At 61.5% G+C, this 114,159-nt stretch carries 103 protein-coding genes and 2 pseudogenes; 51 read left to right on the top strand and 54 right to left on the bottom strand.

The window, feature by feature from the left end; genetic code table 11:
- Positions 1-463: 463 nt before the first annotated feature.
- Positions 464-1,306, bottom strand: a complete 843-nt coding sequence (locus ACD590_RS11075; protein ID WP_130652512.1) for a PhzF family phenazine biosynthesis protein — start codon at positions 1,304-1,306, stop codon at positions 464-466.
- 307 nt (positions 1,307-1,613) lie between these two features.
- Here ACD590_RS11075 and ACD590_RS11070 point away from each other — a divergent pair, with 307 nt between their 5' ends.
- Complete coding sequence (locus tag ACD590_RS11070) at positions 1,614-2,360, top strand: SDR family NAD(P)-dependent oxidoreductase (RefSeq protein WP_018242250.1); 747 nt, start codon at positions 1,614-1,616, stop codon at positions 2,358-2,360.
- A 117-nt stretch (positions 2,361-2,477) separates the two neighbouring features.
- On the opposite strand, the gene ACD590_RS11065 is transcribed toward ACD590_RS11070, so the two are convergent.
- Together ACD590_RS11065 and ACD590_RS11060 are read right to left on the bottom strand one after the other, a co-directional pair.
- Complete coding sequence (locus ACD590_RS11065; protein WP_439002548.1) at positions 2,478-3,563, bottom strand: DUF2865 domain-containing protein; 1,086 nt, start codon at positions 3,561-3,563, stop codon at positions 2,478-2,480.
- A gap of 355 nt (positions 3,564-3,918) precedes the next feature.
- Positions 3,919-4,074: a hypothetical protein gene (locus ACD590_RS11060; protein ID WP_162804580.1), complete on the bottom strand. Its 156-nt coding sequence runs from the start codon at positions 4,072-4,074 to the stop codon at positions 3,919-3,921.
- Between ACD590_RS11060 and ACD590_RS11055 the strand changes: the two genes are divergently transcribed.
- Positions 4,058-4,591, top strand: coding sequence for a ribonuclease H family protein (locus tag ACD590_RS11055; RefSeq protein ID WP_439002547.1), 534 nt, complete (start codon positions 4,058-4,060; stop codon positions 4,589-4,591). The genes ACD590_RS11060 and ACD590_RS11055 overlap by 17 nt on opposite strands.
- 157 nt (positions 4,592-4,748) lie before the next feature.
- Here the strand turns inward: ACD590_RS11055 and ACD590_RS11050 are convergent, their stop codons facing one another.
- Complete coding sequence (locus tag ACD590_RS11050) at positions 4,749-7,061, bottom strand: NADP-dependent malic enzyme (RefSeq protein WP_018445155.1); 2,313 nt, start codon at positions 7,059-7,061, stop codon at positions 4,749-4,751.
- Between the two features lie 234 nt (positions 7,062-7,295).
- Between ACD590_RS11050 and ACD590_RS11045 the strand changes: the two genes are divergently transcribed.
- Positions 7,296-8,735: an FAD-binding oxidoreductase gene (locus ACD590_RS11045; protein WP_427148491.1), complete on the top strand. Its 1,440-nt coding sequence runs from the start codon at positions 7,296-7,298 to the stop codon at positions 8,733-8,735.
- Positions 8,736-9,033: 298 nt separating this feature from the next.
- On the opposite strand, the gene ACD590_RS11040 is transcribed toward ACD590_RS11045, so the two are convergent.
- The gene (locus ACD590_RS11040) at positions 9,034-9,783 is read right to left on the bottom strand and encodes a histidine phosphatase family protein (protein ID WP_439002546.1); all 750 of its coding nucleotides are present in this window, start codon (positions 9,781-9,783) and stop codon (positions 9,034-9,036) included.
- A gap of 207 nt (positions 9,784-9,990) precedes the next feature.
- Between ACD590_RS11040 and ACD590_RS11035 the strand changes: the two genes are divergently transcribed.
- Positions 9,991-10,830 (top strand): UDP-2,3-diacylglucosamine diphosphatase, encoded by an 840-nt coding sequence (locus ACD590_RS11035; RefSeq protein WP_439002545.1) that lies wholly within the window; start codon positions 9,991-9,993, stop codon positions 10,828-10,830.
- 165 nt (positions 10,831-10,995) lie between these two features.
- On the top strand, positions 10,996-12,216 hold the full coding sequence (locus ACD590_RS11030; RefSeq protein WP_018242242.1) for an MFS transporter: 1,221 nt from the start codon (positions 10,996-10,998) through the stop codon (positions 12,214-12,216).
- Here ACD590_RS11030 and dgcA read toward each other — a convergent pair.
- Positions 12,168-13,151, bottom strand: a complete 984-nt coding sequence (dgcA, locus tag ACD590_RS11025) for an N-acetyl-D-Glu racemase DgcA (protein WP_018242241.1) — start codon at positions 13,149-13,151, stop codon at positions 12,168-12,170. The two genes, ACD590_RS11030 and dgcA, sit on opposite strands and share 49 nt — an antisense overlap.
- 100 nt (positions 13,152-13,251) lie before the next feature.
- Between dgcA and ACD590_RS11020 the strand changes: the two genes are divergently transcribed.
- The 5 genes from ACD590_RS11020 (at position 13,252) to ACD590_RS11000 (ending at position 18,685) form a co-directional block, all read left to right on the top strand.
- A complete protein-coding gene (locus ACD590_RS11020; protein ID WP_018242240.1) occupies positions 13,252-14,421 on the top strand; it encodes an ABC transporter permease in 1,170 nt (389 codons plus the stop codon).
- A 1-nt stretch (position 14,422) separates the two neighbouring features.
- Positions 14,423-15,268 carry an ABC transporter ATP-binding protein gene (locus ACD590_RS11015; RefSeq protein ID WP_003559847.1) on the top strand — a complete coding sequence of 282 codons (846 nt, stop codon included), beginning with the start codon at positions 14,423-14,425 and terminating at the stop codon, positions 15,266-15,268.
- A gap of 9 nt (positions 15,269-15,277) precedes the next feature.
- Entirely contained in the window at positions 15,278-16,648 is a 1,371-nt protein-coding gene (locus ACD590_RS11010) for an MlaD family protein (protein WP_018242239.1), read from the top strand.
- 24 nt (positions 16,649-16,672) lie between these two features.
- Complete coding sequence (locus tag ACD590_RS11005; RefSeq protein ID WP_018242238.1) at positions 16,673-17,284, top strand: ABC-type transport auxiliary lipoprotein family protein; 612 nt, start codon at positions 16,673-16,675, stop codon at positions 17,282-17,284.
- A 147-nt stretch (positions 17,285-17,431) separates the two neighbouring features.
- Positions 17,432-18,685, top strand: coding sequence for a diguanylate cyclase (locus ACD590_RS11000; protein ID WP_439002543.1), 1,254 nt, complete (start codon positions 17,432-17,434; stop codon positions 18,683-18,685).
- 145 nt (positions 18,686-18,830) lie between these two features.
- Here the strand turns inward: ACD590_RS11000 and ACD590_RS10995 are convergent, their stop codons facing one another.
- The gene (locus tag ACD590_RS10995; protein ID WP_130729040.1) at positions 18,831-19,706 is read right to left on the bottom strand and encodes a D-alanyl-D-alanine carboxypeptidase family protein; all 876 of its coding nucleotides are present in this window, start codon (positions 19,704-19,706) and stop codon (positions 18,831-18,833) included.
- Between the two features lie 434 nt (positions 19,707-20,140).
- On the opposite strand from ACD590_RS10995, the pseudogene ACD590_RS10990 reads away from it, so the two are divergent.
- A pseudogene (locus ACD590_RS10990) lies at positions 20,141-21,352 on the top strand (caspase family protein); the annotation flags it as partial.
- A 182-nt stretch (positions 21,353-21,534) separates the two neighbouring features.
- Here the strand turns inward: ACD590_RS10990 and ACD590_RS10985 are convergent.
- Positions 21,535-28,446, bottom strand: a complete 6,912-nt coding sequence (locus tag ACD590_RS10985) for a hypothetical protein (protein WP_439002542.1) — start codon at positions 28,444-28,446, stop codon at positions 21,535-21,537.
- 462 nt (positions 28,447-28,908) lie between these two features.
- Between ACD590_RS10985 and ACD590_RS10980 the strand changes: the two genes are divergently transcribed.
- Together ACD590_RS10980 and ACD590_RS10975 are read left to right on the top strand one after the other, a co-directional pair.
- Positions 28,909-29,292: an Hpt domain-containing protein gene (locus ACD590_RS10980; protein ID WP_017964526.1), complete on the top strand. Its 384-nt coding sequence runs from the start codon at positions 28,909-28,911 to the stop codon at positions 29,290-29,292.
- Positions 29,293-29,554: 262 nt separating this feature from the next.
- Entirely contained in the window at positions 29,555-29,875 is a 321-nt protein-coding gene (locus ACD590_RS10975) for a 2Fe-2S iron-sulfur cluster-binding protein (protein ID WP_003540151.1), read from the top strand.
- A gap of 316 nt (positions 29,876-30,191) precedes the next feature.
- On the opposite strand, the gene ACD590_RS10970 is transcribed toward ACD590_RS10975, so the two are convergent.
- Entirely contained in the window at positions 30,192-30,818 is a 627-nt protein-coding gene (locus ACD590_RS10970; protein ID WP_439002541.1) for a DUF922 domain-containing Zn-dependent protease, read from the bottom strand.
- Between the two features lie 101 nt (positions 30,819-30,919).
- Between ACD590_RS10970 and folP the strand changes: the two genes are divergently transcribed.
- From folP to folK, 3 genes are read left to right on the top strand one after another with little or no spacing between them, the layout of a single operon-like run.
- Positions 30,920-31,789, top strand: a complete 870-nt coding sequence (gene folP, locus ACD590_RS10965; RefSeq protein ID WP_439002540.1) for a dihydropteroate synthase — start codon at positions 30,920-30,922, stop codon at positions 31,787-31,789.
- Positions 31,786-32,151: a dihydroneopterin aldolase gene (gene folB / locus ACD590_RS10960; RefSeq protein ID WP_003540148.1), complete on the top strand. Its 366-nt coding sequence runs from the start codon at positions 31,786-31,788 to the stop codon at positions 32,149-32,151. The genes folP and folB overlap by 4 nt, the downstream gene beginning before the upstream one ends.
- The gene (gene folK, locus ACD590_RS10955) at positions 32,144-32,662 is read left to right on the top strand and encodes a 2-amino-4-hydroxy-6-hydroxymethyldihydropteridine diphosphokinase (RefSeq protein WP_439003528.1); all 519 of its coding nucleotides are present in this window, start codon (positions 32,144-32,146) and stop codon (positions 32,660-32,662) included. Before folB ends, folK begins: the two co-directional genes overlap by 8 nt.
- A 68-nt stretch (positions 32,663-32,730) precedes the next feature.
- On the opposite strand, the gene ACD590_RS10950 is transcribed toward folK, so the two are convergent.
- Positions 32,731-33,282, bottom strand: coding sequence for a hypothetical protein (locus tag ACD590_RS10950; protein ID WP_003540146.1), 552 nt, complete (start codon positions 33,280-33,282; stop codon positions 32,731-32,733).
- A gap of 9 nt (positions 33,283-33,291) precedes the next feature.
- Between ACD590_RS10950 and ACD590_RS10945 the strand changes: the two genes are divergently transcribed.
- Positions 33,292-33,429, top strand: a complete 138-nt coding sequence (locus ACD590_RS10945) for a hypothetical protein (RefSeq protein WP_155256908.1) — start codon at positions 33,292-33,294, stop codon at positions 33,427-33,429.
- Positions 33,430-33,492: 63 nt separating this feature from the next.
- Here the strand turns inward: ACD590_RS10945 and ACD590_RS10940 are convergent, their stop codons facing one another.
- From ACD590_RS10940 to ACD590_RS10930, 3 genes are all read right to left on the bottom strand, one after another.
- Complete coding sequence (locus ACD590_RS10940; protein WP_113542074.1) at positions 33,493-34,572, bottom strand: YcjF family protein; 1,080 nt, start codon at positions 34,570-34,572, stop codon at positions 33,493-33,495.
- Positions 34,569-36,044: a YcjX family protein gene (locus ACD590_RS10935; protein ID WP_439002539.1), complete on the bottom strand. Its 1,476-nt coding sequence runs from the start codon at positions 36,042-36,044 to the stop codon at positions 34,569-34,571. Before ACD590_RS10935 ends, ACD590_RS10940 begins: the two co-directional genes overlap by 4 nt.
- A gap of 76 nt (positions 36,045-36,120) precedes the next feature.
- On the bottom strand, positions 36,121-36,615 hold the full coding sequence (locus tag ACD590_RS10930; RefSeq protein ID WP_018242226.1) for a SixA phosphatase family protein: 495 nt from the start codon (positions 36,613-36,615) through the stop codon (positions 36,121-36,123).
- A gap of 276 nt (positions 36,616-36,891) precedes the next feature.
- On the opposite strand from ACD590_RS10930, the gene dksA reads away from it, so the two are divergent.
- The gene (dksA, locus tag ACD590_RS10925; protein WP_017964517.1) at positions 36,892-37,311 is read left to right on the top strand and encodes an RNA polymerase-binding protein DksA; all 420 of its coding nucleotides are present in this window, start codon (positions 36,892-36,894) and stop codon (positions 37,309-37,311) included.
- A 138-nt stretch (positions 37,312-37,449) separates the two neighbouring features.
- Here dksA and ACD590_RS10920 read toward each other — a convergent pair whose 3' ends face one another.
- Positions 37,450-38,085, bottom strand: a complete 636-nt coding sequence (locus ACD590_RS10920) for a DUF1062 domain-containing protein (RefSeq protein WP_018242225.1) — start codon at positions 38,083-38,085, stop codon at positions 37,450-37,452.
- Positions 38,086-38,503: 418 nt separating this feature from the next.
- Positions 38,504-39,562 (bottom strand): flagellar biosynthetic protein FliO, encoded by a 1,059-nt coding sequence (locus ACD590_RS10915; protein ID WP_018242224.1) that lies wholly within the window; start codon positions 39,560-39,562, stop codon positions 38,504-38,506.
- A gap of 297 nt (positions 39,563-39,859) precedes the next feature.
- Here ACD590_RS10915 and cckA point away from each other — a divergent pair, with 297 nt between their 5' ends.
- The gene (cckA, locus tag ACD590_RS10910; RefSeq protein ID WP_115157478.1) at positions 39,860-42,463 is read left to right on the top strand and encodes a cell cycle histidine kinase CckA; all 2,604 of its coding nucleotides are present in this window, start codon (positions 39,860-39,862) and stop codon (positions 42,461-42,463) included.
- A 262-nt stretch (positions 42,464-42,725) separates the two neighbouring features.
- Here cckA and ACD590_RS10905 read toward each other — a convergent pair whose 3' ends face one another.
- Together ACD590_RS10905 and ACD590_RS10900 are read right to left on the bottom strand one after the other, a co-directional pair.
- Positions 42,726-43,652, bottom strand: coding sequence for a pseudouridine-5'-phosphate glycosidase (locus ACD590_RS10905; protein ID WP_018445184.1), 927 nt, complete (start codon positions 43,650-43,652; stop codon positions 42,726-42,728).
- An 84-nt stretch (positions 43,653-43,736) separates the two neighbouring features.
- Entirely contained in the window at positions 43,737-44,681 is a 945-nt protein-coding gene (locus tag ACD590_RS10900; RefSeq protein WP_018242221.1) for a carbohydrate kinase family protein, read from the bottom strand.
- A 229-nt stretch (positions 44,682-44,910) separates the two neighbouring features.
- Here ACD590_RS10900 and recA point away from each other — a divergent pair, with 229 nt between their 5' ends.
- Together recA and alaS are read left to right on the top strand one after the other, a co-directional pair.
- Positions 44,911-46,005 carry a recombinase RecA gene (recA, locus tag ACD590_RS10895; protein ID WP_003540131.1) on the top strand — a complete coding sequence of 365 codons (1,095 nt, stop codon included), beginning with the start codon at positions 44,911-44,913 and terminating at the stop codon, positions 46,003-46,005.
- Positions 46,006-46,159: 154 nt separating this feature from the next.
- The gene (gene alaS / locus ACD590_RS10890; RefSeq protein ID WP_018242220.1) at positions 46,160-48,814 is read left to right on the top strand and encodes an alanine--tRNA ligase; all 2,655 of its coding nucleotides are present in this window, start codon (positions 46,160-46,162) and stop codon (positions 48,812-48,814) included.
- Positions 48,815-48,908: 94 nt separating this feature from the next.
- On the opposite strand, the gene ACD590_RS10885 is transcribed toward alaS, so the two are convergent.
- A complete protein-coding gene (locus ACD590_RS10885; RefSeq protein ID WP_032980421.1) occupies positions 48,909-49,541 on the bottom strand; it encodes a LysE family translocator in 633 nt (210 codons plus the stop codon).
- 128 nt (positions 49,542-49,669) lie between these two features.
- Between ACD590_RS10885 and ACD590_RS10880 the strand changes: the two genes are divergently transcribed.
- Positions 49,670-50,521, top strand: coding sequence for an AraC family transcriptional regulator (locus tag ACD590_RS10880; RefSeq protein WP_018242218.1), 852 nt, complete (start codon positions 49,670-49,672; stop codon positions 50,519-50,521).
- A 55-nt stretch (positions 50,522-50,576) separates the two neighbouring features.
- On the opposite strand, the gene ACD590_RS10875 is transcribed toward ACD590_RS10880, so the two are convergent.
- The 3 genes from ACD590_RS10875 to ACD590_RS10865 form a co-directional block, all read right to left on the bottom strand.
- Positions 50,577-51,203, bottom strand: coding sequence for a glutathione S-transferase family protein (locus ACD590_RS10875; RefSeq protein WP_018242217.1), 627 nt, complete (start codon positions 51,201-51,203; stop codon positions 50,577-50,579).
- A gap of 88 nt (positions 51,204-51,291) precedes the next feature.
- On the bottom strand, positions 51,292-51,738 hold the full coding sequence (locus tag ACD590_RS10870; RefSeq protein WP_018242216.1) for a GNAT family N-acetyltransferase: 447 nt from the start codon (positions 51,736-51,738) through the stop codon (positions 51,292-51,294).
- A gap of 71 nt (positions 51,739-51,809) precedes the next feature.
- A complete protein-coding gene (locus ACD590_RS10865; protein WP_018242215.1) occupies positions 51,810-53,021 on the bottom strand; it encodes an NADP-dependent isocitrate dehydrogenase in 1,212 nt (403 codons plus the stop codon).
- Positions 53,022-53,207: 186 nt separating this feature from the next.
- On the opposite strand from ACD590_RS10865, the gene ACD590_RS10860 reads away from it, so the two are divergent.
- The 11 genes from ACD590_RS10860 (at position 53,208) to ACD590_RS10810 (ending at position 64,950) form a co-directional block, all read left to right on the top strand.
- Positions 53,208-53,735, top strand: coding sequence for a hypothetical protein (locus ACD590_RS10860; protein ID WP_439002538.1), 528 nt, complete (start codon positions 53,208-53,210; stop codon positions 53,733-53,735).
- 103 nt (positions 53,736-53,838) lie between these two features.
- Positions 53,839-55,872, top strand: coding sequence for an FUSC family protein (locus ACD590_RS10855; protein WP_130652496.1), 2,034 nt, complete (start codon positions 53,839-53,841; stop codon positions 55,870-55,872).
- A 4-nt stretch (positions 55,873-55,876) separates the two neighbouring features.
- A complete protein-coding gene (locus ACD590_RS10850) occupies positions 55,877-56,707 on the top strand; it encodes an RNA methyltransferase (protein ID WP_018242212.1) in 831 nt (276 codons plus the stop codon).
- Positions 56,688-57,491, top strand: a complete 804-nt coding sequence (gene murI / locus ACD590_RS10845; RefSeq protein ID WP_018242211.1) for a glutamate racemase — start codon at positions 56,688-56,690, stop codon at positions 57,489-57,491. The genes ACD590_RS10850 and murI overlap by 20 nt, the downstream gene beginning before the upstream one ends.
- 97 nt (positions 57,492-57,588) lie before the next feature.
- Complete coding sequence (locus tag ACD590_RS10840) at positions 57,589-58,764, top strand: MFS transporter (protein ID WP_026188411.1); 1,176 nt, start codon at positions 57,589-57,591, stop codon at positions 58,762-58,764.
- 131 nt (positions 58,765-58,895) lie between these two features.
- Positions 58,896-60,407, top strand: coding sequence for a helicase HerA domain-containing protein (locus ACD590_RS10835; RefSeq protein WP_439002537.1), 1,512 nt, complete (start codon positions 58,896-58,898; stop codon positions 60,405-60,407).
- Positions 60,408-60,631: 224 nt separating this feature from the next.
- Positions 60,632-61,249: a 30S ribosomal protein S4 gene (gene rpsD, locus ACD590_RS10830; RefSeq protein ID WP_004676212.1), complete on the top strand. Its 618-nt coding sequence runs from the start codon at positions 60,632-60,634 to the stop codon at positions 61,247-61,249.
- A gap of 102 nt (positions 61,250-61,351) precedes the next feature.
- Complete coding sequence (locus ACD590_RS10825) at positions 61,352-62,281, top strand: glutaminase (RefSeq protein WP_018242209.1); 930 nt, start codon at positions 61,352-61,354, stop codon at positions 62,279-62,281.
- Between the two features lie 60 nt (positions 62,282-62,341).
- Positions 62,342-63,211, top strand: coding sequence for a tRNA 2-thiocytidine(32) synthetase TtcA (gene ttcA / locus ACD590_RS10820; protein WP_439002536.1), 870 nt, complete (start codon positions 62,342-62,344; stop codon positions 63,209-63,211).
- A gap of 46 nt (positions 63,212-63,257) precedes the next feature.
- Positions 63,258-64,085 carry an inositol monophosphatase family protein gene (locus ACD590_RS10815; protein WP_026188410.1) on the top strand — a complete coding sequence of 276 codons (828 nt, stop codon included), beginning with the start codon at positions 63,258-63,260 and terminating at the stop codon, positions 64,083-64,085.
- Positions 64,086-64,125: 40 nt separating this feature from the next.
- Positions 64,126-64,950 (top strand): inositol monophosphatase family protein, encoded by an 825-nt coding sequence (locus ACD590_RS10810; RefSeq protein WP_018242206.1) that lies wholly within the window; start codon positions 64,126-64,128, stop codon positions 64,948-64,950.
- Between the two features lie 23 nt (positions 64,951-64,973).
- On the opposite strand, the gene ACD590_RS10805 is transcribed toward ACD590_RS10810, so the two are convergent.
- The 7 genes from ACD590_RS10805 to ACD590_RS10775 all read right to left on the bottom strand — a co-directional run bounded on the left by ACD590_RS10805 (position 64,974) and on the right by ACD590_RS10775 (position 70,707).
- Positions 64,974-65,447: a GNAT family N-acetyltransferase gene (locus ACD590_RS10805; protein WP_018242205.1), complete on the bottom strand. Its 474-nt coding sequence runs from the start codon at positions 65,445-65,447 to the stop codon at positions 64,974-64,976.
- 74 nt (positions 65,448-65,521) lie between these two features.
- Positions 65,522-66,361, bottom strand: coding sequence for an alpha/beta hydrolase (locus ACD590_RS10800; RefSeq protein WP_439002535.1), 840 nt, complete (start codon positions 66,359-66,361; stop codon positions 65,522-65,524).
- Positions 66,362-66,463: 102 nt separating this feature from the next.
- Positions 66,464-67,744, bottom strand: coding sequence for a multidrug effflux MFS transporter (locus ACD590_RS10795; protein ID WP_439002534.1), 1,281 nt, complete (start codon positions 67,742-67,744; stop codon positions 66,464-66,466).
- A gap of 37 nt (positions 67,745-67,781) precedes the next feature.
- Positions 67,782-68,987, bottom strand: a complete 1,206-nt coding sequence (locus ACD590_RS10790) for a multidrug effflux MFS transporter (RefSeq protein WP_032980411.1) — start codon at positions 68,985-68,987, stop codon at positions 67,782-67,784.
- 137 nt (positions 68,988-69,124) lie between these two features.
- The gene (gene grxD / locus ACD590_RS10785; protein WP_018242201.1) at positions 69,125-69,460 is read right to left on the bottom strand and encodes a Grx4 family monothiol glutaredoxin; all 336 of its coding nucleotides are present in this window, start codon (positions 69,458-69,460) and stop codon (positions 69,125-69,127) included.
- A 145-nt stretch (positions 69,461-69,605) separates the two neighbouring features.
- Positions 69,606-70,427: a c-type cytochrome gene (locus tag ACD590_RS10780; RefSeq protein ID WP_018242200.1), complete on the bottom strand. Its 822-nt coding sequence runs from the start codon at positions 70,425-70,427 to the stop codon at positions 69,606-69,608.
- 49 nt (positions 70,428-70,476) lie between these two features.
- Positions 70,477-70,707, bottom strand: coding sequence for a hypothetical protein (locus ACD590_RS10775; protein ID WP_018242199.1), 231 nt, complete (start codon positions 70,705-70,707; stop codon positions 70,477-70,479).
- Positions 70,708-70,872: 165 nt separating this feature from the next.
- Here ACD590_RS10775 and ACD590_RS10770 point away from each other — a divergent pair, with 165 nt between their 5' ends.
- Positions 70,873-72,096: a hypothetical protein gene (locus ACD590_RS10770; protein ID WP_047621279.1), complete on the top strand. Its 1,224-nt coding sequence runs from the start codon at positions 70,873-70,875 to the stop codon at positions 72,094-72,096.
- Between the two features lie 34 nt (positions 72,097-72,130).
- Here the strand turns inward: ACD590_RS10770 and ACD590_RS10765 are convergent, their stop codons facing one another.
- From ACD590_RS10765 to ACD590_RS10750, 4 genes and pseudogenes are all read right to left on the bottom strand, one after another.
- Entirely contained in the window at positions 72,131-72,364 is a 234-nt protein-coding gene (locus ACD590_RS10765; protein ID WP_003579540.1) for a BolA/IbaG family iron-sulfur metabolism protein, read from the bottom strand.
- Positions 72,365-72,383: 19 nt separating this feature from the next.
- Positions 72,384-74,615 (bottom strand): phosphoribosylformylglycinamidine synthase subunit PurL, encoded by a 2,232-nt coding sequence (gene purL, locus ACD590_RS10760; RefSeq protein ID WP_018242197.1) that lies wholly within the window; start codon positions 74,613-74,615, stop codon positions 72,384-72,386.
- 132 nt (positions 74,616-74,747) lie between these two features.
- Positions 74,748-75,079, bottom strand: a pseudogene (locus tag ACD590_RS10755) (acyloxyacyl hydrolase); the annotation flags it as partial.
- 169 nt (positions 75,080-75,248) lie between these two features.
- Positions 75,249-76,667 (bottom strand): PLP-dependent aminotransferase family protein, encoded by a 1,419-nt coding sequence (locus tag ACD590_RS10750; protein WP_018242196.1) that lies wholly within the window; start codon positions 76,665-76,667, stop codon positions 75,249-75,251.
- An 81-nt stretch (positions 76,668-76,748) separates the two neighbouring features.
- Between ACD590_RS10750 and ACD590_RS10745 the strand changes: the two genes are divergently transcribed.
- A complete protein-coding gene (locus ACD590_RS10745; RefSeq protein ID WP_018242195.1) occupies positions 76,749-77,006 on the top strand; it encodes a DUF1127 domain-containing protein in 258 nt (85 codons plus the stop codon).
- 43 nt (positions 77,007-77,049) lie between these two features.
- Here the strand turns inward: ACD590_RS10745 and ACD590_RS10740 are convergent, their stop codons facing one another.
- From ACD590_RS10740 to ACD590_RS10710, 7 genes are all read right to left on the bottom strand, one after another.
- Entirely contained in the window at positions 77,050-77,442 is a 393-nt protein-coding gene (locus tag ACD590_RS10740) for a hypothetical protein (protein ID WP_112903294.1), read from the bottom strand.
- Positions 77,443-77,530: 88 nt separating this feature from the next.
- On the bottom strand, positions 77,531-78,202 hold the full coding sequence (gene purQ / locus ACD590_RS10735; protein WP_115157492.1) for a phosphoribosylformylglycinamidine synthase subunit PurQ: 672 nt from the start codon (positions 78,200-78,202) through the stop codon (positions 77,531-77,533).
- Positions 78,199-78,753 (bottom strand): RNA 2'-phosphotransferase, encoded by a 555-nt coding sequence (locus tag ACD590_RS10730; protein ID WP_018445209.1) that lies wholly within the window; start codon positions 78,751-78,753, stop codon positions 78,199-78,201. Before ACD590_RS10730 ends, purQ begins: the two co-directional genes overlap by 4 nt.
- 44 nt (positions 78,754-78,797) lie before the next feature.
- Complete coding sequence (gene purS / locus ACD590_RS10725; RefSeq protein ID WP_018072257.1) at positions 78,798-79,040, bottom strand: phosphoribosylformylglycinamidine synthase subunit PurS; 243 nt, start codon at positions 79,038-79,040, stop codon at positions 78,798-78,800.
- Positions 79,041-79,055: 15 nt separating this feature from the next.
- Positions 79,056-79,820: a phosphoribosylaminoimidazolesuccinocarboxamide synthase gene (purC, locus tag ACD590_RS10720; RefSeq protein ID WP_018242191.1), complete on the bottom strand. Its 765-nt coding sequence runs from the start codon at positions 79,818-79,820 to the stop codon at positions 79,056-79,058.
- A gap of 250 nt (positions 79,821-80,070) precedes the next feature.
- Positions 80,071-82,368 (bottom strand): putative bifunctional diguanylate cyclase/phosphodiesterase, encoded by a 2,298-nt coding sequence (locus ACD590_RS10715; RefSeq protein ID WP_018242190.1) that lies wholly within the window; start codon positions 82,366-82,368, stop codon positions 80,071-80,073.
- Between the two features lie 96 nt (positions 82,369-82,464).
- Positions 82,465-83,019, bottom strand: a complete 555-nt coding sequence (locus tag ACD590_RS10710) for an RBBP9/YdeN family alpha/beta hydrolase (RefSeq protein ID WP_113542049.1) — start codon at positions 83,017-83,019, stop codon at positions 82,465-82,467.
- A 175-nt stretch (positions 83,020-83,194) separates the two neighbouring features.
- Here ACD590_RS10710 and ACD590_RS10705 point away from each other — a divergent pair, with 175 nt between their 5' ends.
- Positions 83,195-84,001 carry a DUF2189 domain-containing protein gene (locus tag ACD590_RS10705; RefSeq protein WP_439002533.1) on the top strand — a complete coding sequence of 269 codons (807 nt, stop codon included), beginning with the start codon at positions 83,195-83,197 and terminating at the stop codon, positions 83,999-84,001.
- A gap of 132 nt (positions 84,002-84,133) precedes the next feature.
- Positions 84,134-84,586, top strand: a complete 453-nt coding sequence (locus ACD590_RS10700) for a low affinity iron permease family protein (protein ID WP_439003527.1) — start codon at positions 84,134-84,136, stop codon at positions 84,584-84,586.
- A gap of 79 nt (positions 84,587-84,665) precedes the next feature.
- Here the strand turns inward: ACD590_RS10700 and purB are convergent, their stop codons facing one another.
- The 5 genes from purB to ACD590_RS10675 form a co-directional block, all read right to left on the bottom strand.
- The gene (purB, locus tag ACD590_RS10695; protein ID WP_028733781.1) at positions 84,666-85,973 is read right to left on the bottom strand and encodes an adenylosuccinate lyase; all 1,308 of its coding nucleotides are present in this window, start codon (positions 85,971-85,973) and stop codon (positions 84,666-84,668) included.
- Between the two features lie 73 nt (positions 85,974-86,046).
- On the bottom strand, positions 86,047-86,532 hold the full coding sequence (locus ACD590_RS10690; protein WP_047621271.1) for a hypothetical protein: 486 nt from the start codon (positions 86,530-86,532) through the stop codon (positions 86,047-86,049).
- A gap of 32 nt (positions 86,533-86,564) precedes the next feature.
- Positions 86,565-87,290 (bottom strand): DUF2259 domain-containing protein, encoded by a 726-nt coding sequence (locus ACD590_RS10685; RefSeq protein ID WP_130652480.1) that lies wholly within the window; start codon positions 87,288-87,290, stop codon positions 86,565-86,567.
- On the bottom strand, positions 87,287-87,964 hold the full coding sequence (rpe, locus tag ACD590_RS10680; protein WP_018242183.1) for a ribulose-phosphate 3-epimerase: 678 nt from the start codon (positions 87,962-87,964) through the stop codon (positions 87,287-87,289). Before rpe ends, ACD590_RS10685 begins: the two co-directional genes overlap by 4 nt.
- Positions 87,965-88,028: 64 nt before the next feature.
- A complete protein-coding gene (locus tag ACD590_RS10675; RefSeq protein WP_130652479.1) occupies positions 88,029-89,111 on the bottom strand; it encodes an ABC transporter substrate-binding protein in 1,083 nt (360 codons plus the stop codon).
- A gap of 286 nt (positions 89,112-89,397) precedes the next feature.
- Here ACD590_RS10675 and ACD590_RS10670 point away from each other — a divergent pair, with 286 nt between their 5' ends.
- Both ACD590_RS10670 and ACD590_RS10665 read left to right on the top strand, forming a co-directional pair.
- Positions 89,398-89,892 (top strand): flavin reductase, encoded by a 495-nt coding sequence (locus ACD590_RS10670; RefSeq protein WP_018242181.1) that lies wholly within the window; start codon positions 89,398-89,400, stop codon positions 89,890-89,892.
- A 32-nt stretch (positions 89,893-89,924) separates the two neighbouring features.
- Positions 89,925-90,242 carry a TfoX/Sxy family protein gene (locus ACD590_RS10665; RefSeq protein ID WP_018072246.1) on the top strand — a complete coding sequence of 106 codons (318 nt, stop codon included), beginning with the start codon at positions 89,925-89,927 and terminating at the stop codon, positions 90,240-90,242.
- On the opposite strand, the gene ACD590_RS10660 is transcribed toward ACD590_RS10665, so the two are convergent.
- The 5 genes from ACD590_RS10660 to ACD590_RS10640 all read right to left on the bottom strand — a co-directional run bounded on the left by ACD590_RS10660 (position 90,243) and on the right by ACD590_RS10640 (position 95,096).
- Positions 90,243-90,665 carry an NUDIX domain-containing protein gene (locus ACD590_RS10660; RefSeq protein WP_130652478.1) on the bottom strand — a complete coding sequence of 141 codons (423 nt, stop codon included), beginning with the start codon at positions 90,663-90,665 and terminating at the stop codon, positions 90,243-90,245.
- 7 nt (positions 90,666-90,672) lie between these two features.
- On the bottom strand, positions 90,673-92,235 hold the full coding sequence (locus ACD590_RS10655) for a DEAD/DEAH box helicase (RefSeq protein ID WP_130652477.1): 1,563 nt from the start codon (positions 92,233-92,235) through the stop codon (positions 90,673-90,675).
- 138 nt (positions 92,236-92,373) lie between these two features.
- On the bottom strand, positions 92,374-93,693 hold the full coding sequence (locus ACD590_RS10650; protein ID WP_439002532.1) for a peptidoglycan DD-metalloendopeptidase family protein: 1,320 nt from the start codon (positions 93,691-93,693) through the stop codon (positions 92,374-92,376).
- Positions 93,694-93,798: 105 nt separating this feature from the next.
- A complete protein-coding gene (locus ACD590_RS10645; RefSeq protein ID WP_047621263.1) occupies positions 93,799-94,626 on the bottom strand; it encodes a ferritin-like domain-containing protein in 828 nt (275 codons plus the stop codon).
- Positions 94,623-95,096 carry a peroxiredoxin gene (locus tag ACD590_RS10640; protein WP_018242176.1) on the bottom strand — a complete coding sequence of 158 codons (474 nt, stop codon included), beginning with the start codon at positions 95,094-95,096 and terminating at the stop codon, positions 94,623-94,625. Before ACD590_RS10640 ends, ACD590_RS10645 begins: the two co-directional genes overlap by 4 nt.
- A 125-nt stretch (positions 95,097-95,221) precedes the next feature.
- Here ACD590_RS10640 and ACD590_RS10635 point away from each other — a divergent pair, with 125 nt between their 5' ends.
- Both ACD590_RS10635 and ACD590_RS10630 read left to right on the top strand, forming a co-directional pair.
- On the top strand, positions 95,222-98,620 hold the full coding sequence (locus ACD590_RS10635) for a YhdP family protein (RefSeq protein WP_130652475.1): 3,399 nt from the start codon (positions 95,222-95,224) through the stop codon (positions 98,618-98,620).
- Positions 98,621-98,842: 222 nt separating this feature from the next.
- Positions 98,843-99,163: a hypothetical protein gene (locus ACD590_RS10630; RefSeq protein WP_026188406.1), complete on the top strand. Its 321-nt coding sequence runs from the start codon at positions 98,843-98,845 to the stop codon at positions 99,161-99,163.
- Positions 99,164-99,221: 58 nt separating this feature from the next.
- Here ACD590_RS10630 and tyrS read toward each other — a convergent pair whose 3' ends face one another.
- The gene (tyrS, locus tag ACD590_RS10625) at positions 99,222-100,478 is read right to left on the bottom strand and encodes a tyrosine--tRNA ligase (RefSeq protein WP_130652474.1); all 1,257 of its coding nucleotides are present in this window, start codon (positions 100,476-100,478) and stop codon (positions 99,222-99,224) included.
- A gap of 131 nt (positions 100,479-100,609) precedes the next feature.
- Here tyrS and ACD590_RS10620 point away from each other — a divergent pair, with 131 nt between their 5' ends.
- Positions 100,610-101,728, top strand: a complete 1,119-nt coding sequence (locus ACD590_RS10620) for an anhydro-N-acetylmuramic acid kinase (RefSeq protein WP_130652473.1) — start codon at positions 100,610-100,612, stop codon at positions 101,726-101,728.
- The gene (locus ACD590_RS10615) at positions 101,725-102,252 is read left to right on the top strand and encodes a GNAT family N-acetyltransferase (RefSeq protein WP_439002531.1); all 528 of its coding nucleotides are present in this window, start codon (positions 101,725-101,727) and stop codon (positions 102,250-102,252) included. Before ACD590_RS10620 ends, ACD590_RS10615 begins: the two co-directional genes overlap by 4 nt.
- Here ACD590_RS10615 and ACD590_RS10610 read toward each other — a convergent pair.
- Both ACD590_RS10610 and ACD590_RS10605 read right to left on the bottom strand, forming a co-directional pair.
- Complete coding sequence (locus tag ACD590_RS10610; protein ID WP_168331548.1) at positions 102,249-103,424, bottom strand: acyltransferase family protein; 1,176 nt, start codon at positions 103,422-103,424, stop codon at positions 102,249-102,251. The genes ACD590_RS10615 and ACD590_RS10610 overlap by 4 nt on opposite strands.
- A gap of 144 nt (positions 103,425-103,568) precedes the next feature.
- The gene (locus tag ACD590_RS10605) at positions 103,569-104,246 is read right to left on the bottom strand and encodes an alpha/beta hydrolase (RefSeq protein WP_003559715.1); all 678 of its coding nucleotides are present in this window, start codon (positions 104,244-104,246) and stop codon (positions 103,569-103,571) included.
- Positions 104,247-104,463: 217 nt separating this feature from the next.
- On the opposite strand from ACD590_RS10605, the gene ACD590_RS10600 reads away from it, so the two are divergent.
- The 8 genes from ACD590_RS10600 to sufA all read left to right on the top strand — a co-directional run bounded on the left by ACD590_RS10600 (position 104,464) and on the right by sufA (position 111,934).
- Complete coding sequence (locus ACD590_RS10600) at positions 104,464-105,630, top strand: cysteine desulfurase family protein (RefSeq protein ID WP_439002530.1); 1,167 nt, start codon at positions 104,464-104,466, stop codon at positions 105,628-105,630.
- Positions 105,631-105,772: 142 nt separating this feature from the next.
- Positions 105,773-107,242, top strand: coding sequence for a Fe-S cluster assembly protein SufB (sufB, locus tag ACD590_RS10595; RefSeq protein WP_018242169.1), 1,470 nt, complete (start codon positions 105,773-105,775; stop codon positions 107,240-107,242).
- Positions 107,243-107,302: 60 nt separating this feature from the next.
- Positions 107,303-107,644: a GIY-YIG nuclease family protein gene (locus ACD590_RS10590; protein WP_130652469.1), complete on the top strand. Its 342-nt coding sequence runs from the start codon at positions 107,303-107,305 to the stop codon at positions 107,642-107,644.
- 101 nt (positions 107,645-107,745) lie between these two features.
- Entirely contained in the window at positions 107,746-108,501 is a 756-nt protein-coding gene (gene sufC, locus ACD590_RS10585) for a Fe-S cluster assembly ATPase SufC (RefSeq protein WP_018445225.1), read from the top strand.
- Positions 108,502-108,526: 25 nt separating this feature from the next.
- Complete coding sequence (gene sufD, locus ACD590_RS10580; protein ID WP_028733776.1) at positions 108,527-109,801, top strand: Fe-S cluster assembly protein SufD; 1,275 nt, start codon at positions 108,527-108,529, stop codon at positions 109,799-109,801.
- 12 nt (positions 109,802-109,813) lie between these two features.
- Positions 109,814-111,055, top strand: a complete 1,242-nt coding sequence (locus tag ACD590_RS10575; RefSeq protein WP_439002529.1) for a cysteine desulfurase — start codon at positions 109,814-109,816, stop codon at positions 111,053-111,055.
- Positions 111,056-111,067: 12 nt separating this feature from the next.
- Positions 111,068-111,448 (top strand): SUF system Fe-S cluster assembly protein, encoded by a 381-nt coding sequence (locus ACD590_RS10570; RefSeq protein WP_003559708.1) that lies wholly within the window; start codon positions 111,068-111,070, stop codon positions 111,446-111,448.
- A 93-nt stretch (positions 111,449-111,541) separates the two neighbouring features.
- Positions 111,542-111,934 (top strand): Fe-S cluster assembly scaffold SufA, encoded by a 393-nt coding sequence (gene sufA, locus ACD590_RS10565; protein WP_018072227.1) that lies wholly within the window; start codon positions 111,542-111,544, stop codon positions 111,932-111,934.
- 66 nt (positions 111,935-112,000) lie between these two features.
- Here the strand turns inward: sufA and ACD590_RS10560 are convergent, their stop codons facing one another.
- Both ACD590_RS10560 and ACD590_RS10555 read right to left on the bottom strand, forming a co-directional pair.
- Positions 112,001-112,306, bottom strand: a complete 306-nt coding sequence (locus tag ACD590_RS10560; protein WP_028733774.1) for a flagellar basal body rod protein FlgC — start codon at positions 112,304-112,306, stop codon at positions 112,001-112,003.
- Between the two features lie 465 nt (positions 112,307-112,771).
- Positions 112,772-113,839 (bottom strand): IS110 family transposase, encoded by a 1,068-nt coding sequence (locus ACD590_RS10555; protein WP_222284184.1) that lies wholly within the window; start codon positions 113,837-113,839, stop codon positions 112,772-112,774.
- Positions 113,840-114,159: the final 320 nt, after the last annotated feature.

Here is a 114,159-nt window from a genome sequence, read left to right as displayed (position 1 = left end):
TCCACATTCCAGCGTTTGGCTCTATCTGATCCGATTGGGCGAAAGCGAAGTTCCCTGACAAAAGGATTAGCGCGCAGGCCCTGCTAAAGCCGCTAAGCATTTTCGACCCCCATAGTTGATCCCCGGCCCAAAGACGGAAGGTTTTCTGTTTTGACGGCCGTCCCATTTTCTATTTTAGCCCGCTCTAATTATACCGCGAAGCGCTGCCAAGTGAAAGGATCAATGAGAGCAGGATCAAGGAGGCCGCTCTAGCCAAGATCGATCCGTATAATGGACAATCGCCTGGCCGGTTCAGGGCTGGCGACAAGCTATTGGCGTTTTTAGACAAACTCTGATCCCTGCCGGAGCTAGGGACATCGCGGTGAGGGCCGCGACGTCCATGCCGACCCCACCAATTATCGAGGAACTTTCAGTAGGCAGGAAAGCGCCAATTGCAGTCATCGGCCTCAGGTCGATGACTGTCTTAGAGGATAGCTTTTCCGTTTATGCAGGTAACGACATTGCCGCCAACCCAAATATCTTCAGATTCGAGCCGGACATGAACCCGCCCTGACCTGCCCAAGACCGTCCCTTGCGCAGCGATGTATGAAGGCGGCGCGAGATTTGCGGAAATGAGCCATTTTGCCAAACCCGCATTTAGGCTACCAGTGACTGGGTCTTCGTAACCAGCGGCGGTGAAGGCGCGGACCTCGAAATCCACACCATCGACGTCCCCCAAACATGGTGCAATCAGGCCTACCCTTAGTCCGGAAATACTCTGGTAGTTCGGACGGACACGTAGGACATCGTCTCTGCTTTTCAGGAGCAAGGCCATCCAACCGGGACCGTTGTCTACCCAACTCGCATCGACTATCATCTCAGGTGACAGACTTAGACCGCTCATAACTCGTTTCATTAGATCGTTATCGATATGTCCAGTCTTGATCAAATCTGGAGCCAGAAATGAGAGGATATCGCCGTCTCTTCTGATCCGGATCAAACCCGCCTGACATTCCTGGATGACAACTGGCTGCTTTGGCTTTCCGCCCAAGGTCAGCCATGCGTGGCAGCTACCCAAAGTCGGGTGTCCGGCAAAGGGTAGCTCCTGATGCGGCGTGAAAATTCTGACGCGATAATCAGCATCCGGGACCGTCGGCTTTAGGAGGAAGGTCGTCTCGCTTAGATTGGTCCAGTTGGCAAACTTGGCCATCGTTGATGTATCAAGATCGTCCGCATCCACTACCACCGCAAGTGGATTTCCACCCATTCGCTCCGAGGAAAAAACATCAACCTGTTGAAACGATAGCTCTTTAAGATTGCTGTTCATAGCATCTCCTACTGTTCGAATAGCGTGCGCCAATGTCTATACACAAGGGGGCTGCAGAATGCCTTTCGGAGTAACGGATGCAGACAAAGATTTCCGCTTCGGGCATACCCGGTCTTCCAAAGCGTTCAAATTATGCCGAGCTTTTAATCCTTGATTACCGGAAATCTCGGGCTTTAGGGAATGGGCTCGGCATAGTTTCGGACTCGGGATAAATTCCTGACCTTCATATCGATACGCTGAAGGCGAAATCCCGGAATTTCCAATAGATATTCGGCTATCGGTGGCTCACTCGGAGGATAACGGCCCAATGAACATGATCGACTTGAAGGAACGGATCATCGTGATCACAGGCGGTGCGCGCGGCATCGGCTACGCTATCGCAGAGCGCGTCATCCAGTCCGGTGGCAAGGTGGCCATCTGGGACCTGAACGAAAACATGGCGAAGGACAGCGCTTCCGCTCTCGGATCTGGCACGGTCGCTTTCGGCGTCAACGTCGCAGATCCCGTATCAGTGAAAAATGCGGCGGCGGCGACCGAGGAGATTTTTGGCCGTATCGACGGCCTCGTCAATTCCGCCGGGATTACCGGTCCGGTCAAGCCCACGATCGAATACGATTTCGGTGAATGGAAAGACGTCGTCGATGTCTGCCTCACGGGAACCTTCAATTGTTGCCGGCACGTCGTTCCGGTCATGTTAAAGCGCGACTACGGGCGGATTGTGAACATCTCTTCGGTTGCGGGCAAGGAAGGAAATCCGAACATCGCCGCCTACAGCGCAGCGAAAGCTGGTGTGCTGGGCTTCACCAAGTCTCTTGGCAAGGAACTCGCAAAGACAGGAATCGCCGTGAACGCGGTAACGCCAACCACAGCAAAGACACCTATATTGGACGGGCTGACATCCGAGTTTATCGAATATATGCGCGTCCGCATTCCGCGCGACCGTTTTGTTGAACTTCACGAGATCGCTTCGATGGTCGTCTGGCTGCTCTCCGAGGAGAACTCCTTCACGACCGCATCGACGTTCGACCTGAGCGGCGGTCGTACGACCTACTGACCATGCTCAAGCGACCCGCATTCACATCCCGCCGCACGTTCACGTGACATCGCCGTCATCTCATGCGGCCTGGCACAACGCCGCTATTGCTCCGCCACCGCAGTTCCAGCTGTTCAATCACTGCTGCTGTTGTGGCTGCGGGCCTGGCGTTGCCGGATTGGCGAGGTCGATCGAGCCCTGATCGCCGGCCAGAAACTGCGGGCCGACCTGACGGACGCGGTTCTGTGTGGGATCGTAGGGGCGCTCGGGAACGGACGGTTGCGGCGCGGCGGCATCCTTCGCCTTGGTGCGGATGGTGGTGATCGAGCCCTGCTGCGGCGGTTCGCTCACCGCCTGCTTGCCGCGCATCTCCTCATAATAGGCTGTGAGATTGCAGGCGCAGGAGGACTTTTCCCCGGGCGTGCGGTTCTTGTAGGCAAAGGCATTTTTCATGGCGCTGTAGGGCGTGCCCGTTGCGACCGAGATCATATTCGAGGCTTCGGTGCTCGTCACGTCACGATAGAACAGTTCAGTCTCGATGCCCGGGCACATCTTGGCGCAGGTCTGAGCATCGCGGCCGAAATCGACCGACGTGGCGTTCGAGCTGATCGGGAAGAAGCCGCCGTCGCAGCTGCGCACGCACATGGTGCTGACCGGCGAGAGCATCTCGGCCCGCGGCAGGCCGTAACGCGGATCGACCTCTTCACCGCCGCCGAGCGGAATGAAAGTATCGGTGCGTAGCGCCTGTTCCTCGACGCTTGGCGCGGGGTCGGCGGCGCTGCGATCGCTCGGGGCATACAAGTTTTCGCTGTTGCAGCCATTGCGGTCGAGAGCCGCGACCAGTTCGCGGCGTGCGTCGTCATCGGCGCCGTTCTGGTCGGCCAGTTCGTTGCGGCGGTCCTGGAGATAGTGGATATTGTCGATCATGCGCGCTTCGGACTGCGAAAGTTCGGCGCAATAATCGTCATTCTCGCCGCCGATCACCACCATGCTGCCCGAGGTGCAGCCATTGCTGCGCAGCTCGTTGCGAACCTTGCGCAGCTCGAGGTTCTGCTCGGCCATGGCGCTGGAATATTGGCGGGCTTCCGGGCCGTTGCCATTGCCGATCGATCGCGGCAAGTCGGCAAGGCGACCGCGCAGGTCCTCACAGACGGCGCTGTTTTGCGCGGCGGCAGGCGCCGCAAAGGCAAGGAGAAGGGCAAGAGACAGGTTTCGGCGTTTCACGGCGTCGTCCCGGAATGAGCAAAGAATCGATCGGTCGATTGCGGCCTCGATCGCCGCGCGTTGTCTCTTAACGTGTTTCTCTTAATAAGCTTGGAGAAATTCCTAGCGCATTTTCGCGATCTTATCCAGCAAATGCGGGCGACCCATCTGTGGGGAGAATTTGTTGTGCCGCCAAAAGCGGGACTTTCTTCTTTCAATTTTCCGGGACTTGATTCTTCTTCTCGCTCGCCAGATCAGCTTTCATAGCTACCTCCGCCACTACCCCCCCAACGAGGGATAGGGAGAACTCCGGTCGCTGCAATGCCGCTTGGCGCCGGGTAGGTTTACAGACGGTGCATTCTTTATGATACCGCACTTACCACGCCTCGATCACGGCCAGTGCTTCGATGTTGACGCCGCCGCGGGAGGTGATCAAGACGTGGGATATGGGGCAGGTCGCCGCAAGCCGCAGTGGTCTTGCGGTGGGCGCGGCGAAGGCGAGAAGGACGGCGAAAATGTCAGGTATTTCCAACGAACTTCGCTCCCCTGCTGCGACAGTCGGGATACCCGAAGCCCAACACGGCCTCCACGTCTTCGTGGACGGTTGTTATGAACCCGGTTCCGGGCACGGGGGCTGGGCATTTGTCGCCTATCGTGATGCCGCCGAGATCGCCTCCGGCTTCGGTGGCGTCGAGGATTCCGCCAATAATTCGATGGAATTGACCGCCGTCCTCAGGGCGGCAATCTGGATCAACAGCGGAGCAAGCGGCGAGCCTGCGACTATCTGGTCCGATTCCGTCTATGCCGTCAAAGGCTGCAACAGCCGGCGACATATCTGGAAGAACAGCGACTGGAAGAAAAGCAACCCGAACGGGAATACCCGAAGCCGAACGATCGCCAATGCGGAACTCTGGAAAGCGGTCGATCTTCAACTATCCCAGAATGGTCTGGTGACCATCGCCTGGTGCAAAGGCCATTCCGGCATTGCCGGCAACGAGCGCGCGGATGCGCTCGCGGATAAAGGGCGCCTGTCCCTGCGGAGTGCCTGAGACGGCATCAGGACATGTGTCGGAGCGGCTTCAAGGCCGCTCGTACCGAAGGATTATATCCCAGGCCCCGCGCCTGCAAATCAACCGGCTGCAGATGCTGGGGACAAGCCCGATCATGGCGAGGAGTTGGCCGACTTTGTCAGCAGTCTGAGCCGGCTCAGGCCGGTTGCGATGCCTCGACGACGGCGAGTGCCGCCATATTGACGACGCCGCGGGAGGTGACCGAGGGGGCGAGGATGTGGGCGGGCAGGGCGGTGCCGAGCAGGATCGGGCCAACATGCAGACCGTCCGTCATCGACTTTACCACACCGAGCGTGATATTGGCGGCATCGAGGTTCGGGAAAACCAGGAGGTTCGCCTCGTCGTGCAGCGTCGTGTCCGGCATGACGCGCTTGCGCAGTGCCTCGGTGATGGCGCTTTCGCCGTGCATCTCGCCATCGACCTCGAGGTCGGGTGCGGCTTCGCGCACGAGCTGCAGGGCGTTGCGCATCTTCGTGGCGCTTTCGGATTCACGCGAGCCGAAGTTGGAATGCGAGACCAGAGCGGCGCGCGGGGTGATGCCGAAACGGCGGATTTCCTCGGCCGCGAGCACCGTCGCCTCGGCGATCTCTTCGGCGTTCGGATTAAAGGTGACGTAGGTGTCGGTGAAGAAAGTGGCGCCGCGCTGCGAGATCATCAGGCTGAGGGCTGAGAAGTCGCGGACATCCTTGCGTTTGCCGATGATCAGGCGGACGTCGCGCAGATGCTTCTCGTAACGGCCTTCCAGGCCGCAGATCAGCGCATCGGCCTCACCGCGTCTCAGCGCCAGCGCGCCGATGACGGTGGTGTTGGTGCGTACGATGGTGCGGGCGGCTTCCGGGATGACGCCGCGGCGGCCGACGAGGGAGAAATAGAGATCGACATATTCGCGGAAGCGCGGATCGTCTTCCGGGTTGATGACCTCGAAATCCTGCAGCGGCCGGATGCGCAGGCCGTAGCGCTTCAGGCGTGTCTCGATGACTTGCGGGCGGCCGATCAGGATCGGTTCGGCAAGGCCTTCCTCGAGCAGTACCTGGGCGGCGCGCAATACGCGTTCGTCTTCGCCTTCGGAGAAGATGACGCGCTTGCGCTCGGCGGCCTTGGCCGCAGTGAAGATCGGTTTCATGACGAAACCGGAGCGGAAGACGAAGCGGTTCAGCTGGTCGAGATAGGCGTCGAAATCCTGGATCGGGCGGCGCGCGACGCCGCTCTGTTCGGCGGCCTTGGCGACCGCAGGCGCGATGCGCAGGATCAGGCGCGGATCGAAGGGCGAGGGGATCAGATAATCGGGGCCGAAAACCGGGGTCTCGCCGGAGTAGGCGCGGGCGGCGACATCCGACGGCTCTTCGCGGGCAAGGGCTGCGATGGCGCGTACGGCCGCCATCTTCATTTCCTCATTGATCGTCTCGGCGCCGCAATCGAGCGCGCCGCGGAAGATATAAGGGAAGCAGAGGACGTTGTTGACCTGATTGGCGAAATCCGAGCGGCCGGTGCAGATCATCGCATCGGGGCGGGCAGCACGGGCGAGATCCGGCATGATCTCCGGCGTCGGATTGGCAAGCGCCATGATCAACGGCTTGTCGGCCATCTGCGCCAGCAATTCCGGCTTCAGCACGCCGGCCGCCGACAGGCCGAGGAAGACGTCGGCGCCGCCGATATTTTCGGCCAGCGTACGCGTGTCGCTCTTCTGGGCATAGATGGATTTCCATTCGTCCATCAGCTCGGTGCGGCCCTCATAGACGAGGCCTTCGAGATCGTGGACCCAGATGTTTTCGCGTTTTGCCCCGAGAATGACAAGCAGGTTGAGGCAGGCGAGGGCGGCGGCACCCGCGCCGGAGGCGACGATCTTGATGTCGGCGATGTTCTTACCGGCGAGTTCCAGCCCGTTCAGGATCGCAGCGGCGACGATGATCGCCGTGCCATGCTGATCGTCGTGGAAAACGGGGATCTTCATCTTCTCGCGCAGGCGCCGCTCGACGTCGAAACATTCCGGCGCCTTGATGTCCTCGAGGTTGATGCCGCCGAAGGTCGGCTCCAGCGAGGCTATGGTCGAAACCATCTGGTCGACGCCTGCGGCGTCGATCTCGATATCGAAGACGTCGATGCCGGCGAATTTCTTGAAGAGCACCGCCTTGCCCTCCATAACAGGTTTGGAGGCAAGCGGGCCGATATTGCCGAGGCCAAGCACGGCGGTGCCGTTGGAGATGACGGCAACGAGATTGGCGCGCGAGGTATATTCGGCTGCCATTTCGGGATTGTCACGGATAGCAAGGCAAGGGGCGGCAACGCCGGGCGAATAGGCGAGCGCCAGGTCGCGCTGATTGCCGAGCGGCTTGGTCGCCTGGATCTCCAGCTTGCCGGGGCGGGGATAGCGGTGGAAGAAAAGCGCCTGTTCGTCGAGATCGCCGCTCGTTAGGTTCTTTTCCGTCTTGGATTTTTCCGGGTGATCCATCGCCGCCTCCGTGCACGTCTTTTGGGGAGTTCCCTCCATACATCAATCGGATACGGGCGACAGTATGGAAATGAGGGATGGGAGAAGTTTTCGTGAGGTGGGCGGGGGACCCGCGGGACGACCATTCGACCCTGATGCCAATGGCTAATCCTTTTGGAAAACTTGTTTGACGACCTCAACAGGCGCAGGATGCCGGCTGCGACGGTGCGGGGCGCCGGTCGCATGGAGGAAATCATGGACAATTTGAACCTCACGACCCTGCAAAGGGGGCAGACGATGGTCAATGACGTGGCCATCGATGCTTTTGCCGCCGGATTTCGCGGCAGTCTCCTGACCAGTAAGGACATGGATTACAACGAAGCGCGGACGATCTGGAATGCGATGATCGACCGCCGGCCCGGGCTTATCGCGCGCTGCGCCGGTGCTGCCGATGTGGTGCGGGCGGTGCGGTTTGCACGCGACAATAATCTGCTCGTTTCGGTGCGTGGCGGCGGCCACGGCATCGCCGGCAATGCTGTCTGCGAGGGCGGTATCGTCATCGACCTGTCAGCGATGAAATCGGTGCGGGTCGATCCACAGACCAAGCGCGCCAGGATCGAGCCGGGCGCGACACTCGCCGACGTCGACAAGGAAACGCTGGCCTTCGGGCTGGTGCTGCCGACCGGCATCAATTCCACGACCGGCATCGCCGGCCTGACACTCGGCGGCGGTTTCGGCTGGCTGACCCGCAAATTCGGGCTGACGCTCGATAATCTGCTTTCGGTTGATGTGGTGACGGCCGATGGCGAGCTGGTCAAGGCGAGCGAAAAAGAAATGCCGGATCTCTTCTGGGCGCTGCGCGGCGGCGGCGGCAATTTCGGCGTCGTGACTTCTTTCGAATTCCAGCTCAACCCTCTCAACACAGAGGTTCTGGCCGGGCTCGTCGTGCATCCCTTCGCCGATGCTGAAAAGGTGCTCAAGGAGTACCGGCAGGCGCTGGAGGCGGCCCCTGACGAACTGACCTGTTGGGTGGTGATGCGTCAGGCGCCGCCGCTGCCGTTCCTTCCGGCCGAATGGCACGGCAAGGAGATCGTGGTGCTGGCCATGTGCTATTGCGGAGACATTGCGGCGGGCGAAAAGGCAACGGCCAGATTGCGCGCGATCGGAAATCCGATTGCCGACGTCGTCGGCCCAGTGCCGTTCACCGGCTGGCAACAGGCATTCGACCCGCTGCTCACGCCCGGTGCGCGCAATTATTGGAAGAGCCAGGATTTCGCCTCTCTCTCGGATGCGGCGATCGACGTCCTGCTCAACGCCGTGCGCAAGCTGCCCGGACCGGAATGCGAGATCTTCATCGGCCATGTCGGTGGTGCTGCTGGCCGCGTACCCACCGAGGCGACTGCATTTCCGCAACGAAGCTCGCATTTCGTCATGAATGTGCATGCGCGCTGGCGGGAAGCCGGGATGGATGGAAGCTGTATCGGTTGGGCGCGGGAGCTCTTCGAGGCAACCAAGCCGCATTCGGTCGGCACCGCCTACATCAACTTCATGCCGGAGGACGAGGTCGATCGGGTCGAAAGCGCTTACGGCGCCAACTACGGTCGCCTTGCCGAAATCAAGCGGCGTTACGATCCGAACAATCTGTTCCGGATGAATCAGAACGTGAAACCGATGGCGGCGGTGCGAGCTGCCTGACGGGACTGGCGTGGAATCAAGGCGTTGGAGCCTCCGCCGCGCGCTTGCTTAACGCGCGGCGGACCTGCCCAAGGCGAGCCGCAACCGCGCGGTGATGTCGCTCCAATGCATTGAGGCGATCCTCATGATAGAGTCGGTTTGTGGCCAACGTCCTCGCCATCAAGGGGCTCTAGTTTCGGGGCAAGGCCACATGACGCATTGATGTTCGCTGCGCTTGAGGATTGGGCCGAATACGGCGCTGGCAATTTGGTGAGCGTGACCCGCCACTGGTTCTGTAGCGGCGCTCTGCAAGGCGTCGCTAACCGCCGGGCATCGGCCTAAGCGTCACGTCTGCGCCATAGGCATCGCGCAGTTCGCCTTCCTGTCCCGGCTGCCGGTCGGCGGCCTGATGCAGCAGGATCGACTCGTATCCTTGCGAGCGCGTCCCCTCGATCAGCGTGATATCGGCGTTTCCAGGATTGTCGGAGCGCTCGAACCACTCGACGGGGCGGTGCAGGAAATTCATTTCGACCGCCCGGTTGGTGACGCCATGACCGACGATCACAACGTTGCGGTCGCTATTTTCGGCATCGTGCATAACGGTCTGCAGGAACAGGCGCACCCGCTGGGCCACATCCGCCCGGCTTTCGCCATCCGGCGGTCGTGCGTAGAACTTGCCGCTGTTGCTGCGCAGCCTTGCCCATTTTTCGAACTCCTCGGGAAACTTCTGCTTCTGTTCGGCGTGGTCATAGATTTCGGTGAAGAGACCGAAATCCTGCTCGCGCAGCAGATAATCTTCCCTGATATCGCCGACGACGCTTTCCGGCAGGGCTTCGAGCAGCGCATCCTTGCTCTGCCGCGTCCTCAGAAAGGGCGAGTACCAGATCTGCAGCTTGCCGAAACCCGCGCTCGGCAATGCGTTGAGATAGGAGGCGATCACGCCGCCTGCCTCGAGTGCCTGCCGATGGCCCCACTGCGTCAGCGGCACGTTGTGATCGCCGAATTGGCGGTAGGCCTGTTCGTTGATGTTGCCGAGGGATTCGCCGTGGCGAACGAGAAAAAGACGCATCAGCCATCCCGCATTGTCGGATATGAATCGCCGCCATCATGAACGCCCTGAATGCGCAGGGCAACATGGTAGGCCTGGCGGCGACGGGCATCCTGCCCGCGCGGCGACAGGCATCCTGCCCGCGCGGAATGATCGGGTTTGCAGCGCTTTTCCCGGTCTTGTCATCTTCCTGAAACACGAGTCTGTTTTTGGAAGGCTAGATGAAAGATGGGACATGAGTGGCAGCTCGTGAAAGACATGATGGAACCCAGACATTTCCGCACGCTCTTCATTTCCGATGTCCATCTCGGCTCGAAGGCCGCGAAGGCCGACTTCCTGCTGGATTTCCTGCGCCACCACGAGGCCGATACGATCGTGCTGGTCGGCGACATCGTCGACGGCTGGCGCCTGAAGCGCAGCTGGTACTGGCCGCAGGTCTGCAACGATGTCGTCCAGAAGCTGTTGCGCAAGGCGCGCAAGGGCACGCGCGTCGTCTATATTCCCGGCAATCACGACGAATTCCTTCGGGCCTTCCCGGGCATGCATTTCGGCGGCATCGAGGTCGTCGAGCGCATGATGCATGACGGCGCCGACGGCAGAAAATATCTGATCCTGCACGGCGACGAGTTCGACGTCGTCGTCCGCAATGCCCGACTGCTCGCCTATCTCGGCGACTGGGCCTATGACACGGCGATCCGTATCAATATCATCCTAGCGGCGGTGCGCCGTCGCCTTGGCATGCCCTACTGGTCGTTCTCGGCCTGGGCGAAGCTGCAGGTCAAGCATGCCGTCAATTTCATCGGTGAATTCGAGCGTGTCGTGGCAGAGGAAGCCCGCAAAAATGGCGCCGATGGGGTGATCTGCGGACATATCCATCATGCCATCATCCAGGATATGGACGGTATCCGTTACATCAACACCGGTGATTGGGTGGAAAGTTGCACGGCGGTCGCCGAGCACGAGGATGGTACGTTCGAACTGATCACCTGGCGGGCGCTCGCCAGCAGTGTAACAGCACTTGCCGCCGTCGAGCGGGAAGACGCAGAACTGGCTCCACAAGCCGCCTGATTTTGGCGCCGGCGCATCCGCGCCTGCGCTCCCTCGAATTTAGCCGTTACCGTTAGGCGACAGGCCCTATTTATTTTCTAAAACGTTTCAGGACGGCTATTTCTCGCAATAGTCGCCTCCAGGGTGGTGTGTTAGGACAACGTCCAGTTTCCTTCAGGTCCACCCATGATTCCCGCTCAAAATTCCCCGACGGGTGAGGGAGCGCCGCCGCGCTTCCGGATGCTTAGCGCGCTTTCCTATTGCGCGCCGCTGCTCGTCAACGGCATCGTCCTGCCGTTTTTTCCCGTGTGGCTCGCAACCCACAGCTTCAGCGACCACGAGATCGGCATCATCCTTGCCATACCGATGGTGGTTCGCGTGTTGGTGGCGCCTGTCGTCGCCATGATCGCCGATCGATTGAAGGAGCGCGCCGACGTGCTGCTCTGGTCGGGTTGCCTGTCGCTGCTGACGGCGATCGCGCTGTTCTGGACGACGACCTTCTGGCCCGTGACGATCGTCTATGCGCTGCAGGGCGCCACTTTCGCGCCCTATGTGCCCGTCGTTGAATCGATCGTCATCTCGGGCGTGCGCCGCTGGGGGCTCGATTACGGATCGATGCGCGTGTGGGGCTCGATCGCGTTCATCGTCTCGACGCTGGTCGGGGGCCAGTTGATCAGCCGGTGGGGCGGCGAAATGGTGCTGCCGGTCATGGTGTTCGGCTTTATCATGACCGTTGTCATGGCGATCTTCTGTCCGCGCATCGGACCGACGCGACGGCGCGGCCAGCCGATCAACATTCCGGCAGCCACCGGCAGCGGTCTGCGCGAGCCGCACCTTCTGCTGCTTCTGATCGGCGTCGCCATCCAGCAGTCGAGCCATGCGGTGCTGAACGCCTTTTCCTCGATCTACTGGCATCATCTCGGCTTCTCCGGCACGCAGGTCGGCCTGCTCTGGAGCGCCGGCGTCGCTTCGGAAGTGACTGTGTTCTTCCTGTCGAAGCGTCTCAACCGTCGCTTCGACGCCTGGACGCTGATCCGCTTCGGTTGCGCCATCAGCGTCTGCCGCTGGATACTGTTTCCGATGAATACAGGCTTTGCCGGTTTCTTCCTGCTGCAATGTTTCCATGGCTTTACCTACGCCTTCGTGCATACCGGCGTGCAGCGGCGGATCGTGGCGACCGTGCAGGAAACGCAGGAATCCTCGGCGCAGGGCGCCTATTTCTTCTATGTCGGCATGGCGATGGCGCTGATGACCCTGGCGTCGGGTTATCTCTATGCCTGGCTCGGCGTCGTCAGCTATTACGTCATGGCCGTGGTCGCGTTCTCCGGCCTCGGCCTCGTCATCTCAGCCTATTATCTTCAGCCCCAGAGGGTGGTTTCGGGCGGAAAGACCAGGGAAGCGGCGTAACGAAGACCGGGTTCGCGGTCGCGGGCAAGCAGCAGCGGACCGTCGAGATCGACAAAATCGGCATTCTGAGCAAGCAGAACGGCGGGCGCCATGGCAAGCGAGGTGCCGACCATGCAGCCAATCATGATGCTGAATCCAAGCCGTTCGGCCTCGGCCTTCATCGACAGCGCCTCCGTCAGGCCGCCCGTCTTGTCGAGCTTGATGTTGATCGCGTCGTAGCGGTCGGCAAGGCTTGCGAGATCGCCGGTGTGGTGGACGCTCTCGTCGGCGCAGACGAGGAGCGGGCGGCGGATTTCAGCAAGCAGCCCATCGCGGCCGGCCGGCAGCGGCTGCTCGACGAGGGCCACACCCGCTTGCGCCGCGATATTGAGGTGACGTTCCAACACCGCTTCCGGCCAGCCTTCATTGGCGTCGAGGATGATTTCGGCATCGGGCGCGGCGGCGCGGACGGCGCGGATGCGGCTTTCATCGTCGCCGGTGCCGACCTTGACCTTGAGCAGGGCGCGGCCGGCATGCTCGCGCGCCTGGGCGGCCATCACCTCCGGTTCGCCGAGCGAGATGGTGTATGCGGTGGTGAGCGGCTGCGGAGCGGAAAGGCCGAGGCGGGCGGCGACGCTGTCTCCTGTCTGCTTCGCCTCGAGGTCCCAGAGGGCGCAATCGACGGCGTTGCGGGCCGCACCCGGCGGCATGGCGGACAGCAGGTCGCTGCGTGAGATGCCGGCCTCGATCAGCGGTCGAGCCGCCTCGATTTGGGCGAAAACGCTCTCCATCGTCTCGCCGTAGCGGCGATAGGGCACGCATTCGCCGAGCCCCTGCGCTCCCTCTTCGACAAGCGTGCAGGTGATGACCTCGGCTTCGGTCTTTGCCCCGCGCGAGATGGTGAAGGTCCCGGCAATCGGAAAGGAATTCATCTGGATATCGAGGGTGCGCGGCATTATTGCTCTCCTGCAAGCATGGAAATTGCACGGTGCTTCTGTATATTGACGCGCCGGGCGAACGATCTGCTTCGCGATTCGCGCAATGTCGCTGTAAGCCTTGAAAGACACAAGTATCTTGAACGCCGAGAATCGCAACGCCGCCTCACTGCAAGTGGACGACCAGGCTGATGGCTCGGGACAGCGTGTGCGTCTTCAGGGAAATTGGCGCAGCGCCTACATCCATCTGGTGCTGCGCGATTTCGAAAAGCTCCTGCAGAAGAAGACCGGCGACCTGACGGTAGACCTCTCGGACATTGCGGAGATCGACACAGCCGGCATCTGGCTGCTGTGCCGGCTGAAGAAACAAGAAGAGGCTGGCGGGCGTACGGTTCGCTTCGAAGGCACCAACCCGCATATCGACGAAATGCTGGAGATGTTTTCCGAGGAGCCGGCCAAGCCCGAGCCGGAGCAGACTGAAAAAGTATCGCTTGCCGCGCGCATCTTCGCGCCGATCGGCAAGATGACCTACGACCTCTGGGACAATTTCGCCGCCTCCATGTATATCCTCGGCTCGGCGGTGCGCGGCGCGCAGATGAAGTTCGGCCGCGGCAGCGGCGTTTCGCCAGCCTCCATCGTCAACCAGATCGACCATATGGGCGTTCGCGCCGTTCCGATCATCTTGCTGATGTCTTTCCTGATCGGGGCCATCATCGCCCAGCAGGGCGCCTTCCAGCTGCGTTACTTCGGCGCTGAGGTCTTCGTCGTCGATCTCGTCGGCATCCTGCAATTGCGCGAAATCGGCGTGCTTCTGACGTCGATCATGATCGCCGGCCGTTCGGGCAGCGCCATCACCGCCGAAATCGGCTCGATGAAGATGCGCGAGGAGATCGACGCGCTGAAGGTGATGGGGCTGAACCCGATCGGCGTGCTGATTTTCCCGCGGCTGGTGGCGCTGACCATCGCGCTGCCGCTCTTGACGGTGCTCGCAAATTTCGCTTCGCTGGGCGGGGCTGCCGCTGTCGCCTGGGGCTATTCCGGCATCACCTTCGCCAATTTCCTCTCGCGCCTGCATGAGGCGGTGACCCTGTCGACGGTGCTCTCAGGCATGATCAAGGCGCCGTTCATGGCGCTGGTGATCGGCATCGTCGCCGCCGTCGAGGGGCTGAAGGTTGGTGGCAGCGCGGAATCGCTCGGCCAGCATGTGACGGCCGCGGTGGTGAAGGCGATTTTCGTCGTCATCCTGATGGACGGGCTTTTTGCGATGTTCTATGCAGCGATCGATTTCTAGGATGGCGGACCGCGTGGACGAAAAACCGATCGATACGGAAGACAAGGACGAAAGGGACATCGTGCTGTCGGCGCGCGACGTCACCGTCGGCTTCGGCTCCAAGGTCGTGCTCGACAATCTGAACCTCAATATCTACCGCGGCGAGATCCTGGGCTTCGTCGGCGCGTCCGGCACAGGCAAATCGGTGCTGATGCGCACCGTGCTCCGGCTGCTGCCGCGCCGCTCCGGCACGATCAAGATCCTCGGCCAGGATTTCGACGAACTCGACGAGCCGCAGCGCAACGCGCTCGACATGCGGCTCGGCGTGCTGTTCCAGCAGGGGGCGCTGTTCTCGTCGCTGACAGTCAAGGAAAACATTCAGGTGCCGATGCGCGAGTATCTCGACCTGCCGACCTCGCTGATGGACGAGCTGGCGCATCTGAAGATCCGTATGGTCGGGCTTGCAGCCGATGCCGCCGACAAATATCCATCCGAACTGTCCGGCGGCATGATCAAGCGCGCAGCCCTTGCGCGCGCGCTGTCACTCGATCCGGAACTCGTCTTCCTGGACGAGCCGACCTCCGGCCTCGACCCGATCGGCGCGGCCGAATTCGACGAACTGATCGCCAACCTGCGCGATAGTCTGGGATTGACCGTGTATATGGTCACGCACGACCTCGACAGCCTGTTTTCGGTCTGCGACCGTATTGCCGTGCTCGGAAAGAAGCGAGTAATGGTGGAAGGCACGATCGACGACATGCTGGCCTATGACGATCCGTGGGTGCAGGCCTATTTCAAGGGCAAACGCGCGCGGTCGATCGTGCCGCAGAACGCTGCTGCCGCGCGGCACGACAGCAGCGGAAAGTGACCGGATAAGATGGAAACCAAAGCCAATTACACGATTGTCGGTTTTTTCACGGTGCTGGTGATCGCAGCCGCCTTCGGCTTCGTCTACTGGATGGCCGAATATGGCCGCGGCGGCCCGATGACGGAACTGATCGTTCGTATTCCGGGCTCGGCCAACGGCCTCAGCGTCGGCTCGCCGGTGCGCTTCAACGGCATCCAGATCGGCTCGGTGCAAACGCTGTCGATCGATGCCGACGATCCGCAATATTCGCTGGCCTTCACCCAGGTGCGCACCGATGCGCCGATCTACCCCTCCACCAAGGCCGCCCTGGAAATCCAGGGTTTGACCGGGGCTGCCTATATCGAACTGTCAGGCGGCCGCAAGGGCGAGGAAAGCATCCTCCAGCATGCGATCGACAACGGCAAACGCGCCGTCATCGTCGCCGACCAGTCGAGCGTCACCAATCTTCTGGCGACGGCCGACAAGATCCTCGATCGCGCCAACGACGCCGTCGGTGAACTTCAAGGTTTCATCGAGGATTCGCGCGGGCCGCTGACCGAGACGTTCAAGAATGCCGAAACGTTCTCGGATGCACTGGCCAAGAATTCCGGCAATATCGACGCCTTCCTGCAGAGCGTCGGCCAGCTCTCGGAGACGGTGAAGGCGGTTTCCGGCCGAGTCGATTCGACGCTTCAAGCCGTCGAATCGCTGGTCAAGGCGGTCGATGCGCAGAAGATCGACAACATCGTTTCCAATGCCGAGAAGATTACCGCCAATGTCGCCGATGCCTCGGGCGACCTCAAGGGCGCGATCCAGAAGTTCGACCAAACGGCCACCACCTTCAATGATTTCGGCAAGCAGGCGCAGGCGACACTCGACCGCGTCGATACGCTCGTTGCCCAGATCGATCCGGCGAAGGTGAAGGGCTCCGTCGACGATATCTCGCAGGCGACCAAGGATGCGCGCGCCGCCGTCGCCTCGATCCGCGATGTCGCCAACACGGTTTCGGCGCGTCAGAAAGATATCGACCAGACGATCCAGGACGTGTCGCAGCTTTCCAACAAGCTGAATTCGGCCTCGACCCGCATCGACGGCATTCTCATCAAGGTCGATGCGCTGCTCGGCACCGACAATACGCAATCGCTGTTCGCTGAAGCGCGCGATACGCTGGAATCCTTCAAGAAGGTCGCCGACAACCTGAATTCGCGCATTGGGCCGATTGCCGACAATCTGCAGAAATTCTCGAGCGGCGGCTTGCGCGACGTGCAGACTCTCGTCAACGACATGCGCGGAACCGTGAGCAATCTGAACGATACGATCACCAACTTCGACCGCAATCCGCAGCGCCTGATCTTCGGCGGGGACACGGTGAAGCAATATGACGGCCGGACGCGGCGTTAACTGGGAAATCAAGGGTAGCCTAATATGGTCGCATCGCATCTGTTGTCGCACCGTTCTTGGATCAGGGGAACGGTGATCGCGCTGCCGCTGACGGCGATGATTCTTTCGGGGTGCGGCACCGCGGCCAAGAACGACACCTATGACCTGCCCGCCGCCGTCGACGGCAGCGGACCCGCGGCCAAATCCCGCCAGATCCTGATCGCCAGCCCCACAGCGCTAAGGTCGCTCGACAGCGAGCAGATCGTCATCCGTGTTTCGCCTTCGGAAATCCAGTATCTCTCAAAGGCGCAGTGGGGCGACAAGCTGCCGCGCATCGTGCAGTCGAAGCTGGTGGAAGCCTTCGAGAACTCGGGCAAGCTCGGCGGCGTCGGCATGCCGGGGCAGGGGCTGGCGATCGACTACCAGATCGTCACCGATATCCGCTCCTTCGAGATCGATGCTTCGAACGGCAACCAGGCGGTGGTCGAGATCTCCGCCAAGATCCTCAACGATCGCAATGGCTCGGTGCGCACTCAGAAGGTTTTCCGGGCCATGGCGCCGGCCGGCGGCGACAATGACGGCTTCGTCAAAGGCCTCGATCGCGCCTTCTCCACGGTTGCCTCCGAGATCGTCAGTTGGACCCTGCGCTCAATCTGAACTGGAATTCCGCGGCCACCCCGTGAATATCGGGGGTTGTCGATTGTGAAAATTATTTGATCCCATGGCATAGGGGTCGTCATCGTATTCAATTTCTTCATGAATTTGTGGAACGCATCATGTTATCGCTGTCAGGAGGCATGCTGCATGGTGGCTGCACGAGTATTCGGGAAATCGTCATTGGAGGCGATCCAACGCGAAAATGATCGCCTGGCTGCGCTGCAGCAGCTCGATCTCCTCGACACTCCGAGGGACGAGGGCTTCGAGCGCATCGTACGCCTGATAAAGGAAATCTTTTCCATCGACATCGGCATTGTGTCGCTGATCGATGCGCATCGGCAATGGTACAAGGCTTGCTCCGGCCTTTCGGCCGACGAAGTGTCGCGCGAAGACACGTTCTGCCGCTACGTCGTGGACTGTGAAAGGCCTGTTGTCGTGCAGGACGCCACCAAGGACTCGCGGTTTTCACAGCATCCTTCGGTGACGGGCGAGGACAATATTCGTTTTTACGCCGGCGTGCCGTTGAGAACAAAAGCCGGGCACATGATCGGAACGGTATGCGCGATCGACCGCAGGCCACGATCGTTCGGCAACAGAGATCTCGGCATTCTCGAGGAACTGGCGGGGGCTGCGATGGACCGCATCGAGCTCATGCAGTCGGCCGCGATTGACAGCCTTACCGAGGCGATGACGCGGCGGGCCTTCAAGCAGGAGGCCGATCAGCTCATTTCGCTCGCTCTGCGGCACAAGCACGACCTCTCATGCATCGTCTTCGATATCGACCATTTCAAGAAGGTGAACGATACGCATGGACATGCCGCCGGAGACGAGGTCCTCAAGGTGGTGGCATCGACTTGCAAGGCGACCCTTCGAGCCGGTGATCTGTTCGGCCGTCTTGGCGGCGAGGAATTTGCCGTCATCCTGCCGCATGTCGATCGGGAAGGTGCCGTCGCAGTCGCCGAGAAACTCAGAGCCGCCATCGCCTCTCAGATCATTCGCGGCGATCATGGCGCTCTGACCGTTACAGCCAGCTTCGGAACTTCGGCACTCTCGATCGTAAGCAAAGAGATCGAAACCCTGCTGGCTCAGGCGGATGCGGCGATGTATCAGGCCAAGCATGGCGGACGGAATCGTTGCGTGTCGTGGAGTTCCATCCACGCCGATCACGCCATTGGCGCTCGACGGCGGGTGCTGAAGGCGGGTTCGATCCTGTTCAACGATCGACGCTCGACCATCGACTGCACAGTCAAATCCATTGGATCGGAGAGCGCCGGCATTTCGGTCTCCAATACATCAGGCATTCCTTCGGAATTCATTCTGGCCATCAAAGGCGAAGGATTCGAAACGAATTGCAGGGTGATCGCGCAAGACCGGCAGCATCTGGAAGTGGCTTTCAGATAACCCGTTAGAGCGCCGTGCGTCCTTTCGGACGCATTAAGGACGCTCTAACTCTTTCAATCCTCGTATCGTGCTTTCCGAAAATCGATTCCGATTTTCGGGCCGATGCGCTAGCAAAAACCTGCCGGCAGGTGTCTGCTCATCGGGCCTATTTGGTCGGCTGCGAATCCGTCATCGTCGCTCCCGGCTGGCTGCCCGGTGTCGTGGAAGCTGTGGCGGTCGATGACGGCGAGAGAGTGCTGTCCAGCAGGCTTGCCATCTTGTCGTCGCGTATGCTCGCGGTCTTTTCGCCCATGACGACGCCGACCACGCGGCGGCCATCCTTCAGCGCCGACGTCACGACATTGTAGCCTGATGCGTCGGTGTAGCCGGTCTTGATGCCGTCGACGCCGTTATAGCGATACATGAGGTTGTTATGTCCGCGCAGCTTCATGCCGCGGAACTGAAAGCCGCGCATGGAGAAGAGCTTGAACTCCTCTGGGAAGTCGCGCATCAGCGAAACGCCGAGTGTCGCCATATCACGCGCCGTGGTGACCTGCTCAGGATCGGGAAGGCCCGACGGATTCTTGAAGACCGTATCCTTCATGCCGAGCTGACGTGCCTTGTCGGTCATCGCCTTGGCGAAAGCTTGTTCGGAGCCGCCAAGCTGCTCGGCGATCGCCACGGCCGCATCGTTGGCGGACAGCACGACAATCCCTTCGACCGCTTCGCGTAGCGTCACCTTGCGGCCGGCGCCGACGGCGAGCTTGAAGGGCTCCTTGCTCTCGGCATTTTCCGACATGGTGAGCTTCTCATCCCAGTTGAGGCGTCCGTCATGCAGGGCCTCGAAGGCGAGATAGAGCGTCATCATTTTGGTCAGCGACGCCGGATAGTTCAGATCGTCCTGATTGGAGCCTTCAAGGACCTGACCGGACTGCACATCAACGACGAAGCTTGCCTGGCCTGCCTGAGCCAGAGTGAAAGCGCCCATCAGGAAAACAGAAGAGAGCGCGGTGGCAAGGAGCCGGGATGTCGTCTTGGTCATCAATGTTGCTGTCTCTATCGTTTGGATGGTGGAGTGAGCCATTCGCTTTAATGTGAGCGGATCAGAAAAGTTTGTGACGGAATGAAGGACAGGGGGCAATAAAAAAGGATCATCCACAGCTGATTCCTTTTGTCTCACCATTCAGGCTTTGGCCTTGCCGACGTCGAGCGTCTTTCGGCCTTCAGCGAGGAATGAAGCGTCGGATCTCGCACAATCCTTGCGGGCACGCTCATTTCGATCTAAGGCGCTGGAAGACAGCATTGCGCTGCGTGAGGTGGGATTTCTATGATGCGCTCGGCAATGGTTTTGGGCGTTGGCATATGTGTGCTCATCTTCTCTGCTCTTTCCAGCCTTGCGTCATCTGGACGCGTTGCGCTGGTGATTGGCAACTCGGCCTATAGCCGGGTCGAAAAGATTCGGAACCCGGAAATGATGCGACTGCTATCGGCGCAGCGCTTCGGCGAATGGGTTTCGAGGTGACGGTCGTCCATGATGCGACAAAGGTTGAATTCGATTCCGCTCTGTCGACGTTTTCCGATGTTGCGGCCGGGGCAGATATTGCCGTGGTATTCTACGCCGGACACGGAATGGAGCTTAACGGCTCCAACTATCTCATTCCGACAGATGCCACTTTAAGCACAGATGTGCAGGCGACCTCTGAAACCGTGACGTTGGACAACGTTCTGGATGCTGTTCGCAGCGTCAAAGGTCTTCGCATCGTCCTTCTCGACGTATACCGCAAGAATCCCTTTGTGCTGAAAATGAAGCCAAACGGAGCCAGCCGTTCCATCGGACGAGGGCTTGCGGGGATCGAACCAACGCCGAATTTGCTCGTCAGCTATTCGGCGGAGGCGGGCGCCACTGCAAATGGCGTCGATTCCGATCACAGCCCCTATACCGAGGGCCTGCTGAAGTTCCTAGAGATGCCCGGGCTTGAGGTGAATTTTCTTTTCAGACGCGTCTCTGCCTATGTCCGAAATAAAACCGATGGCCAGCAGACACCGTTCGAATATTCCAGCTTGCCCGAGGAACCTGTCTATCTCAGCCCATCCTCCGCCACCAATTTGCCGGCTACCAAAGCTCAAATGGTTCTCTATGAGGAGAGAGTTGGGATGCCGGAGCCGACGGCATTGGCTGGCTCGGTGACTTGGTCAATCGATATGCGGACTGACGCCAAGGGCCACTCCGATCCAGTCGTGCGGGGCCACATGGAAATTCCGCAGCGTAACCTGACGGCTGTACTGACGCTGGAAAGAAATACGGATCCATCGATCGCTGCGAGCCATCTCTTCGAACTATCGTTTCAGATCGCGGCAGGATTTGAAGGAGGAGGAATTAATAGTTGGACGAGCATGTCGATGAAGACCACGGAAGGCGCTCGCGGTGACATGTTGATAGCCGTGGCCGGCAAGGTCACTGACACTCTCTATATGCTGGCGCTCAATGGTTTGCCTGATGCTCGCGCCAAAAACATCGAATTGCTTTGTAAACGCCGATGGATTGATTTGCCGATCTTTTATCAGAACGGCACACGAGCGCTGCTGACGCTTGAAAAGGGCGAGGATGGTGAGCGTGTGTTCAATCAGGCAATTCAGGCTTGGGCGTCAGATGATCTGGCCCGGACTGATGGCGGCAATGCTCAATAGAAAGATGGCAGCATCATATCCGGTCTACGAACTGCCGCCCTAGTTTTCAGGTTCAGACCGCGGCCCATGGTCACCAACGAAAGCCGCCTGACGTCAGTTCAAGGGGCTTTCTCCCATTCGACGATCGAATTGGCCTCCGTTCGCTCGGGCGGTTTTCGCCCGAGGGTATCAGTCAGTCAGGCTCAGCCGAGCCTGCCTGCGGCGTGGGCGAGCATGGTGTAGACCTTGCCCGTATCCGAGGTGAGGTAGGACTGCGTCACCGTCCGGTTCGGGTCGGTGCGGGCGACGTCGGCGAGCAGCTTTTCGAAATCACCAATGTAGCGGTCGACGGCGGTGCGGAACTCCGGTTCGCGGTCGTATTTGCGCTTGATCTCGTCGAAGGTCTGTTGGCCCTTCAGCGTGTAGAGGCGGCGGGTGAAGACGTCGCGCTCTCCGCGCTGGTATCGACGCCAGAGATCGACCGAGGCGTCATGGTCGATGGCGCGGGCGATATCGACCGAGAGCGAGTTCAGCGATTCGACGACGTGACGCGGATTGCGGCTGTCGTTGCTGCGCGCGACCGGTGCGGCAGTTTCCGCCGGGCGGGCCGGAGCACGGGCAGCCGCCTCGTCGGCGGCCTCCTCACGCGATGCGCCACGCAGGAGGTCGCTGATCCAGCCGCCGCTTTCCGGACGCGCGGGCTCCTGACGGCCTGTTTCCTGGCGAGTGGGGGCAGGCTGCGGGGCGGCGCGCTGGGGAGCGGCGGCCGGCGCAGATGGTGCGATCGTTCCGCGCAGACCTGCCGCTTCGATCGGCGGGGGTGCTGCCGGCTGCGGCGGCTGGGCTGCGACCGGCTGGGCGGGACGCGGGGCAGGCTGCACCTGAGCGAGCGTGCGGGCGACAGGCTCGGAGATCTCGAGCTGCTGGCTGGAGCGGCCGACGAGCTGGGAGATATCCTGCAGCGCCTTGATCTGCTCGGCGACGGCCCGGCGCATGGCCGAGGCGCTTTCCTTGGCTTCCTCGGGAAGATCGAAGGCGCCACGCTTCAGCTCGGCGCGAGTGGCGTCGAGCTCGTTACGGATGTCGGCGGCGGAGCGGCGGATATCCTCGGTGGCGCCGGAGAAGCGGCCGACGGCATCATCGATCGCTTCGCGCAGCGCTTCCCGCATGTTCTGGGCGGCACCGTCGGAGGCACGGCCGGCTTCCCCGAGCATACGCTCGACTTCCGACAGCGAGGCCGTGAGACCGCCGCGAATGCGATTGGAGAGATCGCCGGAACGGCGTTCGACATTGGCGAAGGTGCCGTCGATCGTCGTATTGGCCTCGTCGCCGGCGCGGGTGATCGCCTCGCGCATCGTCTCTGCCGCTTCCTGGGCACGCTTCTCGGTTTCGGTGAGAATGCGGCCGATATCGGCGAAGGAGGATTGCACACCTTGGCGCAGATTGCCGGTGACCTGGTTGGAGCGTTGCTCTGCCCGCTCGAACACAGTCTCGATCATGCTGCCGAGGCCTTGCATGGTCTTTTCGATCTCGGCGGAGCGCTGGACGAGGCCGACAGAGAGTGTCTGCAGCGCGCTCTCGCGCTCTTCGAGCGTCGAGGCGAGGTTGGACTGGGCGGCGCCGAGAAGCTGCGAGGCCTGAGTCAGGACCTTGGAGTGTTCGTCGAAGCGGCCGATGATCCCGCCGACCTGCGCCAGCGTCTGGCCCGAGATGTCGGAGAGGCGGTCGATCTTGCCTTCGAGGAGCCTGGTCGAGGCGGAGACCATTTCAGCGGCCTTGGTGGCGGAGTCGGCAAAGCGCGTGGTGGTGTCGCCGAGAAGGCCGTCGACGCTGGCCAGTTGTTCGGCGGAGCGGTTCATCATCATCGCCATCGCCGCACTGCTTTCCGACATGCGCTGGACGAGGCCATTGACGTTGCCGACCAGGCTATTTTCGATGGCGCTGACGGCATTGGCGACATTCTCGGTGCGGGCGGCAACGGCGCTGGCGAGTGCTTCGTTTTCGGCGCGCAGACGGTCGGCGCTGAGATTGGCCGCGGCGGTGATGCGGGCGGCGGCCTGCTCGCCGGCATCGGTGTAGCGGTCGATGATCGGGCGGGCCGTTTCGTCGAGGATGCGCGTCAATTCGACCGAACGGCCTGATAGCATCGAGTTGAGGTCGCGGGTGCGCTCTTCGAGCGTCGAGCGGATCGAGTTGCCGCGCGTTTCCAGTGCCCGGTCGATGTCGGAGAACGTCGTATCGATCTCGCGGGCACGCTCCTCGAGATTGGTGCGAATGGCGCTGCTGCGCGCTTCGAGCGCCCGGTCGACATCCGCCATGGTGGCGGAAATCTCGCTGCCGGCGCTCGACAGTGTCGAGCGGATGGCATTGCCGCGTGTCTCCAGAGACTGGCCGGCATCCGACAGCACCTTGGAGATGGCATTGACCTGCGTGCCGACGATGGTCTCGGCCTCGGCGACCTTGTTGACGATGGCGTTACCGGCTTCCGAGAAGGTCTGGGCGACGGCAGCGGCCTGGCTTGCCAGCCGGTTCTGAGCTTCAGCGACACGGGTGACGATCTGCGACGAGCGCTCATCCATGGTGCGGGTGAATTCGTCGCTTTTCGCATTGAGATCCTCGGCGAATTGCTGGCCGGTCTTGCCAAGCAGTTCGGTGGTTCTCGTCGCCTCGCCTTCCATTCCCTGGGCCGCGTCGGCAACCGCGCTGCGCAGCGTCGAGGCGAGACCGGCGGCCTTGCCTTCGATGGTGCGGTTGACGGCCTCGAGGCCGACGGTCAACGCACGGTCCATGGTGGAGAGGCGTTCCTCGATGCGTTCATTGCCGCGGTCGAGCGTTTCGCCGAGGCTCGCGGTGCGGCCCTCGATGGCGCCCGTCAGGCTGGTGGTGCGGCTGTCCAGCGTCTCGGCTAGATTAGCGGTGCGGCTGTCGATCGCGTGGGTGAGGTTTGCAGCACTGCCTTCGAGCGTCGCCGAGATGCGCCGAGTGGTATCGTCGCTGAGCGCGCCGAGACGGGAGACGCCGTCGGCAAGCACGCCGGACAGCTGGCCGGTGGCCGCTTCGACCTTTTCGGCAACGCCGCCGACGCCGTCGCGGATGCGGGTCTCGATCGCTGCGAGACCGGTTTCCACACGTGATCCGGTTTCTTCAAAACGGCCCGTCAGGCTTTCGACCGACCGATCGAGATGGGCGGAGAAATTCTGGGTGGAGCTCGAAATCGCATGTGCCGCCTCCTGGAAGCGGCTGGCGATCTGGCCGGCGCCGGCATGCATGCGATCTTCCAATGTCTGGGCGCCGGCATCGATCGCCTGGCGGATCGCAGCTTCACGGTGCTCCAGCGACAATTCGAGCATGCCGACACTCGTCGCCACCGATGTGCCGATGCTGGTCGCCTGTTCGGCCAGCGTATCGCTGATCAGAGCATGGGCCTGGTTCAGCGATAGGTCGATGGCGTTGGCGCGGTCTTCGAGCGTCGTGCGGATGCGCTCATGGGCAGAGGCGAGCCCACCCTCGATGCGCGCTGCGGCCTCGTCGGCGAGGCCTCCGAGCCGTGTATGTGCATCGGTCAGACGGCCTTCGATGCGGCCGGTCAAACCGCCGACGAGATCCTCGAAGCGGGCGCCGCCGGTATCGAGAACGCCCGAGAGGGCGGCGCTATGTTCGGAAAGCGCATTTTCGAGCCGCTGCTGATTGTCGGTATAGGCGGTGCGGATCGCATCGGTCTTGTCGGAGAAGGCGCCGGCGACTCGTGCCTCGGCACCGGAGACGGCCTCCATAATGGCGTTGCTGCGGGCTTCGAGCACACTGTCGAAGCGGCTCTGGTTATCGTCGAGCGAAATGGCGAGCGCCATGGTCTTTTCATCGAGCGTATCGGTGAGCCGGTCGTGGGTTGCCGTCACGGCGCCGATGATCGCGGCGGTGCGGTGCTCCAAGGCTTCCTCGAGGCGGGCCTGGCCTTCATTCAGCGAGGCGGCAAGGGCGGCGGCCTTCTGGTCGAGCACACCGTTCAGGCCTTCGTGCGTGCCGGAGACCGCATTGGTGATCGCTTCGGCGCCTGTTGTCAGCGTCTCCTCGAGACGGCTCTGGCTCTCGTTCAGCGAGATGGCAAGCGCCATCGCCCGGTCGTCAAGTGTCTCGGACAGGCGGTCGTGGGTGGCGGAGACCGCATTGAGGAAGGATTCCGAGCGGCTCTCCAGCGTGTCCTGCAGGCGGCTCCGGCCTTGGTTCAGGGAGGCGGCGAGCGCCGTCGCCTTTTCGTCGAGTGTGTCCTCGATACGCGTCTGAGTTTCGTTGAGCGAAATGGCGAGCGTCATCGCCTTTTCGTCCAGCGTCTCGGAGAGGCGATCATGGGTGCTGGAGACGGCATTCAGCAGAGCTGCGGAGCGGGTTTCGAGCGTATTCTCGATACGGGCCTGGCCTTCGCTCAGCGAGGTGGCAAAAGCTGCCGCCTTGCCGTCCAGAGTCTCCGAGAGACGGTCATGAGTGCCGGAGACGGCGTTCAGAAGGGCCGCGGAACGGGTTTCGAGCGTGTCCTCGATGCGGGCCTGGCTCTCGTTCAAGGTATTGGCCAGCGCCATGGCCTTCTCGTCGAGCGTCTCGGCAAGGCGATCGCGCGTGCCGGACACGGTGTTCAGCAGCGCCTCGGCGCGCGCTCCAAGCGCATCCTCGATGCGGGCATGGCGCTGGTCGAGCGAGGTCGTAAGGGCGGCCGCCTTGCTGTCCAGCGTTTCTGACAGGCGATCATGCGTGCTTGATACGGCGTTGAGAAAGGCCTCGGAGCGGGTCTCGAGCGTATCCTCGATACGAGCCTGGTTTTCGTTGAGCGAAATGGCGAGAGCCATCGCCTTTTCGTCAAGCGTCTCGGAGAGGCGGTCATGCGTGCTTGATACCGCATGCAGCAGCGCTTCGGAGCGGGTCTCGAGCGTGTCCTCGATGCGGGCCTGGCTCTCGTTCAGAGAGATAGCGAGGGTCATCGCCTTTTCGTCGAGCGTCTCGGCAAGACGGTCATGGGTACCGGAGACGGCATTGATGATGGCGTCGGAGCGGGTCGCCAAGGCTTCCTCGAAGCGGCCGTGATGGGTGGTCAGCGCCTCGACGAGCGCGCCACCGCGCTCTGCCATGACGCTGTCGATACGGCCGTGGGCCGTGCCGAGCGCTTCGCTGATTTCGGCCGCACGGGCAGTAAGCACGCCGCTTAGTTCCTCGGCGCGACCGCCGAAGGCAGTGGTCACCTGCTCGGTTCCGGCGGCAACGGCAGTCGTCAGATCGGTGGTGGTGGTGCGCAGAGTGTCGCGGAATTCGGCCGAGCGTGTCTGAAGGTTGTTCTGCAGCTCGGAGGTACCGGTCGCAAGCGTCAGCGCGATGTCAGACGTAGCGCTCTGCAGCGCCGAGGTCAGTTCGCCGGTGCGGCTGGTGAGTACTGTGGTGATTTCGTCCGCGCGGCTGCCGAGGGTGCTTTCCAGGACTTCGTGGCCGGTGGCGAGCGTGGTGGCGAGCGCCAGCGACTGGTCGGTCATCGACGAACCAAGGCGGTCGATGCCGGAATTCAGGATGCCGTCGATCGAATCCGAGCCGCCGGTCAGCGTCTCGTTGATACGGGCGAGGCTCTCCATCAGCTTGGTGTCGAGCGAGCCTGTGCGTTTGTCGAAGGCGCTGGTGAATTCGGCGACGCGTTCGTCGAAGGCGGTCGACAACTGGGCGACAGTCGTCTGCAGCCGCTCCTCGAAGAAGCCGGAGCGCACGTCGAGATCCATGACGGCGTCGTCGGCGGTGGTCTGCAGGCTCTGGCGGAAGCTTGCACCCTTTTCGTCGAGCGCGCTGTTCAACTTCGACAGCACGTCGTCAAGCGTGCCGCCGATCGTGCGTTCGCCTGACGTCAGGCTCTCGTTGATCTCGCGGGTGCGGGCGATCAGGATCTCATTGAGCTGGTGCGTACGCTCGTTCAGCGCCGCATTCAGCTTTTCCGTGCTGCTGTCCATGGTCGAGGCGCGCGTCTCGAACTGGCTGAGCAGCCTTTCGCCATGATCGTTGAGATTGACGGAGAGGGCTTCGAGGCGGTTGTCGAATTCGGTGGCCAGCGCAAAACCCGATGCGTTCAGTGTCTGCAACAGGGTATCGGTCTTGGCTGCGAGCAGGCTGCCCATCGACTGCAGGGCGCTGTCCGACTTTTCCAGGATCGTCGCGGCGCGTGTATCGATCAGCGAGGCGAAGGCTTCGCCCGATGTGGCAAGCCGTACCGCGATCTCTTCGGTCGCAAGCGACAGCTCTTCCTTCAACTGGTCGTGTACGCTGCCGATCGAGGTGCGGATACGATCGGCATGGTTGACGATCGCTTCGCGCTCGGAGCCGAGTTCGTGGACGAGGCCGCGCACGCGCAACTCGTTGTCGGCATAGGAACGTTCAAGGGCATTGACTTCGGAATGGACGAGCGTTTCCAGCTCGGAGGCACGGGCGATGGTGCGCTCGATGCCCTCATTCATGGCAGAGACCTCACGGCGCACGGCCTGGCCGACCGTCATGATGCGCTCGGAGGCGATGGTTTCTGGCTCTGCCAGGCGCAATGCCACCTCTGCCATGGAGCGGGCGGCGTTGCGCATGTCCTGAGCGCGGGAGATCATAATGGCGAAGGCATAGAACATCATCACGGGAATGACGATGCCGACGAGGCCGGCGATGACGCCGGGCAGGGCGACGAGATCGGCGAGCGAACGGATCTGCCAGATCTGCGGAGAATAAAGCAGCGACATCAGACCGAGGCCGGCCATGACCCAAAGCACGGAAAACAGGGTGGCGGTACGCACCGCCGAGCGGCTGGAGGCGCCGTCAAAGGATTTCAGGATCGAGGCGGGCGTATTGCGGCTGGCATCGTTGGCGGGCGCGAAGGTCGGGCCCCTGGAAGCCTGCTCGCCGGCGGCACCGCGGCGGCTACGGCGCTGCGCTTCTTCCTGGGCCTGCTGATTGCGCGCATTTACTGGATCAGACACATTAGCCTCCGGGGCCTGGGGCGCGTCGCCGCGGCGAGACGGTACGTTATCCTTGCTGAAGTCGATCTGGAGCGCCTCGTCCAATGCCTTGAACGCCTTGTCCTCAATCGACTCGTTATATTTGTTGTTCGCCATTCGGGTATGCCTCGTTACTGTCAGCCGGCCCAACCGCGCATCCGGGGCTTCCGCCTCACCCGGGAACAACTTTGCCGTTCCAGCCTCCCATCCCAACGAAGGACGGATAAGCATGTCATTTCAGAGTAGATAGCCGCCTTTTCAAACGGAAGGTATCAAAACACTACCATTATCCACTCGCTCGGCAAAGGCGCGTACCATAAACCCGCTCCACCAGTATCGTAGTGACACATCTGAGCTCTTCACACAATTAATGAAGGCTTGAGATTCACGGCCCGTTAACCCGTTGTTAACATCTTTGAATCCTAGACACCGCTTAAAAACCAATAATTTAGGGATGTTTAACGGACGTTAACCATATGGCGAGATTTCCACCCTGAGTGTGCCGGAATTTAACGTGATAGCCACCCTCCTGACGCAGAACTGTTGCAACTGCGGACGACAGAGACGGGAGAATTGGCAATGGCAGCCCAGATGGCAGCATTGAACATCGTATTCGAGGCGCCGGATAATGCAAAGGGACCGTGTCCCTCGAAGGTCCGGCCGATCGATCTGGTCCATCTCGCGAAGCAGACGATGGGCGACAAGACGCTGGAAATCGAAGTCCTTCAGATGTTTGCGCGCCAGGCCCGTGCATGTCTACAGGATATTGCGAGCGGTGAAACCATCCGTATCGGGGCAGCCGCGCATCGGCTGAAGGGCGCGGCAAGCTCAGTCGGCGCGTTCCGCGTGTCGCAGACGGCGGAAGCGGTCGAGGAAACCGGCGGCGATGCCGGCGCGACGGCAGCGCTGGGTGCCGCCGTCATCGACGCCGAGAATTTCATCCTGAAGCTCTGCCGCGGCTGATCTCTAAGTCTTTATTTAATGCATGTCATTGTCCCAAAACCGCTGCACACTGTTGGACGACTTGCAGGAGATAGTGTTTTAACGAGGCCCGTTGTTCCATTGCGGAACCGCGGGTCTTTTTGCGACGTCCCGTATGACGCTTTGAAGACGGCGGGCGAAGGCCCGATCTGCGAGGCTATGGCGGATTTCGCCAATATTGACTGACGCGTCGAATTGTCGGAAGAAAATCCGCCCACCCACCTGAAGACCGGAAATAGTCCTGATGCCCAAACTTACCATCGTCGCCTTCGACGGCACGCGCTTCGACCTCGACGTCGACCAAGGCTCCACCGTGATGGAGAATGCCGTGCGCAATTCGGTGCCCGGCATCGAGGCCGAATGCGGCGGCGCCTGCGCGTGCGCGACCTGTCATGTCTATGTCGATGAGGAGTGGACGGAAAAGGTCGGCCAGCCGGAAGCGATGGAAGAGGACATGCTCGACTTCGCCTTCGATGTGCGCCCGACCTCGCGGCTGTCCTGTCAGATCCGGATGAAGGCTGTCTATGACGGGCTCGTGGTCCACGTGCCGGAACGCCAGGCCTGAAGCACGTCACGCTTCAAACGTCGCCGAAACATTCGATATCAAAAAAGACGCCTCGCGCGCTTGAGCGAGCGAGGCGAGGCGGGCGCATTACCTACGGATGAGGGAGGAACATCCGCGGCTTCGGAACGCGCCAGGAGAACCCAGCGATGAAAGTGCAGATGCCGTACCTGAACTTTCGAATGTGTTCATATTAACGCGTTCCGGTTGAGTCTGCCAGGATGAAAAATGACCATTCAATCGCTGGGGAGGGTGCAAGTTTCGCACAAGTTTCGTTGTGCAGCTAAGGTTTTCCGCTCGCAACCAGATTGAAAAAGCCTTATTTTTCGCCGGCTCGACCGTTGATTCGATTATTCAGCAACCTCAACATTCGCTTCTGAAAATTGACCGCCTCGACTCGGTCGAAGCGAGCCTGCTGCCGGTCGTGCTCCTCTATACCGCGAGCTGATTCGTTGGAGACGAGTTCCTGCATGGCTTCGCAGTTGCGCTGCTGCCGTAGCGCCCGTATGGCGCGCTCCATGGCGCGGGCCTGGTCGCGGGCGATCTCGGCATGGCGTTCCTCGTGGCGCTTGATATCGCTCGATAGCGCGTCCCAGATCATCGACAGCTCCTTGCTGGCGCCCTTGCGGCTGCTCCAGCGCGGCAGGATGATCTGGGTGTGGACCGTGACCTTGACGTTGCCGACGCGGCAGCGCCCGTTATCCTGGATATAGGTTGCCTCGCCGCCGAAGCGGATCTTCGTAGCGCCGGGATGGCGCGCCGAGGAACCGCTCGCCGTCGGGCCCCGCCGGCTGAGTTCGCGGTCGAGCTCATCCGCTGTTTTGCCGCGAATGTCGAAATAGGAATAGCTTTTCGATGCGATCACTTCGGCTGCCACGGGGCTGCAAAGGGAAAGAGCAATGGAAAAGGCGATAGGAAGGACCATATAACGCACTGCAAGCGGCATTCTGAACGCAACCCGTGTTGAAATCGACAGGAGCTTGGGGCATAGCCACCGCAAGCGCAATATCGGATGGCGCTTTTTTCGTCCTCAATGGGATAAGTCTGGTGACAGGGCTCGAAGGCAGTATATGGCGTGTCGGCCATGGCCGGGAGATCGAACTCGGCCGTCGTTCGACGATCATGGCGATCATCAACGTGACGCCGGACTCCTTTTCAGACGGCGGTCGCTTTGAAACCGTCGATGCGGCGGTCGAGCAGGCGCTGCGGGCGGTGAGCGAGGGTGCCGGCATTGTCGATATCGGCGGCGAATCGACCCGGCCGAATGCAGCAACCGTCAGCCCTTCCGAGGAGCAGGCGCGCGTGCTGCCGGTCATCGAGGCGCTGCGCGGGCGCACCCAGGCGCTGATCTCGATAGACACCTATCGCGCCGAGACGGCACGGCTTGCGATCGGAGCTGGCGCTCATATCGTCAATGACGTCTTCGGGCTGCAGAAGGAGCCCGATATCGCCAATATCGCCGCGGTGACCGGAGCCGGGCTCTGCATCATGCACACCGGCCGTGACAGAGTAAAACTCGTCGATGTGATTGACGATCAGGTGCATTTTCTCGAACGGTCGCTTGCGATCGCCGCTGCATCAGGCGTCAACCGCGACCGCATCGTACTCGATCCGGGCTTCGGCTTCGCCAAGGAGACGGCGGAGGAGAACCTGGAGCTGATGGCGCGGTTTTCTGAACTTTCCCGTTTCGGCTTGCCGCTGCTCGCCGGCACGTCGCGCAAACGCTTCCTCGGCGCGGTGACGGGCCGTGAGGCACAGGACAGGGATGCGGCGACGGCTGTGACCAGCGCGTTGCTCAGACTTCAAGGGGCTGCGGTTTTTCGGGTGCACAATGTCGCAATCAACAGGGATGCGCTCGATATCGTCGATGCTATGCTCAATGCGCGCCAGGAATTCGAGAGGAAGCGGCCGACATGACCACCTACACGATCACGCTGCAGAACTGCGCCTTCTTTGCGCGCCACGGCGTGCATGACGAGGAGGAATTCCTCGGTCAGCGCTTCTTCGTCGATGCCGAACTCGATGTCGTCGCCGGCGAGGCGCTGGAAAGCGATTCGATCAACGATACCGTCAATTACGGCATCGCCTTCACCGTGATCGAGCAGATCGTCACCGGCAAGCGGCGCTACCTGATCGAGTCCCTGGCGCTCGATATCGCCAAGGGGCTTTGCGAGACATTCCCGCAGATCCGGCGGGCGAAGATCACGGTGCGCAAGCCGAACGCACCGGTGCCCGGCGTGCTCGATTTCGTGCAGGTGAGCGTTGAGCACTTTGCCTGAGGCCGCATTGCAATCCGCCACACTCGGTCTCGGCGGCAATATCGGCGACCCCGTCAAGGCGATGGCGGCCGCGCTGCAGAGGTTGGACGGGCGGGACGACTGCCGGGTTACGGCGGTGTCGCGGCTCTATCGCACGCCCCCCTGGGGAAAGACCGACCAATCCTTCTTCTTCAACGCCTGCGCCGCCGTCAAGACCAGCCTGGAGCCCGAGGCTTTACTCGATGTCTGCCTGTCGATCGAACGCGAGATGAAACGCGAACGCATCGAGCGTTGGGGGCCACGGACGCTGGATATTGATGTGCTAACTTATGGCGACGTGATCCAGGACGCGCCGCGGCTGGAACTGCCGCATCCGCGGATGACCGATCGCGGTTTCGTGCTGATGCCGCTTGCCGATATCGCGCCGGGTCTTCTCGTCAGGGGCAGGGCGGTGAGTGACTGGCTTGATGATGCCGAGGTGACCGGCATCGAGATTGCCGACGATAGCCACGACTGGTGGCAGAGCGCCTGAAGCAGGGAAGCTGAAACGGAAAACGGCGGGAAACCCGCCGCTTCAGGAAAATCCGCTGTGCGACTTGTCTACTGGATAGAACCGACGGCCATCTCGTCGACCTGGCGGGTCAGCGTCAGGCCGATCACCGGGATCATCTGGCTTTCCACCTTGACCGAAACGGTGACGTTCATCGTCTTGTCGTCGCGCACGCGGGCGATCATCGCACCATTCAGCTTGGCGCGGTTGATGCCGACAACGACGGTATCCTCGCTGACGGCGCCGGAGACGACGTCAAGGCCCTTGCCGGCGGCGCCGTCGAGGAACTTGCCCTTATAGCTAGAGCCCGACTGCGAGATGACGGCGGTCATCGGCTGCTTGAAGACGCCGACGCGGCAGGTGCCGTCGAGCTTGATGCCGGCGCTGCTGTCGCCGGTGGGCTCACCGATCAGGTTGCAGGTGAATTTCGTGCCCTTGTACTTGCCGGCGACGATTTCGCCGGGACCCTTCCAGGAGCCGGCGACGGAATCGAAGAAGGCCTTGTCACGGGTTGCAGCGGTGGCTGCCGGAGCGACATCTGCAACGGGAGACAATGCCGCGGCGGCCAGGCCGCATACGATGAGAAACTTGCGCGAATACATGGATTTTCCTTGGCAAACACCACTCACGAACTGGCTGCAAGTTTTGCCGAAGAATGGTTAATCCTTCCTTTCGATTGTGCCGAAATGCAAGGCAATACAGGGTTTTTGCGCGGTGATTATTTTAAAATACCGTCACTAGAGCATTGAATCTGCTCAAATTTCTCTGGCATTACCTTAGGGTGGGCGAAAGCTGCGGAATCGCTGCTTCGTTCAAGGATTGTTGCCGCGCGGCGACATGGAGGGAGTGAGATCGCCGATGAAATCACCGATTCCCGGCCGCTTCAGGGCGTGGAAGGCAAGCGGGCGGCAGAGATCCATCGCCGCGATTCCGATGCGGGCGGTCATCAGGCCGTTGATGACACCTTCGCCGAGTCGGGCCGAGAGCTTCGAGGCAAGCCCATGGCCGAGCACCTGCTGGACCAGGCTGTCGCCGACGGCGATCGAGCCGGTGACGGCCAGGTGCGCCAGCACGTCACGCAGCAGGCGGAACATGCCGAGCGTGCCGGGACGGCCGCCGTACAGCTCGGCCATAGCGCGGATGAGGCGTACCGCCTCGTAGAGCACATAGAGCAGATCGACGACGGCGCGCGGGCTGACGGCGGTGACGATCGAGACACGCTTGGAGGCGTTGACGATCAGCGCCCTGGCCTTGCGATCGAGGGGAGCGAGCAGTTCGCGTTCGGCTAGCGCAATCAGATGTGGGGGATCGATGACCTCGCCTTCGGTCGCCTTCAGCGTCGCGCGACCCTTCGATGTCTCAGGATTTGCCGACAGCAGCGTGGTCAGCTGGGCGACGACGGCGCGCGCCTTGGCCGGCCGAGTCTCGAGTATCGCCGCCTCGGCTTCGGCCTTGATCTTCTGGACGGCGGCAAGGCGCATCATGCCAACGGTTTCGCGGATGACGAGGGCCAGCACGGCAAGGATGCCGATTGCCAGCACGGCAAGGGCTGCATAACCCAGCCAGTCGGCGCGGGTGAAGAGATCGCGGATCAGGCTATCGGTCCAGAGGCCGATGGCGAGCGACAGCAGGATGCCGAAGGCGCCGGCGGCGATCTTGCCGAAAGAGGTCCGACGTCTCAGCGGCGTTGCAACGGGGACCGCGCTCAGATCCTTCTCTGGATTGAGGAAGGGATCGTCCTCGTCAGGTGTGACAACGATATTTTCGGAGAAGCTTTCCGGTTTGCGCCGCCGCTCTCCTTGCCGGCCGTTGTCGCGCAGCTCGGCAGCCTCGTCCTCATAGGTGAAGGCAGCGGGTGCGCGGCGCGGCGGATCGGACGGGGGCTTGCTCATGCGAGACGGTCTCCGAACAGGAACTGCATGGCGCGGTCGAGGCGGATATGCGGCACCGACAGCTTGATGCCGCCGCCGGTTTCCTCGAGTTGCGGCGGGCGGAACCTGACGACGTTGACATCGGGCAGTTGCAGGCCGGTGTCGCCCGCGGCGAGGCGATCGAACAGGCTTTCCGGATCCTCAGGCAGGTCGCCGGGGAAGATCGCGGTCTTTCTCTGGCCGTCAAAGCGCTCGCCGGCGATGGTTTCGCCCTCCATCGGCGTGCCGACGATGACCGGCAGTTCATGGCCATCACGTTTGACGGTCGCTTCGCGGGTGGCGCGCACGGAGGCAAGCGCCATGACGTCGATTCCGGCGCCTGCCATGCCGATGCGGTCGATGGCGCGATCCACCAGGCGGCGGGTCAGGGCATCGAGCCGGTCGTGGCTTTCATGGTGGAGATGGTCAGCCTTGGTGGCGGCGACCAGCACGCGGTCGATGCGGCGCCCGAGCAGGGAGGAAAGCAGCGAATTGGTGCCAGGGCGGAAACAGGCGAGCACATCGGTCAGCGCGCGTTCCAGATCCTGCACGGCTTCGGGGCCGCGGTTCATCGCCTGCAGTGCATCGACCAGGACGATCTGGCGGTCGAGCCGGGCGAAATGTTCGCGGAAGAAAGGTTTGACGACGACCGATTTGTAGGCCTCGTAGCGCCGCTCCATCATCGTCCAGAGCGAGTTGCGGCCAGGACGCCCGTCCGGCGGCAGCGCTAGCGGCGCGAAGGTCAATGCCGGCGACCCGTCGAGATCGCCGGGCAGAAGCAGGCGGCCGGGCGGCAGGGTGGAAAGCGAGCGCTCGTCGGCCTTGCAGGCCTTGAGATAATCGGCAAAGGAGGTGGCGAGATCGCGGGCGACCATCTCGTCGGCGCCGGCATGGATATCGGCCGTGCGCGTCAGCGCCAGCCATTGGCGTGACAGCTCGGAGCGGATGCCGGTTTCGGCGAGCGCGATCGTCTCTTCGCTGAAGGTGCGATAATCCTTGCCGAGCAGCGGCAGGTCGAGCAGCCATTCGCCGGGATAATCGACGATATCGATCGACAGGCGGCCGGGCGAAAACAGCCGGTTCCAGCCGCTGGCGCTCTGATAATCCAGCGTGATGCGCAGTTCGGATATGGCGCGGGTCGAATCCGGCCAGATACGGTCCTTCACCAGTGCGCGGATATGGTCCTCGTATTGAAAGCGCGGGACGGCATCGTCGGGCTGCGGTTCCAGCCGCACCGCCGAGACGCGACCGGATTGCACCGGCTCGAACAGCGGCAAACGGCCGCCATTCAAGAGATTGTGGACCAGCGAGGAGATGAAGACCGTCTTGCCGGAGCGGGAGAGGCCGGTGACGCCGAGCCGCACGGTCGGATTGACGAGGCCGCTCGCCCGATCGGCGAGATTGTCGAAGGCGATGCGGGCGTCATCGGCAAAAGATGTCAGGCGTGGCGGCAAGGCGCGATTCCGGTTGGTGACTGCCTCGCAATATAGGGAGGGCGCGCCGCCCGCAAAAGAAGCGGCGCGAAAGTCTTCAGACGACCACGAAATCGGTGAGGCGCCAGACGGCGGCGGAAGCATCGTAATCGACGACGGCAAGGCCTGCCGTCGGGAAGCCGCCGGGAAGGGCGCTTACCATCGCCTCGTGACCGATCAGCGCCTCCAGCGCCTGCTCCATGGTCGGATTGTGGCCGACCAGCATGACGGCAGATTCGTCCTGCGCATCGATGATCTCGAGATAGTTGTCGACCGTGGCATTATAGAGCGCGTCAACATAACGAACCTCGAGCGTGAGGCCCATCGCCCGGTACACCGCATCGGCGGTATCGCGGCAGCGCAGCGCGGTCGAACTGATCAGAAGATCGGGACGATAGCCCTTGTCGGCGGCCTTGTCGGCGATGATTTCGGCATCGCCAAAGCCCTTTTCGTTCAGCGGCCGGTCGAAATCGCGCTGCCCGGGTTCGGCCCAGGCGGCCTCGGCATGGCGCAGGAGATAGATGCGGTTGGGCGGAGGCAGGGGTACGGTCATGGGCAAATCCAGGATCCAGCGGGCTTTTTCAGTAGCGGTTGCAATCGGCCGGCGTCAACCGTCAGCGATGCTCCAACTGCCCAAAACGCGGCTGATAACACGGCGTTTTGAAGGCGAAGCAAAAAACGCAAGCCGGAATAATGATGAGAAAATAGTCTGTTAGCCGAAAACTGTGACAGATTTAAAAATCTGTTTACCTGTCGTATTTGGCTTGAATCGCGACTAGCGCTTGGGATATACACCCGGCCAGATGAGATGTTCTTCAGGAGAATCGCGTTGAGTGAGAAGATCGATCTTAGCAATTACGTTCCCTCGGAAGAGGAAGAATTCATGAACGTAAACCAGCGTGCCTACTTCAGGGCGAAGCTGGTTGCATGGAGAAATGATATCCTTAGAGAAGCGCGCGAGACACTCGACCATCTGGCCGAGGAAAGCGCAAACCATCCCGACCTCGCCGACCGGGCGTCGTCGGAAACAGACCGGGCGATCGAACTTCGCGCCCGTGACCGGCAGAGAAAGCTGATTTCGAAGATCGACGCGGCACTGCAGCGCATCGAAGACGGCACCTACGGATATTGCGAGGAAACTGGCGAGCCGATCGGCCTCAAGCGCCTCGACGCCCGCCCGATCGCGACACTATCGATCGAGGCGCAGGAGCGTCACGAACGCCGCGAAAAGGTCTATCGCGACGAATGAGAGTTTTCATGCAGGCATGAGAGCAGAATAAGCGCCGCGATCAGATCGCGGCGCTTTTTTGTTATCCATTGTCCTCGCGTGTTGGGGAACAAGCCACAAAGGCCCGGGATCGAGCCGTTGTCGCCGCAGATTCCGTGATTACAGCCGATCTCCTGATGCCAGAGGTTTCCACGATTGCTCTCGATCGGCCTGCATGGCGAGGTCGATCACGATAAGGGTGCCATTCCTGATGCGTCGCCGCATGACGTCTGATCGGTCAGGATCTGTGCGAACCATGCCTTCATCATGAAGAGCCTGCAGCCGGGAGCGCGAAACTTTCAACTCGGACGCGAGCAGACGGTCAAGCCGTATGCTGGTTGGAAACGGGACTATTAGTTCGATTGCCAAACTCGTCCAATGTGCAGTTTCGCGCTGGATTTCTTTCGCGATTTCAAATTCAGCAAACTCGTCCACACGTTGCGACTTGTGCCGGAGAGCATCCAGGTTGAAGGTTTCCGCCCGGATCCAGTCCGGATCGTTGGATTGTAACGCGTCAAGGATTGCAGGGTCGATGTCGCGAACATTGCGGCGCTCGATGATTGGCCGGTTCCATGTCCTTTCACAGGTCAGGCATTTGTAGATAAGCCAAGCATCAAGCTTGCGACCGTTGGCGTTGAGCCGGATCTTGCCGCTGGATTGGAAGGCTCTCAGGCTTCCGCATCCACTGCATGCAATCCAAGGCTGGGGAGCTGTCTTGGGAATAATGGTCCATCGGACCTGAAGCGTATTGCACATACCGTCTTGGTCTTCCGTTCGGAAGTCCACCAAGATGGTGCATGAGAAAACCCCTTGCGGGCGCGGTGTGGCGATGTTGTGGGCGGCTGAAGAGCTGAGACAGCGGAGCTGCACATGGCACATTGTAACAATGCCAAACCGGTCTCTCGCCACCACCCGATGAACATGTTCGCATGCCGCCAGCGTGTCGCTCTGCGGCAGTACGGGTGAAACTGGAGTGAGACCGGTATTTACTTAGGCAAAGTGCAACCTCGAATGCGCCAACGCTCTTCAACCCTAGAGATAACAAATGATTGGCATGAAAGGCAGCCCCCAAGCCGCTCGTGTGCTGAAAGCCAGGGCAATGCGGCTTTTATGCAACGTGATGATGAAGGAAGGGGGGCTCTGGCAATCCGATGTCAGGCAGGCGCGTTTGCCTTCACTTGTCGCGATTGACACTCATTTCGCCGAAGATGCGGGCGACTTCCTTCTGCAGCTCGGTATCGGCGCCGGTGATCGGGGCAAGCTCGGGATCACGGCGTGGCAGGTTGCCCGGCTGCGGCACCGCTTGGCGAGGCGCCTGGTTTGCCGGCGCCGGCACGATGCGTTCGGCCGTCAGATTGTTCGACATTTCCTCTTCCAGCACCCGCTGGAATTCATGACGGATCGCCGCTGCCGGCTGCGCAGCCGGCTCGTCTTCGGCCGTTGCAGGTGCGGCGCGCGCGGCCGCCGGCATGTCCTGGACAGACGGGGCTGAGACCTCGGGGTCGATTCGCTGTTGCGGCAGCACGCGCTGGCGGGCGGCATCGAGGATCTCGGCGGCACTTGAGGCATCGTGAAATGGTGCTGGCTGCGCGGCTGGGGGAGCGGCGGGACGCTCCGGCGGGCGCGGCTGGGGCGGGACGGCACGCAGAGGATTGTCGCGTTCGGCCGACAGCGGAGCTGTCACAGGCTCTGCCGGAAGAGGGCTCGTGACCACCGGCGGTGCCACGGCAGGCGGGGCCGGTGGTTGGGCCGACGGCTCTGGGCGCGGACGCGGCTCCGGCGAAACCGGCGCAGAGAAAGTGGGTTCGGCGGCCGGCTCGACACGGGCTGCGACCGGCGGGCGTGGTGGCGAGACCGGCGGCGTTTCCGGCCGCGCGACGGATATCGGACGCTGCTCGACGGGCTGCGGGCGGCTGGCACTGTCCGGCTGTTCGGCCGCTGCGGGGAGGATACGGCTCTCGATGACGATATCGCTCGGGCCGCCGATCATGATCAGGTGCTCGACATCGTCGCGGCGCACCAGCACCAGCCGGCGACGGGCATCGACGGCTGCGGCATCCAGCACCTGCAGCCGGGGCTGCCGGTTGCGGCCGCCGCGCACGAAGGGCGAGGGCGCCCGGCTGCGGATCACCCAGAGCACGATGATGAGCAGGAGAAGCGCCAGACCGACGCCACCGGCGGCAAGCAGGAAACGGCTGCCATAAGCTCCGACAACATCATCCAACATAGTCACTCACTCCATTTCGCATTCGGCACATATTGACGACTTTTCCGTTCCTTAGGCAAGGCCCGCCGATCCTGTCCAGTCACGGGAGAACGCGATTTCGTGTTCCGCTGCTTGGCACTCGACGACCTTGCGCACGGGCAGCAGCTGGGCTTCTGGGGCAGATGGCGCTGTTGCCTGTGAATTCAAGCAGTCTTGCCGACTAGCGGTGTTTTTGCCGACGCAGCAAATTGCTAAGAAGGAAAGAGTGCCTGATTCCTGCTTCGTGTTCGTGCTACGAAGCGGGAGGGCTTATGTGAGGAATACATGACGAAACCGCGTCAGGCCGACGACTATAACGCACCGCTTGTGGATCGTGGGGGGCGTTCTGGCACGGTCTTGCGCATTCTTCTGCTGGCGCTCGTGCTGATCGCTGCCGCCGGCGCCTTCGTCTTCTTCAAAAAGTCGCTCGACAACGAGGTCGTGCTTGGCGGTCTCGGCGTGCTCGCCATGGTCGGCATCTTCTTCCTGGTATCCTCGGTCATCGGCTTCATCGAGGTGATGCCGCAGCGCCAGTCCGACAGCCTGGCGCGCGCCTTCCTCAACAGCCATCCCGACGGAACGCTGATCACCGACGAAAAGGGCCGGATCATCTATGCCAATGCCGCCTATGGTGCGCTGACCGGCGCTCGCAAGGCGACCGAGGTGCAGACGCTGGAAACGCTGCTGTCGCGTCATCGCGAATCCAACGAGGCGCTCTACAGGCTGGTCAACGGGCTGCGCGAGGGCAAGGAAGGCCGCGAGGAATTCCGCCTGCTGCGTGCCGTCGGCCCCGGCAGCAACAGTTCCGGCGCCCATTGGTACCGGCTGAAGGCACGGCTGCTGCAGCCGGAGGAGAACGGCGGCAAGCCGCTGCAGATCTGGCAGATTACCGACATCACCACGGAGCGCGACGACCAGGAGCGCTTCTTCAAGGAATTGCAGAACGCGATCGACTATCTCGACCATGCGCCGGCTGGCTTCTTTTCCGCCGGCAGGAAGGGCGAGATCTTCTACCTGAATGCGACGCTTGCCGAGTGGCTGGGCCTCGACCTCACCAAATTCGTGCCGGGCTCGATGACGATCGGCGACGTGGTGGCGGGCGAGGGGCTCGCGTTGATTCAATCGGTGCAGGCCGAACCCGGCCTGAAGAAGACCGTGACGCTCGATCTCGACCTGCGCAAGAGCAATGGCCAGAGCCTGCCGGTGCAGATCATCCACAGCGTTACCTCGATGCGCGACGGCGCACCCGGCGAAAGCCGGACGATCGTGCTGGCGCGTGAAAAGAGCGATGCCGGCGGCCAGTCCGCTTCGGCCGCTGCCATGCGCTTCACCCGCTTCTTCAACAACACACCGATGGCAATCGCCTCGGTTGACGGCGACGGGCGTATCCTGCGCACCAATGCACCATTCCTGAAGATGTTCTCTGGTGTCGTCTCGCGCGATGACCTCGAAAAGGCGCCGCATCTTGAAACCATCGTGCAGGAGAGCGATCGGCCACAGCTCGCCGCGGCGCTGGCGGCGGCCAAGGACCGGCAGGGCGACATTGCGCCGCTCGACACCCGCACACCGACCGACGAGGCGCGCTATTTCCGCTTCTATGTCAATGCCGTCATCGACCAGAGCGACGAGGCGCCCGAGGAGGCGGCGATCGTCTACGCTGTCGAGGTGACCGAGCAGAAGGCGCTGGAAGCACAGATGGCGCAGACGCAGAAGATGAATGCTGTGGGAACGCTCGCCGGCGGCATCGCGCATGATTTCAACAACGTGCTGACGGCGATCCTGCTTTCCTCCGACCATCTGCTGCTGCAGGCGCGGCCCGCCGATGCCAGCTTCGCCGACCTGATAGAGATCAAGCGCAACGCCAACCGTGCCGCCGTGCTGGTGCGCCAGCTGCTCGCCTTTTCGCGCAAGCAGACGATGCGGCCCTCGGTGCTGAACCTGACCGATGTCGTCGGCGACCTGCGCATGCTGGTCGACCGGCTGCTTTCCGGCACCAATGTCAAACTCGACGTGCAATATGGCCGCGACCTCTGGCCTGTCAAAACAGACCTTTCGCAGTTCGAGCAGGTGCTGATCAATCTCTGCGTCAATGCGCGCGACGCGATGCCCGAGGGTGGCACGCTGACACTGCGCACCCGCAATCTGACCGCCGCCGAGGTCTCCGCCTTCAACTACTCCTACATGCCGGCCGAGGACATGGTGCTGGTCGAAGTCGCGGATAACGGCACCGGTATCGCTCCCGAGATCATGGACAAGATCTTCGAGCCGTTCTTCACCACCAAGGATGTCGGCAAGGGCACCGGGCTTGGCCTCGCCATGGTCTACGGCATCGTCAAACAGTCGGGCGGCTACATCCAGCCGGAATCCGAAGTCGGCAAGGGCACAACCTTCCGCGTCTTCCTGCCGCGGCACATTCCGGAGCCGGCGGTGGCCGCCGAAGCGGGCTCGATCGACGGCGCCATCGCCGGGGCCGAAGTGGTGCCGCTGCCGGTATCGCCGCAGCAGCCGGAGGACCTGACGGGATCGGCCGTCATCCTTCTCGTCGAGGACGAGGAGGCTGTGCGCCGCGGCGGCAAGCGCATGCTGGAAACGCGGGGCTACACCGTGCACGAGGCGGGCTCGGGCGTCGAGGCACTCAGCATCTTGGAAGAACTCGACGGCAAGGTCGACATCGTCGTCTCCGACGTCGTGATGCCCGAAATGGACGGTCCGACGCTGTTGCGCGAGCTGCGCAAGACCTATCCCGACATGAAGTTCATCTTCGTCTCAGGTTATGCCGAAGATGCTTTTGCCCGCAACCTGCCGCCGGAGGCGAAATTCGGCTTCCTACCGAAGCCCTTCTCGCTAAAGCAGCTCGCTGTTGTGGTGAAGGAGACGCTGGATGGGTGAGTGAGGTGCTGTCGGAGGGCACGCTGTGCCGTGCCGCATCCCCCTCTGCCCTGCCGGCATCTCCCCCACAAGGAGGGAGATCGGCTGGGTGCACTGGCTCCCTAACCAAATATCCATGCAGCTCGGCGAAACGTTGATGCGATGCGAAGGTTTTGCCGCTTGTAATCTCCCCACCTGTGGGGGAGATGCCCGGCAGGGCAGAGGGGGGCTGGAACGGCACCACCTCTCTGCTAAAAATTGATACCTGCCAGCCCGTCAACCTTCATTCACTCAACGCAACCGCAATCTCAGCCGCAAGCCGCGCATTATTCTCAACCAACGCGATATTGGTCTTGAGGCTCTGGCCGTCCGTCAGGTCGAAGATGGTCGACAGAAGATAGGGCGTTACCGCCTTGCCGGTCACTTCGTCGCGCTCGGCGCTGTCGAGTGCCCGCTCGATATAGATTTCCATCTCCTCGCGCGCGATCTCGTCGGCCTCAGGCACCGGATTGGCGACGAGCATGCCGCCGTCGACGCCGAGCTGCTCGCGCACCGTCTGGAAATTGGCGATGGCGGCCGGGCTGTTCAGCGACAGCGGGCTACGGATGCCCGAGGAGCGCGACCAGAAGGCGGGGAATTCCTCGCTCTCATAGGTGACGACAGGCACGCCGCGGGTTTCCAGCACTTCCAGCGTCTTTGGAATATCGAGGATCGCCTTGGCGCCGGCGCAGACGACGATGACGCCGGTGCGCGCCAGTTCCTCGAGATCGGCTGATATATCGAAGCTTTCCTCGGCGCCGCGATGCACGCCGCCGATGCCGCCTGTGGCAAAAACGCGGATGCCGGCGCGCGCCGCCGCGATCATCGTCGCCGCGACCGTGGTGGCGCCGGTGCGGCGCTCGGCGATGGCGAAGGCGAGATCGGCGCGCGACACCTTCATCACTTCGGTCGCCTTGGCGAGTTGCTCCAGTTCCGCGGCTTCAAGACCGATATGCAGCGTGCCGTGAATGACGGCGATCGTTGCCGGCACTGCACCCTGTTCGCGGATGATCGCCTCGACGCTGCGGGCCATCTCGATATTGCCGGGATAGGGCATGCCGTGGGTGATGATGGTCGATTCCAGCGCCACCACAGGCGCGCCGCGCTGCTTGGCGCTGGCGACTTCCTTCGAATAGGCGATCGGCAAAAGAGGGGAGATGGGCTTGGTCATGGTCTTGTCCTGTGATCGACAGAGCATGATGCCGAAAAGTGTGAGCGGTTTTCGGCATCATGTTCAATTATTTAATTGGCTGCTTCAATGCAGAATTCTGATCTGGGGAACAAGGGCAAGCGCCTCATTCAACAGCTCGGGCGTCAGATTTTCGTTGACGGCGTGCCGCGACTGCACGGTCAGTGTGGCGACCGCGGTGCCGTGGCGGATGGCTTCTTCGAGCGGCAAGCCTGATATCAAGGCGGCGAGTGTGCCGGCCGCAAGAGAATCGCCAGCACCCGTGACATCGGCAACGGTGTCGGCGATCGGCGGCTGCAACGTCACGGCGCGGCCATCGCAAAGCGCGACGAGCTCGCGCCGGCCGCGGGTGACGACGGCGTTCCTGATGCCGATCTCATTCAGCAACGGCGGCCAGCCGGCAGCCTCTTCCGGCCGCTCACCGGCAAGGGCGGCAGCTTCAGCCTCATTCAGGAACAGGTAATCAATATCCCCGATGCAGGGTTTCAGCCTGACGACCTTGGCCGGCGAGATGGCGATTGCCGCAACGGGCTTCGCGAGCGAATGCGCCTTTGCGACGATCGCCGCGATCGTCTCTTCCGGCAGGTTGGCGTCAAAGAGGATGAAATCATGGGCGGCGAAGGCCTCCCGCACCCAGCGGATGGAGAGACGCCGCGGCACGAAGAAGCGGTAGAGATCCATGTCGGCAAGGGCGATCACCAGATTGCCGTCCTTCTCGATGATCGCCGTGTAGCTCGGCGTCTTGCGGTCGAGGAAGACGAAAGGCCGGTCGTCGATGCCTGCGAAATCGGCAGCTTCTCCAACCGTCTCGCCCATCGGATCGCCGCCGCGCGGCGAGATCATCGTCACCTGAAAACCGAGCCTTGCGAGGTTGCGCGCCGCATTGAAGCCGCCGCCGCCCGGCTCCTCGAACCAGGTGCCGGGATTGCTGGCGCCAGGCGCCGTCTCGCCCGAGATTCGGCCACGCCGGTCGATATGCGCACCGCCGAGAACAAGAATCTTTTTCTTCATCCGATCCGCTCTCCCGATGCCCGAAGGACGAATCGATACGGTGCGCCCTGCCGCGGCCGAGTCGGCACTTTTGGCCTAAGCCGTTGCTTTTCATTGATAAAACAAATGCAGAACACGTGTCGTTTTACCTTTTTCTTTCAACTATTTGATCGCCTATTGCGAGAATGGAACAAATAGGGTACAAACTCGACATTGCTTGAGCGGCTTCAATAACCTAAAGGTGGATCGGATGTCTCAGAATTCATTGCGGCTGGTAGAGGACAAATCGGTGGACAAAAGCAAGGCGCTTGAAGCGGCACTCTCACAGATAGAGCGGTCGTTCGGCAAGGGCTCGATCATGAAACTCGGCTCCAACGAGAATGTTGTCGAGATCGAGACGATCTCGACCGGCTCGCTTGGCCTCGATATTGCACTCGGCGTTGGTGGCCTGCCGAGGGGCCGCATCATCGAGATCTACGGGCCGGAAAGCTCCGGTAAGACGACGCTTGCACTGCAGACGATTGCCGAAGCGCAGAAGAAGGGCGGCATCTGCGCCTTCGTCGATGCCGAACATGCGCTCGATCCCGTCTATGCCCGCAAGCTTGGCGTCGACCTGCAGAACCTTCTGATCTCGCAGCCCGATACCGGCGAGCAGGCGCTCGAAATCACCGATACGCTGGTGCGCTCCGGCGCCGTTGACGTTCTCGTCGTCGACTCGGTCGCCGCACTGACGCCGCGCGCCGAAATCGAAGGCGAAATGGGCGACAGCCTTCCCGGCCTGCAGGCACGACTGATGAGCCAGGCGCTGCGCAAGCTCACCGCTTCGATCTCCAAATCGAACACCATGGTTATCTTCATCAACCAGATCCGCATGAAGATCGGCGTCATGTTCGGTTCGCCGGAAACGACGACGGGCGGCAATGCGCTGAAGTTCTATGCTTCCGTGCGCCTCGACATCCGCCGCATCGGGGCGGTCAAGGAGCGCGAAGAGGTGATCGGCAACCAGACCCGCGTCAAGGTCGTCAAGAACAAGATGGCGCCGCCCTTCAAGCAGGTCGAGTTCGATATCATGTATGGCGAGGGTGTCTCCAAGACCGGCGAACTGGTCGATCTCGGCGTCAAGGCCGGCATCGTCGAAAAGTCGGGTGCCTGGTTCTCCTATAACAGCCAGCGTCTCGGCCAGGGCCGTGAAAACGCCAAGACTTTCCTGCGCGACAATCCGGATCTCGCCCGCGAGATCGAACTGTCGCTGCGCCAGAATGCCGGCCTGATCGCCGACCGCTTCCTGCAGAATGGCGGACCGGACCCGGATGACGGCGATGGCGATGCCACTGCGGAAATGTAATTTTCGCGCTTAAACTCATCGGACAGTTCCAACCGGCCGCATTCCTGATGAGAATGCGGCCGGTTTTGTTTGTCTGCTGGACAGTGGCGGGGGCGAACGTTAAAAGCCGATGAATTTAAATTTACCTGCCTCCGGCAGCATTGAAGGGCATAGCATGAGCGGTGTGAACGATATCCGGTCGACCTTCCTCGACTATTTCAAGAAGAACGGCCATGAGATCGTTCCGTCGAGCCCGCTCGTGCCGCGCAACGACCCGACGCTGATGTTCACCAATGCCGGCATGGTGCAATTCAAGAACGTCTTCACCGGCCTCGAAAAGCGTCCCTATTCGACGGCGACGACTTCGCAGAAATGCGTGCGGGCCGGCGGCAAGCACAACGACCTCGACAATGTCGGCTATACTGCACGCCACCTGACCTTCTTCGAGATGCTCGGCAACTTCTCCTTCGGCGACTATTTCAAGGAGAATGCGATCGAGCTTGCCTGGAAGCTCGTCACCGAAGGCTTCGACCTTCCGAAAAACCGCCTGCTGGTGACCGTCTATTCCGAGGATGAAGAAGCTGCGACGCTGTGGAAGAAGATCGCCGGCTTTTCCGACGGCAAGATCATCCGCATCCCGACCTCTGACAATTTCTGGCAGATGGGCGATACCGGCCCCTGCGGCCCGTGCTCGGAAATCTTCATCGACCAGGGTGAGAATGTTTGGGGCGGCCCTCCGGGCTCACCGGAGGAAGATGGCGACCGGTTCCTTGAATTCTGGAACCTCGTCTTCATGCAGTTCGAGCAGACCGAACCCGGCGTTCGCAACCCGCTGCCCCGCCCGTCGATCGATACCGGCATGGGGCTGGAGCGCATGGCCTGCATTCTGCAGGGCGTTCAGAGCGTGTTCGACACCGATCTCTTCCGCACGCTGATCGGCACCATCGAGGACACGATGGGCGTCAAGGCGGAAGGCAGCGCCAGCCACCGCGTCATCGCCGACCACCTGCGCTCCTCGGCCTTCCTGATCGCCGACGGCGTGCTTCCGTCGAATGAGGGCCGCGGTTATGTGCTGCGCCGCATCATGCGCCGCGCCATGCGCCATGCACAGCTGCTCGGCGCCAAGGAACCGCTGGTCTACAAGCTGCTGCCGACGCTGGTGCAGCAGATGGGCCGCGCCTATCCGGAACTGGTGCGCGCCGAAGCGCTGATCTCGGAAACGCTGAAGCTGGAGGAAAACCGCTTCCGCAAGACGCTGGAACGCGGCCTGTCGCTTCTGTCGGACGCGACGACGGATCTTTCCAAGGGCGATATGCTGGATGGTGAGACCGCCTTCAAGCTCTACGACACCTACGGCTTCCCGCTCGATCTGACACAGGATGCACTGCGTGCCCGTGAGATCGGCGTGGACATCTCCGGCTTCACCGATGCGATGCAGCGCCAGAAGGCCGAAGCCCGCTCGCACTGGGCCGGTTCCGGCGAGAAGGCGACGGAAACCGTCTGGTTCGAGCTTAGGGAAAAACACGGTGCGACCGAATTCCTGGGCTACGACACCGAAACGGCCGAAGGCGTCGTGCAGGCGATCGTCAAAGAGGGCGCGGTTTCGACCGAGGCCAAGGCCGGCGACAAGGTGCAGATCGTCGTCAGCCAGACGCCGTTCTACGGCGAATCCGGCGGCCAGATGGGCGATACCGGCGTGATCTCGTCCGACCACGCCAAGATCGAGATTTCAGATACGCAGAAGAGAGGCGAAGGCCTGTTCGTGCATCAGGGTATTGTCATCGACGGCGTGGTCAAGGACGGCGATGCGGTCGTGCTGACGGTCGATCATGCCCGCCGTTCGCGGCTGCGCGCCAACCACTCTGCGACCCACCTGTTGCACGAGGCTTTGCGCGAGGTGCTCGGCACCCATGTGGCGCAGAAGGGTTCGCTGGTCGCGCCCGAGCGCCTGCGTTTCGACGTCTCGCATCCGAAGCCGATGTCGGCCGAGGAGCTGAAGATCGTCGAGGATATGGCGAACGAGATCGTGCTGCAGAATTCGCCGGTTACCACGAGGCTGATGAGCGTCGACGATGCGATCGCTGAAGGCGCGATGGCGCTGTTCGGCGAGAAATACGGCGATGAAGTCCGCGTCGTGGCGATGGGCGAGGGCGTGCGTGGCGCCAAGGCCGGCAAGCCTTATTCGATCGAACTCTGCGGCGGCACGCATGTCGGGGCCACTGGCCAGATCGGGCTGATCCGCGTTCTCGGCGAAAGCGCCGTCGGCGCAGGCGTTCGCCGTATCGAGGCCGTCACCGGCGAATCGGCGCGCGAATATCTGGCCGAACAGGACGAGCGCGTGAAGACGCTTGCCGCCTCGCTGAAGGTGCAGCCGGGCGAAGTGCTGTCGCGTGTCGAAGCGCTGATGGACGAGCGCCGCAAGCTCGAAAAGGAATTGGCTGACGCCAAGCGCAAACTCGCCATGGGCGGCGGGCAGGGCGGCTCGGTCGATGCCGTGCGCGAAGTGGCCGGCGTCAAGTTCCTCGGCAAGGCGATTTCGGGCGTCGATCCCAAGGATTTGAAGGGGCTTGCCGATGATGGCAAGACCAGCATCGGTTCCGGCGTCGTTGCCCTGGTCGGCGTGTCCGACGACGGCAAGGCAAGTGCTGTCGTGGCGGTGACACCGGATCTCGTGCAGCGTTACAGCGCCGTCGACCTCGTCCGCATCGCATCTGCCGCCCTCGGCGGCAAGGGCGGCGGCGGCCGCCCCGACATGGCGCAGGCCGGCGGCCCCGACGGATCGAAAGCCGATGAAGCGATCGAGGCGGTTGCCGTGGCACTTGCCGGCTGAACTGCCGCCTGACATCAGTTTGAAATTCAAACCGGCTGCGAGATCATGGATTTCGCAGCCGGTTTTGTTTTCAACGACGGTGGTCCCTCGATGTTCAGTTGCGCGGCTGCAACGCAAGGCGACAGGCGAGCCCGGTGAAGACCGTTGCCAGGATATATTGCGGCAACCTCGGGAAACGGCTCGCCGATTGAAGTCTCGAACGGATCGTGCTTCCGAGGAAAATCACGGCGCCATTCACGACGAGGCCGATCCCGTTCAGGACGCTTGCAAGTATCAGCATCTGCATCGTCAGCGATCCGGCTGACGCATTCACGAATTGCGGAAAGAGCGCCATGACGAAGAGCGCCATCTTCGGATTGAGCAGATTGGTGGCAAGGCCCGCAAAGAAGATGCGCCGGCCCGACAGCCGCTTCAGCGTCGATGCCGGCTGAAAGGCGGCGCCTTCCGAGCGGACCGTCTTGTAGGCGAGATAGAGAAGATAGCAACAGCCTGCCCAGCGCACTGTTTCATAGGCGGCCGGCACGGTCATGAAGAGCTGTGACAGCCCGAATGCCGCGGCAAGGGCGTGGCAATAGGTGCCGAGCGCGATGCCGGCATAGGTCAGGAAACCGGCAGCGCGTCCCTGGCCGATACTGCGGGAGGCGATCAGCAGCATGTCGGGGCCGGGCGTGGCTGTCAGCACCAGCGCTGCGGCGGCAAAGAGCATTAATGTTGAAAAATCCGGCATCTATCATTCCTTTTGGGTTCGAGCCGGAATTCCGGTCTACGCAGGATTCGCCGAAGGTTCAAGTCCGCAGGATTTGTCAAATCGGGTTATGGTTCTCTCGAGCCGATCGATTTGCACGAGGTTTTGACATGAATGGCGAAACGGCATGGGCACTTTATGAAAACCGTCTGAGACGGGTTTCGGCCTATATTCACGACCACTTGGACGAGGAGCTGGATATGGAGCGCCTTGCCGAGATCGCCTGCATGTCGAGCTATCACTGGCACAGGATCTACCGGGCGATTTACGGCGAGACGCTGGCGGCCACCGTTAAGCGGCTCAGGCTGCATCACGCGGCGGGCGAGATCGTCCGCACGGAACTTGCCGTCAGTGAAATTGCAAAGCGATCCGGCTATCCCAATCTCCAATCCTTCAATCGTATTTTCAAGTCGGTCTACGGCATGCCGCCGGCCCGCTACCGGAAAGAGGGAAGCCACACAGCCTATGAGCCCTCACCTAACGGAAAGACCAAAGTCATGTTAGACGTTACCATACGCGAGATCGCGCCGATCGAGCTGATCGGCGTTGGCCATACCGGCTCCTACATGCAGATCGACAAGGCCTTCGAGATGCTGTTCGGCACGCTTTACGCCCGCGGCCTCGCCAAGCCCGACATGCGGATGATTGGCGTCTATCTCGACGATCCCGATCTTGTGCCGGAGGAAAAGCTGCGCTCGATCGCCTGCGTCACCGGCGCTTCCGACGTGCCGGCCGATGCGCCGTTCGAGCGGCGCGTGATCGACGGTGGCGATTATGCGGTGCTACGCCATAAGGGTCCCTATGCCAATATGCCCAAGTCCTATCAGTGGCTGTTTGCCGAATGGCTGCCGAAATCCGGCCGGCAGTTGAAGGACAGGGTCATGTTCGAGGAGTATCTCAACAATCCCCGCGACGTGCCGCCGAACGAGCTTCTGACGGATATTCACATGCCGCTCGTCTAAGGCCGTGGGGGGACCCGGCGGATCAGCCGCGCCCCCAAGATGCTCAAGACCACGCTCAGGCGGCCTGCATGGTCTTGATGGCTTCGTCATCAAGGGCGTTGGCCCGCTTGTAGGCCTCACGCTCGCTGATGCGGCCGACATAGTCGAGGAAGGCCTGGCGTCTTTCGATGCCGCCGAATCCGAGGCCCCAGCCGATATGGGAGCCGACATATACGTCGGCGGCGGTGAAGCGCTCGCCGGCGACATAGGTCGAAGCGGAGACGGCTTTCTCGAGTGTGTTCATGACGTCGCCGAAACCGCCGCAGCCGGCCATGCGCAGGCGTTCCTTCGGAATTTCGAAGCCGAGAGCCTTCATCGTCACCGCCGATTCGAGAGGACCGGCGGCAAAGAACATCCAGCGATAATAGCGGGCGCGCTCGTCCGGCCTCGGCGCCAGCGCCTTCTCAGGAAAGGTTTCGGCGAGATAGGCGCAGATCGCCGCGCATTCGGTGACGATGGTATCGCCGTGGCGGATCGCCGGCACCTTGCCCATCGGATTGACTGCGAGATATTCGGGCGCCTTCATGGTTTCGCCGAAGGTCAGGTATTCGGTGCGGTAGGGTTGGCCGATCTCCTCCAGCATCCAGCGCGCGATGCGGCCGCGCGACATGGGGTTCGTATAGAATACCAGTTCTTCAGTCATGACATCCTCCTCGTGTTCCCGTTATTCTACGGCCTTGCCGTTCCCCGGAATCAATAGTGCGGCAGGGCCTTTGTGCAACCCCAGACCGTTAGAGCGCCTTGCGGTACTGGATGAAACCCGAGCGCTCGGCGATCCGGTCGTAGAGCCGCCGCGCCGTTGCATTCGTTTCGTGCGTCATCCAATAGAGCCTGCCTGCGCCGTTTGCGCGGGCGAGGTCGGCGACGGCCTCGATCAAAGCGGCACCGGTGCCGAGCCCGCGCTGACTGTTGTCAACATAGAGATCCTGCAGATAGCAGGTCCATTGCGGCAGCCAGCAGGAACGGTGAAAGATGGCATGGACGATACCGACGAGACGGCCATCGTCGTCAAAGGCACCGAGCGCGTGCATCGGTTCTTCAGGATCGTGGAAGCGAGTCCAGGTGAGGTCCGTGGTTTCAGGCGGGATGACCACTTCGTAGAAGCGCTGATAGGCCTCCCACAGGGGCTCCCAAGCGGCGCGGTCCGAGGCTTCAAGCGGCCGCAGGATGACCGTCATCGGTTCATTCTCCTAAAATGAAAACGGCGGGGAAATCCCCGCCGCTTCGATGTTATCTTGGAAAGGCCGGCTTACGCCATGGCCTTCTGCAGGTTCTGGTCGATCTTGTCGAGGAAGGCGGTGGTCGAGAGCCACGGCTGGTCGGGGCCGATCAGCAGCGCCAGGTCCTTGGTCATGAAACCGGATTCGACAGTGTCGACGCAGACTTTTTCGAGCGTCGAGGCGAAGCGGGCGAGCTCGGCATTGTCGTCGAGCTTGGCGCGGTGCGCCAGGCCGCGGGTCCAGGCGAAGATCGAGGCGATCGAGTTCGTCGAGGTTTCCTGGCCCTTCTGATGCTGGCGGTAGTGACGGGTGACCGTGCCGTGAGCGGCTTCGGCTTCGACCGTCTTGCCGTCGGGCGTCAGCAGAACCGAGGTCATCAGGCCGAGCGAGCCGAAGCCTTGGGCGACCGTGTCGGACTGGACGTCGCCGTCGTAGTTCTTGCAGGCCCAGACGTACCCGCCGGACCACTTGAGCGCCGAAGCAACCATGTCGTCGATCAGGCGGTGTTCGTAGGTGATGCCGGCTTCCTTGAACTGATCCTTGAATTCGGTCTCGTAGACTTCCTCGAAGATGTCCTTGAAGCGGCCGTCATAGGCCTTGAGGATGGTGTTCTTGGTCGACAGATAGACCGGCCACTTGCGCATCAGGCCGTACATCATCGAGGCGCGGGCGAATTCGCGGATCGATTCGTCGAGGTTGTACATGGCCATGGCGACGCCGGCGCCCGGTGCGTTGAAGACTTCCTTCTCGATGACGGTGCCGTCCTCGCCGACGAACTTGATCGTCAGCTTGCCCTTGCCGGGGAACTTGAAATCGGTGGCGCGGTACTGGTCGCCGAAGGCGTGGCGGCCGACGACGATCGGCTTGGTCCAGCCGGGAACCAGGCGCGGCACGTTCTTGCAGATGATCGGCTCGCGAAAGATGACGCCGCCGAGAATGTTGCGGATCGTGCCGTTCGGGCTCTTCCACATTTCCTTGAGGTTGAATTCCTTGACGCGGGCTTCATCCGGCGTGATCGTCGCGCACTTGATGCCGACGCCATACTTCTTGATGGCGTTGGCGGCATCGACGGTGACCTGGTCGTTGGTGGCGTCGCGGTTTTCGACGGAGAGGTCGAAATAGTCGATGTCGAGGTCGAGATACGGATGGATCAGCTTATCCTTGATGAGCTGCCAGATGATGCGCGTCATTTCATCGCCGTCGAGATCGGCGACGGGATTGGCGACCTTGATCTTGTTCATGTATCTGCCTCGTTCGAGCTTGAATGGGGACGGGGTCCCGGGTGGGTGATATGATCCGGAGCGCTATAGCATTGTGAACCGGGAACGCAAAGCTGCAAGGGGTTCGACAATGCGTTTTTGCCGCCATTGCCACGCGCTGAAATTTAGCTAGTGTCCGCCGCGATCTGCCGCTCCGGACATTCGACCATGAAGACAATCGCCGTTGTTATCGCAAGCCTTATCGCCTTTTCAGGCATCAGTCACGCTGCCGGCATTACCGCTCCTGTGAAGGAGATCATGGAGGCGACAAGGAGCAACTGGGCCGACAACAACAGCGACTGGACCGACATCTTCGATGCGAGCCGGCTCGAGCATCTCTACAGCCGCGATTTCGTCGCGAGATACCAGGCGGCGGCGCAGTTTCCCGCCATCGATGACGACGGCATATCGCCCTTCGACTACGACGTCATCGTCAACGGCCAGGATGCGTGCCCGCTGGAGGATCTGACGATGGCGGCAGCGCCAGTGATCGACGGCGTGGCCGAGGTGACGGTGCGCTTCAGGAAATCCGCCTGCTCGGATGCGCCCGATGCCAAGGACTATACGACCGTTCGTTTCGAAGTGGTCGAGGAAGGTGGTAAGCCCGTCATCGACGATATCGTCACAGAGAATATCGAAACGCAGGCGCGCGATTCCCTGAAGACGACCATGGCGCTGATTGCCAAGGGCCAATAGGCGCGCGACATTCGAGAGCATCGAGATTCGATCTCGGGCAGTTTGATTTCCGCTGTTGCGGCGGTATCTGTTGATCCCTGGGCGGCATGAGGGGCTCTCGCATTTGTTTTCCGGTTTTCAGTTCCGCGACTGGCTGCTTGCCAACGATCCGGCGCTTTCGCGTCTGCGCATGGCCTCGCGTGTAACGCTGACGATCGTTTTCTCGTTTTTAGTCCTTCTCGCCATCCAGATGTTCATTCTGCCGTTGCCGACGGCCGCCTTCGGTCTTGGCATCGTGCTGTCGATCGAGGGCGGGGTGGCGGTTCGCGACAAGGGCAATACGCGCCAACTGGTGACGCGGCTCTTCGGTTGCGTCGCAAGCCTTGGCGTCGTCGCGATCGCGGCGGGCCTCGAAGATCAGCGTTTTCTCTCCGATCTCGTCTTCTTGGTGGTGATCGCGCTCGCATCGGCGGGCCGCGTGTTCGGGCCGCGCGGCTTTGCGATCGGCATGTTCGCCTTCACCTCTTATTTCATGGGCTCTTATTTCCGGCCTTCCCTTGCCGAGCTGCCTGATGTGGCGATCGGCCCCGTCGTCTCGGTGCTCGTCGGCCATCTGGTGAGAGCAGTGCTGCTGCCGGACGACTGGCGACGGGACCTGCTGCGCTCGCTCGAAAGCGTGCGCGGCCGGATCAACCAGATTCTCTTCAAGCTCGCCGCCCTTGCCGGCGGCGCTGAGATCGGCGAAGCCGACCGGCAGGAGCTGCGCCAGCTGGAAGACCGGCTGAAGGAAGTGGTGCTGATGGCGGAGACCTTTATTCCGCGCCCGCCCGGCGGGGTTTTCGATGGCACCGCTGATCCCGCCGCCGAGCTGGCGATCCGGCTCTTCGATGCGCATCTTGCTGCCGAGAGCGCGATCGTGCTGAGCTTCCAGAGTCCGCCGCCCTTTGCGCTCGTGCATGCCGTGATCGAGGCGGATGCGGTGGAACTTGGAAGATATGAGGAAATGGCCGAAACCATCAAGGACCAGCCGCAGGGCGAGACCGTGCGTGCGCTTCTCTGGCTCGGTAAGGCCCGGCAGGAATTGACGCAGGCGATCGGCGAGGGGCAGGCCTCCGGTTTCTCCGGCATTGACGCCGTCATGGATACGGCGCAACCTCAGCCGATCGACTTTTCGTTCGCCAATCCGCTGCTGCGCTTGGCGCTACAGATCACGCTCGCCTCGGCGATCGCCATGTGTTTCGGTCTGCTGCTGTCGCGCGAGCGCTGGTTCTGGGCAGTGCTCGCCTCCTTCCTCGTCTTCACCAATACCAATTCGCGCGGCGATACGGCGATGAGGGCCCTATCGCGCTCACTCGGCACGGTATTCGGCATCGCCATCGGCCTCGTGCTGGCAACGATGATTTCGGGCGAGCCTGATATCGCCATTCCGGTCGCCGCCATCTGCATCTTCCTCGCCTTCTATTTCCTGCAAGTTTCCTATGCGACGATGACCTTCTTCATCTCGATCGTGCTCTGCCTGGTCTACGGGATGACCGGCGTGCTGACGCTCGATCTGTTGAAGCTGCGCATCGGGGAGACCATGATCGGGGCGGCGGCCGGAACGGCGGTCGCCTTCGTCGTTTTCCCCACGCGCACGCGCGGCGCGCTCGATACTGCACTCGCGCACTGGTTCCAGGCGCTGCGCGACCTGCTTGCCGGGATCGGCGAGGGCAAAAGCGGTTTCGAGTTGATGGCGCTGTCGCAGACGATCGATGCCTGCTACCGCGACGTAACGGTGGCGGCGCGCCCGCTTGGCTCGTCCTGGTCGGTGGTGACGCGCCCAGGCCAGATCCGCCAGACGCTGGCGATCTTCCTCTCTTGCACCTATTGGGCGCGTATCCTGGCGAAGAGTTACGACGCGCCGGCCGCCGACGACAATCTGAAGACGCTGATCGCGGCGGATCTGGCGCTGATCGACAATGCGGCGCCGCGCGGCTCGACCTGTTTCCTCATTCAGCGCAAGGCATCGCGGACAACAGGCCGGCACCTGCCGCTGTCGCGCGAGGGTGCGAGACTCGGGCTCGAAATGATCGGTTCGGCGCTGGAAAGGCTTTATCCTGACGCAGACGTCTTGCCGTTTGCAGCAGGCGAGGCTATTGCGCGCTCGAAACAGGGATAGGACCATGGCAGGCACGAACAGCGAGCGTCAACTTCTGGCCGAAGGCCCGGCCATCATTCTGGTCGAGCCGCAGATGGGCGAGAATATCGGCATGGTGGCGCGCGCCATGGCGAATTTCGGCCTTGCTGAACTGCGCCTCGTCAATCCGCGCGACGGCTGGCCGAACGAGAAAGCCCTGGCGACTGCCTCCAAGGCCGATCACGTCATCGAGGCGACCAAGGTCTACGACACGCTGGAACAGGCGGTCGCCGATCTTAATTTTGTCTATGCGACGACCGCGCGCGAGCGCGACGGCTATAAGCCGGTGCGCTCTCCCGTCATCGCCGCCGAGACGCTCCGGGCGAGGTTCCGCGCCGGTGAGGGCACCGGCATCCTCTTCGGGCGTGAGCGTTGGGGGCTGACCAACGAGGAGGTGGCGCTTGCCGACGAGATCGTCACCTTTCCGGTCAATCCGGCCTTTGCGTCGCTGAACATCGCCCAGGCGGTGCTGCTGATGTCCTATGAATGGATGAAATCCGGCATGGAGGATCTCGGCGCCGTGCCTTTTCAGGCGATGGGGCAGACGCCTTCGACCAAGGACCAGCTGTTCGGCCTGTTCGATCAGCTGGAAGAGGCGCTCGATGCGCGCGGTTATTTCCATCCTGCCGGGAAAAAGCCGAAAATGGTCGACAATCTGCGCGCTGTTCTATCCCGCCGGGCCTTCACGGAGCAGGAAATCAGCGTGTTGCGCGGCGTCATCTCCTCTCTCGACCGCTTCTCGCGCAAGAGCCCGCGCGGCGGCAGGTTCCCGACCGCGACCAAGGAAACACCGCCAGATGACAGCGCCGACGCATGAGCTGAAACCCGTCCTCGTCTTCGATTCCGGCATCGGCGGGCTGACCGTCTTGCGCGAAGCGCGCGTGCTGATGCCGGAACGTGGCTTCATCTATGTCGCCGACGACGCCGGCTTTCCCTATGGCGGCTGGGAGGAGCAGGCGCTGAAGGAACGGATCATCGGGCTTTTCGGCCGGCTGCTCGAACAACACGATCCCGAGGTGTGCATCATCGCCTGCAACACCGCCTTCACGCTGGTTGGCGCCGATCTCCGCGCCGCCTTTCCTCAGATGACCTTCGTCGGCACCGTGCCGGCGATCAAGCCGGCGGCGGAGCGCACGCGCTCCGGCCTGGTCTCGGTGCTCGCGACGCCGGGTACGGTCAAGCGGGCCTATACACGCGATCTCATCCAGTCCTTCGCCCAGCAATGCCATGTCCGCCTCGTCGGCTCGGAGAACCTTGCGCGCATGGCAGAGGCCTATATACGCGGTGACGCCGTCTCCGACGACGCCGTGCTTGCCGAAATCCACCAATGCTTCGTCGAGAAGGACAGTCAGAGGACCGATATCGTCGTGCTTGCCTGCACGCACTATCCCTTCATGGCCAATCTATTCCGCAGACTGGCGCCTTGGCCGGTGGACTGGCTGGATCCGGCAGAAGCCATTGCCCGGCGGGCGCGCACACTCGTTCCGCAGATCGCCGATGCCGTTCACCCCGATAATTTCGACTTTGCCGCCTTTACATCCGGCAATCCCGACTTTGCGACGCGCCGACTGATGCAGGGTTTTGGTCTCAGCACGCGATAAGGCACTGCACGCTTTATTTCACTGATCTCATCGCGCAAGATCTCCGCGGGGAATCGCGGGCGGGTGTTTACCGCTCAAGACTTAAAAGGGATGCGCCGTGCCGCTGCAAAGACTTGTCATGCTGATCTTTTTTCTGCAGCCGATAGCCTTTGGCGCCTGGTTACCGCGCATTCCTGATATCCAGGCGAAGCTTGAACTCGGCACCGCCGATCTCGCCGTCGCACTTCTGGGATTGCCGATCGGCACGCTGATCACCCTGCCGTTTGCCGGCCGCCTCGTCTCGCGCATCGGCGGGCGCATGGCGATCATCTATGGTTTCATCTTCTTTCTTGCCGTGGTTTCGCTTCCAGCCTTCGCGCCCAGCGCCATGCTTCTATTCTTCGCCTTGATTGTCGTTGGGGTCGCGCTTTCGACGGTGGAACTCGGTATGAATGTCGAGGCCGATGTGACGGAGAAGGCGACGGGGCTGATCATCATGAGCCGCTGCCACGGCTTCTGGAGCTTTGGCATCATGGCCGGCAGCCTGATCGGCGTTGGTGCCATAGCCATCGGGCTTTCGCCGCACTGGTCGATTCTGATCACGGCGCTCGTCATCCTGCCGGCTGCGCTGATTGCCAGCCTGCGCCTGCCGAAATTGCCGGAAAGTCACCATGCGGAGAATTCGCAGGCAATGACCGGCTTCAAGCTGCCCAGTCTCGCTCTGCTCGGGATCTGCGCCTTCGTCTTCGGCGTGACGATGACGGAAGGTGCGATGGCCGATTGGTCGGCGGTCTACCTCCGCGATGTCATGAATGCAGAAGGCGCGCAAACCGGCCTCGGTTATTCGGTTTTCGCTTTCATGGTTGCGGCTGGGCGCTTCAGCGGTGATTACATGAAAGGCCGTTTCGGCGCGATTGCCATTGCCCGTGGTTGCGGCATCGCCTCGCTTGCCGGCATGCTCGTCGTTCTCCTTGCACCGGCGACGCCGCTTGCGCTACTCGGCTTTGCCGCAGTTGGTGTCGGTGTCTCGGTCGGGTTTCCGCTTGCGGTGACGGCCGTTGCTTCGCTGACTGACCGCCCGCCCGCTTCAAGCGTTGCGACGCTCTCCTTCGCAGCCCTGACCGGTTTTCTCATCGGGCCGCCGATCATCGGCTTTCTCGGCGAACTCCTGGGCTTGCGCGCGGGGCTTGCGGTCTTGCTGGTACCGCTTTTCGTCAGCCTGCTCTGCACACGTTTGCTGATTCCGACGCAGAAGGACATGGCGGGCGACCTCGTCGAGCGCGAGGCGGTGTGAAGCCTTATGTCCCTAGAGCGCAGAGCCGATGCTATAGGGCTGGGTTTCCCTGTGGGTTCTTGAAGGTTTGACGACAACAGTGCCTGCGAATCTGCTACAGACGGGCCGGGAATTTGTAAGGGGAATGGGACGTGCAGGTTGGCATCGATATGGGATTGGCGTCCGGCAGCCCGGCGACGCTCGATATCGAGGAGCTGCTGGCGACCCGTCTGCTCGTGCAGGGCAATTCCGGATCGGGCAAGTCGCATCTGTTGCGCCGCCTGCTCGAGCAATCGGCACAATGGGTACAGCAGGTCATCATCGATCCCGAGGGTGATTTCGTCACGCTCAGCGACAGGTTTGGCCACGTCGTCGTCGACGGTGAGCGCACAGAGGCGGAGTTGGCCGGCATTGCCAACCGCATCCGCCAGCATCGCGTTTCCTGCGTGCTGACGCTCGAAGGCCTCGATCTCGAAGATCAGATGCGTGCTGCCGCCGCTTTCCTCAACGGCATGTTCGATGCCGATCGCGAATACTGGTATCCGGTTCTCGTCGTGGTCGACGAGGCGCAGATGTTTGCGCCGTCGGTTGGCGGCGATGTCTCGGAGGATGCGCGCAAGATGTCGCTCGGCGCGATGACCAACCTGATGTGCCGCGGCCGCAAGCGCGGCCTTGCCGGTGTGATCGCGACACAGCGGCTTGCCAAGCTCGCCAAGAACGTCGCCGCCGAGGCCTCGAACTTCCTGATGGGCCGTACCTTTCTCGATATCGACATGGCGCGCGCTGCCGACCTGCTCGGCATGGACCGGCGCCAGGCCGAGATGTTCCGCGAGCTCAAGCGCGGCAATTTCGTCGCTCTCGGACCGGCGCTGTCACGCCGGCCGCTGCCGATCCAGATCGGCGCCGTGGAGACCTCGGCGCGCTCTTCCAGCCCGAAGCTGATGCCGCTGCCGGATGCGCCTCAAGATGTCGAGGACCTGATCTTCACGCCCGATCCGGAGGAATTCCAGCGCCCGCCCGTGCGGCGCGCCCCGCCGGCGCCGCGGCCGACGACCGACATTCTCGCCGAGCTCTCGCGCTCGACGCCGGCGGCATCGGCAGCACCTGCCGAGGCGAGGGCGAGCCAGGTGGAAGTCTCCGCCGAGGAGCGGGAGGAGCGCCTAGCCGGCGTTCTTGCCGAAATACTCGACGATCCCACCTCCGCCTTCCGCACCGATTCGGTGCTCTACCAGGATTTTCTCGTGCGGCTGCGCATGCGCCGCGTGCCAGGACCGCCGATCGCGCTGCCGGATTTCCGTCGGCGGGTGGCGATCTCGCGTTCCGGCGTCGATGCGACGACAGCTGCGACTGTTGCCTGGGCGACGGCACTGTCGCTGTCATCGGGTGTCACCGACGACCTGCAGGGCGTCTTCCTGATGCTCGCCAAGGCCGCCGTCTGCGGCGAGCCGTGCCCGTCGGATGCGCGGATCGCCCGCGCCTACGGCACCCATTCCGCCCGCCGCGCCCGCCGCCTGCTCGGTTATTTCGAGGAGCAGGGCATCATCGTCGTGCACGCCGATTTTTCCGGCAAGCGTATCGTCGCTATCCCGGATATGGACTGCCAGACGGCGCCGGGCGATGCCAACGCCCCCGACACGGGCGACCAGCCGCTGGCGGCGGAATAGTGGCGCTTTCGGGGTTTGCCGCTGTTGACATTTTCATGACGGCCCTCTAAAGACCGCCGCAAGCACCGGGCAGCAATGTCCGGTGTTTCATTTGACATGTCCCGTGGATCGTTCCTGTTCGCTAACCGGAACATCCTGTCAGATCTCGGCAGAGATCAGAGGAGGGCGTGTTTCCTTCGTGCGGTTTGGCAACAAACCGTCATAAACCTTTGAAAGGAAATACGATGAGCAAGCGCGAATCGTCCAAGTACAAAATTGACCGCCGTATGGGCGAAAACATCTGGGGCCGTCCGAAGTCCCCGGTGAACCGCCGCGAATACGGCCCGGGCCAGCATGGCCAGCGCCGCAAGGGCAAGCTTTCGGATTTCGGTGTGCAGCTGCGCGCCAAGCAGAAGCTCAAGGGTTACTACGGTGACCTGCGCGAGAAGCAGTTCCGCGCGATCTTCGCCGAAGCCGACCGCCGCAAGGGCGACACCTCTGAAAACCTGATCGGCCTGCTGGAATCGCGCCTCGACGCAATCGTCTATCGCGCCAAGTTCGTTCCGACGGTCTTTGCTGCCCGTCAGTTCGTCAACCATGGCCACGTCACCGTCAACGGTGTGCGCGTCAACATCGGTTCCTACCGTTGCAAGGCCGGCGACGTCATCGAAGTTCGCGAAAAGTCGAAGCAGTTGGTGACCGTTCTGGAAGCCGTCAGCCTCGCAGAGCGCGACGTTCCCGACTATATCGAAGTCGATCACAACAAGATGGTCGCAACCTTCGGCCGCGTTCCGACGCTCAGCGACGTTCCGTTCCCGGTCGTCATGGAACCGCACCTGGTCGTCGAATTCTATTCGCGTTAATGCATTCGTCTCGCAGTCGAAACCGATTGCGAGACAACAGCATGCGTCGATATACGGAAAGCCGCTCTTTCGAGCGGCTTTTTTGCGATCTGGAGAGAAGCGATGGCAGATTTGCAGGCGATCCTCGATAGCATCTACGCCGATATCCAGCCGCGGATCGGCGAGGGCAAGGTCGCGGACTATATTCCCGAGCTCGCCAAGGTCGACCCGAAGCAGTTCGGCATGGCGATCGTCACCGTCGACGGCAAAGTCTATCGCGTCGGCGATGCCGACACTGCCTTCTCGATCCAGAGCATATCGAAGGTCTTCATGCTGACGCTGGCGCTCGGCAAGGTCGGCGAGGGGCTGTGGAAGCGGGTCGGGCGCGAACCCTCCGGATCGGCTTTCAACTCGATCGTCCAGCTCGAGCATGAGAGCGGCATCCCCCGCAACCCCTTCATCAATGCCGGCGCGATCGCCGTCAGCGACGTCGTCATGGCCGGCCATGCGCCGCGCGAGGCAATCGGGGAGCTGCTGCGCTTCGTGCGTTATCTGGCCGATGACGAGTCGATTACCATCGATGACAAGGTGGCGCGCTCGGAAACGCAGACGGGATACCGCAATTTCGCGCTTGCCAATTTCATGCGCGCCTACCGCAATCTCGACCATCCCGTCGACCACGTGCTCGGCGTTTATTTCCATCAATGCGCCTTGTCGATGAGCTGCGAGCAGCTCGCCCGCGCCGGGCTGTTCCTGGCGGCGCGCGGGAGCAATCCGACGACCGGCCATTCGGTGGTTTCACCGAAGCGGGCGCGGCGTATCAATGCGCTGATGCTGACCTGCGGCCATTACGACGGCTCGGGCGACTTCGCCTATCATGTCGGCCTGCCCGGCAAGAGCGGCGTCGGCGGCGGCATCTTCGCAGTGGCGCCCGGTATTGCCTCGATCGCGGTGTGGTCGCCGGGGCTGAACAAGGTCGGCAATTCGCAGCTCGGCGCCGCGGCGCTGGAAATGCTCGCAGCGCGCACCGGCTGGTCGGTTTTCGGCGATTGATGCTGTGTTGCGAGGCGCGTTTCTGCTAGAGCAAATGTGGAATTTCTGTAGGACGAAGCAATGAATATCGCAGCCAATATCGCCGACGAGTTGGAGAGTGGCGAGGCCGACACCAGCGGCCATGCGCTGTTTGCCGATGCGCCGCGTTCCGTCTCCTTCAACAAGCTGCGCAAGCGGCTGCTGCGGCAGGTGCGCCAGGCCTTCGACGATTTCGACATGCTGAAGGGCCAGAAGCGCTGGCTGGTCGGCCTTTCCGGCGGCAAGGATTCCTACGGGCTGCTGGCGCTGCTGCTCGATCTCAAATGGCGCGGCCTGTTGCCGGTCGAACTCATCGCCTGCAATCTCGACCAGGGCCAGCCGAACTTCCCCAAGCACGTGCTGCCGGATTATCTCACCAAGATCGGCGTTCAGCACCGGATCGAGTATCGGGATACCTATTCGATCGTGAAGGAGAAGGTGCCTGAAGGCGCTACCTATTGCTCGCTCTGTTCGCGGCTGCGCCGCGGCAATCTCTACCGTGTCGCGCGGGAAGAGGGTTGCGATGCGCTGGTGCTTGGCCACCACCGCGAGGACATTCTCGAAACCTTCTTCATGAATTTCTTCCATGGTGGCCGGCTCGCCTCGATGCCGGCGAAACTTCTGAACGACGAGGGCGATCTGATGGTGCTCCGGCCGCTCGCCTATGCCGCTGAGGACGATCTCGCGAAATTCGGCGCCGCCATGCAGTTTCCGATCATCCCCTGCGATCTCTGCGGATCGCAGGACGGGCTGCAACGCAATGCGATGAAGGACATGCTCGCCGATATCGAGCGGCGGATGCCGGGCCGTAAGGAAACAATGCTGCGGGCGCTTTCGCATGTGAACCCGTCGCATCTGCTCGACCCAAAACTCTTCAACTTTTCCACCCTTGGTGTCACCGATCCTTCATGAAACGCCGGCTATGGAGGCTGGCTATTGAATGAAGGCAGGATTTCGCATGACTATTTCAGACCAGGATATTCTCTTTCTCGGCGATTGCGTCAGGGAGGCCGCGCGAGCCGAGATCATGCCGCGTTTCCGCAATCTCGGCGCTGCCGATGTTTCGGAAAAGACTTCGGCAATTGATCTGGTGACGCAGGCGGACGTGCTTGCCGAACACCGGATCACCGCGGCGCTAAGAGAGCGCTTTCCCGCAGCACTCGTCGTCGGCGAGGAGGCTTATGATGCCGACCGGTCGGTCGTGCCGGCCCTTGCCGATGCGGAGCTCGCCTTCGTCATCGACCCTGTCGACGGGACGTTCAATTTCGCCGCCGGGCTTCCCGTTTTCGGGACGATGCTGGCGGTGACGATCAAGGGCGAGACGGTCGCCGGCATCATTCACGATCCCGTTCTCGGCGATACAGTGACCGCGATCAGGGGCGCAGGCGCCTTTCTGACGCGTCGGGACGGGCAGTCGACAAAGCTGAAGGTCGCTGAGCCTGCTAGCCTGAACCAGATGGTCGGTGGCCTGTCATGGAGCCACATGGACGAACCGGATCGCGCGCGTATCTGCGCCAACATGGCAAAGATCCGGATGACCTTCGCCTTCAACTGCTCGGCCTACGAATACTGGATGGTCGCCTCCGGCAAGATGCATTTCATCGGCCATGCGAAGCTGATGCCCTGGGATCACCTGGCCGGCGTGCTCGCGCATCAGGAGGCCGGTGGCCATACGGCGAAATTCGACGGTACGCCCTATCGCCCCGGCGAGACGACGGGTGGCATCATCTCTGCGCCCGACCGGGAGAGCTGGCAGCTCATCCGGCGCGAGATCGTCGGCATCTGATTCAAGGTTCTCCGAAGAGACCTAAGCGTGAGGATTTGACATGACTTCGACTGTTGACGTGAGCGTTCTGGCCGATCTGCTGCGCCGCGCGGCGAAGGCAGAGATCCTGCCACGCTTCCGCCGACTCGGTCAGGACGATGTGCGCGCCAAGAGCGAGGCGACCGATCTCGTCACCGAGGCCGATGAGCAGGCCGAGCGGATGATCAAGGCGGAAGCTCAGCGGCTCTGGCCGGGCGCGCTGTTCCTTGGCGAAGAATCGGTCGCGGCCGATCCTGATTTGCTCGGCAGCCTCGAACATGCCGATCTTGTGATCGTCGTCGATCCGGTCGACGGCACGTTCAATTTTGCCGCCGGTATCCCGGCCTTCGGCGTCATGGCGTCCGTCATCTCCGGCGGCGAGACGGTTGCCGGTATCATCTACGATCCGATGGGCGACGACTGGGTGATGGCGGAAAAGGGCGGCGGCGCCTGGCTGCGGCGGCCGGAAGGCGGCGCCGAGCGGCTCTCGGTCGCAGCGCCCGTGGGACTGGAGCATATGGTCGGCATGGCCTCGACCGGCTACCTGCCGAAGGAGAAACGCGCCGAAGTGCTCGGCAATCTCGCAAAGGTGCGCTTCCTCACCAATTACCGCTGTGCGGCCCACGAATACCGCACCTTTGCCGGCGGCCATGTGCATTACCTCATGTACAACAAGCTGATGCCCTGGGATCACCTTGCCGGCACGCTGATCTCGCAGGAGGCAGGCGCCTATGCGGCGCGCTTCGACGGCTCGCCCTATCTGCCGCATCATCTCGATGGCGGGTTGCTGATTACCCCCGACAAGGCCTCGTGGGAGGTGCTGCGGCGCGAGGTTTTCACGGTCTGAACAATCGCTCGACCTGCCGCATATTACTGGTAGAGCTTTTCCATGAGAAAGTTTTCCAGGCCTTGCCCACGCTTCTCGACGATTTGCTTCGTTATGACGCGGAACCCTTTGCGCTCAAAAAACGGTCGGGCCGTTCGGCTGGCTTCGATATAGATTCGGCTAAACCCCAGCTTCAGGGCTTCGTCTTCGACCCTGCTCAATAGCCGGCTTGCTATTCCAAGCCCCTGAAACTCGGGGTGCACAAACATCATGTCCAGGCATCCGTCGCCGGTCAGGTCGGAAAACCCGGCAGGCTGTCCGTCAAATTCTGCGATCCAGGCAGGCCTGCTTGTCCTTCGCTCTGCCCATAGTCCGCGATCTTCCACCTTTGCCCAAGCCTGGATCTGAGCGGGTGAGTAGTCTTTCGACGCGACCTCTCGTATGGCGCTCAGAAAAATTTCAATCGTCGCGTCCACGTCGCCTGGCGCGTAAGGCCTGATCAGAATTCGGTCGTCCATCGAGAGCGCCTTTCGCGCAATGCTGCGCCAATCCGATGGATTGAACCATCGATCAAATCGCTGCAGCGCTCACGCTACAGCATCTCAAGAATATGTTCCCATGCGGGTCGTCCCAATTTGGCGTCGGCCTCGTCACTTCCACCATGAGCGCGCAGCGATGATCGGGGGGTGGTTTCGCCCGGCAGCAGAATGCGATGGCCCGCATCTTCTCCCAACACAAGCTGGGTGAGTAAGCCCGAAGCTGCGCGCCGCCGAACAAGTGACGCGGCAAATTTGTCTGATGGCCAGAGCGCGTCATCGCATCCTGCTACGAGCAGAATTTCGGCATTCGTTCTCTCCAAAGGGATAGCCGCTGCTTCGATCTCAGACTCGTGCACCTGAAGGCATCTTTCGAACAGGCCTCGATAGGAGACCAGCTCGTCTCTGTATTCTCGCACCCATTCTGGGTCCGACGAAACAAAGGGAAGCGGTGTGCCTCGCAATGTCCACGACGAGCGTTCCGGCCAGCTAATGCCATCAAGCCCTGGACCAATATTTCCCCACACGACTGACGAAGGGCTCATCGCGACGACCGCGCTGATGCGCGGATCGTATACCGCCGTGAGCAGCGCAGCTTCGGCGCCTTTCGATGTCCCCACCAGGACGATGCGTTTGCAACCGAGTTCGATCAAATAATCAGTAGCAGCGAAGAAGGTTTCCAGCGGCACCTCGCAAATGCCTGGCGCCTGGCCTTCGCCGCCGAACCAGCGAAGCGCGATGACCGTTGCCCCTTGGCTGGCAAACAGCCTGGCACGTGCCACATCCACCCGGCCACTGGAGCCGCCGAGCACCACCACGCCGGTGCCAGTATCTGGTTTGACTTGAAATATCTCGCCCTGCAATGGCGGGGGGAGACGTTGATATCCTGCATCCAAAACTAGGCTCCTTCTTCCAGGGGCATCCAGATTTAGGAACGTGCCGAGTTGCCAACTAATGCAATGCCGCCGGCGATCAATCGCTCCGGCATATTTCCTATTTCAGAAGTGGGCAGCACCCGGATCGAGCTGCGGGCTGTCTCCCGGATGGGTGAAGAGCTTACCGTTCTCAGCCCAGAGGGTTGCTGCGATGGTGACCGCACCGAAGAGGGCGAAGCCGCCAAAGAGCGGCTGCACCGTGCCGTTGAACATCTGGCCAACCAAGCCACCGAGAATGGCGCCGGCCGTCGTCGAGACGAAGCCGGTGATGGCGGTCGCCGTGCCGGCGAGATTGCCCATCGGCTCGAGGCTGATGGCGGTGAAATTGGTGGCGATCACGGCAAACATCATCAGCACGATGGTGAAGATGCCGTAGGCGACGGCGAAATCCGGCTTGCCGGCCAGTGAGAGGAAAAAGCCGGCGGCTGACAGGGCCGTGAAGATCAGCAGGGCGGCGTGCGAGATGCGGCGCATGCCGAATTTGCGCACGAAGAAGCCGTTGGCGAAATTGGCGACGGCGATGCCGCCTGCGGTGGCCGCAAAGGCGATCGGCAGCCAGTCGCCAAGGCCATAGACGTCGCCGAAGACCTGCTGCACCGAGATCACATAGGCGCTGATGACGCCGGTGAACATGGTGAGGCCGATCATGTAACCGCAGGTGATGCGGTTGGTGAGCACGGTCTTGAAGCCCTCCAAGACAGAGCTGACCGACAGCGGCAGCCGCTCTTCCGGTGGCAGCGATTCCTTCAGCCGCAGAAGAGCCCAGACGAACAGGATGGTGGCGATGATACCGAGCAGGATGAAGATCCAATGCCAGTTGGCATAGAGGATGATGAGTTGGCCAACGGAAGGGGCAACGATCGGCACGATCATGAAGACGATCATGACATAGGACATCACGCGGGCCATTTCACGGCCGCCGAAGCAGTCGCGGACGATGGCCATGGTGGTGATGCGCACCGCCGCTCCGCCCACGCCCTGAACGAAGCGCATGACCAGCAGCATTTCGAAGCTGCCGGTTGCTGCTGCGGCAAACATTCCGACAATGTAGCAAGCCAAGCCGCCGAGCAGGATGTTGCGGCGGCCGAACGTATCCGAAAGGCTGCCGAAGAAGATCTGCGAGACACCGAAGCCTAAGAAGAACACGCCGATGATGAGCTGGGCGTCGTTGGTATTGGTGACGCCGAGGGAATGGCCGATATTGGGCAATGCCGGCAGCATGCTGTCGATCGCCATGGCGATGCTGGCGGTCATGATGGCGATGGTGACGATGAATTCGCCAAAGCCCATGCCGATGCGGCGAGAGCCCTGGTTTTCCTGGTGCGGTTTATGCGGCGGCGTCATGTGATTGGAAATCCCGGATGCGGAGGAGGGCGGCCGTTCAGACGGCGGGGTTCTGCGATTGGAAGAGGCGACCCTTCTCGGCGATCAGCACGAAGACGAGCCCGATGATCGACACGGTGAAATAACCGGCAACCATCGGCAGCGCCGTGCCGTCGAAGGCCTGGCCGATGCCGGCGCCGATGATGGCGCCGCCGACCGTGCTCATGAAGCCGAGGACGGAAGAGGCGGTGCCGGCGACGTGGCCAAGGGGCTCCATGGCGAGCGAATTGAAGTTCGAGCCGATCCAACCGAACTGGAACATGGCAAGGCCGAAGAAGGAGATGAACAGAGCGAAGGGCATCGGCTCGGTGCTGGCCATCTGGACGATCAGCCAGATGGTGTTGATGGCGATGAAGCCGATGAGCGAGCCGTGCGACAGGCGGCGCATGCCGAGCTTACCGACGAAGCGCGAATTGAAGAAGGACGACAGCGACATGAAGATCGCCACACCGGCGAATGCGAAGGGGAAATAGACGCCGAGATCGTAGATGCCGACATAGACCTGCTGGGCCGAATTGATGAAGCCGAACAGCGCGCCGAAGATAAAGGTGCTGGCAATGGTGTAACAGAGCGCGACGCGATTGGTCAGCACCAGCTTGAAGGCGCCGAAGATCGAGCGGGCGGTAAATGGGCGGACATTCTGCGGATGCAGGGTTTCCGGCAGACGGAGATAGGCCCAGACGGTGATGCCAGTCGCCATGGTGGCGATGAAAAGGAAGATCAGGTGCCAGTTGCCGAAAAACATGACGATCTGGCCAGTGCCGGGCGCAATGACCGGCACGATCATGAAGACCATCATGATCAGCGACATGACCTCGGCCATCTGCCGGCCGCCATAGATATCGCGAACGATGGACACAGTGATGACGCGGGTTGCGGCTGAGCCGACACCCTGGATGAAACGCAGCATCAGCAAGCCGGCGAAGGTGGGGACGAAGACGATGCCGATGGCGGAAACGATATAGATGACGAGACCGACCAGAAGCGGCGTGCGGCGGCCGAAGCGATCGGAGAGCGGGCCGTAGAACAGCTGGGCGCAGCCAAAGCCGAGCAGATAGGTGGAGACGACGAACTGCCGGTGATTCTCACTCTCGACGCCGAGGCTCGCGCCGATCTGCTGCAGGGCCGGAAGCATGATGTCGATCGCCAGCGAGTTGACGGCCATCAGGAAGGCTGCGAGCGCGATGAATTCACGCTTGCCCATGGGCAGGCGGCCCGCGGACACGGCTTGTGATGAATCTGTCACAATGAAATTCCCATAAACAGGTCAAGGCGCTGCTGGCCGCAGCGCCTCGAACTCAAGAAACAGATTTGGAAACCGGGCGGACGTCCGGTGACCGGTCAGGCGGCGCCGCGAACGGTGATGCCATTTTCCTGAAGATGCTGCTGCAGCTCACCAGCCTGGAACATTTCCCGGACGATGTCACAGCCGCCGACGAACTCGCCTTTTATGTAAAGCTGCGGGATTGTCGGCCAGTTGGAATATTCCTTGATGCCCTGGCGGATTTCCGAATCGGCGAGCACGTTGACGCTCTTGTAGTCGACACCGATGTAATCAAGAATCTGCACGACCTGACCGGAGAAACCGCACTGCGGAAACTGCGGCGTGCCCTTCATGAAGAGGACGACGTCGTTGGTCTTGATTTCGTTGCCGATGAATTCGTGAATGCCGCTCATGGGATCTACTCCTTTCAACAGGCGGGTTAAAGGCCCACCGTTTCAATCGTTGCCTTTAGATAGCATGCGACGGCAGGAATTCCAGCCGCCCGAACCAAAAAAAGACCAGTTCGCGCAGGCCGTTGCCGGGGTTGTTGCCGTCGCGTTACGGTCGAATGGCGAGATAGGTCTGAATCTGTTCGATTTCGACATCGGTGAAATGGCTGAAATCCCATTGGGAAACCTGTGTCATCACGCCGAGATCCCGGCCGCCGACGCCCTTGCCGGTGCGCAGCAGCGTCTTGAAATCGGCAGCTGAATAGGATTGCGCCAGGGGCTTAAGCGCCGGCGCCAGGAAGGCTTCCGACTGCTTTGCCGTATCGAGATTATGACAGTGGCTGCAATCGGTCCTGAAGGCGTATTCGCCGATATCGGTCGGACGCGTCGCGGCAGGGGAGACGACGGCAGGCACCAGATCGGCCTCGAAGGGGATCTTGTCGAGCGCCAGGCCGATTCGCCCGAGCGGTCCCCATTGCGTCGTTCCGGCCACAGCATCGGGAAGCTGCTTCAAACTGCGCATCCACGCAATGATCGCCGCCATATCGTCATCGGTGATATTGGCGAAGTTGCTTGCCGGCATGATGAAGGCGCCGGTACCGTCCTTCTTGACGCCATGGCGGATGAGGCGCACGAGTTCAGCATCGCTGTACATGGGCACGAAGCGGGTCAGGTTCGGCGCGACGATGCGGCCGATGCCCGGCTCGTCGATGAGCACGTTGCCGGCATCGTGATGACAGCCGCCGCACATCAGCGTGCGGGCACGACGTTCGGCTTCCTCGGCAGGCAGCGTCGTCTTGACGGTGAAATCGGCAACCGCAACGTCATAGGTCCTGGAAAGGCGCATCTCCGACAGGGCGTAGACGCCGGCGACGGCGATGAGACAGATCGCGACGACGGCCGCGAGAGTGATTTTCAGAATGCGTTTCATCGGTTCAGTCCCCCAGTGTCCCGAAGATGCAGCTTTTGCTCGAAAGATATCAGCTGCGTCGCTGACGGCTGCGGCCAGCGGCGGTGCGGCGCTTGCTGACCTGTTTGCGGGCGGGCTTAGGCTTGGCCGAGGTCGTCTTGCGCGCAACCTTCGTCGTCGCGGCGGGGCGTGTCTTACGCCTCCTGCGCTTCGTCGTGGCGCGGCCGGTGGTTTTTTTCAGGATCTCCTTCAGCACGCTGTCGACGACGCCTGATATCAATTCTTTGACTAGGTCGACCACAAACCCCCTCCGTTCGTGATGGAAACGACATGGATGCTATTGAATTCCGGAAGAGTTCGGTTAGCAAGACGGCTTCGAGACCATAGCTGCTTTTTTGCCCCTATCAGCGGCGCAGCAGCCGGATCGCAGCAACATGCCGGCCATTTGCCCGGCCGGAAGAGTGGAATGAAACTGATCGAGAAGCGGGTCGTCCTGCATTTCACGGGCTTCGAGCCGCTCGACGGCGTTGCCCACAGGGCGCGCTACGAGCGTTCGGCCAGGCAGAGTGCCGCCGTCTGGGGCTATTCGCTTGAAACGGGCGCGCCGGAGGCGGGAAGTGATCCCCTCAGTTTCGTGGTCACGACGGGCGAACGGGCAGCCAAAGCGGCGCCCGCGGCAGCGCCGGTGGCAGCCGACAAGGCGGCGACCGGGGAAGGGACCGGTTCCCACGGCTGGCAGACGAAGAGCCGGATCCACATGGTCGATCACGATACGCTGGTAATCAGGCTGCGCGGCGGAAACACGCTGAGCCAGATCATGGCAGGCTTCCGGAGCTGCGCCGAGATCATGCTCGAAGGCGGCATGCGCGGATATTTCCGCCACGCCTGGCGCTTCGGCCTGTTCTTCCTCTTCCCGTTCCTGCTGACGGCGCTGGCGATCGCACTGACGGCGCAGATTGCCATCCTGCCCTATGGTCTCGGCTTTTCGCCGTGGCACATGCTCTGGAGCGGACCGCTGGCGCTTTGTTTCTTCATCTTCGCCTTCCTGCCGTTTTCCGAACGCTTCCATACGCTGCATCTGTTCGCCGATTGGGCAATGGCCGTGGCGCTCGGCCGCATGGACCGGACAGATTTCAACGACTGGCTGGAAGGCCGGGCCACTGCCGTGCGCAAGGCGCTTGATGAACAGGCGGACGAATATGTGATCTCCTCGCACAGCATGGGATCGAGCGTCGCCGCCCATGTCATCGGCATATTGCTGGAAAGGGAGCCGGAGATCTTCAAGGGCAAGCGTGTGGTGTTTGCCACACTCGGCAGCGCCATCCTGCAATGTGCGCTCATGTCATCGGCAACACTGCTTCGCGCCCGCGTCGGGCTGATCGCCCGCTGTCCCGACATTTCCTGGCTCGATGTGCAGTGCCTGACGGATTCGATCAATTTCTACAAGGTACCGGTCGTTGCTGTCTCCGGCCATAGGGATGCGCCTCAGGCGAAAATGATCCTGATCCGCGTCAAGCAGATGCTGACGCGCGAGCACTACCGCAAGATCCGCAAGGACCAGCTACGCGTCCACCGGCAATATGTGCTTGGGCCTGATCTGCAGGCACCCTTCGACTTCACGCTGCTGACATCTGGGCCGATGCCGGCCTCGGTCTTTGCCAATCCCGACGAAAAGAGAATGCCCGGCTGAGGGCCGGGCATCGTCATCGGGATCGCGTCGGGCTCTATTCCGGCGCGGAGGTCTGCAGCGCCAGCGCGTGCAGTATGCCGCCCATATTGCCCTTCAGCGCCTCGTAGACCATCTGGTGCTGCTGCACGCGGCTCTTGCCGCGGAAGGCTTCGGCGACGACTTCGGCGGCGTAGTGATCGCCGTCGCCCGCCAGATCGCGGATCGTCACCTTGGCACCGGGAATCCCAGCCTTGATCATGTCTTCGATATCGCCGGGTTTCATGGCCATGATCGTTACTCCTTGCGCATCATTCCGCAGCAAGTTCGCCGCGGCCTTCCATGAAATCAGGGAACCACGATTCATGGGCATCGCGCAATTGCTGAATCGGCAGCGAGATGAGATCGCCGACGATGAGCGCCGTTCCCCCGACCGTGCCGAGACGGCGGAAGGGAACGCCGCCACCTTCTGCATTGACGCAGACGAAATCGGCGACATCGGCAGGCAACGTCAGGACGTAGCGCGCCTGATCCTCGCCGAAGAGCAGCGCATGCGGCGCACCCTTGCCTTCGCTCAGATCAATCGTCAGGCCTTTGCCCGAGGCCATCGCCATTTCGGCGAGCGCCACGGCAAGGCCGCCCGAGGAGATGTCGTGGCAGGCGGTCGCCTGGCCGTTGCGGATCACGGAGCGAACGAAATCGCCGTTGCGGCGTTCGGCAAACAGATCCACCTCCGGCGCCGGACCCTCACGGCTGGAAAGCACGTCGCGGAGATAGACGGACTGGCCGAGATGGCTGCCGTCGACGCCGATCATGATGACCTTATCGCCATCGTTGGCAGCGCCGATGCGGGCCATCTTGCGCCAGTCCGGCAGCAGGCCGACGCCTGCGATCGTCGGGGTCGGCAGGATGGCGACGCCGTTGGTCTCGTTGTAGAGCGAGACGTTGCCGGAGACGATCGGGAAGTCGAGCGCGCGGCAGGCCTCGCCGATGCCCTTCACCGCCTGAACGAATTGGCCCATGATCTCGGGCTTTTCGGGATTGCCGAAATTGAGATTGTCGGTGGCGGCGAGCGGTTCGGCGCCTGTCGCTGTGATGTTGCGCCAGCATTCGGCGACCGCCTGCTTGCCGCCTTCGAACGGGTCTGCCTCGACATAACGCGGGGTGACGTCGGAAGAGAAGGCGAGCGCCTTGGAGGGATGGCCGTCGACGCGCACGACGCCGGCATCACCCCCCGGAAGCTGCAGCGAATTGCCCTGGATCAGCGTATCGTATTGCTCATAGACCCAGCGGCGGCTCGACTGGTTGGCGGAACCGACGAGCTGAAGCAGCGCCTGGCCATAATCCTCGGGTGCGGCGACGAGATTTGCCGGCAGGGGGCCATGCTTGCCGGATTCGCGCCAGGGGCGGTCATATTCCGGCGCCTGGTCGCCGAGATCCTTGATCGGCAGGTTGGCGACTTCCTCGCCCTGATGCATGACGCGGAAGCGCAGATCGTCGGTCGTCTTGCCGACGATGGCGAAATCGAGGCCCCACTTGACGAAGATCGCCTTGGCTTCCTCTTCCTTTTCCGGCTGCAGCACCATGAGCATGCGCTCCTGGCTTTCCGACAGCATCATTTCGTAGGCCGTCATTCTCTCTTCGCGCACCGGCACCTTGTCGAGCTCGAGCAGGATGCCGAGATCGCCCTTGGCGCCCATTTCGACGGCCGAGCAGGTCAGGCCGGCTGCACCCATATCCTGGATGGCGATGACGGCGCCGGTCTTCATCAGCTCGAGGCAGGCTTCCAGCAGGCACTTTTCGGTGAAGGGGTCGCCGACCTGAACGGTCGGGCGCTTCTCTTCGATCGATTCGTCGAATTCGGCCGATGCCATCGTCGCGCCACCGACGCCGTCGCGCCCGGTCTTGGCGCCGAGATAGACGACCGGAAGACCGACGCCCTTGGCTTCGGACAGGAAGATGGCGTTGGACTTCGCAATACCGGCAGCAAAGGCGTTGACAAGGATGTTGCCGTTGTAGCGGGCGTCGAATTCGACTTCGCCGCCGACCGTCGGCACGCCGAAGGAATTACCGTAGCCGCCGACGCCGGAGACGACGCCGGAGACGAGATGGCGGGTCTTCGGATGATCCGGCTCGCCGAAGCGCAGGGCGTTCATCGCGGCAATCGGGCGCGCACCCATGGTGAAGACGTCGCGCAGGATGCCACCGACGCCGGTCGCAGCACCTTGATAAGGCTCGATATAGGAGGGGTGGTTGTGGCTCTCCATCTTGAAGACGACGCAATCGCCGTCATCGATGTCGACCACGCCGGCATTTTCACCCGGGCCCTGGATGACGCGCGGCCCCTTGGTCGGCAGCGTGCGCAACCATTTCTTCGAGGATTTGTAGGAGCAGTGCTCGTTCCACATGGCCGAGAAGATGCCGAGCTCGGTGAAGGTCGGTTCGCGGCCGATCAGATCCAGAATACGCTGGTATTCGTCGGGCTTCAGGCCATGACCCGCGATGAGTTCCGGCGTGATCGGGATGGTGTTTGGAATGGTCATGAGCTCTCGAAAGTCCCTGCCGTTGCGCGTTTTCCGCTCTTTAGCCTATGTAGGGACGGCGCGCGACAGGAAAATGCCCGCCGTCAACAGCGGGCGGTCAACTTCTTCCTGACGATGAAATGCGGTCGCTGCCTAGAATTTGTAGCCGATCTGCAGACCGGCGCGTGTCATGCCGTCGTTCGGCCCATCGCAGAGATTGGCATGCGAGGAGTGGGCGATCTGGGCCATGATGTTCCAGTGGGCGTTGAAACGATAGCCGGCGCCCAGATATTCGTGGAAGTGGACGCGACAGCCGAGTTCCGGGCAGTCACCATCGCCCTCGAGATCGCCGGTATGAATGACGCCGCCGAAGCCGGCTTCGGCAAAAAAAGCTTCTCGTTCAAATCGACCGTCCAGGTGAAGCCGGTGAAGAACTGGCTGGCCTCGCCTGACGTGCCGATCGAGGAGCCGAGATGCACACGAGGTGCCATACCCAAAAAACGCAACGGGATCTTTCCGAAGTCGACCTCATTTGCTGTCCTTTGATTCGCGTCAGACGGGAACAACAAGGAGGTAATATGGAGGTTGAGTCGGTGAAGCGCTCCGAATAGGCTCCGGCGTTTTTTCCAAATTATGACGTGTAATTGCAACACGTCATATTTCGCCGTCATAGGCGGAGCCGCCATTTTCCAGCAGCCGGCGCAGGATCATCAAGCCCGAGATCAGTTCCTGCCCCGTCTTCGGCGAGGAAAAGCCGATGCGAACGCGATGATAGGGTCTCTCTCCGCGCGCCGACTTGAACTCGTCCTCATCGTCGACGAGCACGCCGTCGCGGAAGGCGGCATTTTTGAATGTGCCGGACATCCAGGGCTCCGGCAGTTTCAGCCAGAGGAAGGGCGCGTGTACGTGCGATTCGAAATCGAAGCCCTGTAGCTGCTCGCGGGCGAGACGGACGCGCCGTGAAAGTTCCTCAACACTTGCCTTGCGGATCTCGTGCGCCATGCCGCTTTCGACGAGGCGCGCGCAAGTCTCGGCCAGGATGAAGGGCAGGCCGCCGGTAATCATCCTATGCGTCACCTTGATGCGCTGGGCAAAATGCGGCGGGCAGGCGACCCAGCCGCCGCGCACGCCGGCGGCGACCGATTTCGACAGGCCGTTGACGAGGAAGGTGCGATCGGGCGCAATCGAGGCGAGCAGCGGCGTATCGTCGTCGGCCATGCCGCCGTAGAGGTCGTCCTCGATCAGCCAGACACTGTGTTTCCTGGCGATTGCGGCGATATCAGCGCGCCGCTCATAGGGCATGATCGCCAGCGTCGGATTGTGGACGGTCGGCATCAGGAAGGCGATCTTCGGATGCTGCTGCTGGCAGAGCCGCTCGAAATCCTCGGGGATCACGCCGAGCTCATCGGAATCGACCGTCAGTGTGCGGCGGCCGAGCAGGCGGGCGCTGCGGCTGACCTGCGTGTAGGTGAGATCTTCGAAGACGATCTTGTCGCCCGGCGCAGAAACGGCGGCGATGACTGATATCGCCGCCGCATGGGCGCCGAGCGTCGGCACGATGTTTTCGACCTCCGGCGTCCAGCCGCTGCGGGCAAGCCAGAGGCGACCGGCCTCGAACCAGTTGCGCGGGAAACTGCGGGAATAAGAGGAGATTTCAGAAAGATGCTGTTCGCCGATCTCGGCGAGAATGCCTGCTATGATCTTGCCCTGGCCGAGATCGGGCGCGGCTGTCGTGTCGAAGCGGATCTTGTTCGCCGGCGCATCCTGGACGCGGGTACCGCCGAGCGAGACGGTCAGCGGATCGATCTGTTCGCCGGGCGCCGTCTCCGAGCGGTTCAGCACATAGGTGCCGCGCCCCACTTCGCCGGCGACCAGACCCCGCTCATGCACCAGCGCATAGGCGCGGCCGATCGTGCCGATCGTCACGCCGATATCATAGGCGAGGTTGCGCTGCGGCGGCAGTTTGCTGCCAGCGGGCAGGGCGCCGCTTGATATGGCGGATTCGATGCTGTCGGCAAGCCGGAGATAGACCGGCCCGGAACCGCGGGAAATATCGGGAAGCCAATTTGTCATGGTGACAATTGTATATATTGGCACATTGTATCGGTCAAGCGTATGAGTCAATTCCAACGGCACGCCGAGAGGATTCCTGGAATGTCTGCCTTGCCTGAGATCAAAATGCCGATTGTACCGATTGTCTCTTATGAAGACAGGAGACAGATTGTCCTTCCCGTCGCGCCCGCCGAGGCGACGACGCGTTTGGGCCGAATCTGGGCTGCCATTCTTCTCTGGCATCAGAAGCGGGAAGGCCGGCGCGCTCTGAGGGGCCTGACGGCGACCGAGCTCAAGGATATCGGAGTGTCACAGTCCGAAGCCGCGCGCGAAGTCGGCAAGTCGTTTTTCTGGGACTGATCTTGCTTTCGAGCAGATCATTCTTTCAGGGCCGATTGGGCGATCAGCTGCAGGCCTTGTTGCCCGCCGACCAGCGATTGACGTCGGTGGTGATGCGGCCGGCGACCGGCTCCTGCATCATCGGCCCGAAGGCCTGCAGGCGCGACGGGCTTCCCTCGGCCTGAACGACCAGTAGCGGCCGGCTTTCCGGGCTGCCCTTGTGGACAAGCAGGATGCGCGGCCGGCCGGAGAAGGAGTTGAGCTCCGGCGCCAGCTTATAAGCAGCAAAAGCCGGATCGCCTGACTTGAACCAGCAGGCATTGGCGCCGAGCGCCACGCGTTCCATCGTCGGCAGTGCGGCGCGGTTCGGGCCAGTCGTCGGCGCCGGCGTCTGGCAGGCTGTCACCGTGGCTGCGAGAGCGGTCAACAGGGCGGCGTTTGCGAGGCGAGGGCGCATTAATCTTGCTCCAGATCCGGACGGAAGGATTTTCGGGTGCATGCCGTTGCCCAAGACCGCTGCGCGGTTTTTGGGCGACGTGCAGGGCTCAGGCGGCGATGACGTCGAGCGCCGAGGCGAACAGGCCACGGCCGTCCGAACCGCCATGGGCGGCCTCGATCAGGTTTTCGGGATGTGGCATCATGCCGAGCACGTTGCCCTTTTCATTCATGACGGCGGCGATATTGTTGATCGAGCCATTCGGATTGGTGCCCTCGGCATAACGGAAGACCACCTGGCCATTGCCTTCGATTGCAGCCAGTGTCGCTTCGTCGGCGAAATAATTGCCGTCGTGATGGGCGACCGGGCAGCGGATGACCTGACCCTGCGCATAGGCGCGGGTGAAATCCGTCTCGGCATTGACGACTTCCAGCTTGATCTCGCGGCAGACGAATTTCAGCGAGGAATTGCGCATTAGCGCGCCGGGCAGCAGGCCGGCCTCGACGAGGATCTGGAAGCCATTGCAGACGCCGAGCACCTTCACACCCTTCGCAGCCTTGTCGATGATTGCCTGCATGACCGGCATGCGGGCGGCGATCGCACCGCAGCGCAGATAATCGCCATAAGAAAAGCCGCCGGGAATGACGATCAGATCGACATCGGGGATCGCGGTTTCCGTCTGCCAGATCGTCACCGGTGGCTGGCCGGAGATCTTGGTCAAGGCGGCGATCATGTCGCGGTCGCGGTTGAGGCCCGGAAGTTGAACGACGGCTGATTTCATGGGGTCCCTGCGTTTCGCGAAAGATATTGAACTGGAACGCTTTCGGCGAGCCATACTCCATTGTCGGAGACAAAGAAAGAATGACCCTCTGAAAACATGCGGGCCGCGTCTACGCATAGGATGAGATGTTCACCCTTGCGGCGCATTGCGACGATTTTCGCCGTTTCGACATCTGCTGACAGATGAACGTGGTGCCGTTGCATCTTCTTCAAGCCTTCGCGCTCGATCGACTGCCAGTTCGTCAGAGACGTGCCGTGAAAAAGAGCGGCAGGCGGCTCGTCCTGGTTCAATGCGAGATCGACGTCGACACTATGACCTTGGTTTGCGCGAATTCTATTATCGGCGAGCGAGAAGCGCTTCTTTGGATTGTTTTCGACAATCTCGATGATCTCGGCGCGGGAAACGTCGTATTTCGACGACAACGCTTTTTCGAGTTCGTCGAACGCCACCCAACCCTCGCTATCAAGCGTCAAGCCCGAAGATTCCGGCGCATGACGCAAAACATAGCTCATATATTTCGAGACTTCCGTCTCCAGCTTTGCTTTCATCATGACGCCAAATCCTCAAAGTCCGCCAGACGACGGGTCTGTGATCATCAGTCGATCGCGATTGCGTAGTTCTCGATCACCGTGTTGGCGAGCAGTTTTTCGCACATGGCCTTGAGGTCGGCCTCGGCCTTGCCCTTGTCGGCGCCTTCCAGCTCCAGGTCGAAGACCTTGCCCTGTCTTATATGGCCGACGCCCGAGAAGCCGAGGGCGCCAAGCGCACCCTCGATAGCCTTGCCCTGCGGATCGAGAACGCCGTTTTTCAGCGTGACGGTGACACGAGCCTTGATCACTTTGTCTTTCCTGCCTTACTTGACGAGAACCGGGCCGGTGCCGCGCACGGGCTCGTTTTCATTGATGATGCCGAGACGGCGCGCAACTTCGGAATAGGCTTCGAGCAACCCGCCGAGGTCACGGCGGAAGCGGTCCTTGTCCATCTTCTCGTGGGTTTCGATATCCCAGAGCCGGCAGCTGTCCGGCGAGATTTCGTCTGCAAGGATGATGCGCATCATATCGCCTTCGAAGAGGCGGCCGCATTCGATCTTGAAATCGACGAGCTGGATTCCGACGCCGAGGAAGAGGCCGGTCATGAAGTCGTTGACGCGGATGGCAAGCGCCATGATGTCATCGAGTTCGGCGGGATTTGCCCAGCCGAAGGCAGTGATGTGCTCTTCGGAGACCATCGGATCGTCGAGCGCGTCGGACTTGTAATAGAATTCGATGATCGAGCGCGGCAGCACGACGCCCTCGTCGATGCCGAGGCGCTTGGCGAGAGAACCGGCCGCGACATTGCGCACGACGATCTCAAGCGGGATCATCTCTACTTCCTTGATCAACTGCTCGCGCATGTTGAGCCGGCGGATGAAATGAGTGGGGATGCCGATCTTGTTCAGATGGCTGAAGATATACTCGGAAATGCGGTTGTTGAGGACGCCCTTGCCATCGATGACTTCGTGTTTCTTCTTGTTGAAGGCAGTGGCATCGTCCTTGAAGAACTGGATCAAAGTGCCCGGTTCCGGGCCTTCATACAGAATCTTTGCCTTGCCCTCGTAAATACGGCGGCGACGGTTCATCGTGGTCATTCTCTGTTGTTGGCGCTCTTGGGATAGCGCGAGTGGATCGATCTCGTGGCGTCCCCTTAAAGGAAAAGAGAGGGTTTCACAATCCGCCTGTCGCTCCTTCCCTGGTTTCCGGATTTCGCGGCCCTGGTTTCCAATTTTACGGAATACCGCAAAGAGAATCGAATGAATTCGCAAGACAAGTGTAGCGCCTTTTCCTCTACGGTGGAATGAAGGCAAAATGGCGGGCCGCTTATGCAGGTTTTTATTTGGCGGCTCTGCTTCGCAGCGCGCGACGAAGTTGCGTCTGCAGGGCGCGAGCGGCGATTTGCCCGTGGCGCCAGCTTCCGGCGCGGATGAAGGAGGGGATCTGCATGGCCGGCATCGGCCGGGCGAGCGCGTAGCCCTGCAGTGTGTCACAGTCGAGTTCTTCGAGAATGCGGATATGATCCACCGTCTCGACGCCCTCGGCGATGACGAGGATGTTCAGCGAACGGCCGATATCGATGATCGAGCCGACCAGTTTGCGCTGCTCGGACGATTGCGGCAGCATGCGGATCAGTTCGCGGTCGATCTTCAGCGTCTTCGGGCTCAGGCGCAGCAGGCTGACGATCGAGGCATGGCCGGTGCCGAAATCGTCGATCTGGATGTCGATGCCGAGCTTGCGCAGCTTTTTCAGGTTGGCGGCCACCGCCTCGTCGCAATCGTCGAGCGAGATCGATTCCAGCAGCTCGAAGGAGATGGTGCCGGGCTCGATCTTCAGGGCGCGAAGCTTCTTGCCGAGATCGGGGTCGGCGAGCCGCCTGGCGGAGACGTTGACCGATATCTTCGGGATCGGCAGCCCGTCCTTGATCCAGACGCTGCGGTCGGCCAGCGCTCGCTCCAGGATCAGGGCGTCGATGGTCGAGACGACGTCGAGATCCTCGGCGATATCGAGGAAGCGGTCGGGCGTCAGCAGCCCGTGCACCGGGTGCTGCCAGCGGGCAAGCGTTTCAATGCCTGCGACATCGAGTGTGCGGGCATCGAACTGCAGCTGATAGAAGGGCACGAATTCATTGCGCTCGAGGCCGATCAGGATCTCGTCGGCGAGGTGCTTGGCGGAGATGATGTCGCGGCGGGCAGAGGCCGAGAAGAATTCGAAGCGGTTGCGGCCCAGGCCCTTGGCCCGATAAAGCGCGATATCGGCGTCGAGCAGCATCTGCTTGGCGTCGAGCGTCGATCCGCTATCGATGGCGATGCCGATGCTGGCGCCGAAACGGCAATCGTGACCCTCATATCTGACGGGTTTGCGCAATTCGCGGATAACACGTTCGGCAAGGCCGGCGATCTTCTTCGACGCGGGATCGACGGCGCAGAGGATGACGAATTCATCGCCGCCAATGCGGGCGACGAAATCGGTGGCGCGGACGGAATTTCTCAGCACGCTTGCGGCATGCTGGAGCATGGCGTCGCCAGCCCGGTGGCCAAGCGTGTCGTTGATCTGCTTGAAGCGGTCGAGATCGATATGCAGGATCGCCAGCGCCAGGCCCTTTGCCCGGCATTCGGCCGAACGCTCGCCCAGCATCTTGTCGAGATAGCGGCGGTTCGGCAGGCCGGTGAGATAATCGTGCAGCGCCAGGTGCTCGATGCTCTCCTTGGCGGCTTCGAGCTCGCGGTTGCGCGCCTCGGCCAGATCCTTGGCGCGCTGCAGCTCGTTGCGGAGCGCGACTTCCTCGGTGACGTCCCAGTTGGCGCCGATCAGCTTGCGGTGGCCGTTGCCGTCGATGAAGAAGGCCGAGCGGGCACGGATGACGCGTTCGACGCCGTCGCCGCGAATGATGCGGTATTCCTGTTGGAAATCACTGCCGCTTTCGACGCTACGGTCGGACAAGCCAAGCACGCGCTCGCGGTCGTCGGGATGCAGGCTTTTCGCCCAGGCGTCGCTGCCGATCTGCCGCGAGGCGCCCTGCAGGCCGTAAATGGCAATGAGGCGCTCGTCCCATTCGACGACATCATGCTCGATATCCGCCTCGAAGACGCCGATGCGGGAAATCTCCAGCGCCAGATCGAGCCGGCGCGACAAACGCGACAGCGTCTCCTCGGCCTGCTTGCGGGCGGTGATATCCGTATCCGTGCCGACGATGCGCGTCGGCACGCCACTCTCGTCCCATTCCACGCAGGCGCCGCGACACTCGATCCAGACCCAGTGGCCATCCTTATGGCGCTCGCGATACTCGAAGATCTGATAATTGGGATCGCCGGCATTCTGCCGGTCGATGGCATGGACGACGAAATCGCGATCATCGGGATGGACCAGTTGCAGCCAGGCATCGTAATCGCCGGCGGCTTCCTCATCGGGCGCCATGCCGCGGATAGTTTTCCACGTCTGCGAGTAATATTTTCGGTCGAGACGGTAGTTGTGATCCCATACGCCAAGGCCCGAGCCGACGAGCGCATGGTTCCAGCGGCTTTCCCGCTCTGCCAGGTCGCAATCGTCGGTCGCCCCATTGCCGATACCTGCCTCAGCCGCTGCGGCATCGCCATGCGGATCACCGGCCTCTGAATGGGCTTTCTTCACGGGCATTCTCGCTTATCTCACCTCGGCGCAGTCTGCGGTCATTCCATTAAGAAAGACTTAGAAAGCACTTGCTCAACAAGCGGGATAGCGCCTTTTCCTCGATCAGGGGGAGAGCCGGCCGAGGAACTGGGCAAAGACCATGGTGCCTTCCGGCCAGGGACCGTGACCGGAATCGGCATTGATATGACCGGACTCGCCGGCATCGACGAGGAAGGAGCCCCAACTGCTGGCAATATCGTCGGCATGCTCGTAGCTGCCGAACGGATCGTTGCGGCTGGCGACCGTGATCGACGGGAAGGGCAGCGGATCGCGCGGATAGGGACCGAAAGTCATCAGGTGCTTTGGGCGGATGTCGGGATTGGCCACATCAGGCGGGGCGACCAAGAAAGCGCCCGCCACGCGGTTGCGGAAATGCGGGATGGCGTGGATCACCGAGGGCACGCCCAGCGAATGGGCGACCAGGACGACCGGACGGGTCGAGGCGTTCACCTCCTCGGCGATGCGGGCGATCCAATCCTCGCGAACCGGCTTCGTCCATTCGGCCTGTTCGACGCGCCGCGCCGTGCTGAGCTTTGCCTCCCAGCGGCTTTGCCAGTGGCTCGGGCCGGAATTGGTGTAACCGGGGATGATGAGGATATCTGCGTCTGAGGCTTTCATAGTGCCGCCGATGTGAGAAAGCTGGTCCAAGATGTCAAGAGGGGGTGCCAAGGGAGAGAGCGACACGGGCGTTGAAAGTTGCTATATTGCTCCAGTGCCGGTTGCGGATTTCGTGTCGGCTTGCCCGCCGATGCTGTCCGCCGCCGATCAGGTCTCGGCTGAGGAGGAGAAAACCATGGCGGCATTTCATGTCATGACGGGTGCTAGCGAAAGCTTGGCGCGGCCCGTCGTCAATCGCATCGGTATAGCTGACGTCTTCGACGCGCTGAAGCGCGGATACGAGGATTTCATGGAGAAACCGTCCCACTATGTGTTCCTGTGCCTGATGTATCCGATCGCCGGCGTCTTCCTGACGCTGTGGACCTCGGGCGCAAACCTTTTGCCGATGGTCTTCCCGCTTATGGCGGGTTTCGTGCTGATCGGCCCGATCGCAGCGATTGGCCTCTATGAAATCAGCCGCCGGCGCGAGGCCGGCCTCGATGCGTCCTGGACGCATGCGCTCGATGTGCGCCATTCGCCGGCGCTGCCGTCGATTGTGGCGGTCGGACTGATGCTCTGCGGCCTCTTCGTTGTCTGGCTGGTGACGGCACAGACGCTCTACAGCAATTTGCTCGGCGAGGTCTTTCCGCGCAGCATGGCGGATTTCTTCCGCCAGGTCTTCGGCACGTCACAGGGCATGCAGCTGATCATCTGGGGCAATCTTATCGGCTTCGTCTTTGCGCTCGTGGTGCTGGCGATGACCGTCATCACCTTTCCGCTGCTGCTCGACCGCGATGTCGGGGCGGTAGCCGCCGTCACGGCGTCAATCCGCGCGACGATTCTCAATCCGGTGCCGGTGCTGCTCTGGGGCCTGATCGTCGCAGCACTCCTCGTCATCGGCACGATCCCGGTCTTTGCCGGGCTTGCGCTGGTTATCCCGATCCTCGGCCATGCGACCTGGCATCTCTATCGCAAGCTGATTGCGCGGGAAACCACAGCGTAACCACAGCCCTTTCAGCAGGGAATCTCGGATCCCTGGGGAACCTCGAACCTGCCTCGGAGTTTGTTTAGCCAGAGCATGATGTCCGTCGACCTCATGCTCTGGAGACTTCGAGGGAGGATCTTTGAGGTGACGATGAAGCATCTGTTTGCCCACTTCGCAACCAAGGTATCGGAATGGGCGGGCAAACCCATCATCTTCATCCTGGCACTGATCGCCGTCGCTATCTGGGCGGCCCTCGGCCCCTTCTTCGATTATTCGGAAACCTGGCAGCTGGTCATCAATACCGGCACGACGATCATCACCTTCCTGATGGTGTTCGTGCTGCAGAACGCCCAGACACGCGACACGCGGGCGATCCAGGCCAAGCTCAATGAAATCATCCTGACCAGCCATGCCGAGAACCGTTTCATCGGTATCGAGAATCTCGACGAGGAAGAGCTGAAACGTCTCGACGAGCTGGTCGCCAAGGCCGCCAAAGGCAGGGGCGAGACGGAGGCTTGCCGGACAGCGGAGACAGTGAAAGCGGCGCCGTTGAAAAAGGCGGAGGCACGCAAGCGTCCTGTGGCTGCCAAAGCACCGAAGTAAAAACAACGGCCGCTTGAGAAAAGCTAGACATAAAAACGGCGCCTGCAAGGGCGCCGCCATATCGTTGATCTCGAACCGCTCACGCGTTGCCAAACACCCGTCGGAAAATCGTGTCGACATGTTTGGTGTGATAGCCGAGGTCGAATTTTTCGCGGATGTCCTCTTCCGACAGAGCAGCGCGGACTTCGGCGTCGGCAAGCAGTTCTTCCAGGAAGTCCTTGCCCTGTTCCCACACTTTCATGGCGTTGCGCTGGACGAGGCGGTAGGCATCCTCGCGGGAGGTGCCGGCCTGGGTCAGCGCCAGTAGGACGCGCTGCGAATGGACGAGGCCGCGGAATTTGTTGAGGTTCTTCTCCATATTCTCGGGATAGACCAGCAGCTTTTCGATGACGCCGGCAAGCCGCGACAGGGCGAAATCGAGCGTCACGGTGGCATCTGGGCCAATCATGCGCTCGACCGAGGAATGCGAGATATCGCGCTCGTGCCAGAGGGCGACGTTTTCCATCGCTGGCATTGCGTAAGAGCGGACCATGCGGGCAAGGCCGGTCAGGTTTTCGGTCAGAACCGGGTTGCGCTTGTGCGGCATGGCCGAGGAGCCCTTCTGGCCAGGCGAGAAATATTCCTCGGCTTCCAGCACCTCGGTGCGCTGCAGGTGGCGGATCTCGGTCGCCAGCCGCTCGATCGATGAGGCAACGACGCCGAGCGTGGCGAAATACATCGCGTGGCGGTCACGCGGGATGACCTGTGTCGAGACCGGCTCGGCCTTCAGACCAAGCGCTTCGGCGACATGTTCCTCAACGCGCGGATCGATATTGGCGAAGGTGCCGACGGCGCCTGATATGGCGCAGGTCGCGACTTCCTCGCGGGCGGCGACGAGGCGCTGGCGGCAGCGTTCGAATTCGGCATAGGCGAGCGCCAGCTTGACGCCGAAGGTGGTGGGCTCGGCATGGATGCCATGCGATCGGCCGATAGTGACGGTGTCCTTGTGTTCGAAGGCGCGGCTTTTCAGCGCTTCGAGCAGCCGGTCGATATCGGCAATCAGGATGTCGGTGGCGCGTACCAGCTGGACGTTGAAGCAGGTGTCGAGCACGTCGGACGAGGTCATGCCCTGGTGGACGAAGCGCGCATCCGGGCCGACGATCTCGGCGAGATGGGTGAGGAAGGCGATGACGTCATGTTTGGTGACGGCCTCGATCTCATCGATGCGGTCGACGTCGAAGGTGGCGGCGCCGCCTTTCTCCCAGATCGTCTTTGCCGCCGATTTTGGGATGACGCCGAGTTCGGCCAACGCGTCGCAAGCATGCGCCTCGATCTCGAACCAGATGCGGAACTTGGTTTCGGGAGACCAGATGGCGACCATTTCGGGCCGGGAATAACGCGGGATCATGAGCGGCTGCCTTCACTTCAAGAGGTTTGCTTTATCGAGGTTAGCGCCCCTGTAGCAAAGACGGGCGGCAATCTCAACGCATGCGTTTGGCAAGATGATAGCTGCTTGCGACAAGGCAGACGAGGCCAAGCGGCAGGAAAAGGCGCAGGCCGATCACCAGGAACTGGTAGACGGCGCTGGCACCGGTGAAGACGAACTGGAAAGCCCAGACGACGCTGCCGAAGGGCGCATGCCAGCGCGAATAGAACATCCGGTATTCCATGGCGAAGAGGAAGGCGGTCATCAGGATCGTTGCTGCTGTCAGCGTCACGAAAAAAGCGGCAAAACGCGCTTCCGGCGGCCTGCCATAAGCAAAGAAACGGGCGACCGGCAGGGCAAATGGCCAAGCGAACAGACCGCCGGCGAAATAGAGTGCTGCGACCTCGGCAAGGCGGCTCGTCTGCAGGCCGTTGCGCAGGTAAAGGCCGAGCATGGCGGCGGCAAGCATCTGCATGCCCCAAAGCAACGCGCCGGCGATCAGATCGGGGTAGGGCGGCCGTGCAGCTCTTAGACGATCCATCCTGGGGCGATCCGTCCTCGGGTGGTCCGTGCTCAGGGATGAACCGGAACGGCGATCCAGCGGCCGTTCCGTTCGGCATCGAAGGCCAGGACGAGGGCGATATGGACCTGGTTTCCGGTTTCGGGCTGGTAGACCACAGCGCCGCCGATCCGGTATTCGACGGAACATGCGCGCTCGGCCGGAACCGCCATCGCCTGGCGCGCCGCCTGCCGGTTCGGAGCGCCTTCCTTTTCGATCATTTGCAGGCTGAAGCCGATGACCCGCTTGTTGGAAGCAGCGCAGTCCTTCGGCGTCGGCACCGGCATCTCGCCGAGCGAGAGCGTATAGGGCGATTTCGGCGGACCGTCGGTCGCAAGTGTCGTGTAGCGGATCGTCTTCGAAGGGGAGCCGAGTTCGGTCGGCGGATTGAAGGCGGCGATCAGGCCCGGATTGGTCAGAAGATCGTATTTGTCCATCTGGCTGCGCGCCGCCGTCAGGTTCTGCCGCCGCGCCTTGGAAAGATTGGCGTCCTTATCGGTCAGTTCCGTGTGGAAGGGCGTGCCCTCCAGATATTGGCCGCTGTCGGTATCGACAAAATAAGTGTTGGAGTAGGGGACGTCGCCGCTCTGCTCGATGCCGAATTCCTGGAATCCGAAAACCTTGCCGTCGGCGGAAAAGCCGATCGGCTGGATATTGGCGATGTCGCCGGCAAGTGACAGGCCGGGCAGGCCGGCAAATGCAACGGCAAGCATGCCGCCGATGATCAGACGTTTTTTCATGCTCGTGCCCCTTCGGCTGCCTGACGCAGATCGGCGACAGTCCGGCGATAATCCTCGACCGTATCGCCCTTGAAAATTGCCGAGCCGGCGACGAGAACGTTGCCGCCCGCCCGGGCGATATCAGGCGCCGTTTCCACTGTGACGCCGCCGTCGACCTGGAGTTCGATCGGCCGGTCACCAATCAGTGACTTCGCCGCGGCAATCTTTGCCGCCATCGCAGGAATGAACTTCTGTCCTCCGAAACCGGGATTGACCGACATGATCAGGATGAGGTCGACATCGTCGAGCACGTTCTCGATGGCGCTGAGCGATGTCGCCGGATTGATCGTCACGCCGACCTTCTTGCCGAGATTGCGGACGGTCTGCAGCGAGCGGTGCAGATGCGGTCCGGCCTCGGCATGGACGGTAATTCGGTCGCAGCCGGCCTTGGCGAAGGCTTCGAGATAGTCGTCGACCGGCGAGATCATCAGGTGGCAGTCGAAGGTGGCTGATGTATAGGAGCGCAGCGACTTGATGACATCGGGGCCGAAGGAGATGTTCGGCACGAAATGCCCGTCCATGACGTCGAGATGGATCCAGTCGGCGCCAGCGGCCGTCACGTCGCGCACCTCCTCGCCAAGCCTGGCGAAATCCGCCGCGAGGATCGAGGGGGCAATGCGAATGGGCAGCGTCATCGAATCTTACTCCGTATGGGCCGCCATTTGACCGCGGCGCCCGAATTCAAGGCTGGCGCGCCGCTCATTGTGTCGGCGCGCCAGGTGGAAAAAAGCCGTTGCCCCGCCATTCGAGCAGGCGGTAGGGGTTTTGCGAAAGCTCATGCGCATCGGTGAAGACGATGGCGCCGACCGGCGTTTGGAATGTCGTGCCGAGAAGCGTCTCCTGCAGGGGCTTGCCCGCCGCAGCGGCGGCTTGCCCCGCCTGGCCGGCAATGAGTGCCGCGGCCAGCGACGGCAGGACATAGCCTTCCGGCTCGATGCCTTTGGCGCGCAGCGCGTCGGCCGCAGCCGTGCCTTCCGGTAGAACGGCGTATTCGGGCAGGGCGACAGCGCGCACGCCTTCATTCAGCGGCAGCGGCTGGTCGGCAGCGCGCATGGCATCGCCGCCGAGGATGGACAGCGGGATATTCTCAGCCTTGGCATCGCGGGCGATGACGGCGACGTCGTTGCGGTCGCCGCCGATGAAGACCCTGGTGGCACCGGCCCGTTTCAGGCGGCGGACAAGGGCAATCTGCTGCTCCTGTCCTGGCCGGTAGGTATCGGTAAAGACCGGCTTCAGGCCGTTCTGCTCCAGCGCATTGCGCACCGCTTCCGTCAGTTCGCGGCCATGAATGGTGCCGTCCTCGATCAGGGCGATCGGATCGGCGGCCCAGTCCTTCAGGATCGCCTCGATGATCTTTGCCGCCTCGGCACCGTCGGCGGGTGCTGCCCGGAAGAGCGGCCAGCCGTTCTTCAACGCATCCTCCATAAGGATGCGGGAGCGCACCGAGACGGTGATCGCGGGAATGCTGGCGTCCTTCAGCTTCGGCAGCGCGCCTTCCAGCGTTTCGCTACAGAGAAAGCCGATCGCGACCTGCACCTTGGCATTGACAAGCGCATCGGCGACCGCAGCACCACTATTGTCCTCGCAGGTCTCGTTGATGGCGACGAGGGTATTTTCTGACTGCTGAATCTCGAAGCCGGCACCGGCGGTAATCTGGGCGCCGAGCAGGGCGAGCGGGCCGTTCTGGGGGGCGACGACGCCGATTGTCACGCCGGCCGCATGGCCTTGCGCCGCCGCTCCCAGCAGCGCCAGACAGGCTGCTATGCCACGCAGGTTGATCATGAAAGGCGGAGATCCCTAGCCATCGTCCATGCCCTTTTATCCGCAAGGCCGCGATCGTCAAAGAAAAACAAGCGCAACACAGCGCTTTTCACCGGTCCTATTGTAGAAAAGGTAACCGATGCTCGCCATATTGGCGCGATAGCAAGTCGAACTACAGCGCCGCGCGTCCTTTCAGGCGCGCAAACGACGCTGTAGCACTTTGAATGGCTGCATAATTTTGTCCTTAAATCGATTCCGATTTAAGGATTTATGCAGTAGGCAGAATAAGCGCGTACGGGAGAAGCAGGTGTTGAACAGGCAGCATATCGACCCTGGCCTTTATCGCGATGCCATGAGCCGTTATGCCGGCCATGTACAGCTCGTGACGACGGCGATGGGCGAGCTGCGCCGCGGCGTCACCATCACGGCCGCCTGCTCGGTTTCGGACAATCCGGCCTCGGTGCTGGTCTGCCTCAACAACACCAATCCGAAGAACGAGATCTTCTTTCGCAGCGGCATTTTCGCGCTGAACACGCTCGGCGCCCATCATCAGGGCGTTGCTGATGCCTTTTCCGGGCGCACGTCGCTTGCCAATGACGACCGTTTCGCCAGCGCCCGTTTCGAGATGCTTGCCACCGGTGCGCCCGTGCTCGCCGACGCGCTTGCCGCCTTCGATTGCCGGGTGATCGATATCAAGGAACTGCCGACGCACAACGTCATCTTCGGCGAGGTCGCGGCCGTCCGATTCAGCGAAAAACACCCGGCGCTCATCTATCTGAACCGGGATTATCACGCGCTGTGATTGGAGTGGCCGGGATTTCGAAGGAATAGCGAATGGACAATGCCGGGATCGAGGAAATGTTTCAGGGGCTTGGCCCCGTGACGGTCAAGCGCATGTTCGGCGGCAAAGGCATCTATCATCTCGGGCGCATCATCGCGCTTGAAGTGCGTGACGAGATGCTGCTGAAGGCCGACGAGACGAGCGCCCCGGAATTTGCCGCTGCCGGTGCCACCCAATGGACGTATGAGGGCAAGAACGGCAAGCCGGTGAAGATGCCCTACTGGTCAATCCCCGACGAGGCCTACGATGATCCCGATCTAATGGCGAAATGGGTGCGGCTTGCCTATGAGGCGTCGCTTCGCGCCGAATGACTAGCCGCGTTCGGCGGCCGGCAAGGCTGCTATGGCAGCCTTGGTGAAGGCCGACAGCGGCTCGGGCAGATCGGTCAGAGGAAACCAGCCGAAATCCGAAAGCTTGTCCGGTTCGGTCAGTTGCGGCTCGCCGTCGACGTCATGGGCGAGATAGAGGATCGAAATCCAGTGTTGGCGATCGGCCTCGATGATCTGCTCGCTCATGCAGAGGCGCTCGATGCGGCCGATCGTCAGGCCGGTTTCCTCTTCGGCCTCGCGGCGCGCAGCTTCCTCAGCCGGCTCCATGTGATCCACCTTGCCGCCGACGATATTCCAATAGCCGGCTTCAGGTGGACGCATGCGTTTGTAGAGAAGGATCCTGGCGTCGCGCAGAATCACCAAGCCGACGCCGAGACCCGGAAAATCAATACCGGGCCTGCCCATTGGAAGTTCAGACCTTGGCGCTGCCGGCGATCAGCATGAAGGCGGGGATATCATCGCCGAAGCCGATCGGGGTCGGGCCGTCGTCGTGATCGCGATGACGGCGGCGGTCGCGGCTGTCATCATTTGCCGGGTAAGGCCGATTGTTACGCGCATTGTTCTGCGGCTTCTGCTCTGCTTTGCGCTCGTTCTTCACGATGTCGGCCTTTACTGGTGCTGCTTCGATCACGTCTACGCCATTATCCTGGATGTCGTTGTCAGATTTATGACTCGCAGCGCTGCGACTGCCGCGTCCGCGGCCACGATCCCTGTCGCCATTCTCTCTCGGCGCGCGATCTCGGGTTGCGCCATCTCTGGCACCACGCTCGCGGCTGTTGCGCCGCGGGCGTTCAGTTTCCCGGCTTTCTTCTGCCGGTGGCAGGGAATTCAGGTCGCCGCTCAGCCATTCGACCTTTTCGCCGATCAGCTTCTCGATGGCGTCGACAAATTTGGTATCGCGCTTGGTGACCAAGGTGAAGGCGGCACCCGAGCGGCCGGCACGGCCGGTGCGGCCGATGCGGTGGACGTAATCCTCGGAATGGATCGGCACGTCGAAATTGAAGACGTGGCTGACGTCGGGAATGTCGAGGCCGCGGGCGGCGACGTCGGAGGCAACCAGAAGCTGGAGGTTGCCGTCGCGGAAGCTTTGCAGCGTCATCGTGCGGGAGCGCTGGTCCATATCGCCATGCAGGGCGCCGACGGAGAAGCCGTGGCGTTCAAGCGAACGGAAGAGATCGGCGACATCCTTCTTGCGGTTGCAGAAGACGATAGCGTTCTTGAGCTCGGTCTGGGCGCGGACGAGTTCGCGCAGAACCGCTCGCTTCTCGTAATCCTTGCCGTGCGAAGCGACGAAGCGCTGAGTCACGGTCGCGGCAGCGGAAGCCGGCTTTGCGACCTCGATGCGCTCTGGATTCTGCAGGAAGCGGTCCGCGAGCTTCTGAATCTCCGACGGCATGGTTGCCGAGAAGAACAGCGTCTGGCGGGTGAACGGGATCATCTTGGCGATGCGTTCGATATCGGGGATGAAACCCATGTCGAGCATGCGGTCGGCCTCGTCGATGACGAGGATCTCGACGCCGCTCATCAGCAGCTTGCCGCGCTCGAAATGGTCGAGCAGGCGCCCGGGCGTGCAGATCAGCACATCGGCGCCGCGCTCGAGCTTGCGGTCCTGGTCCTCGAAGGAAACGCCGCCGATCAGAAGGGCGACGTTCAGGCGGTGGTTCTTGCCGTATTTCTCGAAATTCTCGGCGACCTGAGCGGCGAGTTCGCGCGTCGGTTCCAGAATCAGCGTGCGGGGCATGCGCGCACGCGCACGGCCCTTCTCCAGAAGCGACAGCATCGGCAGAACAAAGGATGCCGTCTTGCCAGTGCCGGTCTGCGCGATGCCGCAAATATCGCGGCGCTCGAGCGCAAACGGGATGGCGCCCGCCTGAATAGGCGTTGGGATCGTGTAGCCCGCGTCCGTAACAGCGGATAGCACTTTTTGGCTTAAGCCAAGGTCAGCAAATGTCGTCAAAGGGAAAACTGTTTCCATTCCGTTCGGCCGAGCTCTGAACGAGTCGGCGGGATTGCATGCCGCAATGCAGCGCGACATAGCCCCGAATGGCCGGCAAGTCAAGAAATAGAGACGCCGCACCCATTGCAGAGTGAAGCGTTGGTTACCGGGCAGGAGTTACTTGATATAGGTGGCGAGTTTAAGGCCGGCATTCATGAAATATACTGGATCGACCGCGTGGCCGTCCTGGCGCACTTCATAATGCAGGTGCGTGCCCGTCGAGCGGCCGGTGCTACCGGCAAGGCCAATGACGTCATCGCGATCGACCGTGTCGCCGACCTTGACCAGGACCTGGGACATATGCCCGTAGCGCGTCGAGATGCCGTTGCCGTGATCGATCTCGACCATGTTGCCGTAGCCGCCGGTCCAACCGGCCGAAATCACCCTGCCGGGGGCCGTCGGGCGGATCCTTTCGCCCGGCGAAAAGCGGAAGTCGATGCCGGAATGGAGCGCGAGGCGGCCGAGGAAAGGGTCGCGTCGATTGCCGAACGGGCTCGTCACGTCCTTGCCGATAGCGGGATTGCGGAAAGGCAGGGATTCGGCGGTGCTGCGCACCTCTTCGAGACGGGTTAACGCGCCGTCGAGCGCGACCAGAGAATTGTTGAAGTCGTCGTTGCTTTCGGGCTCGACATAGGGGCCGCCGACGGCATCGTCATCGTCTTTCTTGGCGGCGGTCTCGGGCATCGGAATCTTGAAGTGGGTCAGCACGGTCTCGATGGCGTTGGCGGCATTGCCGGCATCGCTCGTCAGCTGTTCGACACGGCTGCGCTGGTCCTGTTCGACATCTTTCAGCGATAGCGTCACCTTGGAGAAGATGCGGTCGGCACGGTCGCCGACCGTGTCGGTCGCCGGCACATAGGCAAGCGTCGAATTGTCGGGCGTCGCATCGGCGGGCGCGCCGCTTGCCAGCTGTTTCTCGATCGCCTCGATGCCGCCGCCGGTGAGTGAAGCACGCTTGTCCTTGATATCAGGCGCATAGGACTGAACGGGCGAGGACGGCGCAGGCAGGGCGCCATCTTTTTCCGTCAGGCCGGAGCTTTCGGCCCGGTCGAGCAGATTGTCGAGTTTGCCATGGCGCGAGGTGAGCGCCATCTGCTGCTCCATCAGCTTGTCGACCTTGTCTTCGACCACCTGCTGGTCGAGAAGCTGGCGGGAGGTGATGCGGTCGACCTGCGCGCGGAGGGCAGCGATGCGGTCTTCATAGTCGTGCTGCATGCGGGCCTGGCGGGCCATGGTGGCGCCGATCAGGTCGTCGCGCAGCACGAGATAGGACGTGGCCAAGAGGTAGCCGATCGAGAAGACGCCGAGGAAGCAGAAGGCCACCGCAGCCATCCAGGGCCGGACCGTCATATGGCGAACCTTGTCACCGCTTGCCAGGATGAGGATATGTTCCTGTGCCCGCCTGCCGAATACCCGGTGCTGATGTCCGTTGTTCACGCAGGCTCTCCCGATTGATGCTCTACGCCTCTTTCGGAAAATTAGACACTGTTATGGTTAATGAATGCTTTCATTGCCGCCGTCGCATCATAAATTTCAGTGACTTCAAGCGTGGCTGATCGATGCCAACGATCTGTAGAAGGACGGCGTCAGCCCGGCTTCGGCGCGGGCAAGGTCGTTGAAGGGCGGCTTCAGCGGCCCGCGGAAATTGGCCCGTACCAGCTCCTGGAAGGCTTTTGCCGGGTCGCGTTTCTCGCGGGCGCAGAGGAAGCGGAACCATTTGGCGCCGACGGCGACATGGCCTTTCTCGTCGTTATAGATGACGTCGAGGACATCGGCACTTTCGAGATCGCCGGTCTGGCGCATCTTTGTCTGCAACGACGGCGTAACGTCGAGGCCACGGGCTTCCAGAATCAGCGGCACGACGGCCAGCCTTGCCGTCAGGTCGTTGCGCGTCGAATGGGCGGCCTGCCAAAGCCCGTCATGCGCGGGTAGGTCACCGTAATCAGCACCGAGATCCTTGAGCCTGGCGCGCACCATGCGGAAATGCTTCGCCTCCTCGAAGGCGACCTGCATCCAGCCGTCGAAAAAGGAATTCGGCACCTGCTCAGTCGCGAATCGCGCAACGATATCGAGCGCCAGATCGACGGCGTTAAGCTCGATATGGGCGATGGCGTGGAGCAGAGCGATCCGTCCTTTGAGCGTATGCAGCGAGCGCTTCTCCACCTGGGTCGGCGGCGTCAGCACCGGTTTGTCGGGCCGGCCGGGCCTGTCGGGCAGGGCTGCATCGAGTGGCGAGCGCAGCGACACCCGGCGGGCGAACCAGCGGGTGGCGCTTTCCTGCGCAAGTGCCGTCTTGCGGTCGAGATCGGCCGAGCTGATCGCATCGATGGCGCCGCCGCGCAGCGAGCTTATCGCCAGATGCCCGGTCACGCCGCCAGATTCCTCACGGCCTCGAGTACGGTTTCGGCATGGCCCTGCACCTTCACCTTCTGCCAGATGGTGGCGATCGTGCCGTCCTGGCGGATCAGGAAGGTGGTACGCTCGACGCCCATGAAATTGCGGCCGTACATGCTCTTTTCCTTCCAGACGCCATAGGCCTGCAGCGTCGTCTTTTCCTCGTCCGAGGCAAGCGCCACCGAAAGACGGTGCTTCTTGATGAACCTGTCATGGCAGGCGGCCGAATCGGGCGACATGCCGATGACGGCAGCACCGGCCGCTTCGAACTCGCTTGCTAACGCGGTGAAAGCCAATGATTCTGCGGTGCAGCCCGTCGTGTCGTCCTTGGGATAAAAGAACAATACGAGCGGCTTGCCGTGGAATTCGGCCAGCGTGACGCGGCCGCCGCCGTCGCGGGGAAGGTTGAAATCAGGGGCCGAGACGCCGATGCCGGGAACCGCCATTGGGAAAACCTTTCTTTTGCCGGGTTTGTGGATGACACTTTCTCTCCCCGAATTATATAGTGGACGGATACCCGTCCAGCATGGCCGGGTTCAATTCTTCACTTAAAGGGAGAGCCCGAGGGCGCATGTCAGCCATCCGCGGCGAAAAGGTCACGTTTCGCAAGAAGGATATCGTTGCGCTGGACCGCTTGCCGTCCGCCCAGGCCGAGGATCCGATCATCGTTCATTGCCCGCCGCCGCGTTCGCCGATGCGCCGCACGGCGAAGCTGACCTCAGGATTTCTGGGACTGATTCTCCTTATTCTCGCTGGCATCGTTTTCACCGTCGAGAGCGGCATGTTCGACAAGCCGCTGTCGCAGCAGGCTCAGGCGGCGCTGAATGGTGTGGCCGGACCGCGCTACCGCGCTGAGGTCGGCTCCACCGTCATCCGCTTCACTTCGGATTTTCGGCTGGCGCTTGAAGCGCGCAACGTCAACATGATCGACGAGGAGAGCGGCCAGCACCTGTCGACGACGGGTTCGGTGCGGCTGGGGCTCGATCCGCTGCAGCTTTTCCGCGGCCGCATCGCCGTCGCGGATATCGAAGCGGAGGATATCGCGCTCGATACCGCGCTTCTGCCCTCCGGCAATCCCGTCAAGCTCGACGATCTGCGCATCGACGCCGTACCGGGGGCGATGGAGAGGATCTTCTCGCAGTTCGACATGTTCGACAGCATTGTGACGCGCGGCTCGACGAATTCGGTGCGTATCTCCGGCATCGACATCAAGCTTGCCGATACCGCCAACGGTCCGCTGTCGCTTGTCATCGACAATCTCGTCTTTGCCCATGCCGGCCCGTCCTCGTTGCAATTGACCGGCGAAGTCGCGCTCAACGGCGAGGTGGCGGAGCTCGACATGCTGGCCGAGAAGGAAGACGGCCACGTGTCGAAGGTCGTGGCGACGCTGAAGCATGCCGACCTCACGCCCTTTGCGCTGAAACGCAACGATCAGGGCGTGATCCGGCAGGGGCTCAGCGCTTTTGTCGACCTGACGGTGTCGGCCACCAGAGCGCGCGATGGGGCGCCGCCGGCGCTTGCGGCGACGATCGACATCGATCCTGGCCAGATCTATGCGGATGGCGATCCACAGGAGCTGTCGGGCGGCCAAATCAATCTCGTCTATGATTTCTCCAAGCAGACGCTCGAGATCGCCAGGTCGAACGCCCGATTCGGCGCGACCACGCTTCCCATCAACGGCGCCCTGATCGATCTCGACAAGCTCGACCCGCAGGCCGGCAAAGGCTTCGGCATCGACCTGCTCGTCAGCGGCGGCACGGCAGCCCCCGGCGGCTCCGGCGAGCAGCCGCTCTCCTTCGACATCCAGGCGACGGGGCGCTACATGGTCGCCGGCCGCGAATTCCAGTTTCCCAACATGACGGTTTCCAGCCCGCTTGGGGCGCTCTACGGATCACTTGATGTCAAGCTCGGCGACAAATCACCGGAGATCAGCTTCGCCGGCCAGTCGTCGCAGTTGCAGACGATAGCGATCAAGCAGCTCTGGCCGTTCTGGATGGCGCCCAAGGTGCGCAACTGGGTGCACGGCAATCTCTTCGGCGGCACCGTCACCGATGCCGCCATTTCCGTCTTCATTCCCTTAGGCAGGCTGGACGAGGCAGCCGGCGGCAAGGGATTGAAGCTTGACGCCAACCAGATCCGCATCGGCTTCGACATCACGGGTGCGCGGATGAACGTTGCCGGAGACATTCCGCCGATCCGCGACACGTCAGCACATTTCGACCTGACCGGCCCGGTTGCGACGATCGCGATCAAGAGCGGCACGTCTTATTTCCCCTCCGGCCGGTCCGTCGGTCTCGGGCAGGGGACGTTCATCTTGCCTGCCACCTACGATAAACCTCTGATGGCCGATATCGATCTTGCGGTCTCCGGAGCGGCGGACGCCGTTGGCGAGCTTCTGACCTACAGGCCGATCCGGGTGCTGCAGCGCGCCGGCTTTACGCCCGACGATCTCAAGGGCCGGATCGAGGCAAATGTGAAGGCGCATTTCGGTCTGCTCTCCTCGCAAAACCCGCCGCCGGCCGAATGGACGGCGGCAATGAAGCTCACCGATATCGATCTTGCCAAGCCGTTTTCCGGCCGCACGATCAGCAATCTCGACGGCACGCTGAACGGCAATCCGAAACGGATCACGCTCGACGCCAAGGCCCAGATCGACGGTGTCCCGGCCGATATCGACCTTACCGAACCGGTCGAGGCATCCGACACGGCGGTGCGGCAGCGGGTGATCACCGCGACGCTTTCCGAGGACCAGCGCAACAAGCTGATACCCGGCCTTTCCGGCATCGTCGGCGGCAGCGTGAAGATGGTGCTGACGCGGATCGACGACGACCGGCAGGACGTCCAGCTCGACCTCACCAAGTCGCTGCTCGAACTGCCTTGGATCGGCTGGTCGAAGGGCAGCGGCATTGCCGCCACGGCCGAATTCGAAACGTCCGGCCCGGCCGACAATACCCAGATCAAGAATTTTCGACTGAAGGGCGATGGTTTCGGCGCCAACGGATCGCTGAACATTGGCAAAGGCGGGCTGATCTCGGCTGATTTCGACAGCGTCAAGCTGTCCTCGCTCGACGATTTCGCCCTGTCGGTGAAACGTAGCAAGGGCAATTTCGACGTCTCGGTCTCCGGCGACAGCGCCGATGCGCGGCCGGTCATCGCGCGGTTGAAATCGGGCTCGGACGGCGATGATGATGGGGATGCCGGCGACACCGGCGTATCGGTGCGTGCCAGGCTGAAAAATGTCATCGGCTTCAATGACGAGAAGGTCGGCAATTTCCAGGCGCAAATATCACTGCGCGGCGACAAGCTGCAGGCGCTCAATTTCTCCGCCGTTACCGACAGCGGCGAGGCCGTGGTCAGCCAGATGAAGGACGGCGGCGTCATCAACATCACCAGTGGCGATGCCGGCGCGGTGTCACGTTTCGCCGATCTCTATCAGCACATGCAGGGCGGCCTGCTTAATCTGGCGATCCGGCTGGGGGCAGAGGGCGGCTGGGATGGCTCGCTCGACGTGCGCCGCTTCGCGATCGTCAACGAACAACGCCTGCGGTCGATCGTTTCGACACCTGTGGGAAATGAGCAGCGCAGCCTCAACGAAGCCGTCAAACGCGATATCGATACCTCGTCGCAGCGCTTCCAGCGCGGCTTTGCCCGTGTCGTCTCGCGCAATGGCATGGTCGGCATCGAGAACGGCGTGCTGCGCGGCGACCAGATCGGCGCAACCTTCCAAGGCATCGTGCGCGATCGCAAGGGCAACATGGACATGACCGGCACCTTCATGCCGGCCTACGGCCTCAACCGGCTCTTTGCCGAATTGCCGCTGATCGGCGTCATTCTCGGCAATGGCAGCGACCGCGGCCTGATCGGCATCACCTTCAAGCTGACAGGCAAGTTCGACCAGCCGAACCTGCAGATCAACCCGCTGTCGATCATCGCGCCTGGCGTTTTCCGGCAGATCTTTGAGTTCCAGTGAGGCGGGTGAAGCCGGGAGGTCGCAAATCCCGGCAGGTGCAAAAGGTTCCGACAAAGCGTCCGGTGTGTGACTTGTTGCCGGATCGCAGCAGAGGAATGCGCGGGTTCGTTCTCGGCAAGGCCAATTCCGACCTATCCTGACAAGTCCGACATTGATGCTTTGCCTATTTTAGGAAAATCTGATGTACTATATTGTCCCGGCCAGGAAGCAACGGTCGGTGCAATGTCGGAGGATGCGATGCAGTGCGCCCGGACAGTTTCTTTCGCATCGGCCGCCATGATGGCTGTGACAATTGCCGACACTTCGCTTGCCGCGGAAAAGGTCGTGCGGCTGAAGTCGCAAGAGGCGGTCATCCGTTCCGACCACGTCCTCATGGTTCCCCTCGACGCGATGATGACGCCGCCGATCTTCTCGATCAGTTGGTGGTCGCGAGTGAAGCCCGATTCAAGCGTCGATCCGCCGGCTATCTTCTCCGGGAGACCAAACGAGATGACGCGGAATGCCGACGGGGAGCTGAATGATCTTGCTCGCCGACCCGAATAGTGAGGCACAGAAAAAGCCGGCGCGGGCGCCGGCTTTGGTATCTGTTCGGTAAAGCCGCTTACGCCGCGCGGCGGATCAGGATGTGTTTCTTCTTACCGAGCGAGAGCTTGATGATGCCGTCGGCGGTGATTTCGCCGCTGCCGATCATCTTGCGTTCGTCGCTGACCGCCTCGTCGTTGATGCGGACCGCGCCGCCCTGGACGTGACGGCGCGCTTCGCCGTTCGAACCGGCAAGGCCGGCACGTACGATCAGCGACAGAAGGCCGATGCCAGCGTCGAGCTCGGAGGCGGGCACGTCGACCGACGGGAGATTTTCCGAGAGGCCACCTTCCTCGAAGGTCTTGCGTGCCGTTTCGGCAGCCTGTTCAGCGGCCTGGCGGCCGTGCAGGATTGCCGTTACCTCGGTCGCAAGGATCTTCTTGACCTCGTTGATCTCCGAGCCGCCGAGTGCGGAGAGACGGGCGATTTCATCCATCGGCAGCGTGGTGTAGAGCTTCAGGAAGCGCGAGACGTCGGCATCCTCGGTGTTGCGCCAGTACTGCCAGAAATCATAGGCCGAGAGCATGTCGGCGTTCAGCCAGACAGCGCCTGTTGCCGACTTGCCCATCTTGGCGCCGGATGACGTCGTCAGCAGCGGCGATGTCAGCGCATAGAGCTGCTGTGTCCCCATGCGGTGACCGAGATCGATACCGTTGACGATATTGCCCCACTGGTCCGAACCACCCATCTGCAGGCGGCAATCGTAGCGCTTGGCAAGCTCGACGAAGTCATAGGCCTGGAGGATCATGTAGTTGAATTCCAGGAAGGACAGGGACTGTTCGCGGTCGAGACGCGTCTTGACGCTGTCGAAGGACAGCATGCGGTTGACCGAGAAGTGCTTGCCGACATCGCGCAGGAATTCGAGGTAGTTCAGCGAGCGCAGCCATTCGGCATTGTTGATCATCAGCGCGTCCTTCGGACTGTCGCCGTAGTTCAGGTAATTGGAGAAGACGCGCTTGATCGAAGCGATATTGCCTTCGATCGTATCTACGGTCATGAGCTGGCGCGCTTCTTCCTTGAAGGAGGGATCGCCGACCATGCCGGTGCCGCCGCCCATCAGCGAGATGGCGCGATGACCGGTCTTCTGCATCCAGTGCAGCATCATGATCTGGATCAGCGAGCCGGCGTGCAGGCTGGGCGCCGTCGGATCGAAGCCGATATAGGCTGTCACGGTTTCCTTGGCGAACAGGTCATCGAGGCCGCTTTCATCGGAGACCTGATGAATGAAGCCGCGCTCTTTCAGCGTGCGGAGGAAATCGGACTTGAACTCGGACATGGGTTTCGTCTCTTGGTGTCTGCGCTACCCCGTGCGGGCCTCACGCAAGTTCGTTGTTGTTGATCTGTCGCGGCGCGTTTAGCACTGTTTTTACAAAAGTGCATCCGGGAATCGCATGGGAGGCAAGCCTCATGAATGTCATCAGGACCGCGATCGGTTTGATGAGCGGCACGTCGATGGATGGAATCGACGTCGCGCTGATCAGGACCGACGGTCGCGGCTTCATCGAGCGCGGGCCGTTCATGGGCGTGCCCTATGATGCCGATTTTCGTGGGCAGCTCAAACGGGCGCTGGAAATCGCACGTCCACTGAGCGACAGGAACGAAAGGCCCGCTGAGCTTCGTGCTATCGAGCTTGAATTGACCTTACGGCATGTAATTGCCGTTACGGCATTCATGGAGCGTTTCGAGCTTTTAGCCGATGGCGTCGATGTTCTCGGCTTCCATGGCCAGACGGTGCTTCATCGCCCTGATGAGGGATTGACGATCCAGATCGGCGACGGCCCGGAACTGGCGCACCGAACCGGCATACCGGTGGTCTACGACATGCGCGCCAACGACATGGTCCATGGCGGGCAGGGTGCGCCGCTGGTGCCGGCCTATCACGCAGCACTTGCGGGAAAATTCCAGCAGCAGGGACAGGCGGTGTGCTTCGTCAATATCGGCGGCATCTCCAATCTCACCTCTATCGGCACGGACGGCCGGATATCGGCCTTCGACAGCGGGCCGGGCAATACGCTGATCGACCAGTGGGTGGAGATGCAGACCGGCAGAACTTATGATCCCGGCGGCGAGATCGGCGGGCGCGGTAAGGTCGTTGCCAGCTTGGCGGAGCGTTATCTGCAAAGCCCGTTCTTTCGCGGCAATGTTCGTCGTTCCCTCGATCGGGGCGATTTCGCGCCGCTTCGGCCCGAGGAAGCAAGCCTTGAAGACGGCGCCCGGACGCTGGCGCATGTCGCCGCCGCCTCGATCATCAAATCCGCCAGCTTCCTGCCCGAGACCCCAGTGGTCTATATCGTCTGCGGCGGCGGGCGGCTGAACGCCACTCTGATGGCGGAATTTTCGGTCATGGCCGAAAGGTTTGGCTCGAAGGTACTGAGCGCCGAGGAGGCAGGCTTCGATGGCGACGCGATGGAAGCCGAGGCCTGGGCCTATCTCGCCGTCCGGTCGCTGGACGGGCTGCCGTTGACATTTCCCGGCACAACGGGAGTGGGCGTCCCCGTCAGCGGCGGGGTGGTGGCAACGCCATGAGAGAGCAGAGGGTCATACTGAAGACGCCACGGCTCAGCTTGGTCATGTGGGACGAAGGCGATGCGGCCCTGGTGCGGCAGCTGCATTCGACGATGGCGACGAGCCGCTATCTGTCCGGCAATGCGCCGTGGAGCCTCGAGAAGGCTGAGCAGCGGCTGAAGGGCTGGTTCGAAGAGCAGGCGCGCGACGGCACGACCAAATACAAGCTCCTCGCCGAGGACGGCAACTTCGTCGGCCGCGCCGGCATTTCGAAGTTCAGGAGCGAGCAATTCGAACTCGGTTATTCCCTGCGCGAGGAGGCGTGGGGCAAGGGCCTGGCAACGGAGGCGGCGGGCGCCTTGGCCGACTGGTTCTTCGAAAGGCGGTTTGCGCAAGGCTTCATCGCCTTCACGCATCCCGAAAACATCGCCTCGCAACGCGTCCTCAGAAAGATCGGCATGCGCGAACGCGCGCCGATCCCGATCGACGGAGTGCTTGGCACGGCTTTCGAACTCACCGCCGACATGCGGCCGCCAATGCCCTAACTTTTTACCGCGACCGGCCGGACATTTGATTCGCGACCAGCGTGGTTACTATCCTCGACGCCCCTGACCTGAGCAATGAACGAGAACTTCTTGCGAAGGCCAAGGATCGGCTTCTCGATGAAATGCCAGGACAGCACCGCCACGGCGAGAGCCGATGGCAGACCGACGAGATAGAGCGCCAGCGCACCATACTTCGGGTAGAGAAACACCGACGGAAACGAGCTGATCCAGATCTGCAAAAACGGGTCGTGATAGAGATAGACGCCGTAGGAATAGTCGCCCTTCCTGAAAAAGGCCGGAATGGGCACCTCGGACAGGCCGACGAAGACGGTGATGTAAACGAGAGAGGTGATGACCAGGGGTCGGTTCATCACCGACTCCGTCGCCCGGCTGTCCAGGGTCAGAATGGCGACGATGCAAATCAGGCAGGCGGCGGCGAACAGCCAGCGGGAATGCGGAATGACCGCTTTGAACTGAAAGGCGACGATGCCCATCATGAAGGCGGTTATCAGCTGGGAGCCTCGGCTCATGAACAGGAAGCGAGCGATCGGCTTGATTGTATCAGGTAACAGATAGGGCATCTTCTGCACGATAAGGCCGATGACGATGTAGGCGATCGTCACCGCGAGCAGCTTGTAGCGCGTCTTCACGATCGCGGTGATCATCAGGAACGACATGATGATGTAGCAGAAGATCTCCCAGGGAACCGTCCAGAGAGCGCCGTTGACGCGCTGGCTTGGATTATTCTCGAACACGCCCGGAAGCTCGTAATGGATCCAGCCGACGATATTCAGGAAGTATTTGAAAAACCGCTGATCGGTAAAATATTCGGAATGATAAACGACCGTTATGATCGGCCCGATAATCAACGAACAGACGACGATATCGACCGCAAGGGCCGGGACGATGCGCAAGCCTCGGTTGATCAGGAAATTCCGGAGGCTCAGTCGCTGGGCGCTGCCGGCGATGAGAAATCCGCTCAAAGCGAAGAACATCGGAACAAGAGCGTATTCAGTAAACCAGAATACCGACCCCCTGATGAAGTCATTGTTCTCGGTTAACAAAAAGGAATGGGTCAATACGATGGAAAAGGCGAGCCCTATTCGAAGAAAATCGAACCCCGGACCAATTCCCCTATACTTATCCAGGACTTCCCCGAACGACTTGGTCATTGCGGACCTCGCTTTTGTTAGGATCGCGAGGACCCTACCGCACTGCAACATACATTGCAACACGGTAGGTGATCTGTTCTGACACATCCGGCCCGGTGGTGTTCCGGACCGTCACGGCATCGATGAGGCCGAGATTTTGTGGTGTCAGCGAATCCGCTTGGCGGCCGGTTCCGGCACCAGTTCGCCGTTGAGGCGACGGTCGAGGTAATCCTCGCATTCGCCCATCAGCGTTTCCACCTGGCCATTGAAGAAGTGGTTGGCGTTGGCAACGGTGCGGTGGGTGATGAGGATGCCCTTCTGGGTCTTCAGCTTCTCGACCAAGCCGTTGACATCCTTTTCCGGCGCCACCTTGTCGGCTTCGCCGTTGATGATCAGGCCAGAAGAGGGGCAGGGCGCCAGGAAGGAAAAGTCGTAGGTGTTCGGCTGCGGCGCGATCGACATGAAGCCTTCGATCTCCGGCCGGCGCATCAGGAGCTGCATGCCGATCCAGGAGCCGAAGGAATAACCGGCGACCCAACAGGTCTTGGAATCGGGATGCAGGCTCTGCACCCAGTCGAGCGCCGAGGCGGCATCCGAGAGTTCGCCGGCGCCATGGTCGAATTCACCCTGGCTGCGGCCAATGCCCCGGAAGTTGAAGCGCAGCGTCGTGAACCCGCGCTTCTGGAACATGTAGAAGAGCTGATAGACGATCTGATTGTTCATCGTGCCGCCGAACTGCGGATGCGGATGCAGAATCAGGGCGATGGGCGCGCTTTTTTCCTTGGAGGGCTGGTAGCGGCCTTCAAGACGGCCGGCTGGGCCGTTGAAAATAACTTCGGGCATTGGTACTCCGGGTTTTATTTCGCGTTTGCGCTGCGCTGGATGACAACATGACTTGACTAGTGTTGTCAGCTTTTCTAAAACGCAGTTTAGAACAATTCGAAACTTGCATGGCGATCCACGCATCGTGGAACGTGTCATAAGGCAAGCCCGGCGGAAATTTCAAGAAAAATGAACCGCGGCCGCTGAAGCAAGCTCGTCAAGCGCAGGACTGAAGATCATGGCGCCGCCACGCCTTTATCTCGACTGGAATGCCACAGCGCCGCTGCACCCCGCAGCACGCGCGGCGATCATGCGCGCCATCGATGTGTTTGGCAATCCGAACAGCGTGCACGGAGAGGGCCGCGCCGCGCGCGCCGCCATCGAAGGCGCACGGCGCAAGGTGGCGGCACTTGCCGGCACCGGTCCTGGCAATGTGGTCTTTACCAGCGGTGCGACCGAAGCCGCTAACCTGGTGCTGACACCGGATTTCCGCATGGGCCGCACGCCGCTTCGGCTCGGCCATCTTTATTTTTCGGCGATCGAGCATCCGGCTGTGCGCGAAGGCGGCCGCTTCGCCAGGGAGAGTATGACGGAGATCCCGGTGACGGAAGCCGGTATCGTCGATCTCGATGCGCTCGGCCTCCGGCTTGATGCGCATGACAAGGCCGCCGGCCTGCCGATGGTCGCTATCATGCTCGTCAACAACGAGACGGGCATCGTGCAGCCGGTTGAGGCGGCGGCAAAGATCGTCCACGCCCATGGCGGGCTCTTCGTCGTCGACGCCGTTCAGGCGGCAGGCCGCATCGCGCTCGATATCGAGAAGATCGGCGCCGATTTCATGATCGTCTCCTCGCACAAGATCGGTGGGCCGAAGGGGGCCGGCGCGCTCATCGCACGCGGCGAGGCGCTGATGCCCAGGCCGCTGATCCAGGGCGGCGGGCAGGAGCGGGGTCACCGCTCAGGGACACAGAATTCTCTGGCGCTGATCGGCTTCGGCGCGGCGGCAGAAGCTGCGTCCGACGAACTCGAGGCGCGCAATGCGACGATCGACGCGCTGCGCGAGCGGCTGGAAGCCGGCATGCGTGAGGCGGCATCCGATGTGATGATCCACGGCGAGGGCGGCGAGCGCGTCGCCAATACGATCTTCTTCACCCTGCCGGGGCTGAAGGCTGAGACCGGGCAGATCGCCTTCGATCTCGAAGGCGTTGCCCTTTCTGCAGGTTCGGCCTGCTCATCCGGTCGGCTCGGGGAAAGCCACGTGCTGACGGCAATGGGACGTGACGCCAAGCTCGGAGCGCTACGTATCTCGCTCGGCTTTTCGACGACGGAAGACGATGTCGACAGGGCGATTGCGGCTTTCGCGAAGATTGCCTGTCGGCGGAGGTCGGCGGGCGAGGCGGCTTGACCCGTCAAAACTTGCGGAAACGCAAATTTCTGCTTGCCAATCGGGCTGAAAAGTCCCTTTTGGCCTCTTACATAAAGGGCAAGACAATTGCCCAAACGCTACAAGCTGCCGGACCTTGTATCCGGCGAGATTGGAGAATGAGATGGCTGCCGTGCAGGAAACAATCGACCAGGTCCGCCTGATCGATGTGGACCAGTACAAATACGGTTTCGAGACCGTCATCGAGATGGATAAGGCGCCAAAAGGCCTGTCCGAGGACATCATTCGTTTCATTTCGGCCAAGAAGCAGGAGCCGGAGTGGATGCTGGAATGGCGTCTCGAGGCCTATCGTCGCTGGCTGACGCTGGAAGAGCCGACCTGGGCGCGCGTCAACTATCCGAAGATCGATTTCAACGACATCTATTATTACGCCGCGCCGAAAAGCACGCCGGGTCCGAAGTCGCTCGACGAGGTCGATCCGGAGCTGTTGAAGGTCTATGAGAAGCTCGGCATTCCGCTGCGTGAACAGGAGATTCTTGCCGGCGTCGAGAAGCCGAAGATCGCCGTCGACGCCGTTTTCGACAGCGTCTCGGTCGTCACCACCTTCAAGGCAGAGCTGAAGAAGGCCGGCGTGATCTTCATGTCGATCTCGGAAGCCATCCGCGAATATCCCGATCTCGTCCGGAAATATCTCGGCTCGGTCGTGCCGACCTCGGACAATTATTACGCGACCCTGAATTCGGCGGTCTTTACCGACGGCTCCTTCGTCTTCGTGCCGAAGGGCGTTCGTTGCCCGATGGAGCTGTCCACCTATTTCCGCATCAATGAGAAGGGCACCGGCCAGTTCGAGCGCACGCTGATCATTGCGGAAGAGGGCGCCTACGTCTCCTATCTCGAAGGCTGCACGGCGCCGCAGCGCGATGAAAACCAATTGCATGCCGCCGTGGTCGAGCTGGTTGCGCTCGATGACGCCGAGATCAAATATTCGACGGTGCAGAACTGGTATCCGGGCGACAAGAACGGCAAGGGCGGCATCTACAATTTCGTCACCAAGCGCGGCGATTGCCGTGGCGACCGTTCGAAGATCTCCTGGACGCAGGTCGAAACCGGCTCGGCGATCACCTGGAAGTATCCGTCCTGCATCCTGCGCGGCGACGACAGCCGCGGCGAATTCTACTCGATCGCCGTGTCCAATGGCCATCAGCAGATCGACAGCGGCACCAAGATGATCCATCTCGGCAAGAACACGTCGAGCCGCATCGTCTCCAAGGGCATCGCGGCCGGTGTTTCCAACAACACCTATCGCGGCCAGGTCTCGGCTCACCGCAAGGCGTCGAATGCGCGCAACTTCACGCAGTGCGATTCGCTTTTGATCGGTGACAAGTGCGGTGCCCATACCGTGCCCTACATCGAGGCGAAGAATTCGACGGCGCAGTTCGAGCATGAGGCGACAACCTCAAAGATCTCCGAGGACCAGCTGTTCTACTGCCTGCAGCGCGGCATCCCGACCGAAGCGGCGATCGCACTGATCGTCAACGGCTTCGTCAAGGAAGTCCTGCAGGAACTGCCGATGGAATTCGCCGTCGAGGCGCAGAAGCTGATCAGCATCTCGCTCGAGGGTTCGGTGGGGTAACCACGGTTTCCGTCATCCTCGGGCTTGTCCCGAGGATCTGCAGCGGCCAGAGAACAAAGGATGAGTGGTTTCGTCTACATGATGTCCGACAAACCGCGAGGCGTGATCTACACCGGCGTCACGAGTGATTTGCACGGACGCATATGGGAACACCGCAACGAGATCCAGAAGGGCTTTACGCAGAAATACAGAGCGAAGAATCTTGTCTGGTTTGAGAACCACCCGAACATCGTGTTGGCGATCCGACGAGAGAAGTCTTTGAAACGCTACCTGCGTGAATGGAAAATCAAGCTTATAGAGGGCATCAATCCGACCTGGATCGACCTTTACGAGCGGATCGATGAAATCGAGAATATCTATCGACCGCATCCGAATACGCGGGAGTGGAGCGATTACAATTGAAGGCTTAGATCCTCGGGACAAGCCCGAGGATGACGATCGAGACCGATGAGCACGGTCAATCAGGCGGCACTTGGACCCGCCTTATGGACAGGAAGAACGAAATGCTTGAAATCAGAAACCTCCATGCCCGCATCGCCGAGGACGGCACCGAGATCATCCGTGGCCTGAACCTGACGGTGAAGGCCGGCGAAGTTGCCGCCATCATGGGGCCGAACGGCTCCGGCAAGTCGACGCTCTCCTATGTGCTCTCCGGCCGCAGCGATTACGAAGTCACCGAGGGCGACATTCTCTATAATGGCGAGAGCATCCTCGAGCTCGATCCGGCCGAGCGTGCGGCCAAGGGCATCTTCCTCGCCTTCCAATATCCGGTCGAAATCCCCGGTGTTGCCACCATGCAGTTCCTGAAAGTGGCGATGAACGAGCAGCGCAAGGCGCGCGGCGAAGACGAATTGACGACGCCGGATTTCATGCGCCGGGTCAAGGATGCTGCCGGCAAGTTGCAGATCAATACCGAGATGCTGAAGCGGCCGCTGAATGTCGGCTTTTCCGGCGGCGAGAAGAAGCGCGCGGAAATCCTGCAGATGGCGCTGCTCGAACCGAAGCTCTGCGTGCTCGACGAAACCGACTCCGGCCTCGACATCGACGCGCTGAAGATCGTCGCCGACGGCGTCAATGCGCTGCGTTCGCCGGACCGCGCGGTTGTGGTTATCACCCATTACCAGCGCCTGCTCGACTATATCGTGCCGGATACCGTCCACGTGCTCTACAAGGGCCAGGTGATCAAGTCGGGCGACAAGACGCTGGCGCATGAGCTGGAAGCCAACGGCTATGCCGACATTATCGGCACGGCGGCCTGAGTTTCGGGTGGAAAGGACGACGTCCATGAACATGCAGACGACGAGCCGCCTGACTGCGGCCGAGACGGCGTTGATCGAGGCCTTCAACCAGCAGATCGGCGAGCTGCCGGGCAATGGTGCGGTGACGGCCCTGCGCGACCGGCTTCTCGACGACCTGAAGAAGGCCGGCCTGCCGACGCGCCGCATCGAAGCCTGGCATTATACCGACCTCAAGAATCTGCTGCGCACCGTTCCGCCGCAGGCAGGCGATGCCGGCTCGGAGGCGTTGGAGCCGCTCGTTGCTGATGCCACGGTGCTGGCGGTGATCCAGGGCCATTCCAACCAGAAGGCTACGGCCGACGGTCTTGGCGTTTCGGCCTATTTTGAACGTCTGCTTGACGGCTCTGCCGCAGGCGGGCTCGATGCGCTCGGCAGCGACGACGCCGTCGGCCGCATCAATGGCAGCTTCGTGCGCGACGGCTATGTCATCGACGTGCCTGCCGATGCCGAGCTTGAAAACCCTCTTGAAATCCAGTTCATCCATGCGGGTGGGCAGGCACATACGCGCCTTCCCGTGGCCTTCGGCGCCGGTGTCAAGGCGACCGTCATCGAGCGTCACCTCACGGTGACCGGTGATGCGGCTCTTGTGTCCCACGTCAGCGACATCACGGTCGGCGAAGGCACGGAACTGACCTGGATCATCCTGCAGCAGCAGGGGCCCGACGATACGCATCTCGGGCAGATCCGCATTGATCTCGGCGCTGACGCCAAGCTCCGGCTTTTCGTCATCAATGCCGGCGGCAGGCTGGTGCGCCAGGAGCTTAACATCAAGGTGACGGGCGAGGGCGCCGATCTGACGTTGCGCGGCATCAACCTGCTCGGCGGCGACAGCCATACCGACGTGACGATGGTGCTCGGCCACGACGTGCCGAACACCGGCTCGACCGAAGTGATCCGCAACGTCGTCTTCGACCGCGCCAAGGGCGTCTTCCAGGGCATGATCCGGGTCGCGCCCGATGCGCAGAAGACCGATGCCAAGATGGCCTGCAACACGCTGTTGATGTCCGACGATGCCGAATTCTCGGTCAAGCCCGAGCTTGAAATCTTCGCCGACGACGTGCAGTGCGGCCACGGCGCGACGGTGACCGATATCGACGCCAATCACCTCTATTACATGATGGCGCGCGGCATTCCGGAGAACAAGGCGCGGGCGATGCTCGTCAACGCCTTCGTCGCCGAGATCGTCGAGGAACTGGAAGACGAGGCCCTGGTCGAGGCGCTGGAAGGCGTGATTTCGGCCTGGCTCGAAAAGCACGCCTGATCGGATATATCAATGGACAAGATAGTGCCGGCCACCCAATACGACGTCGAAGCCATCCGTCGGGATTTTCCGATCCTGGCGGAGAAGGTGCACGGCAAGCCGCTGGTCTATCTCGACAACGGTGCCTCGGCGCAGAAGCCGCAGCTGGTGATCGACGCCATCTCGCATGCCTATAGCCATGAATATGCCAATGTGCATCGCGGCCTGCACTATCTCTCGAATGCGGCCACGGACGCCTATGAGGCAGCGCGCGAAAAGGTGCGCCGCTTCCTTAATGCGCCTTCGGTCAACGACATCGTTTTCACCAAGAATTCGACGGAAGCGATCAACACCGTCGCCTATGGCTGGGGCATGCCTAGGATTGGCGAAGGCGACGAGATCGTCCTGACGATCATGGAGCACCATTCCAATATCGTGCCCTGGCACTTCATCCGCGAGCGGCAGGGCGCCAAGCTTGTCTGGGTGCCCGTCGACGACGAGGGCGCTTTCCATATCGAAGATTTCGAGAAAAGCCTGACGGAGCGCACCAAGCTCGTCGCCATCACCCATATGTCGAATGCACTCGGCACCATCGTTCCCGTCAAGGAAGTCTGCCGGATCGCGCATGAGCGCGGCATCCCGGTGCTGATCGACGGCAGCCAGGGCGCCGTGCATCTGCCGGTCGATGTGCAGGATATCGATTGCGACTGGTACGTCATGACCGGTCACAAGCTCTACGGCCCGTCCGGCATCGGCGTGCTCTACGGCAACAAGGAGCGGCTTTTCGAGATGCGGCCGTTCCAGGGCGGCGGCGAGATGATCTTCGAAGTTGCCGAGGATATGGTGACCTATAACGACCCGCCGCATCGTTTTGAGGCCGGCACGCCGCCGATCGTGCAGGCGATCGGGCTCGGTTATGCGCTCGACTATATGGAGAAGATCGGACGCGAGGCGATTTCGCGCCACGAGGCGGATCTTTCTGCCTATGCGGTCGAGCGGCTGAAATCGGTCAATTCGCTGCGGGTCTTCGGGACGGCGCCCGACAAGGGGAGTATCTTCTCCTTCGAGCTTGCCGGCATCCATGCCCATGACGTCTCGATGGTGATCGACCGGCAGGGTGTTGCGGTCAGGGCCGGCACGCATTGCGCCATGCCGCTCTTGAAACGCTTCGGCGTCACATCCACATGCCGTGCATCCTTCGGCATGTACAATACCCGCGCCGAGGTCGATGCCCTGGCCGATGCGCTTGAATATGCGCGCAAGTTCTTTGCTTGAGGAGTGTCCGTGATGAGCCTGGACGAAAGCGAACAGAAGATCGACGTGCGCGAAGGCATCGTGCATTCCAGCATTCCGGCCGATGAGCTGGCGCGGCTGAGCGACGACGTCATCAGCGCGCTGAAGACCGTCTACGATCCGGAAATTCCAGCCGACATCTTCGAACTTGGTCTGATCTACAAGATCGACATCGAGGACGACCGGATGGTGAAGATCATGATGACGCTGACCGCCCCGGGCTGCCCGGTTGCCGGCGAGATGCCCGGCTGGGTCGAAAACGCCGTCGGCGCCGTCGAAGGCGTATCAGGCGTCGAGGTGGCCATGACCTTCGATCCGCCGTGGACGCCGGATCGCATGTCCGAAGAGGCGCAAGTCGCCGTCGGCTGGTACTGAGATCCCGCGGTATTGATCCGTTTACCTCAGGGTACTACATTTGAGTCACGATGCGCCGGATCTTGACCCCGGTTGCGGAAGGAGAATGAGCCGATGGGCTTTGCAATCATGAGCATGACGGACGGTGCTGCGGCTCGCGTCAAAGCGATCGTCGAGAATTCTGGGCCTGATGCCAAGGGCGTGCGCGTCGGCATCAAGAAGGGCGGCTGCGCCGGGATGGAATATACCATCGACCTGGTGACCGAGCCCAATGCCAAGGACGACCTGATCGAGCGCGATGGTGCCAAAGTCTGGGTCGAGCCATCCGCGGCTCTTTACCTGCTCGGCACCGAAATGGGCTTTGAGACGACGACGCTGCGCTCCGGCTTCACCTTCACCAATCCGAACCAGACGTCGGCCTGCGGCTGCGGCGAATCCGTCGAGCTGAAGCCTGCCGATCTCGCGGCCCTTGCTGCCCAGCGCCAGGGTGAGCCGGCGCATTCCTGATAGCCGCGACTTTCAGGCTGGCGGGAAATTCTCAGGCAGCCAATTCTCGATGAAATTCGGGCGTGCTCAGTCGCGCTTGATGCTCATCAGCATTTCCCACATGTCAGCGCCGGTCTCGAAGACCACGGCGTTCGCCTTGTAGCTCTGCTCGGCTTCGGTCAGATCGGTCAGTTCAGTGGCCGGATCGACATCGGATGCCGTCGGGTCGACGAGGGCCTGGACGCCGCCTGATACAACGGAGGTGAGGCTGGTGTTCAGCCTTGTATAGCCCGGGGTGCTGCTGTTTGCGATGTTGTTGGCAATTGCGCCGACACGTGTGGTCTGCGCCCGCATTCCCGAAAGAGCAATGCTCGTAATACCCGATATGCTCATCAGCCGTTTCCCCAGAACTGGATGGTAACCTTCTAGCTGCGAGGGTTTAGGAAATGCTGAAGGCTTTGCGTTAGCAAAAGCCTTAGGTCAGGGCCTTGTGCCGTCGCCTCTGTTCAGGATCGGCACGGGACTATATCCAGGATAGGCGGCAGTGGAGCGCCTTTGCGACGATTTTCAAGTTCGATATGGTCCATGGCTATTCTCCAATGAAAGAACGCAAGGGGCAGAACACCAGCATTTGGCGGCTTTTCCTTGGGTTCGGTTAAGTTTTGACCGGCATTCGTACCGATCGGCAAAGTCTCTCTTTCCGCCGGACAGATCGCTTTGCTGTCCTTCGGTTCTTGAACCAGTCTCCAATGCGTGACCTGATGCCTGGGGCTTCGGTCACAGAGTGGCGTTCGGCTCCCGGTTTCCCATTCTCCTTGAGAAGCGCAACCCAGTTCTACCGGGCTCGCTAGACTGCCATCAGGACAACCGGGATATCGTCGACGCGCCTTCCATGGTGCTTTCGCCGCGCGGCTCGTAGGCGCGCTGGTCACGCAGGATCTGGAAGGTGATCGTCAAAAGCTTGCGCGCGATGGCAACCCGCGCCTTGTTTATTCCTTTGATCTTCAGATGCTCGTATTGGGCGCGCAGCTGTGGATCGCTGGCGATGGCAGGTGTTACCGCCTCGACGAAGGCCCAGCGCAGCCACTTGTTGCCCTGCTTGATGATCTTGCCGTGGAAGGTCTTGCCGCCGGAGGAATAGGTCGAGGGCACAAGCCCGGCATAGGCGGCAAGCTTCTTCGGTTGGCGGAACCGCGATATGTCGTCGATCTCCGCATCGATCAGCCGGGCGAAGAACTCGCCGATGCCGGGGATCGTCTTCAACAGCTTGACGTTGGCATTGGCCTTGGTCATCGCCCGGATCGTTGCTTCCGACTGTTTGATCCGCATGTCGATGTCGCCGATGAAGGCGAGACCACGGTCAATCTGGATGCGGTCGATCTCAGAGACGTTCACTTGAGCCAGCTGGACGCGGCCGGCCTTGCCAAACAGGTCGCCAAGCTTCTTCAATTGCGCCGTCTGCTCCGGATAGCGGTCGAACACCGTGACGATGCGGTTCTTGGTCATCGTGCGCAGCCGCACGTAAAACATCCGTTCGCGTAGCGCGACGCGAAGGTCCCGCGATCTCTCGCTTGGCGCCCAGGCTTCGGGTACCAGGTCGGCTCTGAGCAGATGTGCCAGCACCGTCGCGTCGATCTTGTCGGTCTTGATCTTGGCGTCGGCGATCGCCTTAACCTTCAGCGGATGGGCGAGAACGACATCATCACAAATGTCGTCGAGCCAGTCGTAGATCACCATCCAGTTGCGCGTCGCCTCGACAACCGCATGCGAGTTCTCCCGATAGCGTTCGAGAAACCCGCCGAGCGACTGTCGGTCGTTCTTCACCCGGCCGGATCTCAGCGTCTTGCCGCTGCTGTCCTGAACCACCAGGTGGCTGTAGGATTTGTGGTAGTCGACCCCGATATGGTATTCATAAGAGGCAGTCATGCTTCCAACTCCCTTATTGAGATCTTCGAAACCCCAATAAGATAAGCCGAAAGGCTGGAAGTGTGACTGTCCCTCGATCATCATCTGCATCTCAGTGATCCGTTCTCTCAACGGCCGCGGCCTCTTTCATGCCACCTCCTTGGCCGGAATGAACGGATTTCGGAATGGGGCGATCTGGTTGCGCGGCTGTCAGTTTTGCGTTCCTGTTCGCTGGCCTTGAAAGAATCGTCGAGCAGGTTTGAAATGCAGGACATTCAATGCTGGTGTAGCTGGGCCTATACTTCTGTCTAGGTTTCAACGGGCATGACGAGGTTGGGACA

Origin of the sequence: Rhizobium sp. 862_C5_N1_2 (assembly GCF_051811205.1) — a bacterium.
GTDB lineage: Bacteria > Pseudomonadota > Alphaproteobacteria > Rhizobiales > Rhizobiaceae > Rhizobium > Rhizobium leguminosarum.
This window is presented reverse-complemented; position numbering and strand designations above follow the sequence as displayed.

Coding starts and splice junctions, on each gene's coding strand:
- ACD590_RS11075 (WP_130652512.1), bottom strand. CDS start 1,306: ATGAACAGCAATCTTAAAGAGCTATCGTTTCAACAGGTTGATGTTTTT.
- ACD590_RS11070 (WP_018242250.1), top strand. CDS start 1,614: ATGAACATGATCGACTTGAAGGAACGGATCATCGTGATCACAGGCGGT.
- ACD590_RS11055 (WP_439002547.1), top strand. CDS start 4,058: ATGTCAGGTATTTCCAACGAACTTCGCTCCCCTGCTGCGACAGTCGGG.
- ACD590_RS11050 (WP_018445155.1), bottom strand. CDS start 7,061: ATGGATCACCCGGAAAAATCCAAGACGGAAAAGAACCTAACGAGCGGC.
- ACD590_RS11045 (WP_427148491.1), top strand. CDS start 7,296: ATGGACAATTTGAACCTCACGACCCTGCAAAGGGGGCAGACGATGGTC.
- ACD590_RS11040 (WP_439002546.1), bottom strand. CDS start 9,783: ATGCGTCTTTTTCTCGTTCGCCACGGCGAATCCCTCGGCAACATCAAC.
- ACD590_RS11035 (WP_439002545.1), top strand. CDS start 9,991: ATGGGACATGAGTGGCAGCTCGTGAAAGACATGATGGAACCCAGACAT.
- ACD590_RS11030 (WP_018242242.1), top strand. CDS start 10,996: ATGATTCCCGCTCAAAATTCCCCGACGGGTGAGGGAGCGCCGCCGCGC.
- dgcA (WP_018242241.1), bottom strand. CDS start 13,151: ATGCCGCGCACCCTCGATATCCAGATGAATTCCTTTCCGATTGCCGGG.
- ACD590_RS11015 (WP_003559847.1), top strand. CDS start 14,423: ATGGCGGACCGCGTGGACGAAAAACCGATCGATACGGAAGACAAGGAC.
- ACD590_RS11010 (WP_018242239.1), top strand. CDS start 15,278: ATGGAAACCAAAGCCAATTACACGATTGTCGGTTTTTTCACGGTGCTG.
- ACD590_RS11005 (WP_018242238.1), top strand. CDS start 16,673: ATGGTCGCATCGCATCTGTTGTCGCACCGTTCTTGGATCAGGGGAACG.
- ACD590_RS11000 (WP_439002543.1), top strand. CDS start 17,432: ATGGTGGCTGCACGAGTATTCGGGAAATCGTCATTGGAGGCGATCCAA.
- ACD590_RS10995 (WP_130729040.1), bottom strand. CDS start 19,706: ATGACCAAGACGACATCCCGGCTCCTTGCCACCGCGCTCTCTTCTGTT.
- ACD590_RS10985 (WP_439002542.1), bottom strand. CDS start 28,446: ATGGCGAACAACAAATATAACGAGTCGATTGAGGACAAGGCGTTCAAG.
- ACD590_RS10980 (WP_017964526.1), top strand. CDS start 28,909: ATGGCAGCCCAGATGGCAGCATTGAACATCGTATTCGAGGCGCCGGAT.
- ACD590_RS10975 (WP_003540151.1), top strand. CDS start 29,555: ATGCCCAAACTTACCATCGTCGCCTTCGACGGCACGCGCTTCGACCTC.
- ACD590_RS10970 (WP_439002541.1), bottom strand. CDS start 30,818: ATGCCGCTTGCAGTGCGTTATATGGTCCTTCCTATCGCCTTTTCCATT.
- folB (WP_003540148.1), top strand. CDS start 31,786: ATGACCACCTACACGATCACGCTGCAGAACTGCGCCTTCTTTGCGCGC.
- ACD590_RS10950 (WP_003540146.1), bottom strand. CDS start 33,282: ATGTATTCGCGCAAGTTTCTCATCGTATGCGGCCTGGCCGCCGCGGCA.
- ACD590_RS10940 (WP_113542074.1), bottom strand. CDS start 34,572: ATGAGCAAGCCCCCGTCCGATCCGCCGCGCCGCGCACCCGCTGCCTTC.
- ACD590_RS10930 (WP_018242226.1), bottom strand. CDS start 36,615: ATGACCGTACCCCTGCCTCCGCCCAACCGCATCTATCTCCTGCGCCAT.
- ACD590_RS10920 (WP_018242225.1), bottom strand. CDS start 38,085: ATGTGCAATACGCTTCAGGTCCGATGGACCATTATTCCCAAGACAGCT.
- cckA (WP_115157478.1), top strand. CDS start 39,860: ATGACGAAACCGCGTCAGGCCGACGACTATAACGCACCGCTTGTGGAT.
- ACD590_RS10905 (WP_018445184.1), bottom strand. CDS start 43,652: ATGACCAAGCCCATCTCCCCTCTTTTGCCGATCGCCTATTCGAAGGAA.
- ACD590_RS10900 (WP_018242221.1), bottom strand. CDS start 44,681: ATGAAGAAAAAGATTCTTGTTCTCGGCGGTGCGCATATCGACCGGCGT.
- recA (WP_003540131.1), top strand. CDS start 44,911: ATGTCTCAGAATTCATTGCGGCTGGTAGAGGACAAATCGGTGGACAAA.
- alaS (WP_018242220.1), top strand. CDS start 46,160: ATGAGCGGTGTGAACGATATCCGGTCGACCTTCCTCGACTATTTCAAG.
- ACD590_RS10885 (WP_032980421.1), bottom strand. CDS start 49,541: ATGCCGGATTTTTCAACATTAATGCTCTTTGCCGCCGCAGCGCTGGTG.
- ACD590_RS10880 (WP_018242218.1), top strand. CDS start 49,670: ATGAATGGCGAAACGGCATGGGCACTTTATGAAAACCGTCTGAGACGG.
- ACD590_RS10875 (WP_018242217.1), bottom strand. CDS start 51,203: ATGACTGAAGAACTGGTATTCTATACGAACCCCATGTCGCGCGGCCGC.
- ACD590_RS10870 (WP_018242216.1), bottom strand. CDS start 51,738: ATGACGGTCATCCTGCGGCCGCTTGAAGCCTCGGACCGCGCCGCTTGG.
- ACD590_RS10865 (WP_018242215.1), bottom strand. CDS start 53,021: ATGAACAAGATCAAGGTCGCCAATCCCGTCGCCGATCTCGACGGCGAT.
- ACD590_RS10860 (WP_439002538.1), top strand. CDS start 53,208: ATGAAGACAATCGCCGTTGTTATCGCAAGCCTTATCGCCTTTTCAGGC.
- ACD590_RS10850 (WP_018242212.1), top strand. CDS start 55,877: ATGGCAGGCACGAACAGCGAGCGTCAACTTCTGGCCGAAGGCCCGGCC.
- murI (WP_018242211.1), top strand. CDS start 56,688: ATGACAGCGCCGACGCATGAGCTGAAACCCGTCCTCGTCTTCGATTCC.
- rpsD (WP_004676212.1), top strand. CDS start 60,632: ATGAGCAAGCGCGAATCGTCCAAGTACAAAATTGACCGCCGTATGGGC.
- ACD590_RS10825 (WP_018242209.1), top strand. CDS start 61,352: ATGGCAGATTTGCAGGCGATCCTCGATAGCATCTACGCCGATATCCAG.
- ttcA (WP_439002536.1), top strand. CDS start 62,342: ATGAATATCGCAGCCAATATCGCCGACGAGTTGGAGAGTGGCGAGGCC.
- ACD590_RS10815 (WP_026188410.1), top strand. CDS start 63,258: ATGACTATTTCAGACCAGGATATTCTCTTTCTCGGCGATTGCGTCAGG.
- ACD590_RS10810 (WP_018242206.1), top strand. CDS start 64,126: ATGACTTCGACTGTTGACGTGAGCGTTCTGGCCGATCTGCTGCGCCGC.
- ACD590_RS10805 (WP_018242205.1), bottom strand. CDS start 65,447: ATGGACGACCGAATTCTGATCAGGCCTTACGCGCCAGGCGACGTGGAC.
- ACD590_RS10795 (WP_439002534.1), bottom strand. CDS start 67,744: ATGACGCCGCCGCATAAACCGCACCAGGAAAACCAGGGCTCTCGCCGC.
- ACD590_RS10790 (WP_032980411.1), bottom strand. CDS start 68,987: ATGGGCAAGCGTGAATTCATCGCGCTCGCAGCCTTCCTGATGGCCGTC.
- grxD (WP_018242201.1), bottom strand. CDS start 69,460: ATGAGCGGCATTCACGAATTCATCGGCAACGAAATCAAGACCAACGAC.
- ACD590_RS10780 (WP_018242200.1), bottom strand. CDS start 70,427: ATGAAACGCATTCTGAAAATCACTCTCGCGGCCGTCGTCGCGATCTGT.
- ACD590_RS10770 (WP_047621279.1), top strand. CDS start 70,873: ATGAAACTGATCGAGAAGCGGGTCGTCCTGCATTTCACGGGCTTCGAG.
- ACD590_RS10765 (WP_003579540.1), bottom strand. CDS start 72,364: ATGGCCATGAAACCCGGCGATATCGAAGACATGATCAAGGCTGGGATT.
- purL (WP_018242197.1), bottom strand. CDS start 74,615: ATGACCATTCCAAACACCATCCCGATCACGCCGGAACTCATCGCGGGT.
- ACD590_RS10750 (WP_018242196.1), bottom strand. CDS start 76,667: ATGACAAATTGGCTTCCCGATATTTCCCGCGGTTCCGGGCCGGTCTAT.
- ACD590_RS10745 (WP_018242195.1), top strand. CDS start 76,749: ATGTCTGCCTTGCCTGAGATCAAAATGCCGATTGTACCGATTGTCTCT.
- ACD590_RS10740 (WP_112903294.1), bottom strand. CDS start 77,442: ATGCGCCCTCGCCTCGCAAACGCCGCCCTGTTGACCGCTCTCGCAGCC.
- purQ (WP_115157492.1), bottom strand. CDS start 78,202: ATGAAATCAGCCGTCGTTCAACTTCCGGGCCTCAACCGCGACCGCGAC.
- ACD590_RS10730 (WP_018445209.1), bottom strand. CDS start 78,753: ATGATGAAAGCAAAGCTGGAGACGGAAGTCTCGAAATATATGAGCTAT.
- purC (WP_018242191.1), bottom strand. CDS start 79,820: ATGAACCGTCGCCGCCGTATTTACGAGGGCAAGGCAAAGATTCTGTAT.
- ACD590_RS10715 (WP_018242190.1), bottom strand. CDS start 82,368: ATGCCCGTGAAGAAAGCCCATTCAGAGGCCGGTGATCCGCATGGCGAT.
- ACD590_RS10710 (WP_113542049.1), bottom strand. CDS start 83,019: ATGAAAGCCTCAGACGCAGATATCCTCATCATCCCCGGTTACACCAAT.
- ACD590_RS10705 (WP_439002533.1), top strand. CDS start 83,195: ATGGCGGCATTTCATGTCATGACGGGTGCTAGCGAAAGCTTGGCGCGG.
- ACD590_RS10700 (WP_439003527.1), top strand. CDS start 84,134: ATGAAGCATCTGTTTGCCCACTTCGCAACCAAGGTATCGGAATGGGCG.
- purB (WP_028733781.1), bottom strand. CDS start 85,973: ATGATCCCGCGTTATTCCCGGCCCGAAATGGTCGCCATCTGGTCTCCC.
- ACD590_RS10690 (WP_047621271.1), bottom strand. CDS start 86,532: ATGGATCGTCTAAGAGCTGCACGGCCGCCCTACCCCGATCTGATCGCC.
- ACD590_RS10685 (WP_130652480.1), bottom strand. CDS start 87,290: ATGAAAAAACGTCTGATCATCGGCGGCATGCTTGCCGTTGCATTTGCC.
- rpe (WP_018242183.1), bottom strand. CDS start 87,964: ATGACGCTGCCCATTCGCATTGCCCCCTCGATCCTCGCGGCGGATTTC.
- ACD590_RS10675 (WP_130652479.1), bottom strand. CDS start 89,111: ATGATCAACCTGCGTGGCATAGCAGCCTGTCTGGCGCTGCTGGGAGCG.
- ACD590_RS10665 (WP_018072246.1), top strand. CDS start 89,925: ATGGACAATGCCGGGATCGAGGAAATGTTTCAGGGGCTTGGCCCCGTG.
- ACD590_RS10660 (WP_130652478.1), bottom strand. CDS start 90,665: ATGGGCAGGCCCGGTATTGATTTTCCGGGTCTCGGCGTCGGCTTGGTG.
- ACD590_RS10655 (WP_130652477.1), bottom strand. CDS start 92,235: ATGGAAACAGTTTTCCCTTTGACGACATTTGCTGACCTTGGCTTAAGC.
- ACD590_RS10640 (WP_018242176.1), bottom strand. CDS start 95,096: ATGGCGGTTCCCGGCATCGGCGTCTCGGCCCCTGATTTCAACCTTCCC.
- ACD590_RS10635 (WP_130652475.1), top strand. CDS start 95,222: ATGTCAGCCATCCGCGGCGAAAAGGTCACGTTTCGCAAGAAGGATATC.
- ACD590_RS10630 (WP_026188406.1), top strand. CDS start 98,843: ATGTCGGAGGATGCGATGCAGTGCGCCCGGACAGTTTCTTTCGCATCG.
- tyrS (WP_130652474.1), bottom strand. CDS start 100,478: ATGTCCGAGTTCAAGTCCGATTTCCTCCGCACGCTGAAAGAGCGCGGC.
- ACD590_RS10620 (WP_130652473.1), top strand. CDS start 100,610: ATGAATGTCATCAGGACCGCGATCGGTTTGATGAGCGGCACGTCGATG.
- ACD590_RS10615 (WP_439002531.1), top strand. CDS start 101,725: ATGAGAGAGCAGAGGGTCATACTGAAGACGCCACGGCTCAGCTTGGTC.
- ACD590_RS10610 (WP_168331548.1), bottom strand. CDS start 103,424: ATGACCAAGTCGTTCGGGGAAGTCCTGGATAAGTATAGGGGAATTGGT.
- ACD590_RS10605 (WP_003559715.1), bottom strand. CDS start 104,246: ATGCCCGAAGTTATTTTCAACGGCCCAGCCGGCCGTCTTGAAGGCCGC.
- ACD590_RS10600 (WP_439002530.1), top strand. CDS start 104,464: ATGGCGCCGCCACGCCTTTATCTCGACTGGAATGCCACAGCGCCGCTG.
- sufB (WP_018242169.1), top strand. CDS start 105,773: ATGGCTGCCGTGCAGGAAACAATCGACCAGGTCCGCCTGATCGATGTG.
- ACD590_RS10590 (WP_130652469.1), top strand. CDS start 107,303: ATGAGTGGTTTCGTCTACATGATGTCCGACAAACCGCGAGGCGTGATC.
- sufC (WP_018445225.1), top strand. CDS start 107,746: ATGCTTGAAATCAGAAACCTCCATGCCCGCATCGCCGAGGACGGCACC.
- sufD (WP_028733776.1), top strand. CDS start 108,527: ATGAACATGCAGACGACGAGCCGCCTGACTGCGGCCGAGACGGCGTTG.
- ACD590_RS10575 (WP_439002529.1), top strand. CDS start 109,814: ATGGACAAGATAGTGCCGGCCACCCAATACGACGTCGAAGCCATCCGT.
- ACD590_RS10570 (WP_003559708.1), top strand. CDS start 111,068: ATGAGCCTGGACGAAAGCGAACAGAAGATCGACGTGCGCGAAGGCATC.
- sufA (WP_018072227.1), top strand. CDS start 111,542: ATGGGCTTTGCAATCATGAGCATGACGGACGGTGCTGCGGCTCGCGTC.
- ACD590_RS10560 (WP_028733774.1), bottom strand. CDS start 112,306: ATGAGCATATCGGGTATTACGAGCATTGCTCTTTCGGGAATGCGGGCG.
- ACD590_RS10555 (WP_222284184.1), bottom strand. CDS start 113,839: ATGACTGCCTCTTATGAATACCATATCGGGGTCGACTACCACAAATCC.